The sequence below is a fragment of the Bacteroides sp. AM16-24 genome (assembly GCF_003471885.1).
Classification (GTDB): domain Bacteria; phylum Bacteroidota; class Bacteroidia; order Bacteroidales; family Bacteroidaceae; genus Bacteroides.
In genome coordinates this window covers 57,672-173,014 of record NZ_QRKI01000009.1, presented here as the reverse complement: position 1 = coordinate 173,014, position 115,343 = coordinate 57,672, and the positions used below count along the sequence as shown (strand labels likewise).

At 43.3% G+C, this 115,343-nt stretch carries 76 protein-coding genes and 1 pseudogene (2 of these 77 cut by a window edge); 49 read left to right on the top strand and 28 right to left on the bottom strand.

What is annotated here, in order from left to right:
- The 7 genes from DW182_RS12355 to lgt (DW182_RS12325) all read left to right on the top strand — a co-directional run.
- Window positions 1–3: the 3' end of an HD domain-containing protein gene (locus tag DW182_RS12355; RefSeq protein ID WP_118295713.1), read on the top strand. Its footprint begins 621 nt before the window's first position; only the last 3 of its 624 coding nucleotides appear in the window; its start codon lies off the left edge, out of view; it ends in the stop codon at window positions 1–3.
- Between the two features lie 384 nt (window positions 4–387).
- A complete protein-coding gene (gene ychF, locus DW182_RS12350; protein ID WP_118295712.1) occupies window positions 388–1,491 on the top strand; it encodes a redox-regulated ATPase YchF in 1,104 nt (367 codons plus the stop codon).
- 23 nt (window positions 1,492–1,514) lie between these two features.
- A complete protein-coding gene (locus tag DW182_RS12345) occupies window positions 1,515–2,366 on the top strand; it encodes a virulence RhuM family protein (RefSeq protein WP_118295710.1) in 852 nt (283 codons plus the stop codon).
- Entirely contained in the window at window positions 2,348–3,271 is a 924-nt protein-coding gene (locus DW182_RS12340; RefSeq protein WP_118295708.1) for a ketopantoate reductase family protein, read from the top strand. Before DW182_RS12345 ends, DW182_RS12340 begins: the two co-directional genes overlap by 19 nt.
- Before the next feature lie 77 nt (window positions 3,272–3,348).
- On the top strand, window positions 3,349–3,915 hold the full coding sequence (locus tag DW182_RS12335) for an ORF6N domain-containing protein (protein WP_118295752.1): 567 nt from the start codon (window positions 3,349–3,351) through the stop codon (window positions 3,913–3,915).
- 21 nt (window positions 3,916–3,936) lie between these two features.
- Window positions 3,937–4,782, top strand: coding sequence for a prolipoprotein diacylglyceryl transferase (gene lgt, locus DW182_RS12330; RefSeq protein ID WP_118295707.1), 846 nt, complete (start codon window positions 3,937–3,939; stop codon window positions 4,780–4,782).
- A 30-nt stretch (window positions 4,783–4,812) separates the two neighbouring features.
- Window positions 4,813–5,640, top strand: a complete 828-nt coding sequence (gene lgt, locus DW182_RS12325; RefSeq protein ID WP_007661258.1) for a prolipoprotein diacylglyceryl transferase — start codon at window positions 4,813–4,815, stop codon at window positions 5,638–5,640.
- Window positions 5,641–5,693: 53 nt separating this feature from the next.
- Here the strand turns inward: lgt (DW182_RS12325) and DW182_RS12320 are convergent, their stop codons facing one another.
- On the bottom strand, window positions 5,694–7,235 hold the full coding sequence (locus tag DW182_RS12320) for a hypothetical protein (protein WP_044534571.1): 1,542 nt from the start codon (window positions 7,233–7,235) through the stop codon (window positions 5,694–5,696).
- A gap of 319 nt (window positions 7,236–7,554) precedes the next feature.
- Here DW182_RS12320 and rbsK point away from each other — a divergent pair, with 319 nt between their 5' ends.
- The 9 genes from rbsK (at window position 7,555) to DW182_RS12275 (ending at window position 19,694) form a co-directional block, all read left to right on the top strand.
- The gene (gene rbsK / locus DW182_RS12315; RefSeq protein WP_007661256.1) at window positions 7,555–8,463 is read left to right on the top strand and encodes a ribokinase; all 909 of its coding nucleotides are present in this window, start codon (window positions 7,555–7,557) and stop codon (window positions 8,461–8,463) included.
- Window positions 8,464–8,486: 23 nt separating this feature from the next.
- The gene (locus tag DW182_RS12310; protein WP_115503758.1) at window positions 8,487–9,491 is read left to right on the top strand and encodes a GRP family sugar transporter; all 1,005 of its coding nucleotides are present in this window, start codon (window positions 8,487–8,489) and stop codon (window positions 9,489–9,491) included.
- Window positions 9,492–9,611: 120 nt separating this feature from the next.
- On the top strand, window positions 9,612–12,611 hold the full coding sequence (locus tag DW182_RS12305) for a TonB-dependent receptor (RefSeq protein WP_118295705.1): 3,000 nt from the start codon (window positions 9,612–9,614) through the stop codon (window positions 12,609–12,611).
- A gap of 11 nt (window positions 12,612–12,622) precedes the next feature.
- Window positions 12,623–14,191: a RagB/SusD family nutrient uptake outer membrane protein gene (locus DW182_RS12300; RefSeq protein ID WP_115503756.1), complete on the top strand. Its 1,569-nt coding sequence runs from the start codon at window positions 12,623–12,625 to the stop codon at window positions 14,189–14,191.
- Between the two features lie 17 nt (window positions 14,192–14,208).
- Entirely contained in the window at window positions 14,209–15,195 is a 987-nt protein-coding gene (locus tag DW182_RS12295) for a BACON domain-containing protein (protein ID WP_115503755.1), read from the top strand.
- Between the two features lie 55 nt (window positions 15,196–15,250).
- A complete protein-coding gene (locus DW182_RS12290; RefSeq protein WP_115503754.1) occupies window positions 15,251–16,285 on the top strand; it encodes a hypothetical protein in 1,035 nt (344 codons plus the stop codon).
- Window positions 16,282–17,472: a hypothetical protein gene (locus DW182_RS12285; protein ID WP_118295703.1), complete on the top strand. Its 1,191-nt coding sequence runs from the start codon at window positions 16,282–16,284 to the stop codon at window positions 17,470–17,472. Before DW182_RS12290 ends, DW182_RS12285 begins: the two co-directional genes overlap by 4 nt.
- Before the next feature lie 18 nt (window positions 17,473–17,490).
- Entirely contained in the window at window positions 17,491–18,540 is a 1,050-nt protein-coding gene (locus DW182_RS12280) for a nucleoside hydrolase (RefSeq protein WP_115503752.1), read from the top strand.
- An 8-nt stretch (window positions 18,541–18,548) separates the two neighbouring features.
- Window positions 18,549–19,694 (top strand): sugar-binding protein, encoded by a 1,146-nt coding sequence (locus DW182_RS12275; RefSeq protein ID WP_115503751.1) that lies wholly within the window; start codon window positions 18,549–18,551, stop codon window positions 19,692–19,694.
- Between the two features lie 72 nt (window positions 19,695–19,766).
- On the opposite strand, the gene DW182_RS12270 is transcribed toward DW182_RS12275, so the two are convergent.
- Entirely contained in the window at window positions 19,767–20,555 is a 789-nt protein-coding gene (locus tag DW182_RS12270; RefSeq protein WP_044532789.1) for a hypothetical protein, read from the bottom strand.
- Entirely contained in the window at window positions 20,530–21,837 is a 1,308-nt protein-coding gene (locus tag DW182_RS12265; protein WP_118295702.1) for an AAA family ATPase, read from the bottom strand. The genes DW182_RS12270 and DW182_RS12265 overlap by 26 nt, the downstream gene beginning before the upstream one ends.
- Window positions 21,838–22,248: 411 nt before the next feature.
- Here DW182_RS12265 and DW182_RS12260 point away from each other — a divergent pair, with 411 nt between their 5' ends.
- Genes DW182_RS12260 through DW182_RS12250 form a run of 3 tightly spaced genes read left to right on the top strand, consistent with a single transcriptional unit; the run spans window position 22,249 to window position 27,472 of the window.
- Window positions 22,249–23,448 (top strand): glycoside hydrolase family 76 protein, encoded by a 1,200-nt coding sequence (locus tag DW182_RS12260; protein ID WP_118295751.1) that lies wholly within the window; start codon window positions 22,249–22,251, stop codon window positions 23,446–23,448.
- A 35-nt stretch (window positions 23,449–23,483) separates the two neighbouring features.
- Entirely contained in the window at window positions 23,484–24,947 is a 1,464-nt protein-coding gene (locus DW182_RS12255) for a glycoside hydrolase family 125 protein (RefSeq protein ID WP_115503749.1), read from the top strand.
- 20 nt (window positions 24,948–24,967) lie between these two features.
- On the top strand, window positions 24,968–27,472 hold the full coding sequence (locus DW182_RS12250; protein ID WP_118295750.1) for a glutaminase domain-containing protein: 2,505 nt from the start codon (window positions 24,968–24,970) through the stop codon (window positions 27,470–27,472).
- Window positions 27,473–27,666: 194 nt separating this feature from the next.
- Here DW182_RS12250 and DW182_RS12245 read toward each other — a convergent pair whose 3' ends face one another.
- Complete coding sequence (locus tag DW182_RS12245) at window positions 27,667–31,290, bottom strand: glycoside hydrolase family 38 C-terminal domain-containing protein (RefSeq protein WP_370449805.1); 3,624 nt, start codon at window positions 31,288–31,290, stop codon at window positions 27,667–27,669.
- 198 nt (window positions 31,291–31,488) lie between these two features.
- Between DW182_RS12245 and DW182_RS12240 the strand changes: the two genes are divergently transcribed.
- Window positions 31,489–33,438, top strand: a complete 1,950-nt coding sequence (locus DW182_RS12240; RefSeq protein ID WP_118295699.1) for a glycoside hydrolase family 97 protein — start codon at window positions 31,489–31,491, stop codon at window positions 33,436–33,438.
- Here DW182_RS12240 and DW182_RS12235 read toward each other — a convergent pair.
- A complete protein-coding gene (locus DW182_RS12235; protein ID WP_115503746.1) occupies window positions 33,428–34,687 on the bottom strand; it encodes a glycoside hydrolase family 76 protein in 1,260 nt (419 codons plus the stop codon). The genes DW182_RS12240 and DW182_RS12235 overlap by 11 nt on opposite strands.
- A 158-nt stretch (window positions 34,688–34,845) precedes the next feature.
- On the opposite strand from DW182_RS12235, the gene DW182_RS12230 reads away from it, so the two are divergent.
- On the top strand, window positions 34,846–38,907 hold the full coding sequence (locus DW182_RS12230) for a hybrid sensor histidine kinase/response regulator transcription factor (protein ID WP_118295749.1): 4,062 nt from the start codon (window positions 34,846–34,848) through the stop codon (window positions 38,905–38,907).
- 53 nt (window positions 38,908–38,960) lie between these two features.
- On the opposite strand, the gene mutS is transcribed toward DW182_RS12230, so the two are convergent.
- On the bottom strand, window positions 38,961–41,549 hold the full coding sequence (gene mutS / locus DW182_RS12225; RefSeq protein ID WP_044154794.1) for a DNA mismatch repair protein MutS: 2,589 nt from the start codon (window positions 41,547–41,549) through the stop codon (window positions 38,961–38,963).
- Window positions 41,550–42,002: 453 nt separating this feature from the next.
- On the opposite strand from mutS, the gene DW182_RS12220 reads away from it, so the two are divergent.
- Both DW182_RS12220 and DW182_RS12215 read left to right on the top strand, forming a co-directional pair.
- On the top strand, window positions 42,003–43,484 hold the full coding sequence (locus tag DW182_RS12220) for a beta-glycosidase (RefSeq protein WP_118295698.1): 1,482 nt from the start codon (window positions 42,003–42,005) through the stop codon (window positions 43,482–43,484).
- A gap of 143 nt (window positions 43,485–43,627) precedes the next feature.
- Window positions 43,628–44,062, top strand: coding sequence for a DUF6078 family protein (locus tag DW182_RS12215; RefSeq protein WP_118295748.1), 435 nt, complete (start codon window positions 43,628–43,630; stop codon window positions 44,060–44,062).
- 171 nt (window positions 44,063–44,233) lie between these two features.
- Here DW182_RS12215 and DW182_RS12210 read toward each other — a convergent pair whose 3' ends face one another.
- Window positions 44,234–48,277: a hybrid sensor histidine kinase/response regulator transcription factor gene (locus DW182_RS12210; protein WP_118295697.1), complete on the bottom strand. Its 4,044-nt coding sequence runs from the start codon at window positions 48,275–48,277 to the stop codon at window positions 44,234–44,236.
- 200 nt (window positions 48,278–48,477) lie between these two features.
- Here DW182_RS12210 and DW182_RS12205 point away from each other — a divergent pair, with 200 nt between their 5' ends.
- From DW182_RS12205 to DW182_RS12180, 6 genes are all read left to right on the top strand, one after another.
- Window positions 48,478–49,989: a hypothetical protein gene (locus tag DW182_RS12205; protein WP_118295696.1), complete on the top strand. Its 1,512-nt coding sequence runs from the start codon at window positions 48,478–48,480 to the stop codon at window positions 49,987–49,989.
- 19 nt (window positions 49,990–50,008) lie between these two features.
- Window positions 50,009–53,047, top strand: coding sequence for a TonB-dependent receptor (locus DW182_RS12200; protein WP_118295695.1), 3,039 nt, complete (start codon window positions 50,009–50,011; stop codon window positions 53,045–53,047).
- A gap of 12 nt (window positions 53,048–53,059) precedes the next feature.
- Window positions 53,060–54,718 (top strand): RagB/SusD family nutrient uptake outer membrane protein, encoded by a 1,659-nt coding sequence (locus DW182_RS12195; protein WP_118295694.1) that lies wholly within the window; start codon window positions 53,060–53,062, stop codon window positions 54,716–54,718.
- Window positions 54,719–54,838: 120 nt separating this feature from the next.
- Window positions 54,839–56,443: a glycoside hydrolase gene (locus tag DW182_RS12190; RefSeq protein ID WP_118295693.1), complete on the top strand. Its 1,605-nt coding sequence runs from the start codon at window positions 54,839–54,841 to the stop codon at window positions 56,441–56,443.
- Window positions 56,444–56,451: 8 nt separating this feature from the next.
- Window positions 56,452–58,887, top strand: coding sequence for a sugar-binding domain-containing protein (locus DW182_RS12185; protein WP_118295692.1), 2,436 nt, complete (start codon window positions 56,452–56,454; stop codon window positions 58,885–58,887).
- A gap of 25 nt (window positions 58,888–58,912) precedes the next feature.
- On the top strand, window positions 58,913–60,478 hold the full coding sequence (locus tag DW182_RS12180) for a glycoside hydrolase (RefSeq protein WP_118295691.1): 1,566 nt from the start codon (window positions 58,913–58,915) through the stop codon (window positions 60,476–60,478).
- 82 nt (window positions 60,479–60,560) lie between these two features.
- Here DW182_RS12180 and DW182_RS12175 read toward each other — a convergent pair whose 3' ends face one another.
- From DW182_RS12175 to DW182_RS12155, 5 genes are all read right to left on the bottom strand, one after another.
- The gene (locus DW182_RS12175) at window positions 60,561–62,762 is read right to left on the bottom strand and encodes a suppressor of fused domain protein (RefSeq protein WP_118295690.1); all 2,202 of its coding nucleotides are present in this window, start codon (window positions 62,760–62,762) and stop codon (window positions 60,561–60,563) included.
- Window positions 62,763–62,796: 34 nt separating this feature from the next.
- Window positions 62,797–63,948, bottom strand: coding sequence for a hypothetical protein (locus DW182_RS12170; RefSeq protein WP_115503736.1), 1,152 nt, complete (start codon window positions 63,946–63,948; stop codon window positions 62,797–62,799).
- A 687-nt stretch (window positions 63,949–64,635) separates the two neighbouring features.
- A complete protein-coding gene (locus tag DW182_RS12165; protein WP_115503735.1) occupies window positions 64,636–65,061 on the bottom strand; it encodes a DUF3836 domain-containing protein in 426 nt (141 codons plus the stop codon).
- A gap of 224 nt (window positions 65,062–65,285) precedes the next feature.
- Window positions 65,286–66,737, bottom strand: coding sequence for a TlpA disulfide reductase family protein (locus DW182_RS12160; RefSeq protein ID WP_118295747.1), 1,452 nt, complete (start codon window positions 66,735–66,737; stop codon window positions 65,286–65,288).
- A 33-nt stretch (window positions 66,738–66,770) separates the two neighbouring features.
- A complete protein-coding gene (locus DW182_RS12155) occupies window positions 66,771–72,398 on the bottom strand; it encodes an alpha-2-macroglobulin family protein (protein ID WP_233564151.1) in 5,628 nt (1,875 codons plus the stop codon).
- A gap of 304 nt (window positions 72,399–72,702) precedes the next feature.
- On the opposite strand from DW182_RS12155, the gene DW182_RS12150 reads away from it, so the two are divergent.
- The 5 genes and pseudogenes from DW182_RS12150 (at window position 72,703) to DW182_RS12125 (ending at window position 78,693) form a co-directional block, all read left to right on the top strand.
- Window positions 72,703–73,758 (top strand): DNA adenine methylase, encoded by a 1,056-nt coding sequence (locus DW182_RS12150; RefSeq protein ID WP_044533257.1) that lies wholly within the window; start codon window positions 72,703–72,705, stop codon window positions 73,756–73,758.
- A gap of 12 nt (window positions 73,759–73,770) precedes the next feature.
- Window positions 73,771–74,856, top strand: a complete 1,086-nt coding sequence (locus DW182_RS12145; protein WP_117707238.1) for a hypothetical protein — start codon at window positions 73,771–73,773, stop codon at window positions 74,854–74,856.
- Window positions 74,857–74,951: 95 nt separating this feature from the next.
- Entirely contained in the window at window positions 74,952–76,196 is a 1,245-nt protein-coding gene (locus DW182_RS12140; protein ID WP_118295689.1) for a S41 family peptidase, read from the top strand.
- A gap of 586 nt (window positions 76,197–76,782) precedes the next feature.
- The gene (locus DW182_RS12130) at window positions 76,783–77,463 is read left to right on the top strand and encodes an RNA polymerase sigma factor (RefSeq protein WP_115503732.1); all 681 of its coding nucleotides are present in this window, start codon (window positions 76,783–76,785) and stop codon (window positions 77,461–77,463) included.
- A 712-nt stretch (window positions 77,464–78,175) separates the two neighbouring features.
- A pseudogene (locus tag DW182_RS12125) lies at window positions 78,176–78,693 on the top strand (DinB family protein).
- Window positions 78,694–78,699: 6 nt separating this feature from the next.
- On the opposite strand, the gene DW182_RS12120 reads toward DW182_RS12125, so the two are convergent.
- The 7 genes from DW182_RS12120 to DW182_RS12090 form a co-directional block, all read right to left on the bottom strand.
- Window positions 78,700–79,230 (bottom strand): GNAT family N-acetyltransferase, encoded by a 531-nt coding sequence (locus tag DW182_RS12120; protein WP_115503730.1) that lies wholly within the window; start codon window positions 79,228–79,230, stop codon window positions 78,700–78,702.
- A 127-nt stretch (window positions 79,231–79,357) separates the two neighbouring features.
- On the bottom strand, window positions 79,358–80,998 hold the full coding sequence (locus DW182_RS12115; RefSeq protein ID WP_118295745.1) for a tetratricopeptide repeat protein: 1,641 nt from the start codon (window positions 80,996–80,998) through the stop codon (window positions 79,358–79,360).
- A 13-nt stretch (window positions 80,999–81,011) separates the two neighbouring features.
- Window positions 81,012–81,938: a hypothetical protein gene (locus DW182_RS12110; RefSeq protein ID WP_118295688.1), complete on the bottom strand. Its 927-nt coding sequence runs from the start codon at window positions 81,936–81,938 to the stop codon at window positions 81,012–81,014.
- Window positions 81,922–82,488, bottom strand: coding sequence for a hypothetical protein (locus DW182_RS12105; protein ID WP_007211368.1), 567 nt, complete (start codon window positions 82,486–82,488; stop codon window positions 81,922–81,924). Before DW182_RS12105 ends, DW182_RS12110 begins: the two co-directional genes overlap by 17 nt.
- 476 nt (window positions 82,489–82,964) lie before the next feature.
- The gene (locus tag DW182_RS12100; protein ID WP_007661184.1) at window positions 82,965–83,666 is read right to left on the bottom strand and encodes a response regulator transcription factor; all 702 of its coding nucleotides are present in this window, start codon (window positions 83,664–83,666) and stop codon (window positions 82,965–82,967) included.
- Window positions 83,667–83,868: 202 nt separating this feature from the next.
- The gene (locus tag DW182_RS12095) at window positions 83,869–84,729 is read right to left on the bottom strand and encodes a hypothetical protein (protein ID WP_115503728.1); all 861 of its coding nucleotides are present in this window, start codon (window positions 84,727–84,729) and stop codon (window positions 83,869–83,871) included.
- 104 nt (window positions 84,730–84,833) lie between these two features.
- Window positions 84,834–87,092, bottom strand: coding sequence for a sensor histidine kinase KdpD (locus DW182_RS12090; RefSeq protein WP_118295687.1), 2,259 nt, complete (start codon window positions 87,090–87,092; stop codon window positions 84,834–84,836).
- 258 nt (window positions 87,093–87,350) lie between these two features.
- On the opposite strand from DW182_RS12090, the gene DW182_RS12085 reads away from it, so the two are divergent.
- The gene (locus DW182_RS12085) at window positions 87,351–87,902 is read left to right on the top strand and encodes a DUF3836 domain-containing protein (protein ID WP_007661179.1); all 552 of its coding nucleotides are present in this window, start codon (window positions 87,351–87,353) and stop codon (window positions 87,900–87,902) included.
- Window positions 87,903–88,010: 108 nt separating this feature from the next.
- Here DW182_RS12085 and DW182_RS12080 read toward each other — a convergent pair whose 3' ends face one another.
- Genes DW182_RS12080 through DW182_RS12065 form a run of 4 tightly spaced genes read right to left on the bottom strand, consistent with a single transcriptional unit; the run spans window position 88,011 to window position 92,048 of the window.
- Complete coding sequence (locus tag DW182_RS12080) at window positions 88,011–89,093, bottom strand: trypsin-like peptidase domain-containing protein (protein ID WP_007661178.1); 1,083 nt, start codon at window positions 89,091–89,093, stop codon at window positions 88,011–88,013.
- Window positions 89,094–89,114: 21 nt separating this feature from the next.
- Complete coding sequence (locus tag DW182_RS12075) at window positions 89,115–90,428, bottom strand: hypothetical protein (protein WP_118295686.1); 1,314 nt, start codon at window positions 90,426–90,428, stop codon at window positions 89,115–89,117.
- A 14-nt stretch (window positions 90,429–90,442) separates the two neighbouring features.
- Window positions 90,443–91,465: a DUF3137 domain-containing protein gene (locus DW182_RS12070; RefSeq protein ID WP_118216263.1), complete on the bottom strand. Its 1,023-nt coding sequence runs from the start codon at window positions 91,463–91,465 to the stop codon at window positions 90,443–90,445.
- Window positions 91,466–91,475: 10 nt separating this feature from the next.
- Entirely contained in the window at window positions 91,476–92,048 is a 573-nt protein-coding gene (locus tag DW182_RS12065; RefSeq protein WP_118295685.1) for a LemA family protein, read from the bottom strand.
- Between the two features lie 750 nt (window positions 92,049–92,798).
- Here DW182_RS12065 and DW182_RS22305 point away from each other — a divergent pair.
- Together DW182_RS22305 and DW182_RS12060 are read left to right on the top strand one after the other, a co-directional pair.
- Complete coding sequence (locus DW182_RS22305; protein WP_021967004.1) at window positions 92,799–92,936, top strand: hypothetical protein; 138 nt, start codon at window positions 92,799–92,801, stop codon at window positions 92,934–92,936.
- Between the two features lie 12 nt (window positions 92,937–92,948).
- The gene (locus DW182_RS12060) at window positions 92,949–93,494 is read left to right on the top strand and encodes a metalloprotease family protein (protein ID WP_007661170.1); all 546 of its coding nucleotides are present in this window, start codon (window positions 92,949–92,951) and stop codon (window positions 93,492–93,494) included.
- Window positions 93,495–93,496: 2 nt separating this feature from the next.
- On the opposite strand, the gene DW182_RS12055 is transcribed toward DW182_RS12060, so the two are convergent.
- Entirely contained in the window at window positions 93,497–95,722 is a 2,226-nt protein-coding gene (locus tag DW182_RS12055; protein ID WP_118295684.1) for a sensor histidine kinase KdpD, read from the bottom strand.
- 4 nt (window positions 95,723–95,726) lie between these two features.
- On the bottom strand, window positions 95,727–96,035 hold the full coding sequence (locus DW182_RS12050) for a DUF4143 domain-containing protein (RefSeq protein ID WP_370449804.1): 309 nt from the start codon (window positions 96,033–96,035) through the stop codon (window positions 95,727–95,729).
- A 310-nt stretch (window positions 96,036–96,345) separates the two neighbouring features.
- Here DW182_RS12050 and DW182_RS12045 point away from each other — a divergent pair, with 310 nt between their 5' ends.
- Window positions 96,346–96,831 carry a DUF3836 domain-containing protein gene (locus DW182_RS12045; RefSeq protein WP_118295744.1) on the top strand — a complete coding sequence of 162 codons (486 nt, stop codon included), beginning with the start codon at window positions 96,346–96,348 and terminating at the stop codon, window positions 96,829–96,831.
- Between the two features lie 8 nt (window positions 96,832–96,839).
- Here DW182_RS12045 and DW182_RS12040 read toward each other — a convergent pair whose 3' ends face one another.
- Entirely contained in the window at window positions 96,840–97,718 is an 879-nt protein-coding gene (locus tag DW182_RS12040) for a DMT family transporter (protein WP_118295743.1), read from the bottom strand.
- Between the two features lie 656 nt (window positions 97,719–98,374).
- Between DW182_RS12040 and leuS the strand changes: the two genes are divergently transcribed.
- The 8 genes from leuS to DW182_RS11995 all read left to right on the top strand — a co-directional run bounded on the left by leuS (window position 98,375) and on the right by DW182_RS11995 (window position 109,559).
- Window positions 98,375–101,212, top strand: a complete 2,838-nt coding sequence (gene leuS, locus DW182_RS12030) for a leucine--tRNA ligase (RefSeq protein ID WP_118295683.1) — start codon at window positions 98,375–98,377, stop codon at window positions 101,210–101,212.
- A 94-nt stretch (window positions 101,213–101,306) separates the two neighbouring features.
- Window positions 101,307–102,209, top strand: coding sequence for a YitT family protein (locus DW182_RS12025; RefSeq protein WP_007661161.1), 903 nt, complete (start codon window positions 101,307–101,309; stop codon window positions 102,207–102,209).
- A 14-nt stretch (window positions 102,210–102,223) separates the two neighbouring features.
- A complete protein-coding gene (locus DW182_RS12020) occupies window positions 102,224–102,808 on the top strand; it encodes a non-canonical purine NTP diphosphatase (protein WP_007661159.1) in 585 nt (194 codons plus the stop codon).
- 65 nt (window positions 102,809–102,873) lie between these two features.
- Window positions 102,874–104,901 carry a two-component regulator propeller domain-containing protein gene (locus tag DW182_RS12015; protein ID WP_118295682.1) on the top strand — a complete coding sequence of 676 codons (2,028 nt, stop codon included), beginning with the start codon at window positions 102,874–102,876 and terminating at the stop codon, window positions 104,899–104,901.
- A 105-nt stretch (window positions 104,902–105,006) separates the two neighbouring features.
- Window positions 105,007–106,086 (top strand): Gfo/Idh/MocA family protein, encoded by a 1,080-nt coding sequence (locus tag DW182_RS12010; protein WP_118295681.1) that lies wholly within the window; start codon window positions 105,007–105,009, stop codon window positions 106,084–106,086.
- Window positions 106,087–106,150: 64 nt separating this feature from the next.
- Window positions 106,151–107,638 (top strand): Gfo/Idh/MocA family protein, encoded by a 1,488-nt coding sequence (locus tag DW182_RS12005; RefSeq protein WP_007661155.1) that lies wholly within the window; start codon window positions 106,151–106,153, stop codon window positions 107,636–107,638.
- 34 nt (window positions 107,639–107,672) lie between these two features.
- A complete protein-coding gene (locus DW182_RS12000; protein WP_118295680.1) occupies window positions 107,673–108,545 on the top strand; it encodes a DUF1080 domain-containing protein in 873 nt (290 codons plus the stop codon).
- Between the two features lie 108 nt (window positions 108,546–108,653).
- A complete protein-coding gene (locus tag DW182_RS11995; RefSeq protein WP_199678585.1) occupies window positions 108,654–109,559 on the top strand; it encodes a sugar phosphate isomerase/epimerase in 906 nt (301 codons plus the stop codon).
- 148 nt (window positions 109,560–109,707) lie between these two features.
- On the opposite strand, the gene nadA is transcribed toward DW182_RS11995, so the two are convergent.
- A complete protein-coding gene (nadA, locus tag DW182_RS11990; RefSeq protein WP_167507420.1) occupies window positions 109,708–110,727 on the bottom strand; it encodes a quinolinate synthase NadA in 1,020 nt (339 codons plus the stop codon).
- Between the two features lie 534 nt (window positions 110,728–111,261).
- Between nadA and DW182_RS11985 the strand changes: the two genes are divergently transcribed.
- Together DW182_RS11985 and DW182_RS11980 are read left to right on the top strand one after the other, a co-directional pair.
- The gene (locus tag DW182_RS11985) at window positions 111,262–111,789 is read left to right on the top strand and encodes an RNA methyltransferase (RefSeq protein WP_007211408.1); all 528 of its coding nucleotides are present in this window, start codon (window positions 111,262–111,264) and stop codon (window positions 111,787–111,789) included.
- Between the two features lie 189 nt (window positions 111,790–111,978).
- Window positions 111,979–112,806 (top strand): alpha/beta hydrolase, encoded by an 828-nt coding sequence (locus DW182_RS11980; RefSeq protein WP_118295679.1) that lies wholly within the window; start codon window positions 111,979–111,981, stop codon window positions 112,804–112,806.
- A 12-nt stretch (window positions 112,807–112,818) separates the two neighbouring features.
- Here the strand turns inward: DW182_RS11980 and DW182_RS11975 are convergent, their stop codons facing one another.
- Window positions 112,819–113,418, bottom strand: coding sequence for a DUF4294 domain-containing protein (locus DW182_RS11975; protein WP_118295678.1), 600 nt, complete (start codon window positions 113,416–113,418; stop codon window positions 112,819–112,821).
- Between the two features lie 108 nt (window positions 113,419–113,526).
- Between DW182_RS11975 and DW182_RS11970 the strand changes: the two genes are divergently transcribed.
- On the top strand, window positions 113,527–115,343 hold the 5' portion of the coding sequence (locus DW182_RS11970; RefSeq protein WP_044534098.1) for a helix-hairpin-helix domain-containing protein. 190 nt of this gene lie beyond the right edge of the window; 1,817 of the gene's 2,007 nt are visible here — the first part of the coding sequence; the start codon lies at window positions 113,527–113,529; the stop codon falls past the right edge of the window.

Below are 115,343 nucleotides of genomic sequence, written 5' to 3'. Positions count from 1 at the left end.
TAAGCATGAATAACCGCACTTAATATATTCCTTGCCTCATTCTCTTTAAACTATACCCTCTTCTTCTTTAATACTTCCACTTACCAACACCCCCATGTTAGCAATTACGACACCCGGGTGTTAGCACTACTTACATCCCCATGTTGGTATTACCAACACCCGGATGTAGGTAAGTGTATTTTAGCATAACAACAAAGACATCTTTAAAGAACATGCAGATTATGTTCTACTCCCCATCCTTTCAAAAAGTTAAATCTACCCGCATTTACCACTAATCCTCAAAGTAAAACCAATACCCCCAATGGTAAAAAAGTACAATCCATAAGGCAATAAACAGAAGAATACCTATCTTTGCAGACAGAAAACAAAGTAATAACGAAATAGATAATGGCTTTACAATGTGGTATTGTCGGTTTGCCGAATGTAGGCAAGTCGACGCTTTTCAACTGTTTGTCCAACGCAAAAGCGCAGGCGGCAAACTTCCCTTTTTGCACAATAGAACCGAATGTAGGTGTAATCACCGTGCCCGATGAGCGCCTAACGAAGCTCGCCGAACTGGTACATCCGGGCCGCATCGTGCCCACTACGGTGGAAATCGTGGACATTGCCGGACTCGTAAAGGGTGCCAGCAAAGGCGAAGGACTGGGTAACAAATTCCTCGCGAACATTCGTGAAACGGATGCTATCATCCATGTACTGCGTTGCTTCGACGACGAGAACGTGACACACGTGGACGGAAGCATCAACCCGGTGCGCGACAAGGAAATCATCGACTACGAGTTGCAACTGAAAGACCTGGAAACCATTGAAAGCCGCATCCAGAAAGTGCAGAAGCAAGCACAGACTGGTGGCGACAAAGCTGCCAAACTGGCTTACGATGTACTGGTGCAGTATAAAGAAGCACTGGAACAAGGCAAAAGCGCACGCACCGTGCAGTTCGAGACCAAAGACGAACAGAAGATTGCCAAAAAGCTTTTCCTCCTGACCAGCAAACCGGTGATGTACGTCTGCAACGTGGACGAGGCAAGTGCAGTGAACGGCAATAAATACGTGGAAATGGTGCGCGAAGCAGTGAAGGACGAAAATGCCGAAATCCTGATTGTAGCCGCCAAAACCGAAGCGGACATCGCCGAGCTGGAAACGTATGAAGACCGCCAGATGTTCCTCGAAGAAGTAGGATTAAAGGAATCCGGTGTGAGCCGCCTGATTAAATCGGCCTACCAATTGCTGAATCTGGAAACCTTCATCACCGCCGGAGAAATGGAAGTGAGAGCATGGACCTATCAGAAAGGTTGGAAAGCTCCGCAATGCGCCGGAGTTATTCACACCGACTTCGAAAAAGGATTCATCCGTGCCGAAGTTATCAAGTACGAAGACTTCATCCAGTATGGCAGCGAGGCCGCCGTACGCGAAGCCGGAAAGCTGGGCGTGGAAGGCAAAGAATACGTGGTGCAGGATGGAGACATCATGCACTTCCGATTCAACGTATAAGGGGCTTTTGGGCAAAGAAGAAGATGCAAGAAGTAAGTGAAATAATACTTTATCAGCCCGAAGAGACTTTTAAGTTAGAGGTGCGATTGGAGGATGAGACCGTATGGCTGACACAACAGCAAATGGCGGAGTTACTCCAGACTACCAAACAAAACATAAGTCTGCATACGAGTAATATCTTCAAAGAAAAAGAATTGGAGAAAGATTCAGTTGTCAAGGATTCCTTGACAACTGCCCAAGATGGTAAGAAATACCGCACAAAGTATTACAGCCTCGACGTTATCATCTCTGTTGGTTACCGTGTGAAGTCGATGCGAGGAACTCAGTTCAGGCAGTGGGCAAACAAAGTATTGAAAGAATACCTGCTCAAGGGATATTCCGTCAACAGCCGTATGGAACGACTGGAAGAACGCGTTACTAAAACAGAAGAGAAGATTGACTTCTTTATTCGCACCGCCCTGCCGCCGGTAGAAGGCATCTTCTTTGAAGGACAGATATTTGACGCTTATGCCTTTGCCACCAATCTGATAAAATCAGCCAGGAAGAGAATCATCTTGATTGATAATTATGTGGATGAAAGCACACTCTTAATGCTCAGCAAACGGGAAAAGGATGTAGAAGCCGACATTTATACGGGAAGGCTAAACAAGCAATTACAGCTTGACCTGCAACGTCATAATGCCGAATACCCTCCCATCTCCATTAAGGAATACCATCAATCACATGACCGTTTCCTTATTATTGATTCGGATGTATTTCATATTGGAGCTTCGCTAAAAGATTTAGGGAAGAAGTGGTTTGCTTTCTCACGTCTGCACTTCAATCCTGAAGAGCTTTTGGAAAAGATAAATAACATATGGAGAACAATAATATGAAATACCTTATAGCCGGCACAGGCGGCGTGGGAGGCAGTATCGCTGCCTTTCTTTCCCTTGCCAGAAAAGATGTCACCTGCATTGCCCGCGGTGAGCACCTGGCTGCCCTGCGCGAACACGGATTGCGTCTGCACTCCGACCTGAAAGGCGAACATACACTACCCATCAAAGCCTATACCGCCGAAGAATATACAGGCAAAGCCGACGTCATCTTTGTATGCGTCAAAGGCTATTCCATAGACTCGATAACGGAGTTGATAAAACGCTCCGCCCACAAGGACACGGTTGTAATCCCTATTCTCAATGTCTACGGCACCGGTCCCCGCATCCAACGCTTGGTGCCCGGAGTAACGGTTCTGGATGGCTGCATCTACATTGTCGGCTTCGTGTCCGGCAAAGGGGAAATCACGCAAATGGGGAAGATATTCCGTCTGGTTTACGGTGCACACCAAGGCACGGTTGTTCCCCGTGGAACGTTGGAAACTATCCAACAGGATTTGCAGGAAAGCGGCATCAAAGCCGAGATATCTCCCGACATCAACCGGGATACTTTCGTGAAGTGGTCTTTCATCTCCGCTATGGCTGTCACCGGAGCCTACTACGATGTGCCTATGGGCGAAGTACAGAAGCCCGGAGAAGTGCGCGATACGTTTATCGGACTGTCCCGTGAGAGTGCCGCACTGGGCGCTAAACTCGGTATTGACTTCAAGGAAGACATTGTAGAATATAATCTTAAAGTTATAGACAAGCTGGACCCGGAAAGCACCGCTTCCATGCAGAAGGATATGGCTAAGGGACACGAAAGTGAAGTGCAAGGATTGCTCTTTGATATGATTGCTGCCGCAGAAGAACAGGGGATTGATATTCCGACGTACAGGATGGTGGCGGAAAAGTTCAAATCTTGAAGTCGCAAATTGCGACTTCAAATAAGGCAGTAACCCATGAAATACTATTTATACATCTCAGTATAAAGAAAAGACAAATGGAATTAACAGTAATCATACAAAGTAAGATATACGAGATAAGAGGACAACAAGTAATGTTTGACTTCGACTTGGCGGCACTTTATCAAGTAGAAACACGCATACTTAATCAGTCCGTTAAGCGTAATATAAAGAGATTTCCAGAAGACTTTATGTTTCAACTAACCGTAGAAGAATGGCAAAACTTGAAATCACAATTTGTGATATCAAGTTGGGGAGGGGTTCGTAAACTGCCTTATGCCTTCACAGAGCAGGGAGTAGCTATGCTCTCTTCTGTGTTGAACAGCGACATCGCCATCGAAGTAAATATCGCCATCATGCGTACCTTCATCGCTGTTCGCCGCCTCATATCCACTCCCCCCACCGATAGAATAGGCAAATTGGAAGAAGAACTGAAAGAACTTAAATCCTACATCGAAGAAGTCTTCACCGATTACAACGACATCAACGAAGACACTCGTATGCAACTGGAGCTAATCAACCGAACCCTTGCCGAACTGCAAGCCCAGAAAAGACTGGCCGACAACCCCAGAAACCCTATCGGCTTCATAAAACCAAAACAATAAATCATATAATCAGATACATTTATGCCATCACTGCTCACTATCAACTGGAACCCCGATCCCGAACTGTTCAACCTCTTCGGAATCTTCCCCATTCGCTACTACGGCCTACTGTGGGGTATCGGCATCGTACTTTCCTGCATCATAGTCCAGCGCCAATACCGGGATAGGAAAATCAGTGAAGACAAGTTCACCCCGCTCTTTTTCTATTGCGTAATCGGCATCACCCTCGGAGCAAGGTTAGGGCACTGTATCTTCTACGATTGGAGCTATTATCAGAATCATCTCATAGAAATGATACTTCCCATCAAGCAGTTTCCGAACGAAGGCTGGAAATGGATAGGCTATCGAGGACTTGCCAGTCATGGCGGCACCCTCGGACTCATCATCGCCCTGTGGCTGTATTGCCGCAGAACCAAGATGCACTACATGGACGTACTGGACATGATAGCCGTAGCCACCCCCATCTGCGCCTGCTTCATCCGCCTTGCCAACCTGATGAACTCCGAAATCATCGGCAAACCAACCGATGTGCCCTGGGCATTTGTTTTCGAACAGGTAGATATGCTACCCCGCCATCCGGCACAGCTTTACGAAGCCATCGCCTACTTCATCTTCTTCCTGGGAATGATTTACTTATATAAGAAGTCAGACCACGGCACAAAGCTGCACCGCGGCTTCTTCTTCGGGCTTTGCCTGACAGAGATATTCGTCTTCCGTTTCTTTGTGGAGTTCCTGAAAGAAAACCAAGTGGATTTTGAGAATACAATGACTCTCAACATGGGGCAATGGCTCAGCGTTCCGTTCGTTATCATCGGAATATACTTCATGCTCTTTTACGGGAGGAAACAAGCGACAAAAAGTAAATAAACTCATTTGTAAACCAAATATATTGAAAATATGCTCTCATTACTAACCATCAACTGGAACCCCAACCCCGAACTGTTCAACCTGTTCGGTCATGTACCCGTCCGTTATTACGGCCTGTTGTGGGTCATTGGCATCGCATGCTCCTATTTTGTAGTTCGTTACCAGTATAAAGACAAAAAAATTGGTGACGACAAGTTCGAACCGCTGTTCTTCTATTGCTTCTTCGGTATTCTCATCGGAGCACGATTAGGGCACTGCCTATTCTATCAGCCGGAATATTACCTACATCATTTCTGGGAAATGATATTACCCATACAGTTTCTGCCCGATGGTGGTTGGAAATGGACCGGTTATGCAGGTCTTGCCAGTCATGGCGGAACACTCGGATTGATTATTGCCTTGTGGATGTACTGCCGCAAAACTAAGATGCACTACATGGATGTGCTGGACATGATAGCCGTGTCCACCCCTATCTGCGCCTGCTTCATCCGCCTCGCCAACCTAATGAACTCCGAAATCATAGGTAAAGCAACCGATGTACCCTGGGCTTTCGTATTCGAACGGGTAGATATGCTCCCCCGTCATCCGGCACAGCTTTACGAGGCCATCGCTTATTTCATATTCTTCCTGATCATGATTTTCTTGTATAAGAATTATGGCAAGAAATTACACCGTGGTTTCTTCTTCGGCCTCTGTCTCACAGAGATATTCGTGTTCCGCTTCTTCGTGGAATTCCTGAAAGAGAACCAAGTAGATTTCGAGAATAGCATGTCACTGAATATGGGACAATGGCTCAGCGTTCCGTTCGTGATTATAGGCGTGTACTTCATGTTCTTCTACGGAAAGAAGAAAGCATAGAAATAGAATGAATGAGGATGTATCAAAATAAGATTTGTACATCCTCATTCATTCTATTTATGCTGCCATTTACTCTTTGAAGCATGTTCCCGCTTCAGAATATCACTCAGAGGCACCTCAAATATCTTAGCCTCAACCCATGCCACAAAGTCGAACTTACGCAGAATCTGAGTTTCATATTTATCTGCATACAAGGCATGGACTTCTTCCGCCATACTTTCCCATATCTCCGCACGCCTTTTCCGATTCGTATCAGCGAAAGAATAATTCAGGAACTTAAGCAAAAAGGATTCCACCTTCAGATTATATCCCTTGTTTTTGGACATTTCCCGCTTGATAGAGCGAATTTCAGACTGAATATAGTCTACATCCCCCAATTCATAATGAATCATCACATTCACGATCCTAATGGTACGAAACAACGGAAGAGAATATAGATGACCTCTACCGATAGTCGCACTCAGCCGTTTCCGGGCTTTCCTGTACTCCCCATTTCCTAAATGGATCAGAGCAATATACAATGACATTTCCGCCTGTTGTTGCTCCTTCAGCAATAGCATCTTATCAATCAACGAGGCTTGATGTTCAGCAATCCATATTCCTGCTTTATCGAAATCACCTGCATCAATAAACGAAAACAACCGGTAGATAAAAATCACATACGTAACATTCAGCTGGAAACTGGATGATGGCGAAGACAGCTTAGTCAGCTTTTCAATGAAATAATTCATGCCCTCATAATTGTGCATGATACGCAGACTTTCCAGCATACCTTCCACCGTCATCAGGTAATAGACCGGAGGATTATTCCATAAATGACTGTTCTCTTCAAAGAGCTTGTTCAATTCTACAAACGAGTTAAATGCTGCTTTGTAATCCCCTACTGTGATAAAGTAATTCGCCTGAAATAACTGATGATTCTTTTTTATTTCAAAGTTCTCAACGCCTGCACTTGCTACAATACTGATTTCACTGGTTACCAAGTCATCTAATTTCTGAGTTTCCTCAAGTGACCTCGAAGCCCCTCTGTTTATCATTCTATACTTCAGCAGCTCATACAGTGAAGACTGCTCATTCAGTTGGCGGATACTTTTTAATGTATTATTCATCTTATATTGCTTATTCAGCAGCTTTTGTTCATCCATATCTTCAAAATCCAATGTCAGAAGATAGTTCAGTTCCAGCCTTTGCGCTACCAACAACGCAAAGTGATTCTCATAATACACCGCTTTCTCTTTTACCTTTTTCAATACCTGAAAGCATTCCTGATACATGGATTTCTCATACAAAACCCTTGCGTGCAGCAATTCATTGAACAAGAGATAATAACTGTCCTGCTCTGTCCGCAACCGGGTCAATATGTCTATCAACAAATCAAATAAATAAATAACTACCGTATTAAATGAAGAAGTAGGTTTAGCTGCCAGAAAAGACATCTTCAATTCTTCGGGATCACTTACTTTTTTATCATCAATCAACCTGAAAAGAAAGATATAATCCTTCTCCGGTTTATTAGAGATATACAGGGAGAATTCTTTCTTCTCCTGTTTAGTGAGATTATTAATCAGATGAATGAGGGATTCGGACTTTAGCATAGTATTAGCAGATTTTTTTAGATACACATCTTTTACGATAGCAAGGTAGAGAAAAAAATGAAAGCAAGCAATATTTTCACGGAATAATATAGGCTTTACCAATATTACTAATATCATATTCATTACGATCAACCATTTATTATATATTTATATATCAATTATTTAAATGTATCAATTTATAATTATATTCATTTTACCAGTATTAAAAATCATAGTTTTTTGTTTGCTTATGTACTAAGTATCGCATACTTTTGGAATAGAAAAAGAAAGCACAGTATCCAATATTCAATTATTCAATCTTAAAACTAATAAAGTAACCATGAGCAAAAATATCATTGTAATAGGCAGTTGTAATACAGATATGGTCATCAAAGCCGATCGTCTTCCTGTACCAGGAGAAACAATCATAGGCGGTAGTTTCATGATGAATCCCGGAGGCAAAGGAGCCAACCAGGCCGTAGCCGCTGCCAGATTGAAAGGAAATGTGCATTTCATAGCCAAAACCGGAAATGACTTGTTCGGCAAACGTTCCATAGAACAGTACGAAGACGAAGGTATTCATGTTGAAAATATCTATTCAGACCCCACACTCCCCTCGGGCGTAGCATTAATTATGGTGGATATGAACGGAGAAAACAGCATTGCCATCGCTTCCGGAGCCAATGGTTCATTGAGTCCCGAAGACATCCGGAAGGCACAGCCTACCATAGAAAAAGGCGATATCCTGCTGATGCAATTGGAAATCCCTATTGAAACAGTGGAATATGCCGCCCAGATAGCCAGCGAACAAGGCATCAAGGTGATACTAAACCCAGCACCTGCCCGTGCGCTCTCCAACAAACTACTACAGAACCTGTACATGATCATCCCCAATGAAACGGAAGCTGAAATCCTCTCCGGCGTCAAAGTAACCGATTGGGAAAGCGCACGCAAAGCTGCAGACATCATCAGTGCCAAAGGAGTGGACATCGTAGTTATCACCCTTGGCTCCAAAGGAGCATTGATTAAAGAAAAAGATACATTCCATGAAGTACCCGTACCCAAAGTCAAAGCCGTAGACACAACAGCAGCGGGAGATACTTTCTGTGGTGCATTGTGCGTTGCTTTATCCGAAGATGTAAATGTGTTGGATGCAGTTAAATTCGCCAATAAATGTGCGTCCATCACTGTGACCCGAATGGGAGCTCAGCCCTCCCTACCCTATCGTAAAGAAATTGATGTTTTATAAATAGTAATTTAAAATCTAATACCATGTTTATAGTCGACAGTTATTCATTAGCAGTTATTTTCTGCGTTGTCACGATGCTCTGCTGGGGTTCGTGGGGTAATACACAGAAACTTGCCGGGAAAACCTGGCGTTACGAATTGTTCTACTGGGATTACGTAATCGGTATCCTTGCCTTCTCTCTCCTCTTAGGTTTCACTCTGGGCAGCACGGGAGATGCCGGACGCGGTTTTGTTGAAGATTTGAAGCAGATCAGTATGGAGAACTATGCAAGTGCTTTTGCAGGAGGCGTCATATTCAATCTGTCCAACATCCTTTTATCAGCTTCCGTCTCTATGGCAGGGCTTACGGTAGCATTCCCGTTAGGAGTCGGCATAGCCTTGGTATTAGGTGTTTTCGTCAATTATTTCGGTGAACCTAAAGGCGATGCAGTAATCCTGTTCAGTGGTGTGGCACTCGTCGTATTGGCTATAATATTTAATGCCATAGCTGCCGGAAAGATGAACCAGAAAGGAAGCAGCACCAATAAGAAAGGGATTATCATTGCCATTATAGCCGGTGTACTGATGTCTTTCTTCTATCGGTTTGTTGCTGCCGCCATGGACTTGAACAATTTTGAGTCACCTACCCCCACAATGGCTACTCCGTATTCAGCATTCTTTATATTCGCAATAGGTATCTTCATAAGTAATTTCATTATCAATACCATCGTGATGAAAAAACCGTTTGTAGGTACTCCGGTGAGCTATAAGGAGTATTTCCAAGGCAAGTTCAGCACACACATGGTCGGAGTGCTGGGAGGAGCTATTTGGGGACTGGGTACGGCTCTCAGCTACATTGCAGCAGGAAAAGCCGGTGCAGCTATCTCTTACGCATTAGGACAAGGAGCACCCATGATTGCAGCCCTGTGGGGCATATTTATCTGGAAAGAATTCAAAGGTTCTTCCCGCGCGGTAAATATTCTTCTGGCTTGCATGTTCGTTCTGTTTATATCCGGTTTAGGAGCAATTATCATCTCCGGAGCCAATTAACCGGCTCCTCACTCTTACTAAATAAACGCTTTCTTTTTCTACTTCTCACGGAGTGAAAAAGGAGAAGGGAATTGCCTGAACTAAAATATATTTTTCGTTCAACCTCTAAAATTTTAATACATGAGACCGATTCAAATAATAGTATTCTGTCTTTGCATGTGCTCGCTCAATTTGTACGCACAAATCAGCGTCACAGGCACTGTAAACGATAATACCGGGGAAAGTCTTCCCGGAGTATCCATTCTGGCGAAGGACGGTGACCGTACCTTTGGAACCACCACTGACATCAACGGTAGATATGAAATAAAAGTGAATCAGGGTGCTACCCTTGAATTCAGTTTTATCGGATTTGCTAAGCAAAAGGTGAAAGTAGGCACTAACAATGTCATTAACATCACATTAGAGCCTGAAAATGAAATGTTGGATGAAGTAGTTGTAATTGGTTACGGCTCCGTCAAGAAGAAAGACCTGCTCGGTTCCATTTCTACGGTAAAGGAAGACGCTTTGGCCGAACGTGTTTCGGGCAATGTGGTGGAAGCCATGCGCGGACTTACTTCGGGCGTAAAGATTACAAGTAGTGGACAGCCGGGTTCCAGTGCCACCATCAACATTCGCGGTCTGGGTAGTTTGACCAACAACAACCCGTTATTCATCATCGACGGTGCCTATGGTGGCAGTGATTTGGGTGTCAATGTAGAAGACATTGAGTCTATTCAAGTATTGAAAGATGCCTCATCAGCAGCCATCTATGGTTCACGTGCAGCAAATGGAGTTGTAATCATCACTACCAAGCAAGGTAAAGAAGGTGACCTGAAAGTGAAGTTTGATTCACAACTGACACTAAGTTGGCTCCCCCGCTACGACCTGATGGATGCAGAGACTTACAAGATTTATAACGACCGTGCTTATGACGAAGCCATCCTGGCAGGAGTTTCAGGCGTTACAAAACGCCAGAACCACTATGATGGAAATACAGACTGGCAAGATGAAATGTTGGGTACAGGTGTATTGCAGAACTACAATGTATCCCTTTCCGGAGGTTCCAAAACTGTGAAGTATTACGCATCTCTGAACCGCATGGTCGATGATGGTGCTCTCTACCGTACCGGTTACGACAAATACGGCTTCCGTATCAACACCAGCGGACAGAAAGGTATTTTCTCATACGGTGAGAATTTCTACTACACCAAATCCGACAGGAAGATACTGAACGGTAATCCCTGGAGCGACTTCATCGGTATGCCACCCACTATTCCGGTATATGACGAGTCACATGTCGGCGGATACGGATACGGCGATGTAGACCGTGCCAACTCTTACGGCCTGAATTCAGTAGCCATGCAGGACTTGTATATACGAAACAATGAAGAGGAATACCTGACCGGAAACATCTACGGGCAGATTTCACTCTTTGGAATGTTCGATGCAAAACTGAATGTTGCCTATAAAAGTTATATGGGCGTTACGAACTCCCTGCGCAAGAAAGGTAATTGGGTTATGGGACAAGGTGACGATGCCGCGCATCTGGGTTACGATAGTGCCAAGAATCATGATATACTGATTGAGCAAACCTACAATTTTAAGCATAAATTCGGTAAACATGATGTGAATGCACTGTTTGGTATCACTTACAATAAGTTCCACGAAGAAAAACGTTGGATTACAAAACTCGATCCATTGATGATAGGCGACAAATACATCACATCTCTGGATGCTGCCACCGGAAATACCACCGCAGGCGGTAGCTATGGCGAATCAGCATTGATATCTTATCTTGGACGCATCAACTACTCCTATGCCGACAAATACCTGGCACAAGTAACAGCCCGTCGTGACGGTACTTCCCGCCTACCTAAGAATGACCGTTGGGGAAACTTCCTTTCCGTTTCATTGGGCTGGCGTATTAGTGGCGAGAAGTTCTTCAATGTACCTTGGATTGATGACCTGAAAATACGTGCCAATTACGGTACTCTCGGTAACAGTAGTATCGGTTATTGGGACTACCAGTCCACCATCAACACAGCTCCGCGCGCCGTATTCGGAAGTCCAGAAAACATATTGATTGGTATGACTCAATCTCAGTTAACCAACAATGACCTGGTTTGGGAAAAGAAAACAACCGCTAACGTCGGTTTCGACCTGGTTGCATTCAATAACCGTTTCCGTTTAAGTGCTGAGTATTTCTATTCAAAGAGTAAAGACCTCTTGGTTTACCTCCCCATCCTGATGAGTTCGGGTAATGAAGGTGGTGCACCTGCCGTGAATGCTGGTAGCCTGGAAAATAAAGGATTTGAAATGGAAATCGGCTGGAACGATCAGATTCGCGACTTTGCCTACTCCGCTTCACTGAACATTTCACATATCAAGAATAAAGTACTTGATTTGGGATACGGGCAAACAGTCTACAATACGACTCTTGCCAAAACCGTAATCGGTGAACCGCTCGGTATGTGGTATCTCTACAAAATGAATGGTATCTTCCAGTCAGAAGAAGAAGTACGGAACTATGTAAACTCAGAAGGCAAGATCATACAACCTAATGCTTTGCCAGGTGATATTAAGTATGACGACTACAACGGCGATGGCAATATATCATCCGAAGACCGCCAGATAGTAGGCAGCCCTTGGCCCAAACTTGAATTAGGAATAAGTCTCGGTGCATCCTACAAAGGCTTCGACCTGAACATCAACGGCTACGGTCGCTTCGGGCAGAAAGTATGGAACGGTTCGGCATCAGCAGCCGGTGACTTTGCCAACAACCAGAACAACTTCAACGGCATTATCCCCTGGACACAAGAGCACCCGGTTAACGACCGTCCACGTATTGTATACGGAGACTCCCGCAACAGTCGAAGCGATCAGGACCGCTGGTTGGAAAACGGTTCATTCTTCCGCCTGAGCGATATTACGTTAGGTTATACAGTACCTACCCGTTACATTAAGAAGATTGGATTAGAAAGACTCCATGCATCGGTTACTTTACAAAACCTGGTGACCTTTACCGGATACTCCGGTCTGGATCCTGAATTTGCAGACAGCGGCATCTTCACTATGGGAGCAGATTATTGTTCGTTCCCTAACCCACGCGCTGTTCAGTTTGCATTATCATTCACTTTCTAAATACTGCTGAAATGAAAAAAATAGCTCTTTATATATTATGCGGTGTCACGGCATTATTCACGTCGTGCGACCCCTCTTTGCTCGATCTGCAAAATGAAAATACCCTGAGTACAGGCGTATACTGGAAGACGGAATCTGACGTCGAGGCCGGTGTAGTAGCCGTATACGGAATGTTCTATCGTCAGGGAACCTGGACACGTAATATCTATACACAGATGATAGGTATGGCGGACGAAGGCGTAAGTTATGCCGGATGGACCGAATTGAACGAATACACCAAGTTCATCTTTACCGACTATAACTTCTCAGAAGTCAATACCAAGATATGGCGGGAACACTATACTGCCATTTTCCGTGCTAATCAAGTATTGGACAATATAGGTAACGTACCGTTCGGTAATGCAACGCACAAGGATGACCTCATTGGGCAAACTAAGTTCCTGCGTGCTTTCTATTACTTCTACCTTACTGCCTTGTGGGACAATGTACCTCTCGTGCTAAATACCTCTTCAGCAGCTGATAAGCCCATGCAGGCTAGCGCTGACGAAGTTTTGATACAAATAGAAGAAGACCTGGAAGATGCCATCACCAAGCTCCCTTCCACACGTGACGCCAATAACTACGGCCGCCCAACAAAAGGCGCCGCCTACGGATTACTGGCCAAAGCTTATGCACAGCATCACAAATGGGAAGATGCCAAAAGATGTCTCGAATGGCTCGTTGATGGCGAAGGGAAGAACTACTACACACTGGTACCCAACTGGGCTGATAATTTCAGCAACTATACGGAAGATAACAAAGAGTCACTGTATGAGATTCACTTCTCTCTGACCAACAAGGTGGGCTTCGACCAGACAGACAACTACCTGGACCCGAATGCGCAACTGGGTACACAGATTGAAATGAACCAGGCTCCTACCGGAATCGGCTGGAACAACATCGAAGCAAGACGCTGGCTGGTGGACTACTACAAGCGCGAACAAACAACGGATGGAAAGAACGATTCCCGCTTGTTCTACACTCTGTGGTATGACGGTGCAGCCTCCGACTTCCCCGAATATCCCAACCAGTTGATATACGGCTCTTCATGGAACAGCGACTGGGGCAACCGCGTCTTCATCAAGAAGTATAGTACAGATGCCTCCCCACTGTATTACTGGAATGATAATAACTTCCGTTCCCTGCGTTATGCCGATATGCTGTTATTGTATGCCGAAACACTCAACGAACTGAATACCACACCGCCTTCAAAAGCCATTGAATGCCTCAACCGCGTACGCAACCGCGTTAATCTACCCAACATAGAGGACAGTAAATATTACAACGGCTCCCAGATCAGCACCAACAAAGATGCTTTCCGCGAACACCTGAAGATAGAACGCGCCCTGGAGCTTGCCATGGAGTGTGTGCGTTGGGTCGACTTGAAACGTTGGGGTATCAACGACCAGACCACATTGAACGAACTGAAAGCACGCGACAGCGACTTCAATAACTTTATAATCGGTAAATCCATCCGTATGCCAATCCCGCAAAGCGAAGTGGACAACAATCCGAATTTGAACCAAAATGACCAGTACTAATTGAAGACATTTGAGCTATGATCAATACAAAATATTTAATAGGAGCAGTCATTGTACTGCTGACGTTATGGGGATGCGGAAATGATTCCGATTACGTCATCGAAAGCAATCCCAATGAGTTCGCCATATTTCCGGTAGCCATACCTGTAAGCGCTGATGGCGGAACTTATGAACTGACAGTCAACGGCAATGAATCGTGGACAGCCGAACTGACAAATTCCAATAGCTCAGCCCAGGGCTGGTGCACACTGAGTGAAACGTCAGGAAGCGGCAGAAAAGTAATCACCGTTACTGTAAAGCCGACCACCTCTTTCGTAAAGAACCGTTCGGTCATCGTTGAAGTAAGCTCCGGTACCCGGATATTAAAGTCAAAGGTGTTGCAAGAGACAATGGTACTGGGTGAAGACGAAGTGCTGATAAACGGCCTTATATGGTCTACCAAGAATGTAGGCACTCCGGGAACTTTCGCGGCCTCTCCCGATGATATAGGGCAACTCTATCAGTTCAACCGCAAAGTAGGTTATCCAGCTGGCCCGCAGGACGATCCGGCACCGGCTAACTGGCCTTCAAGCTATACCAACGACGGTACCAACTGGACTACCGAAAACGACCCTTCTCCCGAGGGCTGGCGTGTGCCTACCACGGAAGAAATGGTAGCTCTTTGGGAAAAAGGAGCAACATGGGTTACAGCAGCCCAGACCGGATTCAAAACCGATGGCATCATTATTGGCGTTGACGAGGTTACTGCCAAACGTGCTACAAAAGATAATCTAAAACAACTCGGTTGCCTCTTCCTGCCTCAAAGCGGTTGGAGAAATGAAACCGGAATGATGGACCGCACCTGGCTCTGTGCCGTTCGCAGCGGAAATTCATTAAGTCCTACCCACGGTGGCATGTCACTGGGAGACTCCGGCGGCTACCGCGACACATGGGGTTGGGGTGACGGACAGAAAGCACGTGCAGCCATGATCCGACCTGTCAAGAACATACAAGTCGAGGATTGATTTATGGCATCTATATACCCGACAACTCAATTATTAACGAACTAAATTTAAAGAGATGAACAACTATAAGACCTACATATACCTTACCTTGCTCACACTTTTGAGTTGCAAGGGCAATGACGGCAATGAACCGCAGAAACTCACACCGCAAATCCGGTATGAATTCAGCGGCGGTGCCGGCCATTATAACTATGCTCCGAGCATCATAGAAGACCAGTACGGCATCCGGTACGGCTTTGTATGTGAGAATCGTGATCCGTTCAAGATTGTGGACTATGTTTATCTATACAAAGGAATCCCCACGGAGAAAGGCTATGTATGGCAACCCGGCACACAGATCATCGAACCTTCCGAGACAGGCTGGGATAACTGCCACATCTGCGACCCGGACGTACGTGAGTTTAAAACGACTTATAAAGGAGAAACTTACAACTGGATTATGACCTATCTGGGCGTAGACCGCTGGGACTGTAACCACAACCAGATAGGACTGGCCATTTCCAAGAACATCGAAGGCCCGTATATCAAGTTCGACCAGAATCCGCTGGTAGCTTACGAAGATACTACTAAATGGGGGGTGGGGCAAAGTACAACAATCGTCAAAGACTCTACGACCATACAATTATTCTATCATTCGACTACGGAGAACGGACCTTTCTGTATGCGCGAAATAAAATTGAATGATCTGGATAATATCATATTGGGCGAAGAGAAAGCAATTCCTTTCCTGAGCGCCAACAGCTATCCTGCCATGTCCGACAAGAATATATATATGGTTTCGGAAACCCGTGTGTCCCCCATCAAAAAGATACCGACTTGGGTAGGAGATGTCTGCCGGCTGGCATACAAACCAAGAACAGAAAGTCTCTTTACCGAAGAAGACGGATGGATTGAAATCGGTCATTCAGGACCGGAAGAAACAGGATTCCCAAGAAATCACAATCCGGGTATCCTGACGGATACGAAAGGTTACATGCTTAATGACGATGAACTGGTGATGTACTTCACTCCTGCCATGACAGGCGAAAACTGGCTATGGTCATACGACCTATATTCGGCTACGTTTAATCTCAAAAACTATTTCAAATGAATAAAACAATCCTGCAAATAGTATGCATTGCTCTTATTCTTGCCTTCCCCTGTGGGAAGGCATCAGGGCAATACAAAAAGATTCCCGTAGTGGTAATTACCGACTTGTATCATCCGTATCAGGACCCGGGAGATAACATGGACCTCATTATGGGCTTCGGACTGCCCGATGTAGACCTGAAAGCCGTCTTATTGGACATCACAGACGCATTCAGGAAAGATACTGCCGACCATCCCACCCTGTGGAAAGACCCGCGTGGACCGAGAGAAGCCGGAATTATCCCTGTGGAACAATTAAGTTATATCTTCAACAAAAAGGTACCTTATGGCATTGGTCCGTTATCCATGATGAAATCGGAAGAAGATCGGATGGAGTATCTGCCAGGCTATGAGCAGGAAGCAATCGATATACTGCTAGAAGTTCTGAAAAAGAGTAAAGAACCCGTAGAGGTATTGTCATTCGGTTCGGCAAGGATACTGGCGGTTGCCTACAACCATGCCCCCAAGCTGATGAAACAGAAGATACACAAAATTCATCTGAGTGCCGGGACAGCAAGCAAGAACCATGAATTGGGAAGCGATGCCGGGGCAAATGCTATTCCGGGCGGTGAGTGGAATGTAGCACTGGACGTGTTCGCTTTCAACAGAATATTAAAATCAGATTTACCCGTAGCCATCTATCCATGTGCAGGCAAAAACGGAGGCTTCGTAAAAGACTGTAACAATACCTACTGGAAATTACCCGATATGGATTTTATCCGAAAGATGAATCCCCAATTGCAACGGTATCTTGATTTTGCTTTCACCCAGAAACTGCAATATGACTTCCTCCGTGCCATGAATGCCGACTATCCGGTTGATATAGACCTCAACCGTTACCCCCGTCCATTCCACGTATGGGAAAGTGCCATCTGGCTGAAAGCAACACAAAGGGAGATCATTTGTACTCCCACCGGAGAATACCGCCTCGTCAAAGAAGGGAAAAGCAACAAAGGCGACCGCATTGTAGCAAACGAACTACGCCGCTGTAACCTTGATGAGATAAGAGATGACGGACGATTCCAGTTTTCATACACCGATAAATCCTCCGATAAAGAGATTTACTATCGTCCAGACCTTGACGAGAACGAGAAAGCACTCCAACAGGTGATTCCCGAACTCTATATATCCATTTCACCCAGTCACTAATTTTTTAAATATACCGTCATGAGAAAGAGCAAACTTTATTTGATTGGCTTGTTAGTATTGGCTCTATCAAGCTGCACTTCCAAGAAACAACAAACTGCGGAAATCACCCCGAGTGTACCCAAAATTATTCTGGAAACGGATATAGGTAACGACGTGGACGATGCACTGGCACTGGATATGCTTTACAAGTATCTGGACGCAGGAGATATCGACTTATTAGGCATCACCATCAACAAAGAAGGAACTTATCCGGCCGAATACACCGACATCATGAATACCTGGTACGGCTATCCTCAAATCCCTATCGGAATCATACACAACGGAGCCGACTGTGAGAACGATGCTACAAACTATGCCAAAGCCGTATGCCTCATCCAGAAGGATAACGGTGAACTGGCTTTCAAGCGCTCACTGAAAGGTGACTATAACCAACTGCCGGAAGCGCCTGCCCTCTATCGTAAGCTATTGGCACAGCAACCGGACAGTTCTGTTACCATCATCTCCGTAGGTTTCTCCACAAACCTTGCACGCCTGTTGGATACTCCGGCTGACAATGTATCTCCGTTGACCGGAAAAGAGCTTGTTGCCCAAAAAGTAAAACTGCTGTGTACCATGGCAGGCTGCTTCAACAATCCCAACCTGTTCGAATATAACGTAGTGAAAGACATTCCGGCGGCAAAGAAGATATTCTCCGAATGGCCTACCACACTGGTGACCTCTCCTTTCGAAGTAGGTATCGCCATCAACTATCCCGGCAGCAGCATTGAAAACGATTTCGGATGGGCTCCTATGCACCCAGTGGTAGAAGCATATAAAAGCTACCAGCAGATGCCCTACGACCGTCCTACATGGGACTTGACTTCCGTACTATATTCCGTTGAAGGTCCATCCTATTTCAACGTTTCTCCGGCAGGTAAAATAAACGTAACAGACCAAGGTGCTACTGAATTTACTCCCGATGCCGCAGGAAACCGTTACTACCTGACAGTAGATTCCATTCAGGCTGAGAATATCAAACAACATTTCGTCCAGTTACTGACCAAGCAACCGGCTCACTTCAATAAATAATAAGCATTATGACTAAATATCTATTGGGTCTCATAGGTTTATGGCTCATGTGTTCCTGTTCGGACACCGACTCCGGAGAAACCCCTCCGATAGACCCGCCAACACCTACACCTACCGTAACCATCACAAAACCGGAATTTGTATTCGGCTTCCAAGGCCAGAGCAAGTATTCTTATTGCCCAAGTGCCTTGAAACAAGCTGATGGGACAGTTCATCTATACTTCTGCGGCAATCCGGAAAACCTGATCATGGTCGATAATATCTTCCATATCAAGATCAACCCGGATGGTACACAGACTGCTGCCAAAAGTGTATTGCAGCCTGGTGTACCAGGTTCATGGGACGATCACCATACCTGTGACCCTTCTGTTATCGAAGGTAACTTCACTTGGAAGAATACTACCTACAAGTATGCCATGTTCTTCCTGAGTAATATGTACGGAGTATATTACAATGAAATCGGTGTCGCGTTCAGCAACGACCTTGATGCAGATAGCTGGGTGAAGTATCCGCAGCAGATTGTAAAGAAAACATGGTCGAGCGAAGGTGACCAGGAAATAGGAGGCGGCGGTAAGTCATGGGGAGTAGGCCAGCCTTCTGTCGTATCTCTGGATGGAAAAGGTAAGCTACTGCTGACTTATACCGTAGGTGATATCGGGGGTACGCGCATCGTCTGGACCGAAGCGGATTTCAGTAATATGGATACATATTCCATCAGTACCCCGCAAACAATTGTACAGACAGGTTTAAAGGCCATTGACAACCAGTCAAGGGATTATACTTGTAACTCGGAATTTGCAATTGACAAGGATGCGGATAAAATCGTCATGATACGTCCGGTACAGCCTATGCCCAATGATTATCCCAATTATTTAAATTCTTCATTGGAAATAGACTACATGAACCTTTCTGACTTCACCAATCAAAGAGGTAACTGGACACCGATTTACCGGATCACCCCGGATGATACCGGCTATCCGAGAAACCACAATGCCACTCTGTTGAGGGATAATTTCGGCCACTTGCAAGACTGGGAAGAACCGGAATTCTACTTTACAGTCAGCAAGGCAGCCCCTGATGTACAACCTTCGGGCAGCAGCCATGCGGAGTGGACGTACCATATCTGGAAAAGTAAGGTAGTAAAGAGTAAATAAAAAGTAATTCCGGTAATCAACCGAATTTAGTAGTTTCAGTTGATTACCGGAAAAATAAGCTTATTATCATTGCTAAACATTCAAACAAGAAAGATCTTCCTTGACTATACATAAAAAACAGTAATCATCCGACAGTATATTTAAACCCAGTTGATCAGGTTCAATAGCACACCATGTATCTAACAACAAAGTACGAATAGCTTCAAACTCAGCCAATTCATATCTATGTTTATAGTAAAGTGCCTTTTCCCGCCAGTAATCCGTTTCTTCACATAAACCTCTCCAATTTCTATCAGTCACACAATCTGTCAGTCTTTTGCTTATCTGTGCCAAATCATTATTTGGTACATAAGGCATATCTTCTACAAACTGAATCAGATGATTAAACTCATCTACAGACAAGACAACCCATACATGACATACTCCTCCTTCTTTCTTTTTTCGCTCCGCCCAGCTTTTAGCCTGAGCCGCCACTCCGTCTCTAAAGATAAAGTAGTTATTCTTGTCTATACGATGACCCGACAATAGATTTTCGGAATGGCTTATCTTATTTTCCAATGAAGATGCACTTAAATTATCTACATTATCATACCCCATTCTCAACTCTACCAGCATCAACCGGGAAGTAGTAACACGATTATTCGCATAATTACCTATTCCAATGGCAGCATCCATTGTACAGTCATTACTCCCTTTAAGTACTTTAGCCTCATAGTCATCCAATGAAAGACAAGTGATACGTGGATCGAACCATCCCGTTCTCTGATAATCTTTTGCAGCAACATCATTCAAAGTAGCCTGACAATGACAAGCAAAAGGGTGGCTGACTATAATATCATTCTGACAGACCAGTTGAACCATAATCCTGTATACGTGAAATAGCAATATTGAATGACTTAAAGATTTCACTTATATCGCTGCCTAAGTTCTTATAGACATACTGCATGGAATCTTCTGAAGCTCTCTCTGCCTGATAGAAACAGGTATTCTGTAATACGCCCTCTTTACGGGCTATTGACTGAATAGCAGATACCATATCAGGATTATGGCTTGCAACTATTATTTTGAGCCCTACTTGTTTATGAAGCAACACCAGTAAACGAGCAAATTCTACAATCCATTGAGGATGAAGATGCGCCTCAGGTTCATCAATAAGCAAAAGAGACTCTTCATTCAAGTATCCATTTTCAAGCAAACGTTGCAAGTAAGCGAATGACTTGATTCCGGTGGCTGTAGACGCAAGCGTGATATCCAGTCCGTCAGTACGATGATAATGTAATTCGTCATTCTTAAACCATCCCTTATCCACTGAAATCTTACCATTAATGGAACGCATTATCCGGGCTAAAAGAAGTCTATTCCGCTCCGGTATATTAGTTCCCGTGGAGCTAAGCATCATATTCGCCAACTCTTTCCAATGATTTAACTCTGATCCTTCTACTGCTAATGCCATAGGGGTATCAATATATATTGCTCTATGCAACATATAAGGCATACTGAAACACCGTTCTGCCAAAAGAGGAATCTGGTCTTCATATAACTGAATAGAAGCAGGAGGATCAAAGATTCCTTCTTCAATCAGATATTCATAGATATACCCTTGTAATCTCCCAACCGGATGCATCCTTAAGTCATCTAAAACATTAACGTATGCAGCCGTAACAATATTCTCTAAATCATCACAGTAATCATCCAAAGTAATACCTCCATCCAATGGTATAGCAAGATATGTCAGAATTCGATTTTTATTCCCCTTGTCACCACTATTCATATAACTTACTAACTCTTTCCGGAAAGAGGCTAACACATCCAAACTCGCATGAAAAAGACTTTCAATATCCCCATATACAACTCTGGTCTCCAGCAAGCGGCTATAGGTAACATTGATATTCTCATCTCCTCGATTCACTATATCCCTACGCACTCGATCCGGTTTACGCAAGCAATCTTGTATCTGCTTCAACAAGTCGTTATAAGCAAACTCATCAAACCTGTTAAAACCATTAATCAGATAATAAAGCCAACGGGACAATGTACTTTTTCCACATCCATTTTCTCCGGCAAGCACAGTTATGCCATTAATAGCAATATCTGCTTCTTTAATCGCATTATAATCGGATAATGTATATCTGTAATTACTCATAAGTCTTCATCAAATCATTGAACACAACAAAAATAGAGTATTTATTTGAATTGATAGATAAACTCATTAGATTCTTTTCTTTCAAACTTCATCATTAAACTTTAACCATACAACCATTTTGCCAATCTGTCAATTTGATAATCCTATTCGCACGAGAAGCTTCCCTTTCCACCCTAAGTAGAAGAAAAAGAAAAAATCGCAGGGATTCCATTTCGCATGATTTCCCCTATCCTTTCTCCTTTACGCTTTTATGACACATCTATCTCCTTTTGTGTCATTCCCTCTCTCTAGTACATTAATGTCGCGAAATCGTATATCGTTTTACAGGTCGGCGAGTAACTTTGCATATTAAGAAAAAGTTTTGCCGACTGAAACAAAATATTAACCCAATAACAATCTAAATTAAGAATGATGAACTCAAAACAAGTATTCTTCGGGCTATTGGTATGCATAGCCGCACTGACCGGTTGCGACACCCGGAAACAGGTAGTCGTAGGCAATGAACTCTCCCTGACACGGGCCAAGCAAACATTGGATTCCCTATACCAGAACTACTCTGCTCCCGGCACATGCCTGCTTCGCGAAAATTATCCTTCGAATGTTGGCGACTACACCGCAACCTATCTGGCATCCGAAGAACAAAAGAATATACCCAACCAATATTCCTACTTATGGCCTTATTCCGGCACCTTCTCCGCAGTAAGTGCCTTATATGAGGTTACACAAGATACCCTCTACAAATCACTGCTCGACAAGAAGGTATTAATAGGCTTGGAAGAGTATTTCGATACCCAGAGAACACCCGAAGCTTACGCTTCCTATATCCGCACAGCTCCCCAATCCGACCGTTTCTACGATGATAATGTCTGGCTGGGCATTGACTTCACCGACACCTATTTAGCAACTAAAGAAGATAAATACCTTCAGAAAGCAAAACTCATCTGGAAGTTTATAGAAAGCGGCATGGATGATAACTTAGGTGGTGGCATCTACTGGTGCGAACAAAAGAAGGGATCCAAGAATACCTGTTCCAATGCTCCCGGCTCAGTCCTCGCATTGAAACTCTTTAAGGCTACCCAGGATAGTGCTTACCTGAAGCAAGGGGAACAACTGTACAAATGGACCCAAGCCCAATTACAAGACTCAACAGACTACCTGTACTTTGACAATATATCCCTGAATGGGAAAATAGGTAAAGCCAAGTTTGCCTACAACAGCGGACAAATGATGCAATCCGCCTCTTTACTATATCAACTCACCGGAAAAGAGGAGTATCTGACCGATGCACAAAATATAGCTCAGGCATGCCATAACTACTTCTTTACGGACTATACCCCGGAACATGGCGAAGCATTCAGAATGATCAAACAGGGAGATGTATGGTTTACCGCCGTCATGCTGAGGGGGTTCATCGAGCTTTATCATATAGACCACAATAAAACCTATCTGGATTCTTTCAATAAGAGTCTGGACCACGCCTGGGAACATGCCCGCGATGAGAAAGGTCTTTTCAACACCGACTTCACCGGCAATAACCGGAATGAACGGAAATGGCTTCTCACACAAGCTGCCATGGTAGAAATGTATGCCCGCCTTGCAGCTATCCAATAATAATCATACTAATAAAATATCAATACTTCAAGAATATGAAAAAGAAGAATATCGGCCTATGCGCAGTTGCACTATTATGTATGAGTGGCACTGCCAAAGCAGCACTGCCTGCTCTGAAGCAAGATAACACGAAAGTAGTAAATCATGCTCAAATAACCGCTGCTTACAAAACAAATCGTCCGGCAGTAAAGAACCGCCTCTACACATCACAAGCAGTAGAAGCGGAAATCCTGCGGGTAAAGAAGTTACTGACCAATGCCAAACTGGCATGGATGTTCGAAAACTGTTTCCCCAACACATTGGATACCACCGTACACTATCGTCTCTTGAATGGCAAACCGGATACTTTTGTCTACACCGGTGACATCCATGCCATGTGGTTACGTGATTCCGGTGCACAAGTGTGGCCTTACGTACAACTTGCCAACCAGGATCCGGAACTGAAGAAGATGCTGGAAGGTGTAATCCGCCGTCAGTTTATGTGCATCAACATCGATCCTTATGCCAATGCTTATAATGATGGTCCGGTAGGCGGCAGCTGGATGTCGGACCTGACAGACATGAAGCCCGAACTCCATGAACGCAAGTGGGAGATCGATTCACTCTGCTACCCGCTTCGTCTGGCCTATCAGTATTGGAAAGAAACCGGTGATGCCAGTGTCTTCGATCAAGCCTGGATTGAAGCGATTACCAATATCCTGAAAACGTTCAAGGAACAGCAACGCAAGGATGGTGTAGGTCCTTATAAGTTCCAACGCAAGACGGAACGTGCTCTCGATACCCTGAACAACGATGGTCTGGGTGCTCCTGTCAATCCTGTCGGACTAATTGTGTCCTGCTTCCGTCCATCCGATGATGCAACCACTTTCCAATATCTGGTTCCATCTAATTTCTTTGCCGTATCTTCTCTAAGAAAAGCGGCCGAAATTCTTTCAACGGTAAACAAGAACAACAGCTTATCGCAAGAATGTACAGCACTTGCCGATGAAGTGGAAACCGCACTGAAGAAATATGCTACTTACAACCACCCGGAATTCGGTACTATTTATGCTTTCGAAGTGGATGGCTTCGGCAATCACATGCTGATGGACGATGCCAATGTACCGAGCCTGCTCGCTATGCCTTATCTGGGTGATGTAGATGTAAACGATCCCATCTATCAGAACACCCGCCGTTTCGTATGGAGTGAAAGCAATCCGTATTTCTTCAAAGGAAAAGCTGGCGAAGGAATCGGTGGCCCGCACATCGGCTACAATATGGTATGGCCTATGAGTATCATGATGAAGGCATTCACCAGCCAAGACGATCAGGAAATCAAAGAATGTATCCGGATGCTGATAAACACAGATGCAGGTACAGGTTTCATGCACGAATCCTTCCATAAAGATGATCCGGCAAACTTCACCCGCGCTTGGTTCGCCTGGCAAAACACACTTTTCGGAGAATTGATTCTGAAACTGGTAAACGAAGGAAAACTGGATTTACTGAATAGTATTTAAAAAACAAGATGCAAAAACAAATGAAAAGTCTATTTACAACGATGTTGGCAATCGGACTGTTCTGCCAATCACAAGCAGCCGACTTGTTCACACCTGTACAGAAAACGGAACTTCGTGCACCATCTGTGCCACTGATTACTTCCGATCCATACCTTTCCATCTGGTCACCCTACGACAAACTGAATGAAGGAAGTACCGAACACTGGACTGGAACCGAGCATCCGCTTATCGGAGCTGTCCGTGTAGACGGAAAAGTATATCGTTTCATGGGAAAACAAACGTTGGAGGCTATACTCCCAATGGTTGAAGATGAAATATGGGAAGGTAACTACACCTTCCAACAACCCGCCGAAAGCTGGACAGACATCGAATACAATGCCAATGGTTGGAAAGCCGGAAAAGCTGCTTTCGGAAGTTCAGACAGATCTATGATCGGAACCCCTTGGAAAAGTGAACCGGACATTTGGGTACGCCGTGAATTCAATCTGAACGAAGATCTGAGCAACCGTCCGGTCTACCTGAAATACTCGCATGATGATGTCTTTGAACTCTATCTGAATGGCGAACGCTTGGTAGCAACAGATTATTGCTGGAGAGATAACGTACTCTTGGAATTGACTGCTGAAACCAAAAAGAAGCTTCGCAAAGGCAAAAATGTAATTGCCGCCCACTGTCACAATACAACCGGAGGCGCCTATGTAGATTTCGGGTTATTCGTGCCTAACAACCAAACGACTGCCTTTGAAAATCTTGCCATACAGAAATCTGTTTCCGTGTTGCCCACGCAGACTTATTATACATTCGCTTGCGGACCGGTAGAACTGAATGTCGTGTTTACAGCCCCCTTGATGCTGGACGATCTGGATCTCATCTCTACTCCGGTCAACTACATCTCTTATCAGGTGCGCTCCATCGACAAAAAACAGCATGATGTACAGGTATATATAGAAACCACTCCACAACTGGCAGTAAACAAACCCATACAACCTACAATTGCTAAAGTGATCCGCCGCAATGGTTTGAGTTATATACAGGCCGGAACAATCGACCAACCTGTCACAGCCCACAAAGGCGACCTGATTTGTATAGACTGGGGGTATGCTTATATTGCAGGCAATATGAATGCAACCACAGCAGTCAGCTTGGGCGATTACAATGAAATGAAATCGACATTTGCCTCAAGCGGAAAGTTACTTCCCAGCAAAGGGGAGATCGTCACACGTCAGGCAAAACTGATGCCTGCCATGGCATACACCGACAACTTGGGAATGGTATCTGCAACCGGAAAGTCCGGATTCATGATGGTAGGTTACGACGACATTTATTCCATCGAATACATGTACCAGCGTCGTATGGCTTACTGGAAACACGATGGTAAAGTAAGTATCTTCGATGCATTCGAACGTGCCAAAGAAAATTATGAAAGCATCATGCAACGTTGCCGTGCCTACGATGCCATGATTCTGAATGATGCCGAACAGGCTGGCGGTCGCAAATATGCCGAACTCTGCGCATTAGCTTACCGTCAGGTGATTGCCGCCCATAAGCTGTTTAAAGATGAAAAAGGCAATTTGCTGTTCTTCTCTAAAGAAAACAATAGCAACGGATGTGTCAATACGGTTGACCTGACTTATCCTTCCGCTCCCTTGTTCCTGATATATAATCCCGACCTCCAAAAAGCAATGATGACCAGTATCTTCGAATACAGTGCAAGCGGACGCTGGAATAAGCCGTTCCCTGCTCACGACCTGGGTACCTACCCCATAGCCAACGGTCAGGTGTACGGCGGTGATATGCCACTTGAGGAAGGGGGTAATATGGTAATTCTGACAGCAGCCATTGCCAAAGCAGAAGGCAATGCCAATTATGCCAAACGGTACTGGGATCTATTGACTATCTGGACCGACTATCTTGCAGAATACGGGCAGAATCCTGAGAACCAATTATGTACGGATGACTTTGCCGGACACTGGGCACACAATACCAACCTGTCCGTAAAAGCAATCATGGGCGTTGCCGCTTATAGCGAAATGGCACGTATGCTTGGCATGAATGATGTTGCTGACCGATACGCAACAACTGCAAAGAAGATGGCCGTAAAATGGGAAGAAATGGCACGTGAAGGTGACCACTACCGTCTGGCTTTCGACCGTGAAAACACTTGGAGCCAGAAGTATAATATGGTATGGGACAAGATGTGGAATTTGAACCTATTCCCCGGTGTTGCTGAAAAGGAAATCAAATATTACCTGACCAAACAGAATGCTTACGGTCTGCCGCTGGATAACCGCAAGACTTACAGCAAGTCCGATTGGATTATGTGGACAGCCGCCATGGCTTCCGACCAGGCTACATTTGAAAAGTTCATTGATCCCATTTACAAATATGCCAATGAAACAATCTCCCGTGTACCAATGAACGACTGGCACTATACCGATACAGGTACCTGGGTTGGTTTTAAGGCTCGTTCTGTAATCGGAGGTTACTGGATAAAAGTACTGATGGACAAAATGCAGGAGAAATAAGTATCTCCTGCACCATACCTGAGCCCTATCTGAAGCACACTTGCTCCGTACCTTCTCCATCCAGAGGTACCTCTGAGTGGAGAAAGTACGGCAATGGTACGAAGCAAGTATGTTTCAGATAGGGTTCAAATAGAAAATCCCCGATATCCCGTCATGAAGAAGGATACCGGGGATTTTAATTCAAACGCCTTTATTTAATACACATTAAATTCATAGATACGCACTGCATTCCCATTTTTGCTTTGTGTCGGTCTAGTTACCAAGAGACGAACATAACGCGCTTCTATCGGCTGCGAAAGATTTCTGGATACTTCGTTACTTGAGTTACCAAATATTCCGTCTACCGTCTTCCATTCTTCGTTAACAGCATTTTTCACCTGTAGGAAGCAGTCACTTGTAATCCAGGATTGGCTTTCTTGTCCGGCATTGAGTAATTTCCAGCCGCTGATAGTCTTGTTTTCACCCAGGTCGAAATCCACGTAGTTGGGTAATATACTGGTATCACACCACTTTGTTTCGCTATTTCCATCCACCATCAGACGGGGGTGTTCACCTTCACGCGTATATCCTGACCAACCCATCACATGGGCTTCTTTCAAGATGTTCTCCTTGGGAACGGTAGCTTCCTTGATGGTAACTGAACCTTTCACGGCAGTCCTGAATAATTGGGTAGCTACTTCCACTGGTTCCATTGTTTCTTTTACAGCAGTAGCGGCAAAAAGAACGATCTTTTCGTTTGCAGGCAATATAACTGTAGTGGCACCCTTAGGAATATCTACCCCTATCTTAAACATATAGGTAAATTCATAAGGAAGATCTTCGGTAGCTCCATGGCGGTGAGTACCTACATAGGCTATTTCAGCTTCTTTCAAATACCCTTCTGTATGATTCGTATGTCCCCATTGACCGATAAATCCGGTATAACAAGGGACAAAGGCTTTCTGCTGTGTTTTACCGGTGGTAAAGACAGCTTCATAATCTGCATCGGTGGCAGCTGCAAGGAAATAAATACGGTTATATCCTTTGCCTACAGGAATTTGCAGGGTATCTCCGTTACAAGTCATACCGTTGGCAGCATCTTTCTCACCCAGCTTGAAAGGAATCTGATTCACAGTCAATGATTCAGGAAGCAGTTCGGCTGCATAGGAATAGCCGGATTCAAAATTTCCTTCATTACGGAATTCGTTCCATGAAGCACATTTACGGTTATAATTCAACGCGAGATATTCTGAATCCAATGTGGCAGCCACTGACCCGGAAGGTTTCAACTTGATCTTGAATGTCTTGACAGAATAGGGTTTTAAAGAAACCTGCAAGGTGTTTCCTGCGAATGAAGCATTACCGATCTTCTTCTCCGTTCCGTCTGCTTCACAAGCAGCGGTTATCTCTCCGGCAAAAGTCAGAGTAGCTTTCTGTTCCTGCTTACCCTCAGTTTCGTACACACGTACCACATATTCATCAGAACTTTCAGCTTTCTTCAATGCTTTAAGCAGTACATTCCGATTATCAGATGAAGCGAAAGAGAAAGTTTTGCCTAATGTACCTTTATGACTATCAGTCTGGAAAGCCTTCAGACGCTGATTCAACAATTCTCCTTGCTGAACGGTTTCCGCTTTATCCAGCTTACCGTCATGACCTATCAAGCTATAAGTAAAGCTATGGAAACCAAAATCCTGACGATTCTGATAAGCATAGTTTCGCTTTGTTTCCGGTGTGTGCAATAGCGTGAGACGAATCGTATTGTCATTGGGCTTATCCCATCCGTATTTGCTGTCATTCAATATAGAAACTCCATAACTTTCATTCTTGTCGGTCAGATCGGCCCAATAATGTGCATATACTTCATAGGCTGTAGGGACATTATTGCCTCTCTGTATGCTGCCGATACCCAAATCATAGGTCGCCTTCTCATTAGAAACGTTCAGAGGAAACTCTGCTTTCAGCAGGGCGTTGGTACTCTGCCATTCTATTTCGTTATAGAAATCGATACGAGGTGCCTGACTTCCTTCATAAAGCCGGATGTATTGGCAGAAAACTGATTCATCATGCTGCTTCTTGATACGGATTGTCTTACGTAGCGGACCGTTTTCCACCAGTGTAACCTCAGCATTCTTATCCGTAATGGAAATAGGTTCTTTATCTATGGTTTCTTTCAGAATCTCCCAAGCCGGCCAGCTATAAGATTTGTTCTCCGTAAAGAGAGCCAGACGGATAGCCTTTCCGGGCTTCACAATCTCTTTATCGTTTTTCTTGTCCAGCAAAGAAATGATATCTCCGTTAGCATCCAGCTTCATACTGTATACGGAGTTTTCTACCCGGTAGTTTTCGCCTTCACGGACCGGTGCAGAGAGCTCTGTAGCCTTTTCACCGGAAGTACGGACATCATATACAGCATAACCTACCGGAGGTACCACAGCATCAATCAGCAGATTTGCTTTCCCGTTTTGATAAGAAAGCAATTGAGAAGCCACTTTCTTTCCCGCCTCATCAAAAACAGATACGCCTTTGGGAGCGCGCGGCATACTGACTTCCACTTCCACCACACTCTTTGCAGAGAAGCCCAACGGATTATAAAGTACTACAGGAATACCTTTTACGCGGGTATCCAGTTGGCTGGCAACGCCACGTACCGAGGATGTCAGCACATCTGAGAATTGAGAAAGAGAAATTAATTCATCATTCCATGAGAATTCATAGGCACGGGGAATACTGGTTCCCGTCAGGTCGTCATGGAACTGATGATATATAAAGCGTTTCCACGCATCAGTCAGGAAAGTACCGGGATAATCTGCAAGATTCAGCCACTCGGCACCTACTGCCGCACGTTCGGCTGCATCACCCAGAAGTTCGTTCTGGCGGTTATAGAGTTTCATAGCCGCTTGCGAAGTATAACATCCGGTACCATGTACGTCCATCAATAGTTCACCATCGTACATAGGAAGTTCAGGATGTTCTTTGTAAGGCTGATAATCCTTGAACAACTGGTCGCTCGTAGCACTTATAATTTGCAATGGACCCTTACCCTTCACGCCTTTCTCTACGGAACGTACGGAACCAATAGTAGGTGAACCGCCGATGTCACCTGTTCCATAATAACGGTAAACAGTTTTCAAAGGGGTACGCTCCGCTAATTCCATCAGCTCTTTATTTTCAGATAAATCTACATCATTCCATCTTTTACCATAGCCGTAACCATGAGCCAGCATGATAGAAGAACCATCTATTCCTTTCCACACTCCAATGGTGAAAGGATGTTTACTCTTTCCAAAGAAAGGATGTACACGCCAGTCCAGCTTTTGAGAGGAGAAACCTATCAGACTACAATGAGCGGCAATAGTGGGTAAAGTCCAGCCGAAACCGAAACAGTCGGGAAGAAAAATATCGGTACTCTCCACCCCGAATTCCTTCCGGTAGTATTCCTGACCCAACATAATGTTACGGATGAAGGATTCGGTGGAAGGAACTAAAGCATCATTGGCATCCCAGCTACTACCGGAAATGTGCCAACGTCCTTCTTTGATGTACTCCTTCAACAATTCGTATTCCCGAGGATAAAATTCCTTCATCCAGGCATACTTTACACCTCCTTCAAAATTAAAAATATAATTGGGATATTGCTTCAGTAGAAGCAGGTTCTGGTTTAATGTGTTCCACACATATTCTTTAATGGTGGTTTGCACATCCCAATTCCATTGGGTATCCAGATGAGCATCAGCCACAGTATATACTTTTGCCGTTTTCGTAGCAGTAGTCTGGGCTGAAACGACTCCGTTTGTCAGTGCCAGAAAAGCACCACATACCATAAGAGATTGTTTCAAATTCATAGCATTCGCATTTAATGTTTTTAGTGTGAGGTAAAGATAGGGCGTCATGAGGTCATCCGGTATACGGATATATGACATTATTGTATATAAAGCCCGAATGTCGCAAAAAAAACACATAAATGTCACGAATACATAAAGGATAATCTACACAACGCAGTACTTTTACACCGAAACATAAAACAATTATTTACCATGAAAAAACACCTGTTGTTACTTTGTGCATTTTGTGTATCTTTATATGGCCATAGCCAAAAGATATATAAGTTGTCATCCCCGGATAAGAATATCGGTATATCCATCAGTCTTTCGGATAAAATCGACTACGACATTACCTACCAGAATGAAACATTACTGGAAAAAGGCAACCTGCAATTGGAAATAGGCAACCTGCAATTGGGGGCTAACCCCAAACTGCTAAAAGCAACCTCCAAAAGCATTCAGGAAGAATTAACCCCTATTGTACCACTTAAGTATTCAACCGTCTCCAACAATTACAATCAGCTCATATTGAAATTCAAGGGAGATTATTCTGTGGAATTCCGTGCCTTTAATGACGGACTTGCCTATCGTTTCATCACCAACAAAAAAGGAATTGTTGAGGTAAAGAATGAGACATTCCAAGTGCATTTCCCGGATAATTACTTACTCCATACCCAACAACCGGGTAGCTTCAAAACAGCTTATGAAGAAGCCTATCAACACATACAAAGCAAAGATTGGAAAGAAACCGACAAGATGGCTTTATTGCCCATCCTGATCGATACACAAAAAGGCTATAAGATCCTGATCAGTGAATCGAATCTGACGGACTATCCTGCCCTATTCCTCAAAAGCAATAATAACAATGGAATGTATTCCGTGTTTCCGAAGGTACCGGTGGAATTCGGAGAAGATGGAGACCGGAGCCTGAAGATTCTCAAAGAAGCGGATTATATAGCCAAGACGAATGGAAAACGTGATTTTCCCTGGCGTTACTTCGTCATCAGCAAGGATGACAGGCAACTGATAGAAAATACGATGACCTATAAGCTGGCTGACAAGAATCTATTGGAAGACGCATCCTGGATTAAGCCCGGATTAGCCAGTTGGGAATGGTGGAATGGTGCCACTCCTTACGGTCCGGACGTAAACTTTGTAGCCGGATGTAATCTGAACACCTACAAGTACTTCATCGACTTTGCCTCCCGTTACGGAGTGCCCTATATCATCATGGACGAAGGCTGGGCAAAATCTACAAAAGATCCGTATACTCCCAACCCGGACGTAGACCTGCATGAACTTATCCGTTATGGCAAAGAGAAAAATGTAGGCATTGTACTTTGGCTGACATGGCTGGCAGTAGAGAATAACTTCGAGCTTTTTGAAACTTTTGAAAATTGGGGAATAAAAGGCGTCAAAATCGACTTTATGGATCGGAGTGACCAATGGATGGTTAACTACTATGAAAAAGTGGCTAAGGAAGCCGCAAAACATCATTTATTTGTTGATTTCCATGGTTCATTCAAACCGGCCGGGTTAGAATATAAGTATCCTAACGTACTGTCGTATGAAGGCGTAAGAGGTATGGAACAAATGGGCGGATGTAAACCGGATAACAGTGTTTACCTGCCTTTCATGAGAAATGCAGTGGGTCCGATGGATTATACCCCCGGAGCCATGTTCAGCATGCAACCGGAAGTATATCGTTGCGAACGTCCTAATTCCGCCAGCATAGGTACACGCGCTTATCAGATGGCCCTGTTCGTCATCTTTGAAAGCGGACTCCAGATGATGGCAGACAATCCGACACTTTATTACCGTAACGAAGAATGTACCCGGTTCATTACTCAGGTTCCACAGACTTGGGACGAAACCATCGCACTGGAAGCTAAAGCCGGTGAATACGCCATTGTTGCCAAACGCAAAGGAGACAAATGGTACATTGGTGGCATGACTAACAACCAGCAGAAAGAAAGAACTTTCGATTTGGACTTCAGCTTCTTAAAAGAAGGAAAAACATATCGTATGACTTCTTTTGAAGATGGAATCAATGCCGGCCGTCAGGCTATGGATTATCGCAAAAAAGAACGTACGCTGAAAAAGGGAGAGAAAATCAGCATACGTCTTGTACGGAATGGCGGTTTCGCTGCTGTTATCGAATAGCAGGGAACAAAAGCATCAGCGCCGGTATGCCCGAAGCGGAATAACTGTCAACCACTACATCGGTTGACAGTGCTTGGGTATACTCACCGCCACAAATGCCACGTACTTCATCCCTGTTGGACCAACCGGAACAAATATTGCGGTGCAGATATGGAAGATATTGAGTCTGCCCGCAATCATATACCAACATAGCAATGTACTGAGCAAAAATAGCAGTATAAATACCTTGCTCGATTCCATGCTCAAAAGGTAGTATATGTTCCGCAGAAGACATCTCATTGAAAGTATAGTCAGCTGCCAGGAGCGCATGATCCAGATAGCGTTTTTCACCTGTAGCTTTATACAATAAAACGGAGGCTCCGATAAAAGTAGCCTGATTATAAACATGTGCTTTCCAATTCGGAGCACCCTTGCCATGACGGCTATCGGCAACGCGACCCGTTTTCTGATCCAACAGATTCTCAACTCCCCATTCATAAATCTCTTTACCCTTCGCCAGATATTGCCTCTTTGACTGGCATTCAGGAATTTGTCCAGTTGGCTCCGGTCTTCCTTCCGGTACATTATTATAGAGAGTCAGGGCGGCTACTACAGTGGGAAAATTGATACAGGCCATCTTTCCATCTCCGGGTTTATTGGGATTCGGATTCCGTATAGGTTGCCATTGCCAGAACATACCTCCATTCTCTTCATCATAAGATCCTGTGTCTCCTACCTTATCCGAGCCATACCATACCCGCTTAAAACTGGCTTCTGCCAGTCGAAGATATTCTTCCTCCCTAAATAGCTCATAGGCACGCGACAGAGCAATAGTCCACCACATTATATCATCATAAATGAACCAACCTGTGTTTTCATTATTATCATCAAAATCAAAATGTGCATAATGTGCTTTGTTTCCAGCAAAAATCTTCTCACAAAGCTTTCTCATCTCTTTAGTTCTCCTTTTATCTTTCTCCGACTTAGCCAGCTTATATGCATTCATAGCCATTTCCCAATAAATGGGCTGGCACCAGATAGCTGCGGCACCATTACCGCGGTCAACCGCCTGTTCGAAGGAGGTATCCGTTTTATAGATATATTTGTTTGAATCCAGAAAGGTTTTATTAAATCCGTCATAAGCCATCCAGACTTCTTTCTGAGTATACCCGGATGTCTGATCTGTTTTCTTTCTGAAATCCTCTGCCTTGCATATAGCAGTCGATGTCAGCAATAAAATCATTGCCACTCCCAAAGAGACTCTTATCATATCGATCTGTTTTCTAAATTTATAGTACTAATTTTCTGATGCAAAATTAAGCGTTCTCCATAAGAAAAGATATACAGACTTTGGACATAAAAGTCCGACTATAAGACAATATCCTGCCATTATTCCTTATCTTTGTGACGTCTAACGAATATATGAATATGAGAAACATCCACAAAGTATTCCGGTTTATATGGTTGCTTTCATGCTTTATATGTTGTTTCCCTTTGGCGAATTATGCATATAGCCTACGACAGTTCTCCAATAAAAACGGACTATCCAATAGTGCTATCCTGTCTCTTCACCAAGATCATCAAGGAGTCATCTGGATCGGTTCATGTGACGGTCTGAATGTTTTCGATGGCACCCGCATACAGGTATATACCCCAGTCTATTCTTCAGAAACATTACTTTCGGGAAATCTGATCAACCATATCATGGAAGCCGAAGAGAACGTATTATGGATACAAACCAATTACGGATTGGATAGGTTGGACACCAAACATCAAATCTGCCAAAGTTTCCCGGACTTTAAAGACAATAACTACATCACCAAAAGTGACGATAACGAACTCTTCATCGTGAAAGATGACGGATATCTTTATCATTACCAACGGGAAAAACAGGATTTCCGGAAGTTGGAGGTTCCCCCAGTTGCTTTTGAACATGTATTATCCACGATTATCGATGAAAATAATATTCTCTGGATTTTCACATCAGATCATGATACCCGTAGCTACCAGATTCATAAAACAGATCAGGGAGTGACCCTAACTCCTAACAATCTGTTCAAGCATACCGGAAAACTGCTATGGGCTTTTGCAGAAGATCACTTAGTCTATTTCATTGACGATACTTACTCATTATACGAATATAATTTCAACAATCAACAAGAGTACTATATAGCCGACCTTAAAACCGAAATCGAGTCACGTGGAGAGGTATCTTCTATTATCAAGCAACAGAACGACTATTACATCGGCTTCAAGAGCAGCGGACTAATTCTATTAAAATACATGACCGACCAGAAAGTGAAATACCAGATGCAATCTACCGAAATACATTCGGGAATCTTCTGCCTGATGAAAGACAAGTTTCAGGATATCGTATGGATAGGAACAGACGGTCAAGGCGTATATATGTACTTTAACGATGCTTTTTCCATAACAAACACGCTGCTGGATACCCCTGTTTACCAGATTAACAACCCCATACGCGCACTTTACTGTGATGAGGAACAAACATTATGGATAGGAACTAAAGGAGGTGGCATAGTACGTATCAATAATTATTCTTCTGATAAGGAGCCGCTAACTTCCTTCAACCGTATTTCTGCTGCTAACAGCACACTGACTGATAATGCCGTCTATTGCTTTGCTCCCGGCGCTACAGGCAAACTATGGATAGGTACCGAAAACGGCATTAATTATTATTCGTACCAAAGCAAACAACTAAAGGAGTTTCCAGTCGTTGCCGATAATAAGAAAGTGAAATACGTACATTCTATCAATGAACTGAATGATACTACCTTATGGGTATCTACCGTTGGGGAGGGTATCGTAAAGGTAATTCTGAATAATACCGGAAGCTCGCCAGTTGTTAAATCAGCCACCAGAATTGTTCTGGATAAAGGGCGCATGGCATCCAATTACTTCTTTACCTCTTTCCAGGAAAGTGACTCCATACTCTGGTTTGGTAATCGTGGCTACGGTGCTTACCGGCTTAATGTAGAAACCGGTGAAATGACTCCCTACAAGTTTGATGATGTTGTAAAAAGTCAGACTGCCAATGATATATTCGCTATTTACAAAAACGGAAAGGGATATTGGCTAGGCACCAGTTCAGGATTGCTGCACTTGAATCAGGATTACTCTCATCGGCATGACCGGGCGGATCTGTTCTCAAACAACACCGTACACGGCATTTTAGAGGATCAGCAAAACAACCTCTGGATCAGCACGAATCAAGGGCTGGTAAGATTTAACCCGCAGACAAACACCGGACAGACATACGGCAGGGAAAACGGCCTGGAAGTCACCGAATTCAGTGACGGAGCTTTTTATAAGGACTTACGAACCGGAACCTTATTCTTCGGAGGTACAAACGGCTTTGTAGCCATCAAGCCTAATACATACAGGATGACAGACTATATGCCTCAGATAAGCCTGAAAGGATTGTCTATCTTCGGAAAAGAATATAATATATATGACTTTCTCCATAAAAAGAAAGAAAAGGAAATACTCCAACTGGATTACAGCCAGAATTTCTTTTGCATTAATTTTATGGCAGTCGATTACATAAACGGCAACAACTACTCTTATTCTTACAAACTGGACGAAGTTAGTAACCAGTGGATAGAAAGTGGAACATCAGCCAGTGCCGTATTTTCCAATCTTCCACCTGGACAATATACGCTGTTAGTAAAATACAGAAATAATATGAATGGGAAAGAGTCTGAACCTCAGACACTTCTAATTCAGATCACTCCACCGTGGTATTTAAGTATATGGGCATATATCTTCTACTTTATAATCATAGCTTTACTCTGTATTCTTGCTATCTACAGGATTATCGGTCAATATCGTCGGAAACAACACCACATCATCGAAAAGCTGAACCGGGAAAAGAAAGAAGAAGTTTACGAATCCAAACTTCGCTTCTTTACCAACATTACACATGAGTTCTGTACACCGCTCACACTGATTTACGGTCCATGCGAAAAGATACTTGCTTACCCGCAATCAGACTCATATATCCGCAAATACGGAAAGATGATACAGCAGAATACGGAGAAACTGAATAGCTTAATTCTGGAATTGCTTGAATTCCGTAGGCTGGAAACCGGTCATAAGGCACTTTCTATCCAAAGGTTACCGGTATCGGACAAGCTCCGGAATATTGCAGAATCATTCTGTGAACTGGCTGAGAATAAGAACCTGAATTATCAATTGGATATTGAACCGGATATTGAATGGAATACGGATATCAGTTGTTTCAACAAGATAGCCAATAATCTAATCTCCAATGCCTTTAAATATACTCCGGAAGAAGGTACTATTAACGTTAGCCTGAAGACAGAGAATCAACATCTGACCCTTAGCATATCCAATTCCGGAAAAGGTATAGCGAAAGAAAACCTCTTGAAGATATTCGACCGCTACAAGATATTGGATTCCTTTGAGATGAATGGGAAGAATTCACGAAACGGTCTCGGATTGGCTATTTGCAAAAGCATGACTACTTTGTTGAACGGAGAAATCAATGTCAGCAGTATCCAAAACGAAGTAACGACATTTATAGTTACTTTACCGGAACTATCACCAAGCCAACAAGAGGCAGATATGTCCCGGAAAGAATATGAAACAACACCTATAAATACCAATACAGAATCTATAGAGTTAGAACAGACCATTAAGAAATTCGATAGTTCGAAACACACAATTATGATTATTGATGACGATCCTTCCATGCTGTGGTTTGTTTCGGAAATATTTGTGGATAAATACAATGTACTATCTTTCGACAGCGCCCAAGAGGCTCTGGCTAACCTGGAACAAAAACAACCGGATCTGATTATCTCAGATGTGATGATGCCTGAAACAGACGGACTTTCTTTCGCCCAGAAAATCAAGCAGAATAAGTTATGGAGCCATATTCCACTTATTTTATTATCCGCACTTCATCACGAAGACGATCAGGTGAAAGGTATTGAAGCCGGTGCGGAAGTATACGTAACGAAGCCTTTCAACGTGAAATACCTGGAAAAAGTGGTCTATCGATTGATTCAGCGCGAATCGGACTTAAAAGAATATTACAGTTCCATATTCAGTTCCTTCACCGTAGAAAATGGGAACTGCATCCATAAGGAAGATCAGGAATTTCTGGATAAAGTAATAGAAACCATAGAGAAGAACATCACCAATCCCGACTTGTCCGTCGAATTATTGAGCAGTGATTTGGGATACAGCACCCGTCAATTCTACCGGAAACTGAAACCGATTACCGAAAAGTCACCGGCTGATATCATCAAGGAATATCGTCTTACGATGGCCGAACGTTTGTTACTGACCAAGAATTTCACTATTGAAGAAATTATGGATCGGACAGGGTTCAATAACCGCGGCACCTTCTATAAGTTGTTCTCTTCACGCTTCGGCATGCCGCCGCGACAGTACAGAGAACAGCAGAAGGATAACGTAAAGATAGAGAAGTCTTTATTATAAAAGCGCAACCTAAAATTTTAACCTGATCGTTTTCCTGAATTCAGGAAAACGATCTATTTCCCTTTTACAATCCTCTTAATATCATTCAATTTATTCAACGCCTCCAACGGCGTCAGGTTATTCACATCCAGATTCAATATCTCATCCCGTATCTGGCAAAGGACCGGATCTTCCAATTGGAAGAAACTAAGCTGCATGCCCCCACGCGTTTCTCCCACTTCCGCCATCGGCTTACTTGCAATACCTTGCTGGCGATTATCCGCTTCCAGCTGCTTCAATATGTCATTCGCACGTTTTACAATGCTTTTCGGCATACCCGCCATCTTTGCTACATGGATACCGAAAGAGTGTTCACTGCCGCCACGTTCCAGTTTACGCAAGAAGATAACTTTATTATCCACCTCCTTAACGGAAACATTGTAGTTCTTGATACGCTTAAAGCTCTTCTCCATTTCGTTCAATTCATGGTAGTGCGTAGCAAACAATGTACGTGCTTTGGCTTTAGGATGCTCATGGATATGCTCCACAATCGCCCAGGCGATAGAAATACCGTCGTAGGTAGATGTACCTCGTCCCAGCTCATCAAAGAGCACCAGGCTGCGCGGAGACAGGTTATTCAGGATATCTGCTGCCTCATTCATCTCTACCATAAATGTAGATTCTCCAACAGAAATATTATCGCTGGCACCCACACGAGTGAATATCTTATCCACCAAGCCAATATGCGCACTCTCAGCAGGTACGAAGCTACCGATCTGTGCCAACAGCGTTATCAGAGCCGTTTGCCTCAACAATGCAGACTTACCAGCCATATTCGGACCGGTAATGATAATGATTTGTTGCGAACTGCTATCCAGCATCACATCATTGGCAATATATTTTTCCCCTATAGGAAGTTGCTTCTCAATAACCGGATGGCGTCCCTGGCGAATATCCAGTACATCGTTATCTTCAATAACAGGACGTATATAGTTATTCTCACGCGCCACATTGGCAAAGGAAAGCAGGCAGTCCAGACGTGCTATCTGGTTTGCATTGACCTGGATGGCAGGAATAAACTCACTTAAAGCCTGTACAAGCTCTGTATAAAGCTGAGTCTCCAGGATCAATATCTTATCCTCGGCGCCGAGTATCTTTTCTTCATACTCTTTCAGCTCCTGCGTGATGTAACGTTCGGCATTTGCCAGAGTTTGTTTACGTATCCACTCCTGCGGAACTTTATCTTTGTGCGTATTACGGACTTCTATATAATAACCAAACACATTGTTGTAGCCGATCTTCAAGCTAGGAATTTCCGTCAGTTCACTTTCCCGCTGCTGTATCTGTAGCAGATAATCCTTACCGGAATAAGCTATCTGGCGTAATTCATCCAATTCGGCATTGACGCCCGACTTCATGACACCACCTTTGTTTATCAGCAACGGAGGATCATTATTAATCTCTTTTTCAATACGGTCGCGAATGGACTTACAGATATTCAGTTGCTCACCGATACGGTTCAGACTGGCGTTATCCGCCTCCATACAGGCTTCTTTGATAGGTTCGATAGCCTGCAAAGCCACCTTCAACGCAACTACTTCACGCGGAGAAACACGCCCTACAGCCACTTTAGAGATAATACGTTCCAGATCGCCTATCAGATGCAGCTGTTCTTCGATCAGTTCCTTGAAATCCGGCTGACGGAAGAAGTATTCCACCACATTCAGACGTTCATTGATAGGCAACACATCTTTCAACGGAAACACCAACCAACGTTTCAGCAAACGGGCTCCCATAGGGCTGATAGTCTTATCAATCACGTTCAGCAGGCTACTGCCGCCATCGTTCATGCTACCCACCAGTTCAAGGCTGCGAACGGTGAACTTATCCAAACGGACGTATTTATCTTCTTCAATACGTGCCAAAGAAGTGATATGTCCTATCTGGGTATGCTGCGTCATAATGAGATATTGCAGGATAGCTCCCGAAGCAATAATACCATTCTTGAGATGCTCTACACCAAAACCTTTCAGATTCTTCGTTTCAAAATGCTTCAGAAGTTTCTCACGGGCAGTGGTCTCTGTAAATACCCAGTCGTCCAGTTCAAAAGTAAAGAACTTACTTCCAAAGTTACCCTCAAACATACCCCGTTTTCCACGTTCAAAAAGCACTTCTTTAGGAGCGAAGTTATTCAATAGCTTGTCTACATAATCGAAAGGCCCTTCTGCTGTGAGGAACTCACCCGTAGATATATCGAGAAATGCCACACCGCACGCTCCTTTACCAAAGTGTACGGCAGCCAGAAAGTTATTTTCCCGGTAATTCAGTATATTATCATTGATGGAAACACCGGGAGTTACCAGTTCCGTAATGCCCCGCTTCACCAGCTTCTTGGTCATTTTCGGGTCTTCCAACTGATCACAGATGGCCACACGCTTCCCAGCACGCACCAGTTTAGGCAGATACGTATCCAATGCATGATGAGGGAATCCCGCCATTTCAACAGTCTTTCCTTTGCCATTGGCACGCTTAGTCAGAGTAATTCCCAGAATTTCGGCTGCAACAACAGCATCGGTAGAATAAGTTTCATAGAAGTCGCCGCAACGGAACAGCATAACGGCATCAGGATGCTTGGCTTTCAGGTCCAAGAACTGTTTCATCATCGGGGTAAGGACAATATCTTCTTCGCTCACAGTAGTTGTTCTTTATAAATTTATTAATAGGCAAAAGTGCAGCTTATTTTCGCAGCCATGCAAAGATAATTCTTTTTTAGAAAACAAATACTGAGGGGACTCAAATCCTTAGTAAGCCTTAACAAAAACAATACTTTTACTAAAACATGTTATAAAACACTCTTTTTTATTTGTTTTATTTGCAGATATCCCAGAAGTCCGTATCTTTGCACTGTGTTTTTCATAGTATTAGATTTAAGGTTAACAAAGGTTGGAGTACAGCGGTACTCCTTTTTTTATGCCCATACGTATTTTTATGCCCATACGTAACGTCAGACAGTAAAATAACCTTCACTTGAACTGATTTGTCCCCCTTTTTGCGCCTTTTGTACACCTGGTAATAGCAACTATTTTGCTTAATTTGCATTCAAAAGATTTATTACCATGAAAAAGAAGAAAATGAAAAAAGTATTTCTCTATTGTCTGGCAGCCATCTTTGCCACCGGAACCTACGCCCAAACTTATAACTGGGTGAGCAGCACAGAAGCCAACATCTGGCAACAATCTAAAGTAAAGTTACAATTGAGTACTAAACAGACTCCGCTCTTAGAAATCAGCGGAACGGAAGAAGGCACCACATTCAAAGCATGGGGAACCACCTTCAACGAACTGTGCTGGGATGCCTTGAACATACTCACCCGTGATGAACAGGATAACCTTCTAGAAAAAATGTTTTCCCCACAAGGAGATTTACGCTTCACAAGAGGAAGAATTTCGATGAATGCGAACGATTATGCCCGCGACTGGTATAGCTGCGACGAAGTATCGGGCGACTTCCAACTGAAGTATTTCAACATTAACCGTGATAAGCTGGCAATCATTCCTTTCATCCGTGCGGCACAAAAGTACAATTCCGGGATGACATTCTGGATTTCTCCCTGGTCTCCTCCCAGCTGGATGAAAATCAACCATGACTACCCGGTGCGTAGCGACAAGACCAATAAAATGTCCCCGGAATCGAACATAGCCCTTTACGAAGACAATACTGAAAAACGTGAAGATGTGTTCCCCAAACAGCTGGCTGTAAACGACTATATGATACAAGACCCCCGCTATCTGCAGACGTATGCCAACTATTTCTGCAAATTCATTGATGCCTACAAAGAACAGGGAATTCCTATTGATATGGTCATGTATCAAAACGAGGCATACAGCTACACTCCTTATCCCGGTTGTGCCTGGACTGCCGAAGGCACCGTGCGCTTTAATGTGGAATATCTGGCTCCTACACTGAAAAAGTATCACCCGGAAGTGAAACTATACCTCGGCACCTTCAATACGAACCGTTACGACTACGTCGACAAGATACTTTCCGACCCGCGTATGCCGCAAAGCATCGAAGGCATAGGTTTCCAGTGGGAAGGCGGACAGATATTGCCGAAAATCCGCAAAAAGTATCCCCAATATAAATATGTACAGAGTGAAAGCGAATGCGGTGGGGGTACCTTCGACTGGAGAGCGGGCGAACACACCTTCCATCTGATTAACCACTACCTGGGTAATGGCTGCGAAGAGTACACCTTCTGGAACAATACCCTCTGCGATAACGGTGAAAGCCCCTGGGGTTGGAAACAAAATGCTTTGATACATGTTGATTCAAAATCCCGTACGGCAACTCTTACACCGGAGTATTATGCTGTAAGACATTATAGCCAGTTCGTAACACCCGGTTCACACGTTATAGCTTACAAGCCTTCAACAGAAGGAAGAACACCGGTTTTGGTAGTGGAAACTCCGGAAAAGAAAAAGGTAGTGATAGCCGGCAATTTCAACAATGAAGCCAAGAAAATAACCCTGAAATTAGGCAACCGATATCTGAATGTAGAGCTCCAGCCACATTCGTTCAATACGTTCGAAGAGAAATAAATTGATAAAAGTAATCATTATCCGGGTAATCGTATCCGAATAATGATTACTTTTGCCATGAAATACAATCGTAGTCATCACAAAAGAAACACTGAGCTTCTATTTTGAATAAAGATAACTGCCTTGGAAACAACAAAACAATCATGGAAGAAGAACATCATTTTACGAACGTACCCTACAATTACCCCTTATGCCTCAACCGTCAGTGTCCCAAAGCATCTACCTGCCTGCGGCAACTGGTAGAGCAAGAATTGCCGGACAGCGTGGAGTACTGGGTAATCATCAGCCCCAAATACCAGGCTAAACTGAAGGGTGCATGTCCCCATTATCGCTCCAGTCAAAAAGTGCAATATGCCAAAGGCTGCATAGATATCCTTGATAACCTGCCCCACAAGCAAAGACAACTCGCCATAATCCATCTGATGGAATACTTCAGCCGAAGAACCTATTACCGCATTCGCAAAGGCGAACGCCTCCTCAGTCCTGCCGAACAAAGGGACGTACAGAAAATCTTAAAACAGTGCGGTGCAACCGGAAAACAAGAGTTTGATGCTTACGTAGAAGACTACGAATGGTAGCAATCTCCCCTATCTACAGGTTAGTGATCTCTCATCTATATATCCATGTTTTTGCCATGCTTGTGGCACAGCTTTGCCATCGTAGTGGCACAACACTGCCACGCCCATGGCACGACTGTGCCAATGCGGTGGCAAGAAGTTGGCACATTGTATTATTACCACCTGTCCCCTTTACGGCTGTTTCAGATAATCTGAAGGCAACACCCCGAACTCCTCCTTAAAACACTGTCGGAAGTAAACCACACTATTTATGCCTACTCTGAAAGCAATCTCGGAAACATTATACCGACCTTCCAGCAATAAACGTTCGGCATACTGCATCTTTATCTTACGAACATACTCATTGGTAGACAACCCCGTCAATGCCTTCATTTTACGATACAATGTAGATTTACTCATGCACATGTTATCAGCCAGATAACCTATATCTATCTTTTCGGACGACAAACGGTCCTCTATCAACCGGTTTATCTTTTCAAGGAACTCATTATCCAATTTGTTCAGGGAGTCTGCCAGTAAAGCGCGTTTCTCATCCATATTGTGATGCGGGGTATTGGTATTAAAACGCTCTGCCAATCGCTTGCGAGACTCAAGCAAGTTGTTGATGCGACTATGCAGAAGGGTAGCACTGAAAGGTTTTGTCAGATAAGAATCAGCCCCTACTTGATAACCTTCTTCCTTATCCTGCAGAGAGTCTTTAGCAGTCAACAGGATAATGGGGATATGACTGGTACGTACATCTTCTTTCAACATTTTACACATCGTAATTCCGTTCATTATGGGCATCATAATATCACTTACGACAATATCGGGAATACAACTCAATGCTTGCTCCATGCCTTGCTGCCCATTTGCAGCTGTTTTCACTTCAAAATCATCGGAGAAAGATTCAGCAATATAATTACAGATGTCTTGATTATCTTCCACTATCAACAATATTCGCTTTCCGTTGGAGGTTGACTCCAGAACTTCCTCTCTTTCTTCCTTTCCATCTACTGACGTCCTCTCTGGTGAGTCAGCATGCAATACATGAGGGTAGGTATTGTCCGTCAATAAATAAACATAGAAAGTGCTGCCTGTTCCCAAGATACTTTCCACCCGTATCTCCCCCTCATGCAATGTCACCAGATTTTTCACTAATGCCAGCCCGATACCTGTACCCGAAGCCTGATGGCCGCCTCCTTCCTGATAATAACGGTTGAAAATATTGGGTAACGCCTCGGGAGTAATGCCAAAACCCGTATCACTTACTTTTATTTCAGTATAATTGATATTATCCCGTACCACATTACGTAGTCCCAAGCCGATAGAGCCTTTTTCAGTATACTTAATAGCGTTGGAAATGAGATTATCTAGAACAATAGTCACCACTTCTTTATCAAAATACAGAGGCATATCGTCTTTTTCCAGCTCAATATGGAATTCAATGTCCGGCTTACGGTTCAGTTCTTTATACTTAAGTCCTATTTCGTACACCAGATTGGCTATATTGTCATGAGCCACGCAAAGTTTCTTATTCTGCGTTTCCGTCTTCCTGAATTCCAGTATCTGATTGATCAGATTTAGCAATCGTATCGCACTCTGATGGATAACTGATATCTTTTGAGCATCCTTGCTGGAAAGCGAATTGCTCTTCTGCATATCTTCCAGCGGCCCCAGTATTAAAGTCAGCGGTGTACGAAGCTCGTGCGTGATGTTAGTATAAAAACGCAGACGCTCCTGATTCAATTCTTGTTCCCGCACATGGTTCTTCTTTTCCAGATCATAGAGAACTTCCATGTCGAGCTTTTTTTTGTAAGCATAAAGAATGAGGAACAGAATAGTACCACTCAACAATATATAGCTGCATTTTGCCCACCAAGTCAGCCACAAGGGAGGAACAATATGGATATCCAGCGTTGTAACCTCATCGGACCATTCCTGGTTCTTAACACGGGTTTTTACCAGAAAATGGTAATCGCCGGGAGGTATATTACGGAAAGTAACACTATTGGGATCCGTCACCGTATACCATGCATCTTCAAGCCCTTTCAGCATATAAGCATACTCCACCTGATTGACTAACGCATAATTCCGTATATTAAAAGTGATATTGAAGCTGTTCTGCATGTAACCCAGCCTTACTTTCGACTGTCCGTCAATAGCTACCACTTCTTCATTGCTTCCCGCATTGCCTAAAGGAGCAAATATCTTCATCTCTGTAATGACAGCCGCAGGAGCTTCACGTTTTGCCAGAACAAAATCCGGATTAAAATGGCACAATCCGTTAATAGAGCCGAAATAAATCTCCCCATTCTGATCCTGCGCTACACTACCACTCATAAAGTTTCCCATCGGCACATTATCCCAGTGGTCATAATTATAGAAGATTCCTTTATCCTGCACTAAACAACTGATTCCCCTATTTGTACTCACCCAAATATTATGGTTAGCATCTTCCGTTATAGCAAGTATGTGAGTATTGGTCAAACCTTCTTCACGACGGTAAACCTTATATTCCCAATCGGGCAATGAAGAAAAACATACCAGCCCTTCTCCTGTTCCGACCCATATATTCTTCCTGCTGTCTTCATAAATAGCATTGATAGTATTGGAAGGAAACAGGTTCTCAATATTAAAAAGCTTGATATCCTGTAACTCACTATTCCCCACTCCCAGTCCGCTGCCAAAAGAACCTACCCACAAATGTCCTTGGGAATCTTTCAGGACACAACGAACCAGATTATTCTCAAATTCATAATGCCCTATAATCTTTTTATCAGCCAGATCGACCTTGTAAATGCCACAACTGGTACCAATCCACAAAATACGCTGATCGTCTTCATAGAACGAACGGATATCCTCATGTTCTATTTCTCTGAGGAAATTCCGATAAAACATCTTTCTTTTTGCATCGTAATAATTCACACCACCCATAAACAAGCCAAACCACAGATTATCTTCCGAGTCACGCAATGAAGCCAATACGGAATTTCCTCCCATATCTTCTGTATCTTCCAGATAAACAGCTACCCGCTTGCCTTTATCAAAGACATTAATTCCGCCTCCATCTGTCCCGATCCACAATTTGTCCTGACTATCCACACAAATGCTACTTGCTGTTTTATTATTCAAACGGCTTATGGAGTTCTGATTGGGAGAATAGTAATAACCGCTAAACAATGGTGGTTCATAGCTTAGGAAATTTATGCCGCCACCCCATACACCGGTCCATATATTCTTAAATGAATCCTGAAAAATACACCTCGCACTTGAGTTAGACAGACTGTATCCATCGTCTCCTTCCCTGATATAATGAAATTGGGTCTGCTCAGGCAACAGGAACAAACGTTGCGACAAGTCCATTATAGCTATTCCACCAAATTCCATGGCTATCCACAACTTATTGCCGTCAAGCTGCCGGATGTCATAAATATAATGTGAAAGATTCCCATCTGAATTAAACTGAATAAAATTTTCCGATTCCGGATTAAACAATGCCAATCCCTTATTCGTACCTACCCAGATATTATGGTTCATATCCTTATACACACATCTCACTTCATTACCCGGCAAACTATTCCGGTTATTCGGATCATGAACAAAGTTTCTTACCTTCTTATCTTTTATGGAAAGAATACTGAAGCCGTGATGTACATGTCCTATATACAGTTTACCATTACCTCCGTCGGCCACAGTCCAGATATTATCACTTGCCAGTCCTGGCACGGTTGCAGTATTGTAATGAGAAAAATGGCCGGTTTCTTTATCAAAGTATTCTATTCCTTTCCAATAAGTAGTTACCCACAAATTTCCATCATCTGCAGCAACAATATTGGTAACATCATCCGTAATGATGCTTTCAGGTGCAGCCTCATTATGCCGATAAAATGTAAAAGTATCGTTTACATAATCATAGGCATTTAGTCCGGCTCTTTGCGTACCAATCCACAAAATGGAGTCCTTCGGATCGTCCAACAGGCAGTTCAATTCATTTCCTGTAATACCATATCCGTTCCTTATTTCATTCTTATAGTAAGTAATGAAACGTGTTCCATCGAATTTATTCAAACCTTCTTCGGTTGCAAACCATAGAAAGCCCTCCTTATCCTGGGCTATACTAACTACATAGTTATTAGATAATCCCTTCTCTATCCCTAACTGCCTGACAGCATAAGGCTGCGCTGACAAAAGGATAGGTATCAACAAGAAATAAAGTAAAAATCTGCTTTTCATGACATCAGTTTTCTATTGCAATTCAAAAATAGAAATAAAATCTCTATTTCAGATACACAAATCGTTCATTGCACGATTTACATCCCCTTACTGCAAGATTTATACAGTTTGAGAAGCTAAATATAGCTTACATTTGCATTACCTAAAAGTGATATTTTAGTAAAGAATGTATCAATTGTTTAACTTTAAAAGTAATATTTATGAAGAAGCATTTCTTTAATGCCACCCTATTCTGGGCATTTTTATCGCTGGCTTTATGGACTACAGGATGTAGCGATGACGATGGCTATCCTGATGTAGACGGACAAGCTCCCTCTATAGCATTGACTGCCGACCACATCCAAACAGCAACCGGTCGAACGTTCACGCTTGCAGGAACCATTACAGATGCTGATGGAATTTCAACTATTCAATTGCAATGTGCTGACCTGAATCTCAACAAAACAATCGATTTGATCGAGATTTACGACAAACCTCTGGATACCTACGAGTTGAGTTATGACTTTAAAATCCAAGCTAATGAGATTGGCGAACAATTCACAGTAAAAGTAACAGTAACAGACGTAGGCGGACGTACCGTATCACAAGATGTACGGGTAACATTAGACGGAGACTTTGAAAATCCTGTGTTTGCTATTGCACCTGCAAACGGTAGCATGGTTACTGCATTATTGAGAGAGGGTGAGACCCCAAAATTCACTATGAATATCTCAGTAACTGACGATCGCGCACTGGATTATCTTATGCTTAACATTGAAGGCATCGAAGAATATACAAATCTGAAAGTGGATGCTGATGGCAGCAAAGCCTTTGAACATGCCTTTGAGATTACAATGCCTGCTGAAAAGAAGGATTATCCGATGACTATCACTGTTTACGACAAGACAGGAAAGAGCTCAACCGTTGAATGTACTGTATCTGTAACTGATGTACAGGACTTTGAAAAGATGTACCTTGCTGATGTTGCTACTGAAGCAGAACTGAATAGCGACGTATTCGGAGTACCGATGCGCATTGGCCATGTAGGTGAATACCAATACCAAGCTCTCTATTATTGCCAGAAGGCTAATACTGAAATCTTCTTCTTGCCGCAAAAAACAAGTTTCTCTCCTATTTGCTACGGTATCGACCCGGCAGATGAAACCATGCTGACTGATAACCCGGTGCTTGCCAAACCTATTGTTTTGACTGAAGCTAATGTATATTATAAAATCAATATCAACATTTTGCAGAAGACGTATGAAATAGAAACTTATTCACTCGAAGATGCTACGGATCCATGGCCTGCAAATATGGTATACGGATTACCAACGATGGACAAATGGAATGACGGCGGTAGTACAATGATGGACTTTACGTTCGGTATGACATCGAGCAATCCTACTGAGGTTGTTTCTTTCAAACAAGATGCCACCAACCCGCACCTCTTCTATAATGAGCCGGTGACACTGACCGGAGGAGAATCTATGAACTTCATCATTCACAATTATCATACAGATCAGTGGTGGAACTTTGTACGCTGGTGTAGTGATACTTCAGAAGACCCCGAAATCTTCGGTTATTATACCGGAAGTACATTCAAAAATGAAAAGTACACCGGACCTACAACTACACAGGATGTCTGGTCTAAACCCAGAGTAACCACCACAGGATCCTACCAGTTCTGGTTTGACTCCCACCTGGGCAGAGCGAAATTAGTACGAGTAAATTAACCTAATAATAGTCTGACAAATGAGAAAGCAACTATTAATTGCATGTCTTTTATTACTGTCCATATGTAGCTATGCGCAACAGGTAACAGTAAAAGGTATAGTAACTTCAGCTACCGATAAGGAGCCTCTGATTGGAGCTACAATTCAAGTGAAAGGTGCCGGTACAGGTACAATAACTGGCATCGACGGTGATTACACGTTAATGAACGTGCCATCGAATGCCGTGCTTGTGTTCTCTACAATTGGTTATGACACACAAGAAATCAAAGTGAACGGACAGACTACCATCAACGTTGTGCTGTCGGAATCCTCCGAGTTGCTGGACGAAGTGGTAGTTATCGGATATGGTGCCGTAAAGAAAAGTGACCTGACCAGTTCTATCGCCACAGTTAAAGGAGAAGAAATCACCGAAACTGTGACTGGTAATGCCATGGATGCCTTACAAGGTAAAATCAATGGTGTACAAGTTACTAGTGGTGGTGGTCCGGGTACACAACCCAAAGTACTGATCCGTGGTGTCACTACAGTCAACGGAACCGACCCGCTCTACGTAGTAGATGGCATGCCGGTAGGTACAAATATCAACTTCCTGAACAGTAACGACATACAGTCTATGGAAGTTTTGAAAGATGCTTCAGCTGCTGCTATCTACGGAACACGTGCCTCTAACGGTGTAATCCTGATTACGACCAAGAAAGGTATCGCTGGAAGAACAAACATCAGTTTCAGTGCATCGGCAGGTTTCCAAACATTATCCAAACCCAAAGTGGCAAATGCGGCTGAATATAAGGAAGTGTTCAACACCCGCTACACCAATGATGGAGGTACCTCTATCTGGAATGATACCGGTGCTACTACCAATCCTAATGGTACTGACTGGTGGGACGAAGTAATCAATAAAACTGCCCTGGTACAGAACTATTCGCTTAACATTTCCGGTGGTAATGACAAGTTGGTCTATAACCTCAGTTTAGGCTATTTCCGCAATGATTCACAGTACGATTACGGATACTGGGACAAAATCAATGCCCGCCTCAATACAGAATATACTTTCAACAAGTACATTAAAATGGGTTTTGACATTGCACCCCGCGTAGAGTCATGGGATGATACCCCCAATCTCTTTTCGGCTGCCATGTCAATGGACCCGACAACTCCCGTGTTCAAACCGCAAGATCAGTGGGTAGACAATGAGTTTAACAACTACCAACGTTCTTACAACAATCAAGAATGGAATCCTGCCGGTTCGTTATCACGCCAGAATGGTCATTCACGCGAAATGGGTGCCATTGTGAATACCTACCTACAGATCAACCCTATTGAAAAACTTACTTTACGTACGCAATTCGGAGCTAATGCTCATTTCCGCCGCTCAGATGGATTCACACCCGAATTCTATATCGATGCTTTGGAACAGTCTACATTGAGTAATGTTTCCCGTGAGATGCAGGAATGGCTCGACTGGAACTGGACTAATACCGCTACATACTCTGATACTTTTGCCCAGAAACACAACATCAATGTGATGGGTGGTTTCACAGCAGAACGTTTCGCATGGTTCCAAGCAAAGGCTTCACGCGATGATGTGCCTAATAACATGGACATCATGCAGGAAGTGAATGCCGGCACGCAAAATCAGAAAGGTGACGGTACTACCACCTACAGTACGCTAGTTTCATATCTGGGACGTATCATGTATAATTATGATAACCGTTACTACCTGACGGCATCAATCCGTGCCGATGGTTCTTCCCGTTTCCCCAAAGGTAACAAGTACGCTATCTTCCCCGCAGTATCTGCTTCATGGCGTATTATCAGCGAAAGCTTCATGCAAGACCAGAAGGTATTCAGTAACCTGAAGTTACGCGGTGGATGGGGACGTGTAGGTAATCAAAATATCGACAATGACGCTACCCTAACCTTACTGGGACAGGCGGATTATGTATTCGGATCAACTCCCGGCCGTGTGCCCGGTACCATGATATCAGGTGTAGGAAACAATCAGTTGCAATGGGAAACCGTGGAAGACTGGAACGTAGGTGTAGACATGTCATTTCTTAATTCCCGTTTGGGTGTAACTTTTGAATATTTCCAAAAGAAATCCAGCAACATGCTTTATCAGAAACAGAATATCTTCGCTATCGGTTATCCCGACTGGAATAGTACCGTATGGATGAACATCGGTAGTATGAAAGCTAGCGGTTGGGAATTGAGTCTGAATTGGCAAGACAAGGTATCTGACTTCTCCTATAATGTAGGTTTGAATCTCTCGGCTGTGAAAAACAAGGCTATCAAATTTTCAGGTGACGGCCCTATCCAAACCGGAGGTTTCAACAGCGACCAGATTATCCGTAACGAAGACGGAGGTTTGATTTCACGATTCTACGGTTATGTAGCCGACGGTATCTTCCAAAACTGGAGCGAAGTATATGCACACACCAACGAACACGGAAAGCTGGTACAAGATAAGGCACAACCGGGTGATATCCGTTTCAAGGACTTGAATCATGACGGTGTACTGGACGAAAACGATAAAACATGGATCGGTAATCCTTATCCCGATCTTATGGTAGGCTTGAATTTGGGCTTCAATTACAAGAACTTCGATTTCACAGCTAACTTCTACGGTACTTTCGGTAATGATATTTTCAATAAGACTAAAGGATTGTATTCAGGTGTGAGCGGACAAAACGTCTGGGCAGGTACTTTGGAAAAAGCATGGCACGGCGAGGGTACCAGCAATGATATTCCACGTTTGTCATACAATGATTTGAATCAGAACTACACACGTGTATCAAGTTTCTTTGTAGAAGATGGTTCATACATGCGTTGCAAATTGTTACAAATAGGTTATACTCTGCCCAAGAAACTGTTGCGCGGAACAGAGTTGCGACTTTCATTCTCAGCACAAAATCCGTTCACCATCACCGGTTATTCGGGTATGGACCCTGAACGTCCGCAGATTGGAAATAACGGAAGTGTAATCGAGACAGGTATCGATGGCATTGCCTATCCTAATCCACGTACATTCTTATTTGGTATTGACTTTAAATTTTAATCCTTGACAACAATGAAACAGATATTAGCAATATTGACATTGATTGCCTCGTTGACATTCACCTCTTGCGAGGACTTCCTGACCGAGGAAGTACGCGGGCAACAAAACCTCGATACTTATTTCCAGAGCGTAGAGGAAGCCGAGTCATTCATCACCGGTTGTTACCAAGCTATCACTTTTGGTGGTTGGTGGAACATTAATACCGTATGGTTGCTTTCCGAAATGTGCAGCGATGACGGTTGGATGGGAAATACTTCACAAAGCCAAAGCGATTATATCTCTTTGGCACATTATCAGGGTACAGGTCAAAGCAACGGTGCCATCTCAAACTTCTGGCAATACCGTTATAAAGGTATCTTACGTTGTAACGTAGCCGTAGAACGTATCTCACAATCTGAATTTTCAGATGAAGATATGAAGAACCGCCTTACAGGAGAAGCACGATTCCTGCGTGCATATTTCTACTTTGAGCTAGTGAGGAACTTTGGTGGCGTACCTCTCGTTACGAGCTTCCTGCTGCCCGAAGAAATACAAGGTATCACCCGTGCTTCTGCCGAAGAGGTATATAAATTCATTGAAGACGATCTGAAAGCTGCTGCTGAAGTACTGCCGAAACGCAGTGAATACGCAGCCTCCGACATGGGACGCGCTACCAGTGGCGCCGCTCTGGGACTATTGGGTAAAGTTTATCTTTATCAGGAAAAGTGGCAAGAAGCACACGATGTGCTGAAAACAGTCATCGACAGCAAAGAATACAAACTGCTTGAAAACTTTGGTGATGTGTGGAGCGTTGACCATAACAACAGCGAGGAAGGTATCTTCGAAGTACAATACATGTATGACGGTACTTATTCTTTAGGTGGTGCATTGACAGTAATCACCGGTGCACGTAACGGTCCCGGCGACGGATGGTCTTGGGGACAACCTACCGCCAATCTGGAACAGGCCTATATCGATGCAGGTGATACCGAACGCCTTCGTTGGACTATCATCAAAAGCGGATGTACCGAAATTGCCGGAGAAGATAACTTTGATAAATTTATCGAGAACAGTAAAGACATGGCCAATTACAAGACTTATATCGAGAAATATAATTGGGATCCCAATTGTTATATAATCGACCCGGCACAACATAAGTCTGCACGTATCGTCCGGAAATATTTCGTACCCATCGACAAACGTCCGGAAGTGTACAATATAGACAAGATTCCTTTGGATCACCGTATCCTGCGATACGCCGATGTATTGCTGATGTATGCTGAAGCCTGCAACGAATTGAATGATGATGCCACAGCGCGTAAATACCTCAATGAAGTACGTAACCGTGTAAATCTGGCCGATGTAAAATCCAGCGGTAACGATCTTCGCAAAGCCATCCGTCTGGAACGTCGCTTGGAATTGGCGTGGGAACAAAACCGTCTCTATGACATCCGCCGTTGGACTGATGATAATGGCAAGAAAGTCATTTCCAATCTGCTGGGAGCCAATGGTACTTTCGTAAAATATAATACTGATGCTGCTACTCGTGACCTCTATGAATGGGAAAACCAAGGTGAAGCAAGCACCAAAGGTATCAGTTTTGATGAGAGCCGCGACATGGTATTCCCCATTCCTTTGTACGAGATTACTATGTCCAATGGTTCAATTGTTCAGAATCCGGGCTGGAATTAATCCCTTCCGGATAAGGAAACAGATTGTTACAGTGGTAAATTCTTCAATAGGTTAATTCCATATTTTCTGCCGCGGGTAGTTCACAGGATTATTCGCGGCAGTTTTTATAAAACAAATATCATGAAATTCAAGCACTATATTTTTTCTTCTCTACTACTTGCTTTCACAGCCTGTAGCGACGACACCCCCGGCTCTCCGGAACCCGAACCGGAACAGCCCGGCACAAGTGTCGAGAAATTGGTTACCATCAATGCCGGACGTACCTACCAGACCATTGCCGGATTCGGAGCATCTGACTGCTGGACACCATCCTACGTAGGCAAGTATTGGACCGGAAGCCGTGACAAAATCACCGAACTGCTTTTCTCATCAGAAATACAGGCAGGTAGTCCTAAAGGCATAGGTCTCTCCATGTGGCGTGTAAATCTGGGTGGCGGAAGTGCCGGTCAAGGCGATGCAAGTGGTATCACTGATAAGTCACGCCGTGCCGAATCCTACCTGACAGATAATCTGGAACTTGACTGGACACGGTGTGAAGGCCAACGTTACTTCCTCAACCGCGCCAAAGAACTCGGTTGCGAAAGCATCGTACTCTTCAGCAATACCCCGCCCGTACAATACACTTATAACGGCAAAGGTTTTTCTAATCGGGGAAGCGTATCCAACCTGAAAACCGAACATTATACCGATTTCGCCGCCTACATGACCGACGTAGCGGAACATTACATAACCGAAGGGTATCCTGTAACACATATATCGCCCGTCAACGAGCCACAGTACAACTGGGATGGCGGTCAGGAAGGCAGTGGATGGACCAATGATGAAGTAGCTGCATTGGCACGCGAATTGGATCAAGCACTCACAGAACGCAACCTGACCACTGACATTCTACTGGGTGAATCGGGTGACTGGGAATATCTCTATAAAACCAAAGATGACGCCAATCGCAGCAACGTATTATCAGCCTTCTTCACACCCGGAGCGTCATCTTATGTAGGAAACCTGAGTCATGTGAAGAACCTTATCTGCGGACACAGCTATTGGACCGACGGTACTTGGGACGGTATGCGTAGCGTACGCAGACAAGTAGCACAAGCTGCACAAAAATACAACATCGACGTATGGCAAAGCGAATGGAGCATGCTGGGAGACAACTACAGCAACACAGAATTCATAGGCTATGATAATGCCACAGAAATGGATATTGCATTCTACATGTCGAAAGTGATACATAACGACCTCACGGTAGCAGGAGTATCCTCATGGAGTTACTGGACTTCTATGGACGTAGCCCGCTGGGGACATAAAAACCGCTTCTTGCTGATATCACTCGTACCTGGTGGCGGGATTGACGACAATAATGCAAATATTGAACAAGAAGGTACCTTCCAGCCCACAGCCACACTCTGGGTATTGGGTAATTATAGCCGTTTCATCCGCCCCGGTTACCAACGTATCAACATGACCCTGACCGAATCGCTCAACTTCTTTGGTTCGGCATGGATAGCACCGCAAAAAGACAAAATAGTAGCTGTCTTCACCAACATGTCCAACAAGAACGTCCGTTTGAGCGAAACGCACGAAGGATGGAGTAACGAAGCTACCTCCATTACTACCTATACCACTACAAGCAATAAAAATCTGACAGAAACCACCATATCCGGCGGAGAATCTGTAATTTTGGAGGCAGAAAGCGTAACGACAGTAGTGTATAATCTTAAATAATCACCCCAATGAGAAACGCTATATTTACATTGGCTATTTTTGTAACAGCCCTGCTTGCAGCCTATCCGGGGCAAGCACAAGTATCATTCGGAGAAGCCACAAAGTTCAACGACGGATGGCTTTTCCGATTGACTGATGATTCAACCATCGTAAACCCTGCTTTTAACGACAGCGAGTGGCGTAAACTCAGGCTGCCGCACGACTGGTCCATTGAAGGACAATTGTCACCCTCACTGGCCAGCTGTACAGGCTACCTACCGGGTGGAACAGGCTGGTATCGCAAGCATTTCAACATCACTGACAATGCCGCACGCCATTACATCTACTTCGAAGGAGTATACAACCGTAGTGAAGTTTATCTGAACGGTCACCTGCTTGGTAAACGCCCCAATGGTTACATCTCGTTCCTTTACGATATGACCCCATATTTGAAAGAAGGTGACAATGTATTGAGCGTACGTGTAGACCATAGCCGTTATGCTGATTCCCGTTGGTATACAGGATCGGGTATATATCGTGACGTATGGCTTATTGCTGCCCCCCAAATACATCTTGCACAATGGGGCACAGGCTGGTATGCTACTTCTCTGACTGACCGACAGGCCACCATAGCCGTTGATATGGAAGTACAAAAACATATAGCTACCCATGATAAACTTGAGTTCTCTGCTACACTATACGATGCTGCGGGCAAGCAAGTAGCACAATGCCGTACTCGCGTTTCCGACGGGAAAGAAGGTGTCACCAAAGAAACCCTCACACTGAAAGTAACTAAGCCTCACCGCTGGAACCTGAATGATCCCTACCTCTATACACTGAAAGCTGAATTGCTCAGTAATGGAAAGCGCATTGACGGTTGTGAAACCAATGTAGGACTTCGCACACTGGACTTTGATCCTGATAAGGGCTTTGCACTGAACGGTAACTGGATGAAAGTGAAAGGAGTATGTCTGCATCACGATGCCGGCGTACTGGGTGCCGTAGTGCCACCGGAAGTATGGGAACGCCGTTTGAATAATCTCAAGGAGATAGGAGTGAATGCCATCCGTATGAGCCATAACCCCCAAGCTCCTATTGTATACGATTTGTGCGACCAATTAGGTCTGCTTGTCATGGATGAAGCTTCCGATGAATGGGAATTCCCAAAACGTAAATGGATCAAAGGATGGAATAAAGGTGAACCGGGCTTTGATGGCTCTTTTGACTTCTTTGAAGAATGGATTGAACAGGATGTTACCGATATGGTACGTCGTGACCGTAACCATCCGTCCATATTCCTATGGAGCATCGGCAATGAAGTAGATTACCCGAATGATCCCTATTCCCATCCTATTCTTGATGGAGCACAAATCAACCAACCTATGTTTGGTGGCTATAAGCCCGATGCACCCGACGCCATGCGTATCGGAGTGATAGCCAAACGCCTGGCAGCCCGCGTACGTGCTGTCGATACTTCTCGTCCTGTAACAGGAGCTCTGGCAGGTGTCGTGATGTCCAATGAAACAGAATATCCTGATGCTGTTGATGTAGTGGGATATAACTATACAGAAAACCGTTATGATGAAGACCATGCCACTTATCCTAAACGCATCATTTACGGTAGTGAAAATGGCTCAGGACTTGATGCCTGGTATGCGGTTAAGAATAAAGAGTTCATCTTCGGACAGTTTATTTGGACAGGTACAGACTATCTTGGTGAGTCGGGAGCATGGCCTTCCCGAGGGCTCTACACCGGATTGCTCGATTTTGGTAGCTTCCCCAAGCCTCGCGGACATTTCCGTGCTTCACTGTGGAATGAGAAACCGATTACTTATATCGGCACTTATCCCATACAAGCCAGATTCAAGAACTCCAAACGCACTTTCCTATCACCCGATGCATGGGATATCTGGAACTATGATTCCGGTCAAGAAATACGCGTAGTTTGCTATACAAATGCACCGCAAGCACGTCTGTTGCTCAATGGGAAAGTAATAGGCGACATGAAGCCTTATGATGAAAAGAGTGGTATCATTTACTGGGATATTCCCTATCAGGTAGGCGAACTGAAAGCTGAAGGCTGCGATACCAACGGAAATATTGCTTCAAGCTATTCGATTCAATCTTCCGGTCGTCCTTATGCCCTTCGGGTCAGTGCAGACCGCACTACTCTTTCCTGCGACCGTGCCACGGCACATCTCATTGTAGAAATCGTTGACGAAAATGGTACAATCGTGAAACTTGGAGACAATGATATCACTTGCACTATCGAAGGTCCGGTACGCCTGTTAGGGCTCGAAGGTTCCAATAACAGCGATATGAGCGATTATACAGATAATCATCATCGTGCCTATCACGGCCGTTTGCTTGCCTATATACAGACCACCGGTGAACAAGGACAGGTTCGTGTAAAGTTCACTTCACCGCTCCTGCAAGGAACAGAAGTTCTTTTGAATGTTGAATAACCTCTAATATATAAAACAGAAAATGATGAGATACAAAGTATTATTACTCGCTTTAGCAATAACTACTTCGTGTTCGCCACAAGCTAATATAAACTATCAGATTATTCAGGAACAGCCACTGCAAGTCATGGAGCATTTCAGTGCTTCGGATGCTTGGAGCATGCACATCATTGGCAAATGGCCTCAAGAGAAGCAAAATCAAGTAGCAGACTGGTTATTCAGTACAGAAAATGATGCTAACGGAAAGCCCAAAGGAATCGGGCTTTCCTTGTGGCGCTTCAATGTAGGTGCGGGAAGTACGGAACAAGGAGAAGACAGCCAGATAGGTTCTCCCTGGATGCGCACCGAATGTTTCTTACAGCCGGACGGAAGTTATAACTGGGACAAGCAGCAAGGCCAGTGCAATTTCCTGCGGTTGGCAAAAGAACGGGGAGTCAATAAATTCCTGGCATTTCTTAACTCTCCTCCTGTCTACTTCACCCAAAACGGACTTGCTACCAATACCGGACGCGACGGTACACTTAACTTGAAAGATGAACATTATGAAGACTTCGCCCGCTTCCTGGCAAATGTGATAAAAGGAGTGGAGGAGAAGGATGGCATCAAGTTCGATTACCTTTCGCCTTTCAATGAACCGGATGGTCACTGGAACTGGATAGGTCCGAAACAGGAAGGTACCCCAGCCACCAAAAAAGAGATAGCACGTGCCGTACGCCTCATCAGTAGAGAATTCGTAAAGGAAGGGATTGACACAGAAATCACCATCTGTGAATCATCGGATTACCGTTGTATGTTCTCTACCCACATGACTAATCACGAGCGCGGATACGAAATACAGTCTTTCTTCTCACCAGACAGTGTAGATACTTATCTGGGAAATACCCCGAACGTATCGCGCCTCATCGCAGGACATAGTTACTGGACAAATACACCGCTCAATAGCCTGAGAGATTACCGTTGCCAATTGCGTGATACATTAGATAAATACAAGGTTGACTTCTGGCAAACGGAAACCTGCATCATGGGAAATGACGAAGAAATTGGTGGTGGAGGAGGATTTGACCGTACCATGAAAACAGCGCTTTATGTAGCACGTATCATTCACCACGATATTGTTTATGCAGGGGCGCGTAGTTGGCAATGGTGGCGAGCCATAGGCGGTGACTACAAAGATGGATTGATACGTGAATACACGAATCCGGATTTGCAGGATGGAAGAGTAGAAGACTCTAAATTGATGTGGATATTAGGAAACTACAGCCGCTTCATACGACCAGGCACTGTACGTATGACTATTACGGCAACTGATAAGTCCGGACAGATTATTCCTGAAGGAGATACCGACCAGAAAGGTCTTATGTGCTCCGCCTATAGAAACACGAACGGACAATGGGTGATGGTAGTTATCAACTATGCTGATCAGGAGCAAGAGTGTACGTTCCGTGTGAATGATCCGAAAGTCAAATCATGGCAAGGCTATCGTACCTCCGATATACCGGGTGAAGACTTACTACCCATCAAGAAACTAAACAAGAAACAATTGGCAATTATTCCTGCACGCTCTGTCACTACTTTCGTTTCCGAAAATTGAGAGAAGCTACAAGTTACGAGCTACAAGTACCTTTCGGCGTGACAGCGCAGCCACTCGTAGCTTGTAGCTCGTAGCTCATAACTTACTCGCAAACACTCGCGCGATGAATATCTACTACTGGGCTTACTTTATTCATTCTCCCTAACAGCGTTTCCGCATTATGGGTAACTTTAAAATTCATTTCCTCTTCATACAGCGGAATTACCTGATAAAAGTTCACCTCCTCACCATTGGGTAACTGGCAAACATCCGCACCTTTCTTCACATTTTCAGGATTAATCAGCATTATACCTGAGAAGCGGGTATTTTCGGCAAAGGGTTCACCATTCGGCACTGTATGCCCCCAGCCCAGCCAGGAGTCTTCTCCTATCGGCAAGCGAGCAAGTATCTTCAACCAACGCAATGGCCAGTAATTCTTTTCCGAATGATCATAGACATCCCAATCGGCAGGAAGGTATATCACCAGCTCCGCACGCTCCAATTTATATTCCGCCAGTTCTTGGGGCACATTCATCTGGTGAGCACCCATACCGCCGGTAATCAATGTATAGTAATTCCTCTTGCGCGTGGGCTCTATAATATAAATATCCACATGAATATCGGGTGAGGCTATTTCATGGAAGACATTCTTTGATTTACCGAAATACTTGTCGATATGAGCTTCAAGAGCATCCATCTCTTCGGCCTCATACATTTCAGGATTGTAGGGCGATTCTCCGCTTTTACACAAATCTATGAATTCCTTCACATCGTCATCATCCGGATCCAACTCCAAAGAATGTTCAAAAGCTTTCTGTGCCTTTTCCAACTGATTCATATAATAATAAGCATATCCCAGACGATAGAACCAAAGTGCGTCTTTATCTTCTTCTTCTACAGTAAGAAGGTAATCAATGGCCTTGAGATACTCTTCCTGATTATTATAAGCGCGTGCCAGAAGACCTATTAACTCTGCATTCCACTCTTCTTCGGGAATTGCCAGAATGGCATCCACTATCTTCTGCTCCTCATCGTCCGTATGCCATTGCTCTATCTGTTCAAGCAGTTTGTCATACTTATCTTCCTTGCTTGCAGTCAGATGTTCGACAAAGTCTGTAGAGAAAGCCATAGTTTCTCCTTTTCCTTCACACGAGATTGTGAAAAGGGTAAATTGATGTTCGGTGATAATCTGGCATTGGCACACATATTCACTGTCGCTTCCATCCTCTTCGCCATCCAAGTCGTAAAGCCTGCATTTACCGTTATTGAAGAATTTCTCCTCAACCAGTACATTCTCATTATCTTCCAGATAGTTCACCTCATCATCAGGAATGGAATAAGCCAGCGTACGCACCACATGCCAGTTTTCATCTACTCCATCATAATAACCACAGGAATCTTCTTCTTCAAAATAGAGGTAATGACCCGGAAGATCAAAACTGAGATTCCCCAGTTTATACGTTACTTTTCCTTTACGGTAACCTATCGGAAATTCATGCACATAGTCCGGCAAGAAAGAAACATCTACCGGTTCTTGCTCCGCTAAACGGCAAAGCAACAGGTAATCTTCTTTCGGAAAAGGAAGGGAATCATCCATTTCGACAGCTTTCTCAAGATTCTCGATAATAAAGGCATTGATTTCCTCATCTGCATCACTGCGGGCGGAAGGCATGAAATAACAATCCTCCCACAAGGCACTCAAGGCAATATTTCGATAGAACTGAGCATCACGTTCTTCATTATTCCACATGAAAAACTCATTTGCCAGTGTTTCAATGCCTTCGTTTTCTATTCGCTCCATGAAATGATACGGATTAATACGTCCGAAAGGTGAAACAACTGTTCCTTTCACACCCTGAGGTATGTACTTATTGTGGTCCCAACAGATAGCAGACATATCAGATCCCTGTTCCATACGTTCGCAGCAAAGTTTCATAATAGCCTTCAACCATGGATAGAAATGCTCGGAACGCATCCGCTCAAAATCTCTGTGCTCGTAATACTCCGTATCATCCTCCACCTCAAAAGAAAGTTCGCTTTGTCGTATCAGTTCACAGGCAATTTCTGTAGCGTATTTGTGAAAACCCGCTCCCAGCAGATTAGTCTGACAATCGCCTGCAATAACTATCTCATCTCCTTCCGGTTCATAATTAAAGAATATATTTCCCAAACGACAAAGAGATAACTCAGAATAGTTTTCTGTATGGCTGGCAGATATATTGTTCCGGGCTGCAACCGCATCCAAAGATTCCTGAAAGGAAGAGATATTTTTGCACTTTGTTGTTAATCTGAAACCTATGCTCATAATAGTAATATCTTTATTATTAACGATTTATTATTTAATCTTCTGATTCGTCATCCTCCGCTTCAAACAGCCTGTACAAGTCGCAATCCTGACGGAAATCAGAGAGATAGAAACGATATTGAGGATAATCCTTCAGGAAAGGGATTATCTTTTCCATAAATGCCGGCTTATCGAATAGCAAAAGGTCGATGTAACACGTACCTGTACCAACGGCACCGCCTAATAAAAGTCCCAGGCCTTCCGGAGAAAGCAGTTCTTCTGAAAGCCGGTCTTCCAGTTCGTAGCGGAAATCCAGGGCTTTCTTTGCATCTCCTTCCTTTTCGTTCTCAAACGGGAAGGCAATGAACATAGCCTGTGCACCGAACCGGTTCAGTTGATCGAACAACTCAGTAGAACCGTTATAATAATTAGCTACCAAAGGTTGGAAGCATGAACTGCCTGCAACTACATCAAAACGCAGTTCTTCGTTCTCCTGCGGCTCGAAACGATAGCTTGTATAGACTTGCTGCGGATTATCAAACACTTCCTTATCATGGGCTTTCAGAGTATCTACGATATATGTCCTCAATGCAGGAAGAGATATTGCGTCTTCAAGCGGAGCATCGGCACGTTCCACATCGGCAATATATTGGTACGACAATCCCTCACCCAGCATAATTTCCATCATGATATAATAGGCATTGTAACTTTGAGCTTCTTCCAGCGAACATAAGTCTTTTTCATAAAAACGGATACTGAAAGCATTGATATCTTCCTGATAAGTAACGGCTACCTGCACCTGATCCATAGCCACATTTACGCCATACATGCCAAATGAGAAACTCGAATCAGTACCTTGGTTGAAAGGGAAGAAGTGCCATTTGTCCTTGAATTGCTCAGGCAACTGCGACACAACATAGGGATAGAGATAGAACAGGGAAGAATGACCTTCAACAGAGAAAGTAAATTCATAGTCCCCGCCCAGATTGAAGTGTACCTCTTCGTTTATCAGATTTGTTCCGGCCGCGATAAACTCCACTGCATTTTCACTATCCGACTTCCCACGGTTCTCAACGATCTGCGACAGCTTCTTTTCATTATCAGTAAACCATTTCCAGAAGTCCTGTACACGTTTACGAAAAGGAATCTCAGTATGCTCATCAGTATCTGTCCAAGCATCAATTTTCTCTTTTAATGTCTTATCCATTATTTATTGCCATTTAAGTTACCAATTCATAATCTCACTCATCCCCAAAGATAATGATAAGAGTTAAATAGCAAAAACATTCACATAACAATCAGAAATAAAAAAATAAATTCACCTCTGCAAATGCCCTCAGAGCACTTACAGAGGCGAAAAATCGTTTCTTTTAAATAATCCGTCCCTCCCTTTTGACATTTTGTTTTTTTTGCATATTCAGAATGCTTTCTTTGTGTACGGAAAGAAGGGAAAACGTAAATTCACAAGTGAAAATCCATAGTCAGCAGATTAATAATCCGATACAAAAATACCAACAACTCTAAAAAAGCGAAAGTATCATCTAAAAGTGCCTAAAACAGCTTCTTTCTGCCGGATATACAGATGGCTTGTTTCCGATATATAGATCGCTTGTATCCAATCTATATATCGGATGTGTTGCATCTATAGATACTGTATGCCGGATGTATAGATCCTACGTGTTGGGAATAGTGATTCAATGTATAAAAAGCGTATAAGTTGTACATAGAATGCAGAAATAACGTATTTATATGCATTAATTCAGAAGTAAATTCTCTATTCTCTGCTTTTATGAGGATACGCTTGTCAGTAAAAAAAGCATTTTAGCGACACTTATTTCAATATTTTGCAATCTTTCTGACATTGATTAAAAATCCAATTCCTGTCCCGCTAACTTTATTTTGTACTTGCCAGCATCAAGACGGCATTGTTATCGTTCAGTTCGTAAACAGTCTTTTCAATATTGCTATCGTAAACGTTGCTCTTGGAGTTCCAACGAGCATAACTAAGTTCAACTTCATCGTTTGTATAGGAAACATTCATTTTGAAGTAGGGAACCCAAGCTTCTTTTACGCTGTCCCACTTGGAAGCTTCCTTGCTGGCTACGCGGTTTTCGTTATCGTAAGTGTAGGTGTAACGGAGGTGGCGGAACAAATGACCGTCTTCGTTCTTAAAGATGGTCTTCGCGGTCATCAGTTCACCGGTCATCTCTTCATTCTTTACGTACTGGGTAGGATTGCTTGCACTTGCAGAGAAGTTCATTACACTTGCCATTACTACTACCATCATTACCACTGCTTTAGAAATTAAGTTCGTTTTCATAATCGTTATTTTTTTATTGTTATTACTTCTTGTTTTTTAAAAGGAAGTTTTTGTCAACCGCCTTCGACTATATATAGTCAATTGCCGTGCCAAAACAATAAAATGCTGATTATCAACGATTATACATTTTCAGGGAGTGTTCGTAAACGGACAAGTGTCCGCACAAAAGCGAACAATAAATTATTTATATCGCCTAATATACCTATCCCTACCCGATTCTCCCCTTACTTCAATAGAGCATCAATCTTTGCCGCCGTCTTCGGATAACTGGGTCGCAATGCAGTGCCATAATCCACTATAACCCCATCACGGTTAATCAGAAGGAATTGCGGTATGCTGTTCATGCCCCAATGCTTCATGATGCGGTGATAGTCATCGGAGGTCGCCCAATCTTCCGAATAGACGCACTCAATATTCTTCCCCTGCAGAGAGAAACGCTCCAGAACCTTATGGTATGCCTCCCTGTCTCTACTTCCACAGATACTCACCATTACCACATCTTCGGGAGAATTTCGTTTCCGTAATTCCTTCAAAGGCTCCATTTCTGCCAGGCAAGGGGGACAAATCACTCCCCAGAAATCAACATAAATCACCTTGCCTGCATACTTTTCCAGAAGATTATATACGGGAATCATAAACGGCATGTCCTTCCTAGCAGCCGCCTCATCAGCATTATTGCCATAGAGCATCTGGTGGGATACCTTTCCGGGGGCTTTCAGATAATCTGCTTTATCCTCATATAATTCAAGTATGGGTTGCCTCAAATGGGGAGCCTGCACTATAGAGTCGAACTGGAGCCTGTAATCAGCCAGACAGAGCGTATCGTTGTGGCATAAAGGAACGGCCACATGTTGGAGATATAAATAGGGCAGGATAGCATTATCCTTGCAATCCTTCATAAGATCTGCTAACTCAAAATCGCTATATTTTTTTCTGGTGTGATTGCAATAGAGGAAAAAATTCACCTTTTCAGTAAGCGGAAACAGACCGGCAAAAACGGTTTTTCCCGAAAAGAGAGGGTTAAGTTTTAACATCAATGCCATATACAGACTAACGTCCTTACCCTCCGACGCCTGCGACGTAGCATAGTTAAAGAGTGCATTGTAATAATCTATCCACAGCAAATCCGCCGTATATTCTTCAACCTCGGCACCCGGAGAATGTTCCTTCAGGAAGTCGGCACGGCGTTCCCAACGGCTGGTATGCTCTTCTCCCAATTCCTTTTCAGATTCTTCGAAAGTGCTCCTTGGATTACAATAATAAGGGCCACGATAATATCCACCTAAAGTGAAAAGAGCCATATATTGGTTCAGATCGCCGGAAGTTCCCGTAATCTTGGGAGACAGCAAATTACTGAAGTCAATCTCTACAAACAGACTATCGCCCGGATGTACAAACAAGTGCTCCGCATAATTGCGAAGAACAACTTCGCGAACGGGAGCGTAAGGACTAAAACGGAAAGTGAAAGTACCGTCATCCGCTATGGGGGAAGTGTAAACAGTCTCCATTTCAGACAGATAAGGTATCACAAGCGTCACCTCCTTTTCCTTCGGATAGACCTCCCTATTCAAGACACGGCCTGAGATTATCACCTCTTTTGCCAAATCCTCATTATCCTTCTGAGCCTTACAGCTAAGGAAAGATAAAAAAGCAATCAGTAAGCATAGATGCTTCATACGCATTTTATGATTAATCAATGAATAATAATTTCAACGTACCGTTACAGACAGACTCTTTGTATGTCCGGCAAACTCGGGTGCATAAGCCGATTGCACGGTAGCAATACCGGTCTGATAAGTTCCCGGACGGTCTATATAGACTTTGTATCCTATCTGAACAATGCCCTTCCTTAGTTTGTCAATAAAGAATTCGGCAGAAGCATCACGCATCACCTGATAATAGCCAATAGCATCGGAATGGCGATATCCCGACAACGCCTCCTTTGGCTCCATGCAGGCGGCACGCGTATCTTTTATCTGAATGAAATCCATATCCCGGTCTGCTTTCACTGTCAGCCGGACGGTAAGTTCATCTCCCACATGCAAATCTGTTTTTGAAGAAACTTCCTTGCCATCTCTATAATAAGTACGGGTGATTTTCAAGCCGTTGCCTTTTGCGGATTGCAATTGATCCATATCTTCCAGATATTGGGCATATACAGCCCCCCAGCCTATTCCTGCGCCCGTGTGCGCTATTTCTATTTGCCGGGTTTCAGCCTCATCACCGGAGAACGAACGGCGGGCATAACCTAATGCATCATCGGGAGTCACCACTTCTGTTCCGGATATTTCCGCTTTCATAGCGCTGCTCTCTGCCAACTGATTATCATCTCTACCCAGGAAAGCATACACAGCATCGGCAGTAGCTACCGGATTGTCCCAGGCCTGCACTTGCTTCTGTTTAAGCAACCATTGCTTCATTTCAGCAATCGCCAACGGTTCTTTCAGAATGCCGGACAGGGCTTCGATGGCGGCCACCTGCGCCGGAATTCTATAACTGTTCCGGGAGTAGCGGGCTTTCGGAGTATCGAAATAACGTCCCATCCCGGGTGTGGCAACGGAATATTCCAGAATGGAGCGGGCAAGTTCGTTCGCTTTGGTCGTTTTACCTGCTTTATGCAGTAGGGTAGCAATAAGCGCCCTATCATAAATGGCATCAGCCGGAGGGGCTGCCTCCAGTTTGCCAATCATATACGAGTAAGCTGTTTTATCGGCCCGCTTCGCAACTTGCGCATCCAAAGCACAGATATACAGATAATGCAGGGATTGCTCGCCGGGCAATCTATCCTTATCGCCCTTCTTTTCACTTTCCTTCATCTGCCTGTATTCATCCAGCCATTGGGTATGGAGATAATTCACCGCCTTTTCGTACATTCCCTGTAGCGGAGCGACAGATACGCCCATCGTCCGGAGCCGTGCCAGCATTTCTACAATCCGAGTGGTGACGTAGCGGTTGCCCGACATCCCTTTATACCAACTCCAGGAGCCGTCGGGGAGTTGCAATGCTTCCAAACGGGATGCTGCAACCTGATTACGGTTGCCCATTGTGTTCAGGTCGAACAGAAGCGCTATGCTTCTTTTCTGCTCCGTCTCATTGAGGGCATCCGCCAGCCAGGGAGTTTCTTTAAGCAGCAGATCTTTCAGGTCTTCTTTATCACTGAGATTGCCTGATGATGAACCGCCCTGCGCTTTCCAGCTTTCGAATACCTGCCGGATGCGGGGATGGGTATTGATAATGGTGGTGGACAATGAATTGGCATAGTAAGCACTTGCCCACGACAAGGCATCTTCATTCAAAGGATTACCAATGACGGGCAAAGCCTGTATGGCATACCAATCGGGATTGGCAGTCAGTTCCACCGTCAGGCGTTTGTCGGTAGCGGTTTTGCTTCCGTCATTGAACAAGCCGTCCAATGCAACCGATTTACTTTCCGCACCGTTCAATTGCACGGGTATTGCCTCAGTCACCCATTGTTTATCAGACAGAATCGGAAGATAACGCTGCTCGCCATCACTGAAATTGCCTCCCTCAGCTATAATCCGGCAAATCCAGACCGTAGCTTCATCCGGGGTTTCCAGATCAAACGATACGGAAACGGTTGCTCCGGCAGCCGCACTGAATTCGTGTTCGCGGGTTGACAGAACCCGGTTTGTTTGCGGGTCAACCAGTTCCATTCGGGCTGTTCCCCGGATGTTTTCTTCCGACAAGTTGATTATTCCTGTACTGATGACCGCTTTATCGCTGACACGGATAAAGCGGGGCATATTGGGCTGTACCATAAACGGCTTGACGGCTTTTGCCCGGGCTGTTATCTGCCCGTAATCCATACCCCGGGTATGGGCAAGCCCCATGAACTTCCATTCGGTCAGGCTTTCGGGCAAAGTGAAAGACAGGCTTACGACTCCATTCGTATCCGTACGGAGGGCGGGATAGAAGAAAGCTGTTTCTGCAAAGTTCTGCCGGAGAGGAACGTATGGCGAACCATCATCCAATGCCACAGCATCAGAGCATTCAAACACTGCTTCAATGGAGCTTCCGTCTTCTACTTCAAAACCGTCATCAGACAGAGTTTCAGCATCGAGGCTGATAGTTACGGGCTTCATCATCCTGCTATCCTGCTTTATACGGAAACTACCCTCAGGACGCGGACCCCGCCAGAACGGAGCATTCAGAGTGCTATACACATCCCACCAACGAAGACCGCGCAGAGTGCTGCCCGCATAGGGGAAGTTACTATACATCCAGATGGAATGACCTGAGAATATCAGGTTTGCACGGACACTGGGAGTGGAACGGGGAAAGTTCAGATTAAAAGCCCAGTCATTGACGTACAGTTTATCGAGGGAAGCGTCATAAAGAGTGGCAAGCAATTGCGCATCGGCCGCTTTCTTGTCGGGATGCGTGATTTGGAGTTGCCATTCTTCCTTTCCCCCCGGTTGCAGCTTATCACGGAAAGTAATCCATTTCAGTTGCAGGCTCTTATCCGGGCGGGGACGGGATATCTGCACTTGCTTGGTGTATAGTTTGCTCTCGCGCATAAAGGCGAAGTTCACGGTGATGCCGTCTCCATATTCCGGTTTATAGGGATAGGTGAACTGCCGGATTTCATTATTGAGAACCATCCGTTTGGATTCAATGCGCTTGTCGCCACAGAAGACATCGTACAACAGATAGACATCTTTCTCACTGCTGCCCACATACAGGCTGACGGGATGCCCGTCATTAAACTCTGTCCCGTCCTGATAGAACCACTCCGGTGAATGTACCGGCAGGTGACGGTCTGCCAACGAAAAGAGAATGAAATCCTGCCTTGCCGTGCAGATTCTTCCCTGTCCGTCGAGGGCTGACACTTCCATAGTGTAACGTCCCGGAGCAAGGGCCAGTATATCGTCGGGAACAAAAGAGCGGCGGGTTTCTACTGTGCGGCGGCATACCTCATTGGTTTTGTTTCCTTTTTCGTCCAAAGCATACACCACGCAAGTGGCTTGAAGCGTTACGGGCTGCCGGTTTAGATTCATAGCCAACACCTGTATGGTTTCCCGTTTCTCGCGAGCCACCTTTGGGCGCAGACCTTTAATCTGCAAGGCTACGGACTGTTGCCCTACCGGTAACGACAAAGTACCGCTTTCCACCTCTCCGGTCAGGTTGATGACCTCAGCCGTTATTTTGTAGGTGTAGTAACGCCCCGGTCGGTCGGGCTTGAAATCATCCGGTTTACGCAGAAAGACCGGGAAGCGGAAATTACCGGCTGCATCAGTCTGCACTTCACCTACTGCCAGAACAGTTTCATGGTCCGAAATCCTCCAGAATTCATTCTCCGAACGGGTGAGTTTATAACTGAGTCTGCACAGTCCTACCGGAGCGCCTGCAAATGTTTTTGCTTCGCCGCTAACTAATACGGTATCTCCCACGTTATAAGTGGCCTGATAAGGATGGAAGACTACATCAAACGTCGGACGCTTGTATTCATCCACACGGATATAACGGTTTTCACCGCTTTCTACCGACAGTTCAAACTCTCCCGGGAGAAGTGTTTCGGGAAGCATAAAATCGCCGTAAAAAGCCCCGAATTCGTCTGTAGCAAGGGAGAGTTTGCCAATCTCCTGCCGGTTGGCATCCCGCAGCACCACATCCTTGCGGACTCTTGAGAAGACGCGTATCGAATCACCCGATTGCTCATACGCTATCCCCGAAACATGCACCACCTGTCCGGGACGGTATAAAGCCCGGTCGGTGAAGAGGGAAGCATGCTTTTCCCACTTCCGAGAGGCGGGCACATTATATCCCGCACCCGAGAAACCGGCATAGCTGATTTCCATATAGTCGGCACCCGGCTTACGGACGTTTATTCCCAGCCAGTTTCTTTCATCGGGCGGGGTGAGGGTAACAGTTCCTTTGCTGTCCGCAGGATATGCTTTAACCAAACGATAACCTTCTCCCTGCGACACACGGTAATAAGCTACTTCCGTGCCTGCCACCGGATGTCCCGTCAGGCGGTCGATGATATTGATTTCCTGTTTTCCGCCGGGCAATCCCAAGGATATGGCTTGCAGGGAGGAAACATAAGCTTTTCCGTATGCTGTATACTTGCGATGGCCGTCGGGGATAGATTTTAATATGTAAATGCCTTCGGTGGGAAATTTATAACGCAGCAAGGTATCTGTTTCCATATAATCCGGAGTGGCTGCCAGTTGGTAATGGCGAGTGCCGACCAATTTACCGTATCGACTTACGGTGGAAGCTGTTATTTCCCTTTCCAGGATATTGCTCGTGACGGGCAGATTCATCCGGTAAAGTTCTACGGTCAGCCCAGTCAGATTGCGGTATTTTACTTTCAAATCCACTTCTTTCGCCGGGTAGGCAAAGGGGATTTCTACCATCAGCCGGGGAGTGAGCACTTCTGCAGCTTGTTCTTTCAAATCATTGGCAGAGGGTGATTGGGGATATTTTTTTAGTCCGGTTTGGGCGGCATGCAGTTTGGCGGTATAATCCTGCATCCTGTCGTAGCGCTCTGCCAGTTGGCAATATACCTCTCCGCAAAGCGGGGAAGCGGAGAACTCTTCGGCCCATTGTTTCAGGAGGGTTATTACTTGTTCGTCGGTCAGCCTCAGCTTTTCATTTACACCGCCGCGGCTGATGTCATTCCCTTGGTAATTCAGTTTATCGAGCATTAGCAATAGGCGGGCATCCGTCATGCCTTGCTGTTGGTAGAAGTCGATCAGCCCGTCATAAATGGACAATATCTCGGTTTGTATTTTCTCGGCTAACACGGGATTGACAATGAAATAACCACTCAGCCGCGAGATGGCCTGCCGGGCAAGCAACTGATACATATTGTCGCCGCAATACTTCCCGCTCAGTTCTTTGCTGACAGTCATCGGGCGGTAATCCGCAGCGGACTTCCGTGAAAGTATATCTTTATCTTGCAGTGAAAGGCGGAAATAAGCAATGGCAGCGTCTATGGCAGCCTCATCCCTCTTGCCGGTATCGAGGGTGTAGTATCCCAGCAGATGATTCAGTATAGCTTTATACACCGGGTCTTTTTCTTCCGCCACCCAGGTTTTCAGTCCGGATAATTCACGATCCAGACTATCGGGGGTGATGTCGATAGATAAGGATGCCTTTGTCAGATGGGCTTTCATCATCTGGGGCATGTTCTTCTCCTGTTTGGCGTGCTCGTAAATCTTTTGCAATTCTTTGATTGCAGATTCAGGTAACTGCTTTTGTTCCAGAGCTTCAACCTGTTTCCACATTTGTTCGTACGACTGAGCGGAAACCCGAAGCGGCAGGCAGATAAGAATGCTTATGATGCCAGCCCAATAAAACATATTTTTCATCTGTGTTTTGATTAATGTCCGACAATTAACAGGTTCATTCACAAAGATATATTTTTTATCCGTAGGGTAGCGAGGCTGTTCAGACTTAATAACATAACAAATGCCAATAACATGTGTCCACACAAAAGCGAACAAAGAAATTTACTACAGTCTCAATGAAGGAATACTCGAAAACCTTACTACGGTCCCACAAATAGTCTTCCTCCTAAATTGAGAGAACTCATAGTTAATCAAAAAGAAATTCGAAGAATCATCATTTATGTTAGTAAAAAACGAGTAACTTTGCATAATAAAAGAATATATTATGCTTTTTGCAGAAACAAGATATTTGGATTATAAGTTCCCCGAACCTCAATATTTAGGAGCAAAATTTATTCATCGAGGATGGATTGCACAATTCATTCCTGAGGATGCTAATACGGTATTGGATGCATTCTCGGGTTCGCAATCTATTGCATATATGCTTAAACAATTGGGTAAAAAGGTTGTGACTAACGACTTTTTGAACTTCAATAATTTGATAGGAAAAGCACTAATTGAAAATCCGGGATATGTTCTCAATGAACGGGACATACACATTCTCTTTTCTGAAAACAGTGACCCGATAGAATTTAATCTGATAGAGAAGTTGTTTTCGGGTTTATTTTTTGTCCCGGAAGAGGCTGCTTTTGCTGATAGCTTTCGTAGTAATGTACACCGTTTAGACAATCCGTATAAACGTTCATTAGCTTTGGCTGTAATGTGCCGAAGCATAACCCGTAAGGTTACTATGGGGCATTTTGCTCATACGCAAGCCTTGGTATATGCTGCTGACCCCGCTCGGGTCAAACGCAACCGTAGTTTAATTCGTCCTCTGAAAGAACTGTTTATGGAACTACTTCCAGAATATAATGCTGCCGTTTTCGATAATAACAGAGAGAACGTCAGTTACAATGAAAACATTCTTGATTTGCTTCCCAAATTGAGCGAAATAGACTTAGCGTATTTCGATCCGCCATATTGCAACAGCCATGCCGATTATCAGTCATTTTATCATCTGTTGGAAACATACGTGGAATATTGGAAAGATAAGAAGTTTATCAATGGAACCAAGCGTTATGAACCGAAAAAATATAGCGGATTTGACAAGAACAGCGAGGCTCTGTCGAATCTTCGGCTGATGTTTGAACACGCCCGTCATATCCCCACTTGGCTTATAAGTTACAATGACCGGAGTTATCCTGATATTGATACCATGGTAGGTATGATTGAGCCTTATCGTAATGTAAGGATTGAAAGAAAGACGTATAGTGCCGGACGTGGAGGGAAAGGTAGCGTGGCAGGTAGTAGTGAAATACTTTTGGTATGTACAACAAAATAGATTCTATACGCTATGACAAATTTTGAAAAATGGGACAAGGAGTTCAGAGCCCAAAATCTATATGCTTTTAATCATGACATAAACGGATTGCTATGGCTCAAGGTACGTGCTGTATGTCGCAGCAAGCAGATTGAACAATTTATTGTTGAGAATAATATAACCCTTGCCGCTACCAAGATTGCAGAGCAGAATGTTGAGCTGTTTGGGAAACTTGAAGGTATGCCAAATGCAATGCAGTTACTTGACGACTACCTGAAAGTAAAAAGTCATAATTGGTATGACGCCATGGGCATTGACGAAGCCAAACTCAAAGCAGATTTGTATAAAGTGCAACATTATGCCTGGGGTGGCGATCAAAACAATTCGTTGGATAAACACTTCGTAAGTAGATATGTGAAAGTCATCAGCAATTATGATGATTTGGTAAGTAAACAAACAGAGATAGCCGACAATGCATGGCATTATGTGCAAACGAGCTGGTACAACAATTGGACTTCGTACCTTATAGAATCACTGTTTAAACGCCATGAAAAAGTGATCTCGGCCGTAGGAGAAATCAAAAGTGTAGACTTTTTTATAGACAATAATCCAATAGACTTGAAAGTCACATTCTTTCCCAATCAATATATGGATGAAAAGTTAAAAGATAAACTTGGAAAGAAAGAACTTACGTGGCTCAAACAAAAAGCAAAGGAAGTTGGTATCACAGTGGATAATACCTTATCCGAATCACAACAAATGTATACTCTTTCTGAAAAGTTATCAGAGATAGGACGCACTGACATTCTCGACGAATTGAAGACTAAACGAAAAGATGTTATAACTGATGCACAAGCAAATACAATGGAACTCATGACATGGTTATATGCCAATCAAGGAGAAATGCGATTTGGCGCAGAAAATAGATTGTTTGTAATTCTTGTTGATACGACAGATATGAGCCAATCGTGGAAAATGAAACGCGCCTTTTCATTAATTGAACCTAAAGTTAATGACTATCTGAATTACTTTAATGCAAACTCATTGAAAGAGGTTAATTTTACATTTAAAAAGGATCGTTATAAGAGTTTGGCAGATATAGTCTTTGTGGTGAAATAATTCCTTCCTGCACGGAAATGTCTTGTAGCTATGGTTGTTTTCAAGAGAATAACCATAAAGAAACAACCGATATGTACAACAAAATTCTATAGAGTATGAAACATTTAAAAATTGCATTTATCGTAATAGCCGTATGCGCCGTTGCCTGGTGCGGATTACGCATTTATGCCAAGCATTTTTACAACAAAGGACCTCAAGCGGAGTATTTCTATCTTTCGGAAATACCTGTGAAACCTTCGCAGTTTGAGGCTGATTTTGAGGAGATACACCAGATAGTAATGGAAAACTATTCACTATACCAAGCCAAACATCTGAATATGGATTCATTATACCAGACATACATTACCCGTGTCCGCCAGGCACAAACCACCACAGACTATGGATTGGCAGTACAAAAGTACATTTCCGCCTTACAGTGCAGTCATGCCATTTCCTGCTTCAGGACGTACACGGCGAGACAATTTCCGGTCCTCATACAAGATTCCTTATACATCAACAAGCCCAATGCCTATCTGACACAATACGGATTCAAGGATAAAGACTGCATCATAGCCATCAATGAAGTTCCTTATAAAGAGTGGATTAATCAGTACGAAAAATATGCCGAGGCATCTACTGACGCATGGAGGCATCTGAAATCAGCCCGTTACGCATTCACCAGCTATGCCGACACCCTCCGAGACTATACGTTACTGAGAAAGGGCGATACACTGACAATCTCTTTACCCTTGAAACGAAGAGACTACTTCTCTGATGAAAAAGAGGTAACCGTAGAAACCAGAGTTTTGCAAGACAGCATCGGCTATCTGGCCATCAACACCATGATGTCCCCCGTGCTGGAAGATTTCAAAGTAGCTTATCCTCAAATAAAAGACCTTCCCTATCTCATTATAGACATCCGCCAAAACGGAGGAGGCAACAGTGGCAACGGACGGGATATCTGCAAATATTTTATCCGGAAAGAGCAACCGCATTGCGTCAGCAGTCAACTAATGCAACCCGAAGCAGATGCTTATAAAGGAAAAATCTATCTGCTGACCAGTACTATCACCTGCTCTGCCGCCGAAAGCTTCACAATAGATATGAAAGAAAGCGGAAACGTAACGCTTGTCGGTGAAGCCACCGGAGGAGATACAGGAAATGGTCCTCGCACATTCAGAACAAAACATGGTACTTATTTGCGAATACCCACCCGTCAACCGGATTTGTCACCAAAAGGGTTTCCTATGGAAGGGATGGGAATTCCTCCCCATCATCAAGTATCTCAAACAATTTCCGATTTCATGAACGATGAAGACACCGCTTTGAAATATACCTGCAGACTTATAACAAAAGGATAAATATTTACGGACCAAATTACCGCACCTAAAGTCAGACATTACACTTTATTCCGAACATAAAGTTACAAAAACAGTACTTTTACTAACAGACACCTTTCTGAAAACACCCGAAACAGAATCCATTCGTACAATCTATAGAATATATATACACGCCTTTTGCATAAAGCAGGCAGTATATGCAATACCTATGCAAGGAACTATACTTCTTACACGAAGGAACTATATATCTGAGGCGCACAATCTATAGATGTAACGCACACAATCTATAGATCGTAAACGAACGGTCTATAGATCGTAAACAAACCATCTATAGATGGGAGACAAACCATCTGTATTCACTGCACAGACCATCTGTTTTTCTTTTATTAGAGTTGTACATATTTATGTATCACGCTATCAATCAACAAAATGTTGATTTTCGTTCGTTTCTTTCCGTTCTTCCTTACATCGGGACGGAAATATCGCATTCTCGTTATGCATAAAAAGCAAAGTGTCAAAACGAAAGTGATGCCCGCATTTACCGGCCTTGGCAGGATAAAACAAATTAGCTACATTTGCAAACTCAACATAGAACAATACTTAGAATATGCAACCTGACTTAAAGGAAATCGTAGAACAATATGGCGTCATGGTATCTTCCATAGCACACCGCATGATACAAAACAAGGAAATCGCTAAAGAAGCGGCTCAGGAAGTCTGGTACGAAATCATCAAAAGCATAGACTCCTTCAACGGGGAATCCGGGTTATCGACATGGATATATACAATATGCAAACGCACCATACTGCGGTATGCCCGGAACGAAAGAATAGCCACAATGAATGAGTTGAGAGAATTTCGCGAACTTCCCGCCATTGATTATAACGGGCAGGACCGGGACGAACAGGAATGGATAAAAGCATGCTGCGACTGGTGTCTGACAGCCCAGAACCATTGCCTGACGAACGATGCCCGGTTGATATTCATATTCAAGATAAACCTCAACCTGCCGTACAAGCAAATCAGTGAAATCATGGGCATGACGGAAGAGAGCGTCCGTCAGATTTCCTCCCGCTCCATCCGCAAGATTACCCACTTTATGAATGACACTTGTCCGCTATACAACCCGCAGGGAACCTGCAAATGCCGGATATGCAAGCAAGTCACCTCGCTCAATCTGGAGAAAGAATATACTGCCATCAAGAAGATTATTCGCCTCGTCGACGTTTGCCAACGGCTCGAAAAAGAACTTCCAAGAAAGAACTACTGGGAAAAAATTATTCTCTGAGCTGTCACAGAATGGAAAGCTTGCTCACTAACTACTATGTAACCTGTTGACGGAATTGGTTTATATCCGCTACAGTTATGAAGCAAATGATTCAGTAGTACTATCCGTCATCCTGAGCGTAGTCGAAGGATCTCTTCCCCTACTGTATAGCGCAGCCTTATGCCAAGAGAGTAGATTCTTCGACTACGCTCAGAATGACGGATAGTCCGCAAATCATTTTGTTCATAACCGCTCTGAAATGAACTAAAGATTGCTGATGGACTTTTTATTAATTTACTGATAATCAGCGAATAGCATTTACCAACTGTTTACTGTAAAATGTAAAAGCATTTACCGCCGTATGTAACGGCTTTTACCCCTTATTGTAACGACCTTTACCGCGGCATGTAACGGTCTTTACCTCAGCATGTAAATGGAGTTACCGTGTGGAGTGAACAAAGTTACCATTTGGGGTAAACTGAATTTTCATGAAAGGAAAACGACTGTGTACTTATAAAGGTGAAGTAAGATAACCCATAACTGGTATAGAAAGAAATGAAAGAGTGATAAGGCGGTAAGGTGATAGGGTGATAAAGTAGCTGCGCTATATATCACAGAGTGTTATACCGCTACCACCTTATCACCCTACCACATTATCACATTTTGTTCATATCCGCTACAGAAACGAATTAACTCCGCCAACGGTACTATGTATAACTTAAATAAACTAATTATGAGCAAGATTGATTTTTTAAAAGAACAGATTATTGAATCGCGGAATTTCGTGAATCGTTTAGTATCAGAAGTTCCTGAAAATCTGTGGTACACCATCCCCGAAGGCACTGACTCCAACTTCGCATGGCAAATCGGACATCTGATTATCAGTCAGAACTTTCATGCCATTACCTGCATCACCGGAAGGAATGAAACCGTCAGCAAACTTATTCCGGTAATTGATTACGTGAAGGTTTTCAATGGAATGGGTACATTGCATCGCTCCGCCGAAAAGAATTTAATTCCTGTAGCAGAGCTAAAAAACAACTGGATGCTGTTCATGAGATATGTATCAGCAGCCTGTCCCGCCTGGACGACCGTATTTTATCAGAAGATTTAGAGCCTATTCCCTTCAAACATCCGGTTGCCAATAATAAGTATGAAGCCCTTGCCTGGTGCTTCAAGCATGAGATGTGGCACAGTGCCGAGATGGAAGCGATAAAACGGGCATTGGGGCATCCTATCAAATGGATGTAAACATACTCAATCAACCAATGTCTCTTTCAATAATTCAAAATAGTGCGCATCACAAAATGCATCATTCTTATAAATGGATTTATGCATGATACCTATTTTGTTGAATCCGGCCTTTTCTAATACACGCATTGAAGGAAGATTATATTCGAATACAAAAGCAAACACTCTGATTATAGGAGTATGCGCAAAATAATAACGGATGGCTTCTTTCAATGCGTCAGTAACAATACCCTGCCCCCAATATGGTTCACCGATAAGATAGCCTACTTCAGCATTGAAGCGCTGCACATCACTTTCGGGCATGAAGCCGATATTGCCTACAGCTTTCCCATTCACTTCAATACAAAAATCATGAATACCTTCTTTCTTGCCGATAATTTCCAGTACAGCCTGTGCATTTTCTAACTTATAAGGATGCGGAAGGGCATCCCGGCAATTATCCCATACCTTTTTGTTATTGAGTTGAACCGCTAATGACTCGGCATCAGATGCCTCCCAGGTACGAAGGATATAATTTTCTTTTTGAGCAATAATCATAATTGTATTGTTTTATTTCATCATCTGCAAAGTAAGCATAATGCCCTTACAGTTCCTAAAGATTCTCGTAAAACCTCTGATAACTCAAGGATATTTTACAGACAAAAGCCAGAGAGCCTTTCAGCCTCTAAAAGTTATACAGCAGTTCTTCCAGTGTAATGCCACTATCCGCCCCCATCTTCTCCATACGGATACGTTTCAGGCGCTTCTTCACCGAATCCCTCTCCAGATGCATCACCTGCGCCATGCCCGACTGGGATAATTGCATTTTCACCATACAGCAATAGCGCAGATCATCTTTATTCAGACTCGGATAGGTCTGTTGCAGGCGTTTCGTGAAGTTATTGAAGATGATGTCGGCATTCTGCACAATATCATCCCAGTCTTCATCGGAGAGAATCACATTTCCGCCTCTTTCTATCTCCTGCACCACCTTCTGGCTGAGTCTCCTAAAGAAAGTTTCTTTCAACTTAGCTTCCTTCTGCTCCATCTCCACCATACGCCGGAGGTTTTCGGAAGTGATCTCACGTTGCTGCGCCAATTCTTTTTCCTTTTTTACAAGCTGATGCTGCTGCGCCATCAGGCGATTACGGTTACGGCGATAGATGAAATATACCGCACTTGCCACCCAAACCAGCAGCAAAGAGATTGTAGTCATCCAATACACATTACGCTGCCTTTCCGCAGCCCGGGTACGCCAATACAGGTTTTCTACCGAAAGCTGTTCGTGTTTGTAAAGCTCTTGCAATGCAATGGCTTCCTCAGTATAACGATACTTGCGTATGGTATCGGATAATTCAATGAAGCGTTGTAGCATAGGATAGGCATCTGAAGCACGGCCCATCTTATGATATATTTTCGCCATATTATTATAGGCATCGGCCACCGAAGAAGGATTTGGACTGGAGATAACTTTCTGAAAATAGTGATATGCCGAATCATATTGTCCCAGTTTCCCAAACAACTCCAACTTTACCCCATAGAGCGAAAGAATTCTCACAGTATCCTTAGCCGGACGAAGAGCTATTGATTTATTTATATAATCCAGTGCTTTGGCAGGCTCTCCTTGCTGGGAATAGATACTACCCAGATTTGTATAGATGAAAGGAAGCTGCTGAGGAACAGAATCGGCTAAAGCCGCCTCATAGGCCGCCTGAGCATAGTAAAGGGCGCTATCCAATTGATTCAGAAACAAATATCCGGTAGAAATATCGCACAAGGCCATATTCTTATAGAACATGTTTCCCAAATCCAAAGCCGCCTTCAAGGCTTCTTTGGAATAACGTACCTTGCCGGAATATTCTTCCTGATTCAGGCAGACAACTCCCAACCAGGTATTCACCCGGTAGAGCTGCTCATGATTACCACTATTTTGCAGAAAAAGTAGAGCTTTCAGAAAAGATTGCATGGCATCGCTCATCCGGTTAAGCCGTCTGTCCAGGTGTGCTTTGCAGTAAAGGGTCCGTTCGGCATAAAAAGAATCGCCCGATTGGCTGAAATATTTAATAGCCGGTAGCAACAGGGTATCTGTAGCTGCATTCAACTGTTGCTTCCTGTGAACAGCCTCGGACATCAGCAAGGCATAAAGTGCATAATCGCGTTTCGATAAGTTATGCAACGGTTCTTTAATCTCATTCATCACTACTATGGCACTGTCTGTCTCCTTTTCTGCCATCAGTTTCTCTGCCAAGGCCACGCGATTATCAGGTCCACAAGAAACCAACATACCGCCCCACAGGATTATTCCTATCAAACTCTTCAATCTCATCTTCAATATCGTGTTATTCATACGAATCCATCATCACTTCTCCAGTCTCTCCATGAATCAATATCACTCTGGCCATATCCGGCTGAATGGAATCGCGTATATCAATCTCCCATACCGGAATACCTTTTTGCCCGTCTATATACTGATTTACACTGACGTGGGTAGTATCTGATAAATTAATATTCCTCAGTTTGGCAAAGATATGAATATCCCTCCATCTATACTTAAAAGCTTTTTCACTTTTTTCGTGCAAACAAGAATCAGACGCCTGTGCCTGCTCATCTTCAGGAAAACGAACTTCTACTTTTTCCGATGCTTTTGTTGTGGTCACCGAATTGATCTTCCGTATTACTCCCCATCCCAGCCAACCGTCCTCCAACTCCATTTTGAGATAGATGCCTCGTTCACCGCTAAGCCGGTATGCAGAGTCAATGGGCAAGTAGATGCGAGTGTAACGGTCACCTTGTATAAATATCTCCCCGTAAGAAAATGTATTCAGTAACCATGCAGCAGAACGTGGATTGTGACTCTTACGCGTCCGGTCGTGGGGAGCGATATTGACAATTATATACTCACGGGTCTGTACCCCGGAAGTAAAACAACTGTTCAGCCAGAACAGAAAAACCACCAGTATATTGGTACACAACCCTACTACGGCAGCTCCACACATAAAAGCATAGACAAAGTTTCTCCAATGATACCATTTCCCTGTACTTCTCCTACGGGTATACGCCATCCAACTGCACATCGTTATCGCCATAAGCACAGCAACAATCTTCTGGTTCAGCCCTAAATAACCACCGGAAGAAAATGCGGTATGCATCAACATCTCTTCTTCCGTATGCCACACCCTGCAATGTAGAAGGAAAAGAAAGACGAAAACAGGCACTATGATTTTCCATAGCGCCACTTTTTTCTGCGTATCAATCGTTTTCCGCATCCTTGAGCATCTGCCTAATTACATCCGCATGATCGAGATAATCGTTTCCTGATAAGGTCAGGACATTGGTCAGACCGATAATATTGCTGTCAGAATCGTAAGAAGTCAGTAAGCAATACATCTCCTGCCCTAATTTATCCTCTTCCACATGAATCTGAACCGGTGCGCTGTATGCTCCGGGCAACTCTGCCAGATACTCAAAGTCTTTTCTGAGAAACGCTTCCAGGATTCTGTTTATATCGGTTTCATCGCGCTTGAACTTCTTCAAACCCACCTCTTTGATCTTACCCCCACTCTCACTATTATAATAATCGAAATTGCTCAAATACGCTGCAAGCAAGCATATTAACACAGCAATTACTCCGACCGTCCGAACCAACCAACCCGCTACAGGGATAAAACCAGGAAAAATAACAATAATAACAGCGACTACAGCCAGCCCATAATAAAGCATCGGCTTAACATTGTTCTTTCTTTTTTCAAATTTCACCGGATTTGCTGCATAGAATTCGCCCATATAGCTTGGGTAGAGTTTTGTTTGATTTTCCATAAATATTACTTTTTATAATGATTAATAATAGTTCCATCTTTCCTGGTTATCGTATGAAAACAAAAGTAAAAAGTAACCTGTAAATAATGAAACAATCGTGGGGGATAAATGAAGGGGACAACCCACAAACTAAACAACTGTTTTTCAAATAATAACTCGATAGAAAGGATAGACAAATAAGGGGACATTTGCATAAAGGGACTGATTCCATCAATAGCTTTTCATAAAGAACCAATGAAGGAGCAACATTACCTGCTACCAGACATATACTTTCTTGCTTGTCTCCATATTTTTATAATTACTACTATCTGATTCACTTTCCCGAACCGGATAACATCTTTTTCAGGAATCAGATATTTTCTCTGGTTCATCTGCAAGAAAAGCAACTTCCTTTATAACTTGTATTCCAAAAAAAAACGGGATGATGAAATTTATATCTCATTATCCCGATATTTACATTCTTAATTACTAATGTTTCATTCTTCCAGCATCAGCCCCACACCTTTCACCGTTTTAATGCTGACTGATGAATCTTCAGCTATCAACTTACGGAGTTTTGTGACGAATACATCCAGGCTGCGGGAAGCAAAATAATCATCTTCCGTATTCCAGAACTTATCAAGAATGGCTTCACGACGTACTACATCCCCTCTGTTCTCACAAAGCATTTGCAACAGTCCTGCTTCACGGGCGGTCAATGTCTTGTTTTCACCGGATGAATGTTTCAATATGGCGTGCGTAGCATCAAGCACATATTCCTTTCCAATCTTGTAACATTCGCTTTCGTCCTTACTCTTTTCACCTTTGGAGAGTTTCAACAAAGCATGAATATGGGCATCCAGTTCTTCGGGAATGAAAGGTTTCTTGATATAATTGTTGGCTCCCAACTCATAGCCTTTCAATACATTTTTGGGAGAAACCAAACCGGAAGAAAAGATTATAGGCGTCTCTTTATCCACCTCACGGATACGTTTCACCATCTCATAACCATCCATGATGGGCATTTCTATATCCGAAAGAATGACATCGGGACGATGCTCCCTCCACATTGCCAATCCTTCTTCACCATTGGCAGCTGCCAACACCTCATAGCCCTCTATGATATCTTCCAATCCGCTCTGAACGATGTAACGCAGGCTGGGATCGTCCTCAACTAACAATAACTTTATTGTATCCATGTCTTTGATATGAATTGTATTAACTTCCAGTTGTATGCCACAAAAGTAATAAATTATTCGTTAACCCGAAGATAACATTGCGATATCATTCATTCTTATGCTAATTATCGCAAGCATGCTCTTCACAATAGGATATGCACAACAGACTCGCACAACTGGCACATCTCAATGATCCGGTACATATCAAGAAAGATTTAGGAAATCATTTTATCGGAAATGAAAACTTTGGCGGTCTAATCGTAGGGCCTCCACCAAAGTCACCGCCGCCGCGTTTATCAAACACCACGTTGCGCAGAATCTCGTACATTATTCCGCCTACATCCAACCCCAGCTTAAACTTCTCGAAGCGATAATAGGGTATCACAACGGGAACCGTCTGCCAACCTCCACGCATGGCATCGTAATAGCGCTGGGCACCGACCTCCATACCAAAACGTTCGGACATATCAAGAGACATCGTAGCACCATAACTATTAGTGCTCATCCCGTAAGAATTACCGATATCATACGAACCGAAGACATTGAAGGCAACCCGGTCGGAAGCACGATAAGTCAGCCTACCCGCAGTACTGAAGGCTTGCCCGGTGATACGAGACATATTTATCTTCATGGCATTGGCACGAAGTTGCAATGATAGCCGATCATTAAAGATATGCTGATATCCTAACGAAGCATTATTGAAACGCCCGATGCCCGGAATACTGGTCTGGCCCCCGGAACCGAATACCGCTCCATGAGGAAATTGCCTTAATACGCCTCCCGTACTATAATCGCCCCGGAATAGCGGAGAAGGATTTATATGATAAGGTATACGGAGTTCCTCTTTCAAGGAGAAAGAAGGCAAATCACCTAACTGTATAGGATTTATCAAAGGATATACGTTTTTTTCGGGAAGAAGGTTGACGGATGGAAGCTGAAATGTAGCTTTCGGCTTTATCAACAGACTGTCAAGAGTGAAGCGTGCACCATCTTCTTGTGCAGAAAGCAACTGCAAACCAGAAATGAACAGAAAAAATAATCCCCAACGAATTGGGAGCCAAGATATGCCAACCCTGCGTGTCATAATCTACCTCCTTTGTTTTTTTACGGACTCTGTATACAAAAATAGCAAAACCCTATCTGAATAACAAATAGTTGGGCACATTTCATCTTTACCAGCAGGCTTTTTTAACGCAAGGGGAATTGTAGCGTAAATTCACTGTAACTTCCTTCCACACTTTCTACCTTCACCATACCACCGTGGGCACTCACCACCTGCAACACATAATTCAATCCCAACCCGAAACCTGATGCACCCGTCTTACGACTACCGGAAGCAATCCTCTCGAACTTATTGAATATCTTATGCTGTTCGCTCAAAGGAATACCAATACCGTTATCATGCACTCTAACAATGGTTTCATCCTCTGTCTTTTTACCTGAAAGAATAATCAGAACCTCTTCATTAGAGTACTTGACAGCATTGTCCACCAGATTGGAAAGTATCTCACGCAGACAGAAAGCATCCGCATAAACACTACATCCTTCTTCACAATCGATATCAAAATGAACCGTCTTCACCGCTTTCAACTGATACTTTTCCGCTATATCCCGCAGCAACGGTCTTAGGGCAATTTCTTCTTTATGTAGTTCCAGTTCTCCACGGTCTATCTCTGTCAGCATTACTACACGATTGGAAAGTGTCAGCAGATGTTCGCACTCATCTCCCATCACTTGCCTGTAGCGGACCAGCTTCTCCGGCTTATCCGCCAACTTACCACCTGCCAGGATATGCGCTCCCATCATAACAGACTGCAACGGTGACTTCATATCATGTATCATGGAGTAAGTAAAGTCCTTCTGAAACTGTTCCAACCGACGCTGTACCCGCAACATACGTATCTGAAAGAAAACACAGAGAGATACGAAAAGGAAAGCAATAAGCAGCGGCACCTGCATATACCAAGTGGCACTCATTATAGTACGTTGTGGTGAACGAACCACAGCAAAGATGCAGCTCGTACTATCCTTATCCAACGGAAACAACCGGGTAGTGATATCCCCGAAGTCAACAGCCGGACTACCTGTATAAAGTATCAACTCCCGGGACGGATATCTGATCCAATGGATATCCGCCCTATCCGGAAAACCTGTTTCCAAAAGCTGTTTTCTGAACACACTGTCGGCAAACTGCAAGGAAAACGGAATAGGCACACGGCTACGCAGACTGATCGTATCCTGTATATCATAAGCCATCTTCATACGGAAGCCTTCATCAAACTTATTGTAAAGATGCCGAATGGTAAGCAACTGTATCCGGTAGCGATAACCTTTCTCCAGATATACCTTATAAAGCTCGTCCATCATACGCAGCGGATAAGGGAGAAATTCTCCCGGCGAGCTATCCCAATTAAAATCAGGGTTAGCCTTAGTGAAAAGCGGATATCTATGTAAGTCTGCCTCCCGGTAGAAAGCCTCTTCCAATTGCTCCTCCGCCTGATACCGTATCTTTTGAGAGGTCGTGTAATACAAATATCCCGACCAGACAGCCAGCAACAGGAATACTCCCGCCAAGCTGACCATAGAAATTGCTTTAAGAGAAATAGGCCTGCCCGTACTTCTTTGCCGGATTTCTGCTTTGGCATGTGTCAGAGTAGCATTGGTTCTCTCAAAGAGTACGTTGCTTTGTGCCTCTATCTCTTGCCAGTTTTCTGTGGTTATCAAGTTCTTCATCCGGCTGACGGGATGTTTCATTTCTTCGGCCAACGTATAGAAGTCCTGTTGTTGTTTCTGCAAGTCATGCCGTTGGCGGAATACCGACTTCATCTGTACAATCAAGGCATAGACAGCCGTACCCAGCAATAGCCATGTAATGAATGACAGTAACAGAAGTCTCTTCTCCATCTCCTTGGCAGGGAAAGAAAGAATGGCACGGACAGCCTCCCCACGGGATTTAAAGGTGAAAGCTGTTTCGGAAGTAACAGCGGCAAAGTTACGGTTACTTACCTGAGGATTGGTAGTTGCCAGCACCTCATTTGTATTTACATTAATGCGCTCCACGGTCAGCGTCCCATCCATGTCTAACTTCCGCAACTTATTGTGCAACACGCTATCTATGGTGGCCAACGGAATTTCTTTTATTCCATACACCCGTTGCAAAGCCTGTGCCGCCTGTTGGGAAGTGCGCTTATTCCTTTCATCCCCATCTATCCGCTTGTATTTAGGATTGGGTGCATACGCTATGATAGCTATTGAATTATCAGGATAAGGAAGGTTGTTCACCAGATTATCCACTGTCTCCGTGAAAGACATCCAGAAGCACTTGTTCAGTGATTTCTCCGCTTCCTGCATCTGTGCATGAAAAGCATAAAGCATTCCGCCCAACTGTATCAACACAACAGCAATCAGACTCACCAGTGAAAGAGAGATGACAGTACGTAATTTCATCTTATCCGTTTATATTCGCCTGCAAAAATAGCAAATAACTATGGATCACGAAGTAATGCACTACTTTTTATATCGGACGAGAATGCGTTCTTTCCAGCCAATGGCAAGGCATGAGGAAAAGAAACGAACGGAAATCAGCATCTTACTGATTAAAAGAGGAATACAAAAATACATACAACTCTAAAAAAACAAGAGAGTTCTCCAGAGTCGTAAAAGTGTCGTTAACCTAATGATAACATTACGATAACATTCATCCTCATGCCCCTGCCCTATCTTTGCAACATCAAAAGTAACGAAATGTATAACTTAAAAAATAAAATCATTATGAAAGCTTTAGTATTATCAGTAGTATTCGCATTGACATCAGTAGTAAACGCAGTAAGTGGTAACAATGTAAAAGACTTCGCCTACAACAGTGAGAAACAGGAAAACGGGGTAGAAACCCAGACAGTCTATAAAATAAAAGAAGGCAAGTACCTGGAACGCCACCTGCAATACAACTACACACATGATGAAAAAGGACGTGTATCAGCAAAGGAAATCCTGAAATGGAACCAGGACAACAGCCGCTTCGAAAAACAGTATTGCCTCAACTTCAGCTACACCGATAATGAAGTAGGCGTGGAATATGTAGCATGGAACAGCAAAGACGGTGACTACACGAATGTGAAATCCAAAGCCGTTTATCAGATGAACGAGAATGGCATGAACTACATGGCTTACAACTGGAATGAGAAAAACAACTCCTGGAATCTGGTAACAGAACACAATGCAACAAATTGGAACAACGCTTTGCTGGCAAACAGATAATTACTCTAACAAGAATTCTCTCTTACAGTTTCCAATGAAAAAACGCGGCTGCCAAAAGATAATCGATAATCTTTATAGGCAGCCGCGTTTTGCAATTATTACTTAAAGTCAGTCTTCGTGTTTAGAATATTCAGAGAATTCGCAACCAAACTCTTCTACCATCATATTATCCATCTCATCGGCTTTCAATGCCAGATTCACCAGATTAGTCAGGATTTCATCTTCCGATGCATCCGTAATGTCAGACAGATGTACACGATATGCTATGTAGATCTGGCGTCCTTCAATACCCAGTTTGTAAGGACTGAAATCTTCACCCAGGATATAATCGAGCACCCTTTCCACCTCTTTCTTTGGTAACAGATTGATAGGAGAAACAGCAAACAGATAAGTATTTTCATAAACAAAGATACGCACTTCGGAACTGCCTTTATGGAATGTCCAGGAGTCATAACCGTCACGCGCAAGGATCGGATTAACTCCCATCTCACGGATGGCACGTTCGCAGAAGGTACTCAATGAAGACGGTTCACGTTCTTCAAAGATACCCTCGGGCAGCTTTTCACCGCATGAAGGGCAGAATTCTTCCTCTTCCGATATCAGCTCGTCACAACTGTCGCACTGCACCTGAAAAGCTGTACGGTCCACAGCCTCCACAAATTCAAGCAGCTTCCGTAATGCTTCCACACGGATGCCGAAACCCATATTGTCGGCATTACTCAGCTTACTCACCGTTACACCTACCACTTCGTTCTTTTCATTGAAGATAGGACCGCCGGAGTTACCGGGATTCACTGCCGCATCAGTCTGTATATAGTACTTTCCATCCACCAGCTGTTTGGGCGAAGACACAGAGCCTTCGGTCACCGTAAAAGGCATGCCATAAGGATAACCGGCCACACAAACCTTTCCACCGATGGACAAGGAATTATCTCCTGCCAGATTCAGGGAAGGCAGAGCCGAGAAATCACCGTCTACGGACAGCAGGGCTATGTCCAATGAAGGGTTCACCAGTACCACCTTAGCCAGATAAGGATTCCGGTCATTATCATGTACCGCCACTGCATGAAAGCCTTTCACCACATGGTAGTTCGTCACAAAAAGATCATAGTCTTTCAGATAGAAACAGCTGCCTGATCCACCTGCATGGGTTACTTTGAAAACCAACTGATATATATTGTTCTGTTCCATTGATTCATTGTTTTTAATCTGTTATTGTTGTCCGCCAAGTGCCTGTTGCATCATCTTCTGTTGAAGTTCCTGCGCCAGACGCATATACTCGGCCATATCTCCCCTCATCATGGCAGCCTGCATATCGGCCTGCGCCTTCATGATTTCCTCTTGCAGAGATGCTGCCATACCCTGCATTTGTTCGATGGCTTCTGCCGATATCTCTTCCAGGTCATCTTCATCCGGTTCCAGGTCACCTTCCATTATTTTATCCATCGCATTGTAAAGGATTTCAGATGCATCCTCCATCGACTTGCCGCTTGCTTTCTCAAGCGCATGCGAAAGAATTACGTTAATGTCATCCTGCACATCATTATAGAAGTAAGCTTCATAGAAAATATAGAGCAGACGTACCGTACTCCGCTCATAATTTTCCGTCTGAATGGCTTCAGTAGCTTCTTTATAGACACTCATAAAGTTCTCCTGCATATTCTTCAGAGACGAACGGCGCTTGGTAGACACCAATGTATCTACGAAATAAAGATCAGCCGCCAGTTCCTCCTTAGGCATGGCGAGCAATTTCTCAAGGAAAGCCTTTCCTTTCGCTACCACCTCGGCAGTAGGCAGTTCGGCATCCATATCGTCCACCGCTTTATCAAGATCATTCAATAACTGGCCTTGCGGACGGGCAAAGTAGGAAATCTGATAGAAAGTTGTATCGAGCACATTCCAGGAGTAGCCATATTTCCGGTCGGCATCATACTCTTTCACAGCTTCCAGTGTTTCGCGGCCCAAGATTTGCAAACCTTCATAAATGCGGTCTATCTCTTGCTGCGGATAAGAGGTGACCTGCGGCTCATAGCACCGTGTAGCACCGAACTTCGTACAGAACTCGTCATCATATTTATCACCGATGTGGCAGATATTCTGTAACACGAAGTACATCTTATGGGGATGGCTCTGCGAGAGAGAACACGTGTACTCCATTCTCAACTTATCGTTGTCCTTCACAAAGCGAGGCAACAGCAGCTTGTTCAGATTCAGGTCTGCAATCTGTCGAAGCATGGCTACACGCCCTTTCTCGGGCAAGTTCAGGAAGTCGGCACTGATACGGTAAAATCCGTCTTTTACAGAAATATGCACCAGGATAGAACCGTGGGGAATATGAAATTCAGTACCATCCGCATTGCCATACTTCGTCCGGAAGTCCGCATTCAGGTAATCCAGCAAACTGTGGAAAGCTTGCAGGTACTCGCCTTGGTTATACAAGTCCACGCTCTTTTCGTAAGCCTCCGTATGAATGGAACTTTGCGTGGAGTCCACTACGGGAGGAATAAATGTAAGTGTTTGTTTCATGTTATAATATGGTTTTAAAGAATATCTGTCACCTGACAGGCAAGGTTTATATCATTGTATATCTCTTCAAGCAGATGTTCATTGTCCAGTGCCCGCTTGCGAAGGCAGAGGAAACCGTCGGGCATCACTCCCGCATAATAAAAAGTACCTTTGTTGAAAGAGAGCATCATATCGTGCCCGAATGTTTCGCGCAGACGGGTAATCCGGCGCATGACCGCCGGTGTCAGTATCATACGGGCGGTTACTTCATCATCGGCATAAACCACAAAATACTTCTCGAAATCCGGGTCTTCCAGATGAACGAAACGGGCATTATAGCGTTTCTTCAAGCCCTGGATATTCTTTGCCAGATAGCCGGCCTTCTGTTCCAGATGGTCGGGCAGGATAATCGTGCTGCCCTTAAAACTACGCTCCAGACGGCACCAGCCAAACATCCCGCGGAAGTTATGCGCACTACTTTCGTACCTGGAGGCGAACAGCGGACGGAGCACATAGCGGTAAAGCATCACCAAATAGCCTGTTACAGAATTCAGTTCCAACTTATTCATCAGTCCATAGGAAACCCCTATATCGGCTATATAAAGGGTACGATCTCCCCGCGGCACTTCCAGATAAGCATAGGTGGTAGCCGCCAGTGCCGGATCGGAGAAAGAAGAGTTAAAGAGCCTGCTACCGGATAATATACGCTGGTCCAGTTGCGAAGAGAAGGAGAAAAGAACGGATGGAAACATAGCAGACATAATGCTGCGCATGATATCATTTTCCTGCCCTTGGAATTTCATAAGAGAGCGGCTGAATGCGAAGTTCAGCACAATAAATCCCATAAAGACCGGGAAAATGTATTGCGTAACCACACTGTAGTTCTCTAAGCCGATATATCCAACAAGATAGCCCCCAAACAGGACGAACATCATCCAGCAAAACACAAAGAGATAGACTATGATGCTCAGAATACGAACAATCTTCTGCCAGAAATATACACGGGAAAGTTCGGTACGAAGCCTTTCGGAAAGGCTTCTGAAGTCAATTGATTCCATATTACATCTACTACTTTAAAAGTGCACTGACATCCACATTCCGCTGTTCCTGCTCGGGAATATCAATCAGTTCTTCCTGATGATGATTCTGCCGGCCGGCCACGATGGAAGAGGGAAACATCTCAATGGAGTTATTATAGTCGGTGACCGCAGCATTATAGGTGCGGCGTATGGCTTGCAGTTGCAATTCCATATCTTCAATGCTCCTTTGCAGTCGGGTGAACTGCTCGCTTGCCTTCAGTTCCGGGTAATCTTCTACGGATAATTGAAGTTTGGAGATTAAAGAAGAAAGCTCATTACCGGTTCTTATCTGTTCACTCTCCTGTGAAGGCTGAAAAGTTCGTGAACGAAGTTCTGCGATACGGGTCAGCGTCTCATTCTCATGCCCCATATAGGACTTTACGGCAGCTACCAAATTCGGTATCATATCGTTCCGCTGCTTCAATGCCACACAAATGCCGCTACGGCATTGCTTTACCCGATTCCGTTTTGCAATCAGATTATTGGCAGTCCAGATATACCAAAGTGCCAATAAGATGATAAGGGCTATTCCGATATAAAGAAGTATTCCCTGGTTTTCCATAATTTTACTTTCTGATATAGATTAATAATAGTTATATCGTATCTACTTACGAGAACGGAACAAAAATAAGAAGATAGACATAAAACAGGAAAGAAACAGGGGGGACAAATAGAAAGTAACATTTTCACTATAAACCTATGTTTTTCAACTGATTATTATCATCAGGCAGAGAAGAGGCAAGGGGATATTTTCAATGATAAGGGAAATGGCCCGATAGAATAACAGGCAAAACAGGGATAATGATCTAATTCATGCTTGATAAAAAATGAATTAAATGCAATAGCTAGCTCCGTTCTTAGGCATTCCTATACTTTTTCCCTTCCAACGGTTAGCCTTTTCCATCCGAACGTTTATTCTTTCCACCGTGGAGTTTCTTTCTTTCCACCATGGTGGAAAGAAACTTTCCCCGTGATGGAAAGCAACTTTCTCCATGGTGGAAAGAATAAGTACCTACTACAATTTTACTTAACCGTCGCAACAAAAAGAGATAAAAGTGGCAATGCGGCGGCTTAACCTTTGAAACTTATATTATTCATGCGAATCAGGAGGGGAAAGTATGTTCATATCCCGTCAGAAAGGATTTATTCAGCCAGCAAGTTTTATTAGCTCTTTATACCTTACTAAACTTGCATGCCGACTTATAATCGTTAACCTAAAGATAACATTGCGATAACATTCCTTCTCTGCTCACCGCCTTACCTTTGCAACACCGAAATAAACCCAATGTATCACTTAAATAATAAACAAATCATGAAGAAATTTCAGAAAATAGGAATCGTACAGGCAAAAGGCATTGCAATCGTTTTGGCAGTTCACGTATCAATGGTTGTAGTCAATCCTATATATACAGGACTGAAACACGCTATTGGAAATATATTCTTCAATTAATAAAAAGAACAGATGATGAAAGCGGATATCTCAATTGTACAAAGCAAGAAAGGAACCGAAATCATGGTTTCGGGAAATAAGATCAATAAGTATGGAATGCTGGCTGCAATCCTTTTTACAGTACCCATACTGCTCTTATTCCGATGGATACATGGAGAAAATATGGCTCATGTATCATTGCTGATATTCTGGTTGTGCGCTCTGGCAGGTTTTGGAGTAAATCTATTGCTTCATGCACTTTTCTTCGGAATCTTTTCGTCCAAAGGTTTCCGGTCTATCTCTTTCGTAAAGCATAAGGGAGGCATACGCTTCTGCCACTGCAACGAACCCATCAGAATGTGGCAATATCGCACAACTTGCTTCTTACCTATTCTGTTGTTAGGCATCCTTCCGCTTTTGTACGGCATGGCAACAGGGAGCTATTATTTCACATTATTCGGAACATTCTTACTTATCGGTAGCATAGACGACATCTGCATCCTCTGGAAACTGCGTTCATTCGGCAAAGATGCATTTATCAACGACTGTTCACAGGAGTTGCGTTTCCATATATGGTAATGTCAGGATCGTACCGGAAAATAAAGAGTAAACTCACTGAAACGGCCTTCTTCACTCTCCACTTCTACCCTGCCCTCATGTGCCAGCATCACTTGCTGCACATAGTTCAAACCTAAGCCAAAGCCTGTGGCTCCCCCTTTACTACTGCGTGCTGCCGCCGCAGAGCGTTCAAAGCGATTGAAGATACGCGACTGGTCTTTCAAGGAGATACCCAACCCGTTATCGCATACTTTAATTTTGCAGACTCCCCTCTCCGACTCACAGATTATATCTATTTTCACCTCTTCACAAGAATACTTGATCGCATTGTCCAATAAGTTTCCCAGCACTTCACGCAGGCAGAAAGCATCCGCATAGACCGTCTCACAGCGATGATAAACCGTATTGAATTCCACCCTCTTACCGGCTTTCAGAGAAATCTTCGCAACCAGATCATCGAGCAAGGGGCGCAGGGCGACTTCTTCCTTATGCAACTCCAAATGCCCTTCGTCCAATTGTGTCAGCATCAATACCCTGTTCGATAAAGCCAGTAGATGCTCGCTTTCTTCCGTCATCACCCGTCGGTATTTCTCTTCTTTTTCAGGCTTATCCGCCAGTTTCCCCCCTGCCAGCACATGTGCCGCCATCAGTATGGAGTTCAACGGAGACTTCATATCATGAATCATAGCGTAAGTAAAGTCTTTCTGAAACTGCTCCAGGCGATGTTGCATCCGAAGCACTTTCACCTGACCGAAGATACAATCGAGCATCACCAGGAATGTAATCCATAGGGGCAACAAAAGATACCAGATAGAAGTCGCCACATAACGATAAGGGTTCTTCACAACTCCCTGCACGCAAAGCGTACTATCTTCTTTCAAAGGAATAAACTGAGAAGTATAATCACCATACTTCCTGGAAGCGTATCCAACCTCTGTAACCGTACTGTCCGAAGAACGGAGAAACTGGCGAATACCACTACGCGACTTCATGCCCAACCGGCTCAAATGCCCGGCAAATACCGAATCCAGGAAGAAAGAAGACATAGGTATCTCTACACTGTCCTGATTGATTCTCTGCTGCACGATCAAGGCTGACCGAAGGCGATAGTTTTGGTCAATCGTGTTATAGGTATGTACTACAAACAAACGGTTTATCACATACTCCGATTCCTTTCCCCTCAGAAACTTCTGTTGCTCTTTAGCGAAAGGAGTCTCTTCTAAAATGCTCACATCTTTGTATGCCCCTACTTTTGTGACATGTGAAAGGAAATGTCGATAACGATTATACATCACCTCATCATAGAAAGCTGCTTCAAAACAATCATTCACCTGATAAGCAGTCTCACGGGCAGCTGTACGGTACAAATAGGCAAACCAAGCTACCATCAACAAACAGCTTGCCAACAGACTGACTATGAAGAATACCTTAAATGAATGTTGTTTACGGGCCTGACGTTTCCGTTCCTCTTCTTTAGCCATGGAAAGTGTTTGCTCCGTCATATCCAGAATCTGCCTGCTCGATGTTTCTATGGCCTCCCACTGTTGTTCGGGAATCCGCCGGCGCACCTTACCTATCGGCAATCTCATTTTCTCCGCCAGAGCATAGAAAGCAGAGCGCTGTTCTTCAATCCCCCGGCGCCGGCTGATGATATACTTCATCTGCTGTGCCCAACTGTAAATGAGGAAAGCAGTCAATAATAAAGTAGGAAGGAACAGGAAAAACACATCCTTTACAAGTGGAAGGAAAGGAGAAATGATGGTAGCTTCTATCGCTTTATCCTTACCTTCATTCAGCCATGCTTGTTCTGAAATAACCGTTTTGAAACGTCTGTAAGCGGAATATTTACTGTGATCTTCTACCGAATCAATCCATACGGTCCTATCGATGTTCTTCCATTTCAGCTTCTTTTCCAACACCTTCTCCATCTCATCCAAAGGTATCTCCACATGATAAGCATCTTCCAGGAAAGAAGCCACTTGCTGATATCCCAGAAATACCAGTTCATCATAAGACATCTTTTCATCTCTGCGGATGTACGAATAACAAGGTATGGTATTGTCAGGAAAAGGCAGGTTATTCACCTGGTTATCCACCGTTTCTATAAAAGCCTGCCGGAAACATTCGTTCAGTGTACGCTTCGCCTCATTTTTATAGCTGTCATAAGCATATATCATGCCTCCCAATTGTATCACCACAACGAGAAACAATCCTATGATGGAGAGGATATAGAGTGAGCGAAGCTTCATCTTGCTATTGTTTTGGGGACAAAGATAGCATTTTCAACATCCACTTCCATACAGGAAGAGCATGAATCGTATATTCACCAGCATTTTTACCCTTATAGTAATGCAGACTTCCCTGTACCGGCAAATTCCAGCGTAAATGAAGATAAACGGCATTCTCAAGCAACTTACCATTATCTTCACTTTGAGGATTAAGCAATACAGAGCGTAAACCATAATCAATGCAATAATATTTCTTATCTCCACTACTCTCTTTCACGAGTGAGGGTTCATATTTCGTTAACGGGAAAAACAGATATATACTTCCACAGGTAATCCTGCCTGGAAACCTGCAATCAACTGTTTTAGTAATTCCTTCTTCTTCATAAAGACATTCTATTTAAAATTTTCCCTTCTAAAAAAGACAAAATATAAAAAACTTTCTTTTTGGAAAAGAAGAAATCTAGGAAATTCTAAAAAACATCAGATTTAATAAGATACAAAGCTGCATTTGCAGTTGATAAAATCACCGGAATTTCTACGTTAACCTAACGATAACGTTACGATAACATTCATCCTCATCTCCCTGCCCTATCTTTGCAACATCGAAAGAAACAAGAATGTATAACTTAAAAAATAAAACGATTATGAAAACTTTAGTAGTATCAGTAGTATTCGCATTGACATCCGTAGTAAACGCAGTAAGCAACAACAACCTGGAAGGTTTCGCTTATAACACGGAAATGAACGAAGGTCGCGTAAAGACGGAAACTGTATTCAAAGTAGAGAACCGGAAGTATCTGCACAATCATTTGCAGTATAACTATTCGTACAATGCCGAAGGACGCATATCAGCCAAAGAAGTATTGAAATGGAGCAAGGAGAACCAACGTTTTGAAAAGCAATATTGCCTGAATTTCTCTTATGACGGAACAGATATAAACGTGGAATACATAGCATGGAACAGTAAAATGAACGCTTACGCTGACGTGAAAGCTAAAACTGTTTATCAGATAAACGCAATGGGGGCAAATTATCAAAGCTACAAATGGAACAAGAAAGATAATTCCTGGAACCTGACAGCAGAACACAGCACGCAAGCGGAAGAAATTATGTTGTTTGCTGAAAAATGATCCGTCGGTTATTTTCTTCCTGCTATATACACCCCACACATAATGCAACCTGCACCAATCAGCGCAATGATCGTCAGATGTTCATTCAGCAGAATTGCAGACCCTACCAAGGTGAACAGCGGATTGAGATAGATATAATTGGAAGCACGCACCGTACCGAGATTTTTTAGCACCACATTCCAGACTGCGAAACAAACCAGCGAAGCAAGTACACCTAAAAATAGCAGGTTCAACAAGACAGAAGGTTTCAAAAGCAAGGAAAGGTCTGCTTGCCAGGGCTGGAACAAGAAAACAGGAAGTAAGCTCAATATCCCATAGAAAAATATCTTACGGGTAATAAAGATAGTATTGTATCTCCCTGTCATCTTCTTCATTATCAAGCTATAAAATGCCCAGGAAAGAGCAGCAAGCAGAGTCAGGAAATCGCCCAGCGGAGAGATTTTCAAAACAAAACTACCATTATAAACCACCATTGCCACTCCCACCAACGCCATCAGTGAACCGCCTATCAAAGTGCGGGTAGCTTTCTCCTTCTTATAAATCATCAGTGAAAAGATAGTGGTGAGCAACGGAGCCGTACAAACAATAAACGCCACATTGGTAGCCAGCGTGATGCCTAATGCCATATTCTCCGTCAGAAAATAGACGGAACCACCCGTAATACCACCCAATAACAACCAAAGTTCATCTTTCCAGTTGTTCGCAAACAGTTTGCGGGGAGATATAAACCAGATACCAATATAGGCAATCAGAAAACGAAGCAAGAAGATCTCTTTCGGAGAAAGTCCATTGGCAATTAAAACTTTGGTGGAGATAAAGGTTAATCCCCACACTCCTACGGTGAAGATCGCTATCAGATGATAGGTGTAATTTTTCTTCTCATTCATACGTTCCCGATAAATTGCAGGCAAAGATATACCATTTCTACTTTTTGTACAATAAAACAGGGGATTTAATAGACGCCGGAAACGTTTTTAATAAATAAGGGTGACGTTTTTTAAAAACTTTACCCACGTTTATGAACAACGTGATTAGAGTGCTTTTCAGCAATTCGGCATAAAATAAACAAAAAAAGGATGCAATCTTCTCAGACTTCATCCTTTGAAATATCCTAAAAACACTTTTGTGTAAAATCCTATTGAATTAACTTAGCCATTTTTTGTATTACATTACTTGAATTAGTTTTAATAAGCACATCACAAATATAAGCAATAAAAATTACTTTGTCAAGTATTTATTTATATTTTTTCCACCTTTTCTACTACTTTATCACTAAACAGGAAAAAATATATATTTTCAGAATGTTCCGCTCCCTGTATGAAACATATCTGAACCATACTTGCTCCATACATTCTTCGGCCAAAAGTACCTCTACATGGAGAAAGTATGGCTTTAGTACGGAGCAAGTGTATCCCAGGTACGGCCCGGACATATACTTTTTTGTTGTACTAAGCTATGAATCTGAAAATAAACCTGTAAATTTGCACCGTTTAATAAAGTATATAACTAAGTATCAACCATAAAATAACGAAAGAAAAACATTATGGAGTACAATTTCAGGGAGATTGAAAAGAAGTGGCAGAAAAGGTGGGTGGAAGAGAAAACCTACCAAGTGAAGGAAGATGAGACGAAGCAGAAGTACTATGTACTAAACATGTTCCCCTACCCCTCCGGTGCGGGCCTACACGTAGGACACCCGCTGGGATACATCGCTTCGGACATTTATGCTCGTTACAAACGACTGCAGGGCTTCAATGTACTAAATCCCATGGGATATGATGCTTACGGACTTCCCGCCGAACAATATGCTATACAAACAGGACAACATCCTGCAATTACTACGATCAACAATATCGACCGATACCGTGAGCAGTTGGATAAGATAGGTTTCTGTTTCGACTGGAGCCGCGAAATACGTACTTGCGAACCGGAATATTATCATTGGACGCAATGGGCATTCCAGAAGATGTTCAACAGCTATTATTGCAATGATGAACAACAGGCCCGCCCTATCGAAGAGCTGATACAGGCTTTCGAGCAAGTAGGTACCAACGGTATGAATGTGGCTTGTGGCGAAGAACTCAGCTTTACTGCCAAAGAATGGAAAGCCAAGAGCGAGAAAGAGAAACAGGAAATCCTGATGAACTATCGTATCGCCTATCTGGGTGAAACGATGGTAAACTGGTGTGCCCAATTGGGTACGGTTCTGGCCAACGATGAAGTGATAGACGGTGTATCCGAACGCGGAGGTTTCCCCGTAGTTCAGAAGAAGATGCGTCAATGGTGTCTTCGCGTTTCTGCTTATGCACAACGCCTGCTGGACGGTCTGGATACCATCGACTGGACAGATTCTCTGAAAGAAACTCAAAGGAACTGGATCGGCCGTAGCGAAGGTGCCGAAGTACAATTCAAGGTAAAAGACAGCGATCTGGAATTTACTATCTTCACGACTCGTGCAGATACGATGTTCGGTGTTACTTTCATGGTGTTGGCACCGGAAAGCGAATTGGTAGCCCAGCTGACTACTCCTGAGCAAAAGGACGAAGTTAACGCTTATCTGGAACGTACAAAGAAACGTACTGAACGCGATCGCATCGCTGACCGCAGCGTGACGGGTGTATTCTCCGGAAGTTATGCCATTAATCCTTTCACTGGTGAGGCAGTGCCCATCTGGATTAGTGACTATGTACTTGCCGGTTATGGTACAGGTGCCATCATGGCTGTACCTGCACACGATAGTCGTGACTATGCTTTCGCCAAACATTTCGGATTGGAAATCCGTCCGTTGGTAGAAGGTTGTGATGTCAGTGAAGAAAGCTTTGATGCCAAAGAAGGTATCGTTTGCAACTCTCCGAGACCTGATGTAACTCCTTATTGTGATCTTACATTGAACGGACTGACCATTAAAGAAGCTATCGAAAAGACCAAGAGCTACGTAAAAGAACATAATCTGGGACGCGTAAAAGTGAATTATCGTCTTCGTGACGCTATCTTCTCCCGCCAGCGCTACTGGGGTGAACCGTTCCCGGTTTACTACAAGGATGGAATGCCTTATATGATCGATGAAAGCTGTCTGCCGCTTGAATTGCCGGAAGTTGCCAAATTCCTTCCTACCGAAACCGGAGAACCACCGTTGGGACATGCTACCAAATGGGCTTGGGACACCGTAAACAAATGTGTGGTAGAGAATGAAAAAATAGATAACGTTACTGTATTCCCTCTTGAACTGAATACCATGCCGGGCTTTGCAGGTTCCAGCGCATATTATCTGCGTTATATGGACCCGCACAACAACAAAGCATTGGTTGATAAGAAAATAGATGAATACTGGAAAAGCGTCGACCTTTATGTAGGTGGTACGGAACATGCTACAGGGCACTTGATTTATTCACGTTTCTGGAATAAATTTCTGTACGACGTAGGAGTGTCTATCGTAGAAGAACCGTTCCGGAAATTGGTGAACCAAGGTATGATACAGGGACGGAGTAACTTTGTTTACCGTATCAAAGACAGCAACAAGTTCGTTTCTCTGAATCTGAAGAATCAATACGACACCACTCCACTCCATGTGGATGTAAATATCGTATCCAATGATATTCTGGATCTCGAAGCTTTCAAGGCATGGCGTCCTGAATTTGCCAACGCTGAATTTATCCTGGAAGATGGTAAATACATCTGCGGCTGGGCTGTGGAGAAGATGAGTAAATCCATGTTCAACGTCGTTAATCCCGATATGATTGTTGAGAAATACGGTGCGGATACATTGCGTATGTACGAGATGTTCCTCGGTCCGGTAGAGCAATCCAAGCCTTGGGATACGAACGGTATCGACGGTGTGTACCGCTTCATCAAAAAGTTCTGGTCACTGTTCTACGACCGTAACGGAAACTATATGGTGACGGATGAGCCTGCAACCAAGGAAGAACTGAAATCTTTGCATAAACTGATTAAGAAAGTAACGAGTGATATTGAACAGTTCTCTTACAATACTTCCGTCAGTGCTTTCATGATTTGTGTAAACGAGTTATTCAGCCTGAAATGCAGCAAGAAAGAGATATTGAATCAACTGATTATCGTATTGGCTCCTTTCGCTCCGCACGTATGTGAAGAGTTGTGGGATACACTGGGCCATACAGATTCAGTTTGCGATGCCAAGTGGCCTACTTACAACGAAGAATACCTGGTGGAAGATACAATCAACTACACCATATCTTTCAATGGCAAGGCACGCTTCAATATGGAATTCCCTGCTAACGAAACATCAGAAGCTATTCAAAGCACCGTATTGGCAGATGAACGTTCGGCTAAATGGATGGAAGGCAAATCAGTAGTGAAAGTGATTGTCGTCCCGAAGAAGATCGTAAACATTGTTATTAAATAACGTAAGTTACGAGCTACAAACTACAAGAGACAAGTCAACCTGTCTCATTTACCTACACTTGTAGCTCGTAGCTTGTAGCTTGTAACTAACTAATATGCAAATCACAAAACCAACCAAAGCCGAAATGATGAGAGAGTTGCGAGACTATATCTTCATCACTGTCGGTCTTATCAGTTATGCCTTAGGATGGGCGTTGTTTCTGATCCCTTATCAGATAACGACGGGCGGTACTACAGGTATCGGTGCAATTATCTATTACGCCACGGGGTTTCCTATCCAATGGTCATACTTCATCATCAATGCTGTCTTAATGACATTTGCCATTAAAATACTGGGTCCTAAATTCAGTATTAAAACTACGTTTGCCATCTTCGGGCTGACATTCTTTTTATGGTTTTTCCAAATGCTTGTAAATGGTCCAGACAATACACCACCACTTATACTGGGACCGGGACAGGACTTCATGGCTTGTATGATAGGTGCCGTGATGTGCGGTGCAGGTCTTGGAGTCGTATTCAATTGCAACGGAAGCACGGGAGGAACGGATATCATCGCCGCTATCATACATAAGTATAAAGACGTCACACTGGGACGTATGGTGATGCTTTGCGATGTGATTATTATCAGTTCCTGTTACTTCGTATTCCACGACTGGAGACGCGTGATATTTGGTTTTGTAACTTTGTTTGTTATCGGTTTCGTATTAGACTATATTGTGAACAGTGCCCGCCAGTCCGTGCAATTCTTTATCTTCTCCAAAGAGTATGAAAAAATAGCCGACCGTATTACGAAAGAGACACACCGCGGTGTAACCGTTCTGGACGGTATAGGATGGTACAGTAAACACAATGTAAAAGTACTCGTCGTTCTGGCTTACAAACGCCAGTCAATCGACATTTTCCGTTTGGTGAAAGACATTGACCCGAACGCATTTATCTCTCAAAGTTCCGTTATCGGAGTATATGGAGAAGGTTTTGACCGGTTGAAAGTGAAATAAGAACCAATCAACATATGAAACATAAATTCGTATTTGCCACAAACAATGCACACAAATTGGAAGAAGTAACCGCTATTTTAGGTAACAGAATAGAACTTCTTAGTCTGAAAGACATTCATTGCCATACGGACATACCTGAAACTGCTGATACTTTAGAAGGAAACGCTTTACTGAAAGCACAGTACATTTATGAAAACTACCAAATGGATTGTTTTGCCGATGATACCGGTCTGGAAGTAGAAGCTTTGAATGGAGAACCGGGAGTTTATTCGGCACGCTATGCCGGAGACGGACATAATGCAGAAGCAAATATGCTGAAACTGCTGCATGCCATGGAAGGAATAGAAAACCGGAAAGCACAATTCCGCACTGCATTCGCACTGATTATCGACGGAAAAGAGCATTTGTTCGAAGGTGTAATCAAAGGAGAAATCATCAAAACCAGAAGAGGAAACTCCGGTTTCGGATATGATCCTATATTTGTTCCCGAAGGATATACACAGACTTTTGCAGAGATGGGCAACGAACTGAAAAACAAAATCAGCCACCGTGCCATAGCTACAAACAAACTTTGCAAATTCCTTAATAGCATACAATAAACCCGAAAATATGGAGTTATTAGTTTGTAAGTGTGTTGCTTACAAACTAATATAACTCTGATTTTATGAGATTTCAATATATATTTCTTCTCTGCTTAATCTATTTTCTGCCTGCCTATTCGCAAAATGCGATAGGAGAGTGGCAAACTTACCTTTCTTATCATAACCCTACCCGCAGTGAAGTCATTGGAAGTAAACTCTTCATTCTTGCCAATGGTGATTTATATGCTTATGATAAAGAAGATACCAGCATACGAACTTATTCAAAATCTTTTCCGCTAAGCGATACGGAAATATCTTATATTGCTTACCAATCAGCCTATAAATCATTGATCATTATTTATTCCAATGCAAATATAGACCTGTTGGTGAATGAGGAAGATATCTATAACCTTCCCGATTATAAAAACAAGAATATGACGCAGGATAAGACGGTCAACCACGCTTGTTTTTATAAGGAATACACGTATTTATCCACTGCGTCGGGTATTCTTTGTATCAATTTGAAAAAGCGGGAAATTAGTAATTACTATCCTCTGAATAAAAACGTTCTGGCATGTAATGTATCAGATAATCATCTTTATGCCGCTACTTCCGAAGGGTTGTTTGCAGGGTTATTGACAGATAATCTGCTGGATATTAAGAACTGGAAGAAAGTGTCGGATGATACCTCTGAATTTCTCTCACAATACCACGATATTCCTTTCAAAGGAAAAGTACCCGAAAACATTACTCCGAATAGTCCTGTACGGAACTATCCGTACTATATGAATTTTACCGGAGAACGATTGCTGATTACCGGAGGAGGACATATAGCCAACAGACTTGACAGACCCGGAACCATTATGACCTTTGAAAATAATACCTGGAACAGTTTTCAAGAAGAAGGCATCAGTGAACAAACCAAACAACGGTATGACGATATAAATTGCATCGTTCAAGATCCCCAGGACCATACTCATCATTTTGCTGCATCGGCAGGAGAAGGAATTTACGAATTTAAAGATGGAAAGTTCGTCAACTGGTATAGTATGCATAATAGTCCGCTGGAAAGTGCATTGTCAAACAGTGCTTCCAAACATAACTATGTACGCGTGAACGGACTGATTTATGACAAAGAAAATAACCTTTGGATGGTGAGTTGCGAGACACAACATGCAGTGAGTGTATTGATGAAAAGTGGTGACTGGGCAAGTCTTCATTATCCGGAAATAGTAAAGGCAAGTAATTTCGGACGGACTATCTTTGATAAAAGAGGTTGGTTGTGGGCCACTTCTTCGCGTATAGAGTCGGGAGGATTGTTCTGCTTGAATTATAACGGCACTATTACAGATACTTCGGACGACCAACACAAGTTCATTACCCGGTTTACGAATCAGGACGGCACCCTTTTAGAACAGCTGGCAGTTTATTGCATTGCCGAAGATAAAGAGGGAGCTATCTGGATCGGTACTAACAGAGGTCCTTTGATACTGAACAATCCTTCCCGCTATTTCAATGATAACTTCTATTGTACACAGATTAAAGTTCCGCGCAATGATGACAGTGGGTTAGCTGATTTCTTATTGGTGAACGAAGCGATTAATGCCATTGCAATAGACGGTGCCAACAGAAAGTGGATAGGTACAGCGTCCAATGGAATTTATCTGATAAGTGCGGATGGAATGGAAACGATTCATCACTTTATGGAAGAGAATAGTCCGCTACTTTCCAATAGCATCGTATCTATTGCTATACATCCCCGTACCGGCGAAGTCTTCATCGGAACAGGTAAAGGGCTTGTTTCTTACCAAAGTGACGCTACAGAGGCTGAAGACAGCTTTAAAGAGAGTAATGTACGAGCTTATCCTAATCCGGTACGCCCGGACTACAGCGGTGTGATTACTGTTACGGGGATGGTCTACGACAGTGATGTGAAGATTGTGGACACTGCCGGACATCTTATTTATCAAGGTACTTCCCTGGGAGGGCAATTCACTTGGGATGGAAGAAATAAGCAGGGTAGGAGAGTGGCCACAGGAATATATATGGTACTTGCCGCAGACAGTGAAGGAAAAGAGGGGATTGTTACGAAAATTGCATTTATCAAATAACATAAAGTTATAATTTATTTTTTATTTTTTTATATTTTTGTTTTTCTTTCTATAACGAATTGTCCTAATTTTGTAGCAAACCAATATAAAATATAGAAAAACACCATGAAAATAAAAGTTGGTTTGATTGGGTTCGGGCGAATGGGACAGATGTATTTGGAAAGCATGCAAAAGACTAATCGGTGGGACATTGCATATATCTGCGACACAGATTCCGCTTCTCGAGAATTGGCAAGAACTCTTTCACCTACATCCAAAATCATATCCGATGAACAGGAAATATTCAATGATGACAGCGTACAGGCCGTAGGACTCTTTACGTTAGCTGATTCACGGAAAGATCAAATAGAGAAAGCTATCCAAAGTAAAAAACACATTATTTCGGAAAAACCCGTTGCCGATACCATCGATAAAGAATGGGAAGTGGTAGATCTAGTGGAAAAGAGTGATATTTTTTCCACAGTAAATCTTTACTTGCGTAACTCATGGTATCATCAGATCATGAAACAGTTTATTGAAGAAGGTGAAATAGGTGAACTAGCCATTCTACGAATCTGTCACATGACTCCAGGACTGGCACCAGGCGAAGGACACGAGTACGAAGGCCCTGCTTATCACGATTGCGGCATGCACTACATAGACATTGCCCGTTGGTATGCCAATAGCGAATATAAAACTTGGCATGCACAAGGTATACGAATGTGGAACTATAAAGATCCCTGGTGGGTACAGTGCCACGGTACTTTCCAAAACGGAATTGTATTTGATGTTACACAAGGTTTTGTCTACGGACAGCTCTCCAAAAATCAAACTCATAACGCATATACGGATATCATTGGTACAAAAGGTATTGTACGCATGACGCATGATTTCCAAACTGCTGTAGTGGAACTTCACGGAGTGAACCGTACACTTCGTCTGGAAAAGCCATTTGGCGGGAAGAATCTAGACAAGCTTTGTGACATTATGGCTAATTCTATTGAAAGTGGAAAACGTGACCCACGGCTTCCGCAGATGCGTGATTCTGCAATCGCATCCCAATATGGTTGGACATTTTTGGAAGATGCACACCGAAATGACTTGTCCGCTATCGGAAATTTACAGACACTAGAAGAAATTAGGGAACGCCGAAAGCATATGAAAGAAGGCTACGGACTCCTTCGTCCGAAAAGAACTGTAGTCTGACATATTTGTAATATTGATTGTTTTAAGATTCATAATATTAACCATTTTTTAAATCTAAAAAACCATGTCTAAATTTACAAGAAGAGAATTTCTTAAGACCGGAGGTTTAGCTTTGGCAGGACTTACAATTGCTCCAAGCACCATTTTGGGTCGTAGCCACGGACACGTACCTCCTAGTGACCGATTGAACATTGCTGCCGTTGGTATCGGTGGAATGGGACACACCAACATCAACCATGTGAAGAATACAGAAAACATCGTAGCCCTCTGTGACGTAGATTGGCGCTACGCAAAAGGTGTATTCGACGAATTCCCCAATGCAAAGAAATATTGGGATTATCGTAAAATGTACGATGAAATGGGAAAATCTATTGATGCAGTGATCGTTGCTACCGCCGACCACACACATGCCATCATTACAGCCGATGCCATGACAATGGGCAAACACGTATATTGCCAAAAACCGCTGACGCACTCTGTATATGAGTCCCGTCTGCTCACTCGTCTGGCTGCTTCTACTGGTGTAGTTACCCAAATGGGTAACCAAGGTTCTTCAGATGAAGGTACTGACTTAGTATGCGAATGGATATGGAACGGTGAAATTGGCGATGTAATAAAAGTGGAATGCGCTACCGACCGCCCCATCTGGCCGCAAGGACTGAACGTTCCTGAAAAGGAAGATCGTATTCCTCGTACACTAAACTGGGATTTGTTTACTGGTCCTGCCAAATTGAATCCTTATAACGAAATCTATCATCCTTGGAACTGGCGCGGATGGTGGGATTATGGTACAGGTGCTTTGGGCGATATGGCCTGCCACATCCTGCACCAACCGTTTAGGGCTTTGAAGTTACAATATCCTACTAAGGTGGAAGGCTCGTCTACATTATTACTCAATTCTTGTGCTCCGCAAGCACAGCATGTGAAGCTGACTTTCCCCGCACGCGAAAATATGCCGAAAGTAGCTATGCCCGAAGTGGAAGTTCACTGGTACGACGGTGGCATGATGCCTGAACGTCCGAAAGGATTCCCCGAAGGAAAACAACTGATGCAAAGTGGTGGTGGTCTAACCATCTTCCATGGTACCAAAGACACACTAATTTGCGGTTGCTATGGACAAAACCCATGGTTGCTTTCAGGTCGTGTACCCAATGCACCGAAAGTTTGCCGTCGTGTACCGAAGGCTATGAATGGCGGTCATGAAATGGACTGGGTACGTGCTTGCAAAGAAAGCGCTTCAAACCGTGTAATGCCGAAGTCTGACTTCTCAGAAGCAGGCCCAATGAACGAAATGGTAGCTATGGGTGTATTAGCAATCCGTCTACAGGGTTTAAATAAGACATTGGAATGGGACGGTGCCAATATGCGTTTTACTAATATCGGTGACGAGGAAACTATCCGTACAGTCATCAAGGATGGTTTCAAGATACACAACGGTCATCCTACGTTCGACAAGACATGGACCGATCCTGTCAATGCCAAAGCATTTGCCGAAGAACTTGTGAAGCACAACTACCGCGAAGGTTGGAAATTACCCGATATGCCAAGATAACAATCAAACATAAACTATTTAATATTTTTTTATTATGAAGAAAATTTATTATCCTTTGGCTTGCTGCCTCATTGGTGGTATGTTAGCCTCTTGTGGAGGCGGTGCCAAAAAACAAAATGTTACGGAAGAAAGTACGCCTACTACCGTTACATTATCTTATTCCAAATCATTAAAGGGAGCTGAAACAGACAGCCTGACCTTACCGATAGACGCTGATGGCTATATAACTATCTTCGACGGAACAAGCTTGGACGGATGGCGCGGATATGGCAAAGACCAAGTACCTTCCAGATGGACTATTGAAGATGGCTGTCTTAAATTTAACGGCACAGGTACTGGTGAAGGACAGACTGGTGAAGGAGGCGATTTAATCTTCGCCCACAAATTCAAAAACTTTGAGATGGAATTAGAATGGAAGATTTCAAAAGGTGGTAACTCCGGTATCTTCTACCTGGCTCAGGAAGTCACTTCTCAAGACAAGGACGGTAATGAAGTGTTGGAACCTATCTACATCTCCGCTCCCGAATTCCAAGTACTGGACAACGCTAATCATCCCGATGCAAAACTGGGCAAGGACAACAATCGTCAGGCAGCTTCTCTATATGATATGATTCCTGCCGTTCCTCAGAATGCCAAACCATTCGGTGAATGGAATAAAGCCAAAATTATGGTATACAAAGGCACCGTAGTTCATGGACAAAACGATGAGAACGTATTGGAATACCACTTATGGACCAAGCAATGGACAGATATGTTGCAGGCCAGCAAATTCAGTGAAGAAAAATGGCCCTTGGCATTTGAACTCCTGAACAACTGTGGCGGAGATAACCATGAAGGTTTCATTGGTGTACAAGACCATGGAGACGACATTTGGTTCCGTAACATCCGCGTGAAAGTTCTTGACTAATCCTTTCTTTTCAAACATAACGATGCCTGCAATGAGAATCATCGCTTTTAAAAGCGACAGTCTCGTTGCAGGCATTTATCCAATACAATCCATGAAAAAATAACAAATATGATAATGAAAAATTATATCTTTACATTGCTGGCAATCTTCTGTCTGACCGTGCCACAAGCGTGTACCACACCCCAATCCCCCCAAAAGAAGGAAAAAGAAAAAAAAGAAGTCGCCATACAACTCTATTCCGTGAGAGATTTGATAAACAATGGCGGAGACCTCAACAAAATTTTGAAAGACTTGGCAGATATGGGTTATACCAGTGTGGAAGCTGCTAACTACAATGATGGAAAATTCTATGGCAAGACTCCCAAAGAATTCAAACAAATGGTAGAAGCAAACGGAATGAAAGTGCTTTCCTCACACACATCGCACGGCTTGTCGGACAAGGAATTATCTTCAGGTGACTTTACGGAAGCTCTGGCATGGTGGGATCAATGTATAGCTGATCACAAAGCTGCCGGTATGGAATACATTGTCACTCCATGGCTTGGCGTACCCAAGACTTTGAAAGAATTGCAAACCTACTGTGATTATTACAATGAAGTGGGCAAGCGTTGTAATGCTGCCGGACTGAAATACGGTTACCACAACCATGCTCATGAATTCCAAAAAGTAGAAAACAAGGAAATAATGCTGGATTATATGCTACAGCATACTAATCCTGAATATGTATTCTTTCAAATGGACGTTTACTGGGTAGTGCGTGGAGATAACAGCCCGGTGGATTACTTCAATAAATATCCCGGACGCTTCACAATGCTCCACATCAAAGACCACCGCGAAATAGGGCAAAGCGGTATGGTAGGTTACGATGCTATTTTCAAAAATACAGATAAAGCAGGTGTGCACCATTTGGTGGCAGAGATCGAACAATACAGTTGTCCTGTAGAAGAAAGTGTAAAGCAAAGCCTAGACTATTTACTTGAAGCTCCCTTTGTAAAAGCATCGTATAGCAAATAAACAGGAAAATTATTTATTTGAAAACACTCCTCAATGGGATGGTGAAAACAATAAGGGCGTATCATTTATCTTGATACACCCTTATTGTCATTTCATACGACTTTAACAGAATATAAGCGTAGCTAATAATTCATACAACCAAAGTTTATTAAAGCCCCAGCTTTGCCGAAATCTCCAGCATCCTCTTGATAGGCTTCACTGCTTTCTCGGCAATTTCAGGATCTACTATTATTTCCGGAGATTCGTCTTTCAAGCAATTATAAAGCTTTTCCAGCGTATTTAATCTCATGAAGCTACATTCATTGCAGGCACAGGTACTATCGTTAGGAGGAGCCGGAATAAACGTCGTTTGCGGACATTTCTTCTGCATCTCATGAAGGATGCCCGATTCGGTAGCAACAATATACTCTTTCTCGGGATGATTCACTGCATACTTCAGCAATGCTGCGGTTGAACCTACCACATCAGCCAACTTCAAAACTACACTCTTACATTCGGGATGTGCCAAGACCACTGCATCGGGATGCTGCGCTTTTAATTCAACAATCTTTTCAACCGAGAATTGTTCGTGTACATGGCATGCGCCGTCCCATAATAACATATTGCGCCCCGTGATAGAGTTAATATAATTCCCCAGATTTCTGTCAGGACCAAAGATTATTTTCTCATCTTTGGGGAAACTTTCCACGATCTGCTTCGCATTGGTAGAAGTTACCACAACATCCGTCACTGCTTTCACGGCAGCTGTCGTATTCACGTAAGATATCACCGTATATCCGGGATGCTCTTTGACAAACTGACTGAACTTGTCCGCCGGACAACTGTCCGCCAACGAACAACCGGCTGCCATATCAGGAACCAGCACTTTCTTATTCGGACAAAGCACTTTGGCTGTTTCACCCATAAAGTGAACACCGCACATCACAATGATATCCGCTTCCGTTTTAGCTGCCCATTGAGCTAATGCCAGACTATCGCCGACGTAATCGGCTATATCCTGTATTTCCCCCTTCTGGTAATAGTGCCCCAGAATAATCGCGTTCTTCTCCTTTTTAAGTTGCTTGATAGCTTCTATGAGATTATTCATAATTATATTTTTTATTTCTCTTTCTAATTTAAAAATCCTTTGATGGTGATGATAGGCTGTTAATAGTGTCGACAAGTAAATACGATTTTTCTTGCCGGAGAAGTTATTAGTATGAGATAAAACTTTATTCGTACGTTATCAACGGGCAAATAAAAGGTATATCTCTTGATAATAAGCCATCTATAAAACTCTTTCAACACCTTGTTGATAAAGTGCAAAGTTAATAACTTTATGGTTATAAACCGGTGTAATAGGGCTGAAAAATGTGTTTATATAACCTCAGAAAGTTTCTCTTAACTTTTTTGGAATGTTCATTTCGGTGGATGCATATACGTTGTTTTGAATATTGCAAGAATTATTTTTGAATTTCTTTCCCTACTCTTTTGACAGCTTTTCAACGGTTATTAACAGGGATGTGAACGGAAAGAAGTATCTTTGCAACAGGAATAAAAAGATAACGTATAAGTACGTTGTTTGTTCTACACTTGTGTGGCTTGTCTGTAATGCTTGTGTTGTATAAATGAAACACAAGTGTGGTGCAAATAAAACACTTGTGTTAAACAAGTCTTTGTAAATCAATCTATTAATAAAATTCATTTAAAGAGTATGGCTGTCATGCGTAAACTGAAAATAACAGAACTGAATCGTATTAGTATAGAGGAGTTTAAGGAAGCTGAGAAGCTACCCTTGGTGGTGGTATTGGATAATATCCGCAGTCTTCATAACATTGGTTCTGTATTTCGTACTTCGGATGCTTTCCGGGTGGAATGTATCTATCTGTGTGGCATTACAGCTACTCCGCCCCATCCTGAAATGCATAAAACAGCTTTAGGTGCTGAATTCACTGTCGACTGGAAGTATGTTGATAACTGTGTTGAAGCTGTTGATAACCTTAAAAAGGAAGGATATACTGTTTATTCCGTAGAGCAGGCGGAAGGCAGTATCATGTTGGATGAGTTGTCTTTAGACCGTACTAAAAAGTATGCAGTAGTTATGGGCAATGAGGTGAAAGGAGTTCAGCAGGAGGTTATTGACCATTCCGATGGATGTATTGAGATACCCCAATATGGTACGAAACACTCATTGAACGTATCTGTAACTGCCGGTATCGTTATCTGGGATTTATTCAAGAAACTGAAATAACAAGGTGTTGATAAGTTGTTTGAACCCTGTTCAAACAGTGGTTATTATGTCCTTATCAATAGAGAAATGAACAATAGTTCATAGAAGTTTTCAACATAGATAAGTGTTTGAAATACATGGTTTTCTATAATGACTGTTTTTCATTACTAACAGTGTTCTTAACATCATATCAACAGGAGGGTTCAAACTATGAAAAAGGTTTTATTAATTCTTTTATTCTGTATTTTCCATAGCTGGAATGGTAAAGCTCAAGCGGACTTTTATTCGTTGCAATCATTGGGCGACAGGTATATTTATGACTCTGAATATTTTGATGATTCACGTGAACTGCAAGTATACCGGAGTGGGGTAGATGCTACTTTGAAGAGTGATTCATTGTTGACTATCTATGTATTCGATGCTCAATATCCGCCTACTTTCAATTTGTTTTGTTCTACCTTTGAATTGTTGTATCCGGGTGTTCCCTGTATAATCGTTGGTATTTCGAATCCTAACAGGCAGAGTGAATTAACTCCTCCTTATACGGATGAAGAATCGGTAAAGGGGTATGATGATCCTGGGAAGGCGGATTCTTTATTGTTATCTCTGGAAAAAGAAATTATTCCTTTTATAAAGAGCAGATATAATACGGGTTCGCGGAATATACTGGTAGGACATTCGTTAGGCGGCACGTTTGTGACGTATGCTTTACTTAGCAACCACGGTTTGTTTCAATGCATTCTGTCCGTCTCTCCTAACTATATGTATAGCAGGAAGATGATGATTGATAAACTTTCAGAATTTACTAAAGAGTACAAAGGGGCTAGCCAACTTTATATGTATCTGGCAAGCGGGAAGAAGGATAAAATAGAAGAGTCATTTAAGCCTGTCACAGAGGAGGCAATAAAGATCTTATCCGCTTGTCCGAAGATTGTTTTGAACTATGATTCTTTGAATATAGAAAAACACAGTCATACGATCTTTGAAGGTTATTACAGGGGGCTGTTGGGATTGAAAAACTACGTAAATAAGGAGTAGGATATTTCTATTTTAAAGTTGCCCGCTTTCTACCAGCAGAATAACCCGTTCGGTAAGCGCATCATCTCCTGTGGGATCATATTGTTTTTTCAGGCTGGCACCGAACAGTGCAGCAAAAGTCTGATAGAAACCTGCTCTAAAAGGTCCCATGAAGGCTTTTACCAGTTCGTAACCCGTGGAATTGGTTTGGCGGTCCACTAACTTGATTAATAACTTTCCTTGAGAGAAAGAAAGCTTTTTCATGCGTGGAGTATATTGTTCTTTCAGGCTTTTTTCTACCGCTTTCATGTGTTTCTGACGGCTTTTCTCATCAGGTAAAGTCATCATATATTCGTAAGTTTCAATAACTGCGCGGTTGATTTCTTTGGAGATAGGCAATACCTTCTTTACGTTATATACCAGTCGGTTATATTCATTCAACTGTTTTTTGTTCTTGAATTTGAGAGGTTTGAAAATATAAACGGTAGGTATCTTTATATACGGGATAGTGTCTCCTTCGTAAATGCACATAGGAACCAGGTATCCTTCGGTTTTCGTTTCCTGTGCCTGGCATAGGGAAGTTCCGAACAGAAGGAAGACTACGATAATGAATATGTTCAGCCGTGCGTTCATGCCACAAAATTAAGTGTTTATCTTTATATTTGGTTTGATTGTCGATGTTTTCCTTGCCTTGTTAACTTATTTATGGTAATTTCGCGACAATTAAACTTATTTACACGAATGAAATTACTCAAGTTGGGAGTTTTTCTGAGTATGCTGTTGATGACTCCTGTACTTGAAGCCCAAAATACAAGTGTGTCCCTATGGGAAGAGAACATAGAGCAACTCTCTATGGATGAGGAAGAAAAGAATTGGGAAGATGAGCTTGAAGAGCTTTCCGATCGTTTGCACGAACCTGTTAATATCAATGTTACTACTAAACATGAATTAGAGCAATTTTCTTTTCTTTCGGATATTCAAATTGAAAATATCTTGGCTTATGTGTATATACACGGGCAGATGCAAACTATTTATGAACTGCAATTGGTGGAAGAAATGGATAAGCATACCATTGACTTGCTACTCCCTTTTGTTTGTGTGCATCCTGTTGCGGAAAAGAAAGGTTTTCCCCGGTTGAAAAGTCTGTTGAAATATGGTAAGCAGGAGGTATTAACCCGGCTGGATGTGCCCTTTTATACCCGTAAAGGTTATCAGAAAAATTATTTGGGACCTGCAATGTATCATTCTCTGAGATATGGGTATCGTTATGGAGATTACCTCCAAATGGGAATTACAGCAGAAAAGGATGCAGGAGAACCTTTCTTTGCCTTGCATAATGAAAAAGGATATGATTATTATTCTATTTACTTTCTGCTTCGTAATCTGGGTAAGTTGAAAACGTTGGTATTGGGAAATTTCAGATTAAGTTTCGGGCAAGGGTTGGTAGTCAGCACTGATTTCCGTTTAGGGAAAACTTATTCTCTCTCAACGGTGGATAACCGTAATAGTGGTATCCGGAAGCATAGTTCTACGGATGAATATAATTATTTCAGGGGTGCTGCGGCAACAGTGGAGGTTATCCCTGCACTTCAGTTATCCGGTTTTTATTCACATCGTTCTATGGATGGAGTCATAGAAGGGAATGAAATTACCTCTATTTATAAAACCGGATTGCATCGTACGGAGAAGGAAGCAGATAAAGTAAATGCTTTCACTTTACAGTTGATGGGTGGAAATATTACCTATGAAAAGAACAATCTAAAAGTAGGAATGACAGGTATTTACTACTTTTTCAACCGTAGTTATCAACCGGTATTAAGAACCTATGCCAAGTATAATCTGCAAGGGAATTACTTTCATAATGTGGGGGTAGATTATAAATATCGTTGGAATCGATTTACTCTGACAGGTGAAGCAGCTATGGGTAAACAAGGTTATTCACTGTTGAACCAGTTGAAATATAACATATTAACCGGTTATCAACTGCTGATTGTTCATAGATATTATAGCCATGATTACTGGGCAATGTTTGCACGTTCGTTTGGTGAAAGTAGTGCACCGCAAAATGAAAATGGTTGGTATCTGGCTACCGAAGCATCGCCTTTGGCACATTGGAAGTTCTTCGCTTCTTTGGATTTATTTTCTTTTCCCTGGTGGAAATACCGCATCAGTAAACCGTCGCAAGGTGTGGATGGTATGTTTCAATCACTCTATTCTCCTAAGCGAAATTTATCTATGTATGTTAATTATCGCTATAAGCGAAAAGAGAGAGATGTGGCGGGTACGGATGGAAAAGTTATCCTTCCTACTTATCAGCATAGTCTTCGTTACCGACTGACTTATTCACCGGATCATCTACAGTTACGAACAACGGTGGATTATAATCATTTTCATTCGCAGGGGCAGGAGGGAAGCCAGGGATATCAGTTTACACAATCCTGCTCGTATGCTTTTTCTTTTCCTATAAAGATATCTGTGCAGGGTACTTATTTCCATACGGATGATTACGATTCCCGTATTTATGCTTCTGAAAAAGGATTGCTTTATACCTTTTATAC

Coding starts and splice junctions, on each gene's coding strand:
- DW182_RS12300 (WP_115503756.1), top strand. CDS start 12,623: ATGAAAAAAATAGCTCTTTATATATTATGCGGTGTCACGGCATTATTC.
- rbsK (WP_007661256.1), top strand. CDS start 7,555: ATGAGCAAAAATATCATTGTAATAGGCAGTTGTAATACAGATATGGTC.
- DW182_RS22305 (WP_021967004.1), top strand. CDS start 92,799: ATGAAGAAATTTCAGAAAATAGGAATCGTACAGGCAAAAGGCATTGCA.
- DW182_RS12230 (WP_118295749.1), top strand. CDS start 34,846: ATGAGAAACATCCACAAAGTATTCCGGTTTATATGGTTGCTTTCATGC.
- lgt (WP_007661258.1), top strand. CDS start 4,813: ATGCTCTCATTACTAACCATCAACTGGAACCCCAACCCCGAACTGTTC.
- DW182_RS12235 (WP_115503746.1), bottom strand. CDS start 34,687: ATGATAAGAGTCTCTTTGGGAGTGGCAATGATTTTATTGCTGACATCG.
- DW182_RS12095 (WP_115503728.1), bottom strand. CDS start 84,729: ATGACACGCAGGGTTGGCATATCTTGGCTCCCAATTCGTTGGGGATTA.
- DW182_RS12150 (WP_044533257.1), top strand. CDS start 72,703: ATGCTTTTTGCAGAAACAAGATATTTGGATTATAAGTTCCCCGAACCT.
- ychF (WP_118295712.1), top strand. CDS start 388: ATGGCTTTACAATGTGGTATTGTCGGTTTGCCGAATGTAGGCAAGTCG.
- leuS (WP_118295683.1), top strand. CDS start 98,375: ATGGAGTACAATTTCAGGGAGATTGAAAAGAAGTGGCAGAAAAGGTGG.
- DW182_RS12120 (WP_115503730.1), bottom strand. CDS start 79,230: ATGATTATTGCTCAAAAAGAAAATTATATCCTTCGTACCTGGGAGGCA.
- DW182_RS12270 (WP_044532789.1), bottom strand. CDS start 20,555: ATGGTTCAACTGGTCTGTCAGAATGATATTATAGTCAGCCACCCTTTT.
- DW182_RS12215 (WP_118295748.1), top strand. CDS start 43,628: ATGGAAGAAGAACATCATTTTACGAACGTACCCTACAATTACCCCTTA.
- DW182_RS12255 (WP_115503749.1), top strand. CDS start 23,484: ATGAAAAAGAAGAATATCGGCCTATGCGCAGTTGCACTATTATGTATG.
- DW182_RS12025 (WP_007661161.1), top strand. CDS start 101,307: ATGCAAATCACAAAACCAACCAAAGCCGAAATGATGAGAGAGTTGCGA.
- DW182_RS12240 (WP_118295699.1), top strand. CDS start 31,489: ATGAAAAAACACCTGTTGTTACTTTGTGCATTTTGTGTATCTTTATAT.
- DW182_RS12185 (WP_118295692.1), top strand. CDS start 56,452: ATGAGAAACGCTATATTTACATTGGCTATTTTTGTAACAGCCCTGCTT.
- DW182_RS12040 (WP_118295743.1), bottom strand. CDS start 97,718: ATGAATGAGAAGAAAAATTACACCTATCATCTGATAGCGATCTTCACC.
- DW182_RS12000 (WP_118295680.1), top strand. CDS start 107,673: ATGAAGAAAATTTATTATCCTTTGGCTTGCTGCCTCATTGGTGGTATG.
- DW182_RS12060 (WP_007661170.1), top strand. CDS start 92,949: ATGATGAAAGCGGATATCTCAATTGTACAAAGCAAGAAAGGAACCGAA.
- DW182_RS12045 (WP_118295744.1), top strand. CDS start 96,346: ATGAAAACTTTAGTAGTATCAGTAGTATTCGCATTGACATCCGTAGTA.
- DW182_RS12285 (WP_118295703.1), top strand. CDS start 16,282: ATGAATAAAACAATCCTGCAAATAGTATGCATTGCTCTTATTCTTGCC.
- DW182_RS12055 (WP_118295684.1), bottom strand. CDS start 95,722: ATGAAGCTTCGCTCACTCTATATCCTCTCCATCATAGGATTGTTTCTC.
- DW182_RS12290 (WP_115503754.1), top strand. CDS start 15,251: ATGAACAACTATAAGACCTACATATACCTTACCTTGCTCACACTTTTG.
- DW182_RS12130 (WP_115503732.1), top strand. CDS start 76,783: ATGCAACCTGACTTAAAGGAAATCGTAGAACAATATGGCGTCATGGTA.
- DW182_RS12165 (WP_115503735.1), bottom strand. CDS start 65,061: ATGAAAACGAACTTAATTTCTAAAGCAGTGGTAATGATGGTAGTAGTA.
- DW182_RS12345 (WP_118295710.1), top strand. CDS start 1,515: ATGCAAGAAGTAAGTGAAATAATACTTTATCAGCCCGAAGAGACTTTT.
- DW182_RS12340 (WP_118295708.1), top strand. CDS start 2,348: ATGGAGAACAATAATATGAAATACCTTATAGCCGGCACAGGCGGCGTG.
- DW182_RS12110 (WP_118295688.1), bottom strand. CDS start 81,938: ATGCGGAAAACGATTGATACGCAGAAAAAAGTGGCGCTATGGAAAATC.
- DW182_RS12250 (WP_118295750.1), top strand. CDS start 24,968: ATGAAAAGTCTATTTACAACGATGTTGGCAATCGGACTGTTCTGCCAA.
- DW182_RS12175 (WP_118295690.1), bottom strand. CDS start 62,762: ATGAGCATAGGTTTCAGATTAACAACAAAGTGCAAAAATATCTCTTCC.
- DW182_RS12280 (WP_115503752.1), top strand. CDS start 17,491: ATGAGAAAGAGCAAACTTTATTTGATTGGCTTGTTAGTATTGGCTCTA.
- DW182_RS12070 (WP_118216263.1), bottom strand. CDS start 91,465: ATGGAATCAATTGACTTCAGAAGCCTTTCCGAAAGGCTTCGTACCGAA.
- DW182_RS12335 (WP_118295752.1), top strand. CDS start 3,349: ATGGAATTAACAGTAATCATACAAAGTAAGATATACGAGATAAGAGGA.
- DW182_RS12155 (WP_233564151.1), bottom strand. CDS start 72,398: ATGAAAAATATGTTTTATTGGGCTGGCATCATAAGCATTCTTATCTGC.
- DW182_RS12180 (WP_118295691.1), top strand. CDS start 58,913: ATGAGATACAAAGTATTATTACTCGCTTTAGCAATAACTACTTCGTGT.
- lgt (WP_118295707.1), top strand. CDS start 3,937: ATGCCATCACTGCTCACTATCAACTGGAACCCCGATCCCGAACTGTTC.
- DW182_RS12275 (WP_115503751.1), top strand. CDS start 18,549: ATGACTAAATATCTATTGGGTCTCATAGGTTTATGGCTCATGTGTTCC.
- DW182_RS12210 (WP_118295697.1), bottom strand. CDS start 48,277: ATGAAAAGCAGATTTTTACTTTATTTCTTGTTGATACCTATCCTTTTG.
- DW182_RS12090 (WP_118295687.1), bottom strand. CDS start 87,092: ATGAAATTACGTACTGTCATCTCTCTTTCACTGGTGAGTCTGATTGCT.
- DW182_RS12115 (WP_118295745.1), bottom strand. CDS start 80,998: ATGAGATTGAAGAGTTTGATAGGAATAATCCTGTGGGGCGGTATGTTG.
- DW182_RS12140 (WP_118295689.1), top strand. CDS start 74,952: ATGAAACATTTAAAAATTGCATTTATCGTAATAGCCGTATGCGCCGTT.
- DW182_RS12220 (WP_118295698.1), top strand. CDS start 42,003: ATGAAAAAGAAGAAAATGAAAAAAGTATTTCTCTATTGTCTGGCAGCC.
- DW182_RS12005 (WP_007661155.1), top strand. CDS start 106,151: ATGTCTAAATTTACAAGAAGAGAATTTCTTAAGACCGGAGGTTTAGCT.
- DW182_RS12100 (WP_007661184.1), bottom strand. CDS start 83,666: ATGGATACAATAAAGTTATTGTTAGTTGAGGACGATCCCAGCCTGCGT.
- DW182_RS12320 (WP_044534571.1), bottom strand. CDS start 7,235: ATGCTAAAGTCCGAATCCCTCATTCATCTGATTAATAATCTCACTAAA.
- DW182_RS12195 (WP_118295694.1), top strand. CDS start 53,060: ATGAAACAGATATTAGCAATATTGACATTGATTGCCTCGTTGACATTC.
- DW182_RS12010 (WP_118295681.1), top strand. CDS start 105,007: ATGAAAATAAAAGTTGGTTTGATTGGGTTCGGGCGAATGGGACAGATG.
- DW182_RS12145 (WP_117707238.1), top strand. CDS start 73,771: ATGACAAATTTTGAAAAATGGGACAAGGAGTTCAGAGCCCAAAATCTA.
- DW182_RS11975 (WP_118295678.1), bottom strand. CDS start 113,418: ATGAACGCACGGCTGAACATATTCATTATCGTAGTCTTCCTTCTGTTC.
- mutS (WP_044154794.1), bottom strand. CDS start 41,549: ATGATGAAACAGTTCTTGGACCTGAAAGCCAAGCATCCTGATGCCGTT.
- DW182_RS12310 (WP_115503758.1), top strand. CDS start 8,487: ATGTTTATAGTCGACAGTTATTCATTAGCAGTTATTTTCTGCGTTGTC.
- DW182_RS12205 (WP_118295696.1), top strand. CDS start 48,478: ATGAAGAAGCATTTCTTTAATGCCACCCTATTCTGGGCATTTTTATCG.
- DW182_RS12085 (WP_007661179.1), top strand. CDS start 87,351: ATGCCCCTGCCCTATCTTTGCAACATCAAAAGTAACGAAATGTATAAC.
- DW182_RS12260 (WP_118295751.1), top strand. CDS start 22,249: ATGAACTCAAAACAAGTATTCTTCGGGCTATTGGTATGCATAGCCGCA.
- DW182_RS12015 (WP_118295682.1), top strand. CDS start 102,874: ATGAGATTTCAATATATATTTCTTCTCTGCTTAATCTATTTTCTGCCT.
- DW182_RS12020 (WP_007661159.1), top strand. CDS start 102,224: ATGAAACATAAATTCGTATTTGCCACAAACAATGCACACAAATTGGAA.
- DW182_RS12160 (WP_118295747.1), bottom strand. CDS start 66,737: ATGAAGCATCTATGCTTACTGATTGCTTTTTTATCTTTCCTTAGCTGT.
- DW182_RS12075 (WP_118295686.1), bottom strand. CDS start 90,428: ATGAAACAAACACTTACATTTATTCCTCCCGTAGTGGACTCCACGCAA.
- DW182_RS12105 (WP_007211368.1), bottom strand. CDS start 82,488: ATGGAAAATCAAACAAAACTCTACCCAAGCTATATGGGCGAATTCTAT.
- DW182_RS12170 (WP_115503736.1), bottom strand. CDS start 63,948: ATGGATAAGACATTAAAAGAGAAAATTGATGCTTGGACAGATACTGAT.
- DW182_RS12200 (WP_118295695.1), top strand. CDS start 50,009: ATGAGAAAGCAACTATTAATTGCATGTCTTTTATTACTGTCCATATGT.
- DW182_RS12080 (WP_007661178.1), bottom strand. CDS start 89,093: ATGGAACAGAACAATATATATCAGTTGGTTTTCAAAGTAACCCATGCA.
- DW182_RS12065 (WP_118295685.1), bottom strand. CDS start 92,048: ATGGAAAACCAGGGAATACTTCTTTATATCGGAATAGCCCTTATCATC.
- DW182_RS11980 (WP_118295679.1), top strand. CDS start 111,979: ATGAAAAAGGTTTTATTAATTCTTTTATTCTGTATTTTCCATAGCTGG.
- DW182_RS12295 (WP_115503755.1), top strand. CDS start 14,209: ATGATCAATACAAAATATTTAATAGGAGCAGTCATTGTACTGCTGACG.
- DW182_RS12265 (WP_118295702.1), bottom strand. CDS start 21,837: ATGAGTAATTACAGATATACATTATCCGATTATAATGCGATTAAAGAA.
- DW182_RS11995 (WP_199678585.1), top strand. CDS start 108,654: ATGATAATGAAAAATTATATCTTTACATTGCTGGCAATCTTCTGTCTG.
- DW182_RS12305 (WP_118295705.1), top strand. CDS start 9,612: ATGAGACCGATTCAAATAATAGTATTCTGTCTTTGCATGTGCTCGCTC.
- DW182_RS11985 (WP_007211408.1), top strand. CDS start 111,262: ATGCGTAAACTGAAAATAACAGAACTGAATCGTATTAGTATAGAGGAG.
- DW182_RS12190 (WP_118295693.1), top strand. CDS start 54,839: ATGAAATTCAAGCACTATATTTTTTCTTCTCTACTACTTGCTTTCACA.